The organism is Aquimixticola soesokkakensis (genome assembly GCF_900172375.1).
GTDB classification, from domain to species: domain Bacteria; phylum Pseudomonadota; class Alphaproteobacteria; order Rhodobacterales; family Rhodobacteraceae; genus Aquimixticola; species Aquimixticola soesokkakensis.
The window spans coordinates 173,015-284,624 of sequence record NZ_FWFS01000002.1; the positions used below are offsets into that span (position 1 = coordinate 173,015).

The following is a 111,610-nucleotide window of genomic DNA, read 5'->3' on the forward strand; positions in this document are numbered from 1 at the left end:
AATCGACGGCGCGGGATTCTTTCGCATCTTCTGGTCGATTTTCCTGCCGATCTCGCTGCCCATCATCGTGGTGTCCGTCATCTGGCAGTTCACCCAGATCTGGAACGACTTCCTCTTTGGCGTGAGCTTTTCCGAAGCTGGCACCCAACCCGTCACCGTTGCGTTGAACAACATCGTCAACTCCACCACCGGCGTCAAAGCCTACAACGTCGACATGGCCGCCGCGATCCTTGCCGCCCTGCCCACGCTGCTTGTTTATGTCGTCGCCGGCAAATATTTCATCCGCGGATTGACCGCGGGATCGGTTAAAGGATAACTCCGATGGCCCCTATTCTCGACATCAAAAATCTCTACAAATCCTACGGGGATGTCAAAATCCTCAAGGATATCAACGTCGCCATCGAACCGGGTGATTTCCTTGTGCTGGTCGGCCCCTCGGGCTGCGGCAAGTCGACCTTGCTCAACTGCATCGCCGGTCTTGAGCCGATCACGGGCGGTGCGATCACCATCGCAGGGCAGGACATGACCGAAGTCAGCCCCAAGGATCGCAACATCGCCATGGTGTTCCAGTCCTACGCTTTGTACCCGACCATGTCGGTGGCAAAAAACATCACCTTCGGGATGAAAGTGCGCGGCGTCGATCAGGCCACGCAGGACGCCAAGCTGAAAGAAGTGGCCGCGCAGTTGCAGATCGAGCCGCTGCTCAACCGCCGTCCCGGTCAGTTGTCCGGCGGTCAGCGCCAGCGGGTCGCGATGGGCCGTGCGCTGGTGCGTGACCCTGCGCTGTTCCTCTTTGACGAACCTCTGTCAAACCTGGACGCCAAACTGCGGGTCGAAATGCGCACCGAGATCAAGAAGCTGCACCAGACCCTGGGCGCCTCGATGGTCTATGTGACCCACGACCAGATCGAAGCGATGACCTTGGCGACCAAGATCGTGGTGATGAAAGGCGGCGTGATCCAGCAGATCGGTACGCCGGCGGAAATCTACAACCGCCCCGCCAACCTGTTTGTCGCCGATTTCATGGGCTCGCCCGCGATGAACCTCATTCCCGCCAAGGCGCGCAAGAACGGCGCGGGCACGCAGATTGAAATCGCGCGCAAAGGGGGCGAGCCGCTGGTGCTGGTCGATCCCACCGCGCCCGACCTTCCGGCGGATGTGATTCTGGGCCTTCGTCCCGAAAACATCGCCCAAGCGGATGTGCGCACGGGCGAAAGCTATCAGGTGGCCGATTGTCTGGTCGATGTTGTCGAACCGGCGGGCGCGGATACCTATGTGATGTCCAACCTTGGCGGCAAACCGGTTACGGCGCGGATGCATGCGGAAACGACCGCCAAAGCCGGTCAACCGCTCAGCTTTGCGTTCGATTTGGGCAAAGTGTCCTATTTTGCGCCCGAGGACGGTCGCCGGTTGAACTGATCCTCTCGCAGCTGCGAATTTGGGGGCGGGGCGCAAGCCTTGCCCCTTTTTTGTTGGGGAGGGGCGGTTTCAGTCGTTGCGCGCGGCGCGGCGCCAAGGCCAGATTCGCAGCGACAGATAGATCAGCGGACCGACGATCATGCCACAGATCACCGCGTCCATCGCGCCCGCGTTCATACGACCGCCGACAAGAATCCCCAAGATCGCCGAGCTGAGAAAGGCCGCGATAAAAAGCACGATTTTGCAGGTAGTACGCATCAAACAATCCTTCGCAAAGAGGCGGGTTTGTCCTGAGCTTAGGGGAAAGATGCGGCAAGAGCATGGAACGGCCGGAGCAATTTTAGAGACATTCGGGCGCAAATCGGGCAGTTTGCCCAAGGCGTTAATGCCCCTCCCGCGCGCTTGCTCCGCTACGCCCGTTAATTGTTCATTGACAGAACAATTAACGGGCGCAATACTCTGAATCAGGTCAGGGAGGACTTTCATGCAGATCGAGGGATGCGTCGCGCTGGTCACAGGTGCGGGCAGTGGCTTGGGCGCGGCAACCGCGCGGGCCTTGGCACAACAGGGCGCGCGGGTTGCGGTGCTGGACCGATCCTTGACGGATGCCACGCAAGTTGCAAGCGAGATTGCAGGGCTTGCGATCGCGGCGGATGTCACCGATGCGGGCGCCGTCGAGGCGGGCTTTGCACAGGTAAAGGCGGCTTGGGGCACGCCGCGCATCGTGGTGTCCTGTGCGGGCATCGGCACCGCGCAGCGCATCCTGCCCCGTGACGGGGCGCTGACCATCGACAGCTTTGCGCGCACGCTTCAGGTCAACCTGATCGGCACCTATACGGTGATGAATATTGCCGCGCGTGACATGGCGCAGACCGATGTGTTGGACGGCGACGGCGCGCGCGGTGTGATCGTCAACACCGCCTCTGTCGCCTTCGAGGACGGGCAGATCGGCCAAGCGGCCTATGCCGCCTCCAAGGGGGGTGTGGCCGCCATGACCCTTCCGGCGGCGCGCGAGTTCGCCCGCATCGGCGTGCGGGTGATGACCATCGCGCCGGGTCTGTTCGAGACCGCGATGTCGGCCGGATTGCCCGACGATCTGCGCGCCGAAATCACCCGAAACGTGCCTTTTCCCTCGCGGATGGGCCTGCCCGAAGAATACGCGCGGCTGGTTGTCCAGATCGCGCAAAACCCGATGCTCAACGGCTCGGTGATCCGCCTTGATGGCGCCGCCCGCATGCCGCCGAAATAGGACCCGGACCCCATGACCCAGATGCTGAAAATCGAGATTTCCGACACCATTGCCGTGCTGACGCTGAACCGTCCCGACAAGCGCAACGCCATGTGTGACGCCCTGCTCGACCAGATTGATGCGTTTTTCTCCAACCCGCCCGAGGGCGTGCGCGTGGTGGTTCTGACCGGCACGGCGGGGCATTATTGTTCGGGGCTGGATCTGTCGGAACATGTGGCGCGCAATGCCGAGGGCACGATGCGCCATTCGCGCAACTGGCACGCGGTGATGGATAAAATCCAGTTTTGCGGCCTGCCTGTCGTTTCGGCCATGTTCGGGGCGGTGATCGGGGGCGGTTTGGAAATGGCGGCCTCCACCCATGTGCGCATTGCCGAAAGCTCCACCATTTTTCAACTGCCCGAGGGGATGCGCGGCATCTTTGTGGGCGGCGGGGCGACGGTGCGGGTGGGGCGCATTCTGGGCGCGGACCGGATGACGGAAATGATGCTGACGGGGCGCAAATACAGTGCCGAGGAAGGTCTTGCACTGGGGCTTGCGCATTATTCGGTGGGCGCGGGCGAAGCTTTGCCGCTGGCGATGACGCTGGCGGGCAAGATCGCCAAGAATGCGGCTTTGTCCAATTACATGATGATCAACGCGATTTCGCGGATCAACGATATGTCGAAATCCGACGGTCTGTTTGCCGAAAGCCTCTGTGCGGCGGTGTCCCAGACCAGTCTGGACGCGGAAGAAGGTTTGAAAGCCTTCCTCGAAAAGCGGGTGCCCGTGTTTCGCTGAGGCACCTCTGCTGTTCGCCTTTGGAGGGGGCGGGCGGCGAAAAACCGTTTCACAACTGTCATTTGTCAGGGAGGACAAATATGACGACTGCTACATTTACCCGCCGCGCAATGCTGGCAACCATGGGTGCAACTCTGGCGACGCCTGCGCTTTTGAAACGCGCCAATGCGGCCGAAGTCACGCTGCGCCTGAGCCATTTTTTGCCCGGCGTCGCGCCGATGCAGACCCAGTTTTTCGAACCCTGGGCTCAGGAAATTGTCGAGGCCTCGAACGGGGCCATCGACGTGCAGATTTTCCCCGCGATGCAGCTTGGCGGCAAACCGCCCCAGCTTGCCGACCAGACGCGCCAGGGCATCGTCGATATCGCCTGGACCCTGCCGGTGTACACACCCGACCGTTTCCCCGTGGCCGAAACCATGTCGTTGCCGTTCATGGTGACCCATGCGGAAAAATCCTCCGTGGCGATGCACAGCTTGATGGAAGAATTCGGCGCCGATGAGTACCGCGGTGTCAAACCGCTGGCCTTCCACATGCATGACGGGGGTAAGCTGCACACCCGCGACAAACCGATCACCTCGGTGGCGGATATGCAGGGCGCAAAACTGCGCGCGCCGAACCAGTCCACGGGCGATTTGCTGGCAATGATGGGGGCGGAGACCGTGTTTTTCCCCGTCACCGACATGGTTGTCGGCCTGTCCAACGGCGTGATCGACGGCTGTTGTTTGCCCTTCGAGGTGGTGCCTGCGTTCAAATTGCAAGAGCTTACCAAATTCTCCGCCATGCCGGTGGAGGGGGCGCGTGGGCTTTATGCCAATACCTTCGCGTTGTTGATGAACCAGAAAGCCTATGACGGGCTGTCTGATGATCTGCGCGGGGTGATTGACGCCCATTCGGGGGCCGAGCTGTCGCGTCGTCTTGGCGCGCAATTCGACAAATTCGAAGCGGGCGGCAAGGCCGTGGTCGAAAAGCAGGGCAATACGATCGTGGAAATCCCTGCCGAAGAAATCGCGGCAATGCGCGAAATGGCCGCGCCGATCCATGCGGCCTGGGTCGAGAAACTCAATGCGGCAGGTCATGACGGCCAGGCCATTCTCGATCGTGCCAACGCCTTGTTGGACGCGGGCTGATCATGGCTGAACTGCTTGTCAAAGAAGCGGTTGAGGACATGGGGCAGGGGGGGCACACCCCCCTGTTTCGCGCCCTGCGCCAGCTCTGTGTGGCCAGTGCCGCTTTGGGGGGGCTCACGATTTTTCTCGCCGCCTGCGCGGTCACGGCGTCGGTGGTGATGCGCAATATCGGCGTTGGCGGTATTCGCGGCGATTTCGAGCTGGTTGAACTGACCTGCGCGATCTGTGCCTCGCTGTTCCTGCCGCTGTGCCAGTTCACGCGCGGCCATGTGATGGTCGATCTGTTCACCGGCTGGATGCCTCTGCCGGCGCGGCGCGCGCTGGACGGTGTCTGGATGCTGCTGTTTGGGCTGGTCTGGGCGTTTCTGGCCTGGCGTCTGAGCCACGGGATGCTGGAATTGAAGGATTACGGGGACCGCACGATGTTGCTGCGCGCGCCGATCTGGTGGGTCTATGTGCCCGCCGTCTTTGGCACCGGCCTGTCGGCTGTGGTCGCTGTTTTGACGAGCCTGCCGATGCTGGCGGGCAAGCGGGAGTTCCACTGATGGACGCTTTTACCATTGCCGTCTTGATGACGCTTGCGCTGTTGCTTGCGATTTTTGCACGCGCTCCGATTGCCTTTGCGATGGGCGCGGTGGGGGCCGCGGGCTATATGGTCCTTGCCAGCCCCGGCGCGCTTGTGGCCTATATGTCGACCAGCTGGGTCGATAAATTCATGTCCTACGAATTTGCCATCGTGCCGCTGTTCATCCTGATGGGGCATCTGGCGACGCGCACGGGGATTTCTGCGGCATTGTTCGGCGCGTCGAATGCGTGGATCGGGCATTATCGCGGCGGTTTGGCCATGGCCTCGGTTGCGGGCTGTGCGATGTTTGGCGCAATTTCGGGCTCCTCGCTTGCCACTGCCTCGACCATGGCGCGGGTGGCGTTGCCCGAGATGCGCAAGCACGGCTATTCGGGTGCTCTCTCGGCGGGGTCGCTGGCGGCGGGTGGCACGCTGGGCATTCTCATTCCGCCCTCGGTGGTGCTGATCATCTACGCGCTGCTCACCGAGCAAAACATCGTCAAACTGTTTCTGGCCGCGACTTTGCCCGGCATTCTGGCGGTCGTGGGGTTTTTCATCGCCATCGCGATCTATGTGCGGCTGTTCCCCGAAGAAGGGCCGACCGGCGACAAGGCGGACCTTGCGACGCGCCTGCGCTCGCTGGGGGGGATCTGGCACATCGTCTTGATTTTCGTCGTGGTTCTGGGCGGTATCTACGGTGGTTTTTTCACCCCCGCCGAAGGCGCATCGGTCGGGGTGGTGATGACGCTGGTGATGGGCGTGACAATCGGCGGCCTGACGTTTCGCGGGTTGATCGACTGTCTGATCGACACGGCGGCAAGTTCGGCCATGATCTTTGCCATCGTGTTTGGCGCGGATGTGTTCAACGTGGCGCTGGCGCTTAGCCGGATGCCCGCCGAAGTGGCCCAGTATTTCGCCATGGCCGATATCGCGCCGATGGTGGTGCTGATCGGGATGATCGTGTTCTACCTGATCATGGGCTGCGTGATGGACAGCCTGTCGATGATCCTGCTCACCGTGCCTGTGTTTTTCCCCACCATCATGGCGCTGGATTTCGGCATGATGCCCGAACAACAGGCGATGTGGTTTGGCATTATCACGCTGGTGGTGGTGGAAATGGGGATGATCACGCCGCCTGTCGGGATGAACCTCTTTGTCATCTCGACGATGGCCAGGGACATTGCGACACGCGAGATCTTTCGCGGCGCGGTGCCCTTCATTTGCGCGGAATTCATCCGCATCACCATTCTCGTGGCCTTCCCATGGCTCAGCTACTGGCTGGTGCAGGTGGTGACCTCATGAGTGCGCGCAAAGCCGCAAGCGACGCGGCGCCGGGCACGATCAGCGACACGGTGCTGCGCCAGTTCGTCGGCTACAACATGAAGCGCGCCTATATCAACGTCAGCGCCGACATGAGCGCGACGCTGGAGCCTTTCGGGTTGAAAATCATGACCTTTTCCGCTCTCGCCATCGTGCTGGAGAACCCTGATCTGACCCAGACACAGCTGGGCGGGGCCTTGGGGATCGAACGCTCGGGCGTGGTGGTTCTGGTTGACGAGCTGGAAGAAGCCGATCTGATCGCGCGCAACCGCGTTGCGGGAAACCGTCGCTCCTATGCGCTGCGCGCGACCGTCAAAGGGCAGGCCCTGTGGAAAAAAGTGGAGGCGCGGGTGCGTCTGCACGAGGCCAGATTGCTGGCGAATTTAACGGATGACGACAAGGAAAGCCTGCGGGCGATGCTGCACGGATTGGGCAGCACGGAGGGATCGAGCGATGAAAAATGATGTCACGGGTTTGACGCTGGCCCCGCATTCGGTGCGCCAGACCCTGCGCAACGGGCAGATCTATCTTGGCAGCGGTCATGCATTGGGCCCGGTGGTCGACAAGACCGGCGATTGGCTGCACCACTGGGCGCGCGAGGCCGAGGCGCGGGTGTTTTTGGCCGAACGCGCGGGCGCGGGCTGGCGCGAGGAAAGCTTTGGCGCGGTTCTAAGCCAAGTGCGCCAGATCGCCAGCGCGCTGCTTGCGCGCGGTCTGAACGCGCAAACGCCGATTTGCATTCTGTCGGGCAACGGGGTCGATCACGCGCTGTTGTCCTTTGCGGCGCAATATATCGGCGTGCCCACCGTGCCGATGGCCGAACAATATTCCCTGATCGAGGAGGCGCATGGCCGTCTGGTCTATGTCCTCAACAAGGTCAAACCGGCGATGGTCTTTGTCGATGACGCCGCGCGCTATGCGCGTGCCTTGCAGCGCAGCGAGTTGGAAGGCGTCGAGGTGGTTGCGGTCAAAACCGAGGGTGCGCCGCGCGCGGTTACCCCCTTTTGCGAACTGCTAAAGGGCGATGGCAGCGTCGATCTGAATGCCGCCTACCGTGCCACGGGGCCGGACAGTCTGGCGAAAATCCTGTTCACCTCCGGCTCGTCTTCCGATCCCAAAGGGGTGTTGACGACGCAGCGCATGATGTGCGCCAATCAAGTGCAAATGGCGGGCGTTTTGCCGTTCATTTGCGAACGCGCGCCTAAAATCTGTGACTGGCTGCCGTGGAATCACGTCTTTGGCGGCTCCCATAACGTCAACATGATGCTCGCGCATGGTGGCTCGTTTTACATTGACCACGGCAAGCCGACGAAATCGGGCTTTGCCACGACAATCGAGAACATCAAAGCCCACGCCGGCACGCTGGCTTTCAACGTTCCGGTCGGATTTTCGATGCTCGTGCAGGCGATGGAAAGCGACCTTGACCTGCGCCGCGCCTATTTTAACGACCTCGACATGCTGTTTTACGCAGGGGCCTCCCTGCCCCAGGATGTGTGGACACGGCTTGAGGAAATGGCGCTTGAGGTGCAGGGGCGGTTGCCGCTGATGATCTCGAGCTGGGGCATGACCGAAACGGCGCCCGCAACGGTGATGTTGCACGAGCCCATCGGGCGCTCTGGCGTGATCGGCGTGCCCTTGCCCGGTACCGAAGTCAAACTGATCCCCGATGCGCAGATGCGCTGTGAAATGCGTGTCAAAGGCCCCAATGTCATGCGCGGCTATTTCGATGATCCCGAAAGAAGCGCAGCGGCTTTTGACGAGGAAGGGTTCCTGATCACCGGCGATGCGGTGCGCTTTGTGGACACGCAGGACCCCGACCGCGGGCTGGTCTTTGACGGGCGCGTGTCCGAAGATTTCAAACTGATGACCGGCACCTGGGTGCAGGCCGGACAGCTGCGCGTGGCGGCGATCGAGGCGCTGCGCGGATTGGTGGCGGATGTGGTCGTTTGCGGCCATGATCGCGGCGAGATCGGCCTGTTTGTCTTTCCCAAGGCCGAGGCTGTTCACGACGGGAACACCGCGCAGGGTGCCTGCGTCGATGAGGCGTTGATGGCCGAGATCCACAGGGTCCTGAGCACGCTGGCACGCGGCGCGACGGGCAGTGCCAAGCGGATCAGCCGCGCGCTGGTGCTGGCCGAACCGCCCTCGCTCAAGGACGGGGAAGTGACCGACAAGGGCTCGCTCAACACCCGCAAGATCATCACCCGCCGCGCAGCCTTGCTCGAGCGGCTTTACGACAACGACGATCCGGCGCTGATCCGCGTCTGAGGAGACATAAAATGGTAGATTTCGCCTCCGTGCGCGCGATTGATTTTCACACCCATGCCGAGGAAAGCTGTGGGTGCCACGCCGATGACGGCTATGACGATCTGCAATCGGCGATGGCCAAATATTTCAAGGCGCCGTGGGAACACCCGCCCACGATCGATCAAACGGCGGCTCATTACCGCGCGAAAAACATCGCGGCGGTGATTTTTCCCGTCGATGCCGAACGCGAAACCGGCTATCGGCGCTATTCCAATTACGAGGTCGCAGAGGCGGCAGCACGCCATAGCGACATCCTGATCCCCTTTGCCTCCATCGATCCCGCCAAGGGCAAACTCGGTGCACGTGAGGCGCGCGATCTGGTGGCAAACCACGGCGTTCAGGGGTTCAAATTCCACCCCACGATGCAAGGATTCTACCCCAACGACCGCAACGCCTACACCCTGTATGAGGCGATTGCAGAGACGGGCAAACCGGCGCTGTTTCACACGGGGCAGACCGGCGTGGGCTCGGGGATGCGCGGCGGCAACGGCATGCGGTTGAAATATTCCAACCCGATGTTCATCGACGATGTGGCGGTGGATTTCCCCGACATGCCGATCATCCTCGCGCATCCGTCCTTTCCCTGGCAGGAAGAAGCGCTGTCGGTTGCTACCCATAAGCCCAATGTCTACATCGATCTCTCGGGTTGGTCCCCGAAATATTTCCCCGAAATTCTGGTGCGTTACGCCAACACCATGCTCAAGAAAAAGATGCTCTTCGGCTCGGATTGGCCGATGATCGCGCCGGAAAAATGGCTTGATGCCTTTGATCAGGCACCGTTTCGCGACGAGGTGCGCCCGCTCATTTTGAAAGAAAACGCCATGCGCCTGCTCGGGGTGTCCTGATCCGCGCCCGAGGGTTTTAACGAGGATGCCGCGATGAAAGAATTTTCAGCGCCTGTGGATGATATTGTCTTTAGCCTGACCCATGTCGCGGGCGCGGACCGGCTGGCGGGGTTTGACGCGGCGACCAGCCAGGAGGTGCTGTCGCATTTCGCAAGCTTTGCCGAGGGCGTCCTGGCGCCGCTGAACGCGGTGGGGGACCGGCAGGGCGCGCGGCTTGTAAACGGGCGCGTCGTCATGCCCGACGGCTTTCGCGAGGCCTATGACCAGCTTGTGACAGGGGGGTGGCAGGGGCGCTGCGTGCCCGAAGGCTTTGAGGGCATGGGGCTTGATCCTTTGACGGCGGCGGCGGTGTCGGAAGTGTTTTCGGGGGCCAATCACGCGCTGCAAATGGTCTGCAATCTGGTGCCCGGCGCGGTGTCCACGCTGCGCAGCCATGGCAGCGCGGACCAGCAGGCGCGTTTCATCCCCGCGCTGGCGCGCGGCGAGATGCTGGCGACCATGTGCCTCACCGAGGCGGGGGCAGGGTCGGATTTGAGCCGCATTCGCACGCGCGCGCGCAAAACCGATGCAGGCTGGCAGATCACGGGTGACAAGATTTTCATCTCCGGCGGGGATCAGGACCTGAGCGCGGCGATCTTTCACCTTGTGCTGGCGCGCAGCGGTGCGCCCGACAGCGGGACACGCGGCCTGTCGCTGTTCCTGTGCGACAGTCGCGCCGCAAGGGCAACGATCAGCGTCACGCGGATCGAGGAAAAACTGGGGCTGCATGCCTCCCCCACCTGCCAGCTTGCCTTTGACGCCGCCCCTGCGGAGCTGATCGGTGAGGAGGGCGCGGGGCTGGCGGCGATGTTCACGATGATGAACCACGCGCGTCTGGATGTGGCCCTGCAAGGGGTGGCCCATGCGGCGCGCGCCGCCGATATCGCGCGGAGCTACGCCGCGGCGCGCAGGCAGGGACGGCGCGCGGACGGGTCCGAGGCGGTGCTGGCCGATCACGCCGATGTGGCGCGGATGCTTGATACGCAGGACACGCTGGCCATTGGCGCGCGGGCCATGTGCCACATCGCGCTTGTCGAACTGGCGGTGGGGGAGCGCCCCGATCTGGCCGATTTCCTCACCCCCCTGTGCAAGATTTTCGCCACTCAGGCGGGGAGTCGAAGCGCCGATCTGGGCCTGCAAGTGCTTGGCGGGTATGGCTATCTGGAAGAATACGGGCTGTCTCAGGTTTGGCGCGACGCGCGGATCACGGCGATCTACGAGGGCGCGAATGGCATTCAGGCGCTGACCACGGCCAGCCGCAACCTGCGGCGCGGGCAGGGCGCTGCGCATTTCCTCGATCTGATCGCACAGCTCGCAGGGGAGGGTTGCGCAGCGCAACGCGACGCATGGCGGGCGTTTATGGCACAGGTTCAGGCCGTCGATGACCCCAGCCCGTTTGCCCATGATTTTGCCCAGATGACGGCGGATCTGTTTTTCCGCGCGGTCTGGGTGAAGATTGCGCAGGTGGCCGATCGGTCTCTTGATGGGGCCAAGCTGCACCATCTGGCGCAGCGGCTTGCAACGACGCAGCCCCGCGGCGCGATGCCCGAGTTCTGAGCCGCGCGCACAAGCTACGTCCAAAACGCATGGCGGGCATTGGAAAGCGGCATTGGTGGTTGGGCGCCGTTACCGCTATCACAGGGTCAGACAGAGGCGACCGCGACATGGGCGGTCAACAGACCAAAGGATGTCCCACATGGCGACCCTGACCCAAACAGCGACCACAACCACCGGCTTTGCAACAGGTTTTGCGGGCTTTAGCGCCCGTTTCAAAGCGGCCTTTGCGCAATACCGCACCCTGCAGGCCTTCAACGAATTGTCCGACCGCGAGTTGGCCGATCTTGGCCTGACCCGTGCGACATTGCGCGAGTCGGTCCGCGCGATGTGCTAAGGCGCAATCAGCACCACAGACACGGCCCCGTCAGGTTTCTGGCGGGGTTTTTTCGTGCCTGCCCCTTGCGCTTGGGGGGCGGGAGGCGTTGGATGCGGCAAAATGCGATCTGCGAAGGAAACGAGATGGATAGCCTGTTGTTTGCCGCCAAACCTGCGGTCACCCTTGCGAGCGCGCGCGGTGCGTTTCCGGTGCACCGTGTCTTTTGTGTCGGGCGCAACTATGCCGCCCATGCGCAGGAAATGGGCCATGAGGTGGACCGCGAGGCGCCGTTCTATTTCATGAAGGATGCCAGTTCGGTCGTGGCCTCGGGCCAGACCCTGCCCTTTCCCCCCGCCACGCAGGATTTCCATCACGAAATGGAATTGGTCGTCGCCCTTGGCGCTCCCGCGTTCCAGATCAGCGCGGCCGAGGCGCAGGCCTGTGTCTGGGGCTATGCCTGCGGGTTGGATATGACGCGGCGCGATCTTCAGGCGCAGGCCAAAGACAAGCGCCGCTCGTGGGATCTGGGCAAGAATTTCGAACACTCCGCTGTGATCGCACCGCTGACAGAGGCCAGCGCGTTTGGCCCGCTGGGCGATCAGACCATCAGCCTGTCGGTCAATGACAGCCTGCGTCAAACGGCGCGGCTGGCGGATATGATTTGGTCGGTCCCCGACATCATCGCGGATTTGTCGCGCTTCTATCACCTTCAGGCGGGGGATCTGATCATGACGGGCACGCCTGCGGGGGTGGGCCGCGTGCAACCGGGGGATCGGCTTGAGGGGCGGATTGACGGGCTTGCGCCGCTTAGCCTGCGCTATGCGCGCGCCTAGACCGCTGCCCCGGTACCGTTGCCCCGGTGTAAAACAGGCAGGGGCGCGCCGGAAACGTGGCGCCCCTGCGTTGAACGGGGTGACAAGCGCGACCTGCGCTTTGCCATCTCTTGCAGACCGGAGGAATTGCCCACCATGATATCTTGCCACCTTGTGCCGCTGAAAACCCTGTCACGCGGGGTTGTGACCCTTTTGATCGGGGCGACGCTTGCCTTGCCCGCCGTTGCCCAAATCAAGGGACCGGCCGAGCTTGCGGTCGTACCCCCCGTTATCAGCTGCGCCGCCTTGATGGATGTGGACATGACGGCCATTGGTGGCGAAGGCAGCGCGATCACCGCCGCCAAAGAGGGCACGTCGGGCGATGTGGCGGTTTGCGCCGTCGAGGGGACGCTTGCGCCGCAAATCAATTTCGAGGTGGTTCTGCCGCTCGAGACCTGGACGCAGCGCTATTTGCAGGTCGGATGCGGGGGGCTGTGCGGCTCGATTACCCTGCGCTCGGGCGCGTCCAACGACTGCGCGATCCTCAACGATGGCGGCTTCGTGATGGCGGCGACCGACATGGGGCATAGCGGCGGCTTTAGCGACGATGGCAGCTGGGGCGAGAACACCGACCAGCGCAAGGATTTTGCCTATCTTGCCCAGCACCTGACCGCAAAAGCCGCAAAGCTTTTGATTGCCAATTTCTACGGTCAGGCGCAGGCGTATGCCTATTTCAACGGCTGCTCGGACGGGGGACGCGAAGCCCTGATGGAAGCGATGCGCTTTCCCGAAGATTTCGACGGTGTGATCGCCGGTGCGCCGGCGATGTTGTTTCAGGTGCAAAACACACTTTACCACGGCTGGCAGGCCGATGCGAACACCGATGAAAACGGTCAGATCATCCTGCTTTCGGATCGGTTGCCGATCCTGCATGACGCGGTGGTTGCGGCCTGTGACCCTGTGGACGGGGCCACGGACGGGTTGATTTCCGACCCCAGCGCCTGTCTCTTCGATCTCGATACGATCACCTGCGCCGCGGGGGCCAGTGACACCTCCGCCTGCCTGACACCTGCCGAGGCGGATGTTGCGCGCCGCTTTTACGAGGGGCCGATTGATGCGACAACGGGGGCGCATCTGACCGCCGGTCAGCCCCAATACGGGTCTGAACTGAACTGGGCCGGTGTCTATGTGGCCGACAGTCGCGATGGCGCGCTCATGAGCACGATGGCCGCGACGCCCGTGATCAAATATCTCGCCTTCGATCCCGCGCGCCCCGATGCGACGCTCGCGGATTTCGACTTTAGCGAAGAGACCCTCAACGATCTGCGCGCGCGTCACACGCTGTATGATGCCACCAATACCGACCTGTCGCGTTTTGAAGCGGCGGGGGGCAAGTTGATCCTGTGGCACGGGTTGGCCGATCCCCACATCTCGCCGGCCAATACGCTGGCGCTGCACAGCGGCATGATCGCGCAGATGGGCGCCGAGACGGTCGATGGCTTCGAGCGCCTCTACCTGTTGCCCGGTGTCGGCCACTGCGGCAATGGCGAGGGACCAAGCAATCTGGACCTGCTGACGCCGATGATGGCTTGGGTGGAAAACGGCACCGCGCCGCAGGCCGTGATGACGACCTCCTCCAGCACGACCACCAGCTTTGGCGCGCCGCAATTTGCAGGCTCTGAACCGACGGGCGACGCCGCGCCCAAGGGGGCGTTGAAACAAGCGGCGTCGCGCTTGCCCGACATGACCCGCCCCGTTTACCCCTATCCGTTCACAGCGGTCTGGGACGGCAGCGGCGATGTCTATGACGCCGCGCATTGGTCCCAAGGCGAGGCGGCGCAAATCGTGCATCTGCGCGACTGGCCGGGGGCAGATTTCTTTGCACCCTATGCGTTCACCGACGAGTGATCCTTTGTCGCAGCCGCGACCGCTCGGGGCTGCGACATCTATTCGGGGCGCAGATCCAGGCGGTTTTCATCGTCGATGACGCCAAGTTCTGCGCTTGGGCTGTGCCAGTCCCAAAGCACCAGATTGAGCGGTGGCGCGGTCTGTCCGCTGCCGCCGCTGCGCGCGAAACTGCGCACCAGAAGGCCCGCAAAACCTGCGCGCCTCAACGCGCGCGCAAGGTCCTGCGTGGGCACAGGGCGCTGGTCAAGCATGGCGCTGCGCCAATCCGCGGCCCCCAGATCGGCCTCCCCGAGCCCGTAGTGCGACAGGGCGGCGCGATCACGTGTGTCGAAAACCGGCCCGATATCAGCGCGATAGGCAACCAGTGTTGTGGGTTGCAAATCCCCGACCTGATTGGCCTCGCGCAGGGCCGTCGCCGGATCGAGCGCGGTATAGAGCGCCGCCATCCCTTTGGGGTTGAACCGCCCGCCGTAGCGTTCTGCGCCGCGCCCCGAAAGGGGCGTGCGGGCGTAGACGGGGTTGAGGGCGCGATAGAGCGTGCCGCGAAACCGCCCCTCGGACAGCGGATCACCAGGCGGGGATGGCGGGGGCATCAGGCAAAGACACCGGCATCCACAGCGTCAATATACTCAAGCACTTGCTGGGCTTTTCCGTCCTGCACAAGCTGCATGGCCGTGCGCCCGTCAAACCCTGCAAGCGGCTCGGAGCGATACCACGCATAGGCCATCAGCTGCGAGCCAAAGCGCGGCTGAACCTTGTTGAGCACCTCGACCAGTTCGCGCAGGCGGCGTTGGGTTTTGTCGGATTCGATCCGTGTGCGCCGTTGCAGCGCATCCTTGCCAAGACCGACGGTCATTGCCACTTCCTCGGAAGAGGTGCGCAGCAAGCCGGCGATCTTTTTGGGGTCAAACAGCGTGCCATCGGAAAAATCGGTAATCATCGCCCGCCCTTTCATCGGTGGATTTCACTCTACATAGCGTGAAATCCACTGAATTTCAAGGGCGCGCGGGCGGGCGCTGTGGTCTAGCCCCCAAAGCCCGTGCGCGTGCCCGCCGCGCTGCCAAACCCGCCGCGCGAGGTGGCCGTGGCGCGCGACATCGGCGGCTTGCCCGCCGTGGCCGCGGGGCGGGTGAATTGCGATGCGCTAAGGTTGGCCTTGCCGGAATTGCTGGAAAAACTGGTCGTGCGGGCGGCATTGGTAAACCCGCCCTGACCGTTTTTATAGAGCGGCTGGCTGGCCGCGACCCCCGCGCCGCCCCGCCCGCCAAGCATATTGCCCATCAGATACCCGGCCATGAGCGGCATGAAAATGCTGCCCGATCCGCCCTGTGTGGCGGCGGCTTCGGTGCCACAGGCGTCAACGCCGTGCTGTTCCTGACAGACTTCAAGGCTGTCGTAGCGCGGGGCGGCCTCGACATGCAGCGTTTCGGCCTCTGCAAAGGCGGTTTCGCAGTCGCTGCTGGAAAACAGCCCCCCCATATTGGCCGCTTCGGTGCAGCTTTGCAGATCGGGAAAGGCTTCGGCGTCGACAGGTTCGTCGCGGCAGCCTGCAAGGGTGAAAGCGGCAGCGCCCAAAATGGTCAGCGCAACGCGGCTGGAACGTTTGGTCATTGAATTGGCCTTTGTATCAGTGGGTTGTGCGATCAGTTGTCCGCAGTGATGACATGGGGTTTGAAGCGCGACAGGTCTTGGGTGATGCGTGATTCATCCTCGCGGATGCCGATCCCTGCGCAGGCCTGCCCGACGATCCAGGCGCCGATGACGGGGCGAAACCCGTCAAACTGCGGCAAGGGCGCATAGGCCTGGATCACGCGGGGGTGCTCGGCGTAGGCGGTATTCGAAGCCCGCTCAAGCATCGCCCCGTCCTGAAAAATTTCCACCGACGCGCCTTCGCGCGACAGGATTGGCTTGCGCACATGCCCCGCTGAAAGCTGGTGCGCTGCGCGCTCGAAGGCGGCGGCCACCTGCGGTGCGGGCGCGCCGTGACCGGCGAGGGCCGCCTCGATGTCGCATTCGAAAAACGCGGGCAGCAGGTTGGGGTGGCCTTCGAACATCTCCCACAGCACCGCCAGCAGGCCCTTGTTGGACAGGACAGCTTTCCAGGCGGGTTCAAGAAACAGGCAGTTGGAAGTGGCGATGTGGTCGGCATAGGCGTCGCGCAGCAGGTCTTCCCAAGGGTAGAGTTTGAACAAGACCCCCATCACGCGGTCCTCGTCGTCCAGAAACTGGCCATCCTTGCTGAGCGCGATTTTGTCGAGATCGCAGTAATGCGCGCCCAGACCCGCCTCGCGCGCCGCCCAGCCAAGCGCCTCCACGGTGGCGTAATCTTCGGGGTTGTTTGCCACAGCGGTGAAATGGAGATCACTTTGCGCAGGAAACAGGTCCTTGAACCGCGCCACCAGCGCCTCATGCAGCCCGTTGAACTGGTCGCTGCCTTGGGGCAGGACGCCAGCGGCGATCTGATCCTCCAGCCACTGCCATTGAAAGGCGGCAGTTTCATAGAGAGATGTCGGCGTATCGGCGTTATATTCCAACAGCTTGGCAGGGCCATGCCCGTCATAGGCCAGATCGAACCGACCGTAGATTTCGGGGTCCTCACGGTGCCAGCTTGCCGCTACCAGATCGCGATGCGCGGGGGGAATCGCAAGCCGGTCCAGCAATTCCTCGCTGGTCACGATCCGGGCGACGGCCTCGCGGCACATTGCGTGCAATTGGGTGGCGGGGTCTTCGATATCGTCTTCGATCTGCGCCAGCGAAAAGGCATAGGCGGAGGTTTCGTCCCAATAGGGCGCGCCGTGCATATCGGCAAAGGTGAACCCGACCTCTTGGGCGTGGTCGCGCCAATGTGGCCGTTCGGCCAGCGTGATTTTTTCCATGCGTTGTGTCGCCTCCCCAAAGCTCCGCCTGCCTTTGGATGCTTTTAGGGGGTTTGGGACAAAGAAACCAGATGCCTGTGGCGGGGGCCCGTCGCTGGGGCCGTCGCTGGGTTCCGTCGCGCAAATATCTCATGTCCCAATGTGCATCTTTGCACCCTTGGCCTGCATCTCAACCCTTGTGGCGCAGGCGCGAAGATGAAATTAAACGTTTAGTTCATTTGAGCCGGACGTTGTCTTGGAAAGACAGGGATGACGGTCTTTCGGCTCGGTGTCGCTTTGTCTGACCTCGATGGGACCTGATATGACCGATAATACTTCCCCCCCTTCACGGCCACTTGTCTGGCTGATGATCCTGTTCGGAGCGCTCGTCGCGCTTGTCGGACTAGGGCTTGCCGGTGGCGGTGCGATGCTGATCGCGCGCGACGGCAGCTGGTACTACCTTCTCGTGGGGCTCGCGCTGATCGCCTCTGGTGTTCAAATCGCGCGCGGCGCGCCCTCGGGGGCGGTGATCTACCTCATCGCTTTCGCGCTGACGGTCATTTGGGCCTTTTGGGAAGCGGGCCTTGATTTCTGGGCGCTGCATGCGCGGATTTTCACCTTCCTCTGTGCGCTTGTCGCCGTTCTGGCGCTGCATCCGCTGACGCTGAGACGCGCAGGACGTCCTGCCTTGTCGGGTGCGATGCTGGGCCTTGCGGCGGTCGCCCTTGTGGCGGTGGTCGGCATGGGCTGGGGCATGTTCATCCCCCACGGTCAGCATAATTTCGACGTGGCCGCAGGCACGACGCCCGCGCCCGCCGATGCGCCCAAAGACTGGCGCAGCTACGGTGCGAATGGCGATGAAAACCGCTTTGCCGCGCTTGACCAGATTACGCCTGAAACGGTGCAAGACCTTGAAGTTGCGTGGACATTCCACACAGGTGACACGCCCGTCAGCCCCAATGGTGGCGGCGCAGAGGACCAAGGCACCCCCTTGCAGGTCGGCACGGACCTGTTTTTCTGCACCCCCAACAATACGGTGATTTCGATCAACGCCACCAGCGGTGTCGAAAACTGGCGCCATGACTTCCCGACCGAAACGCGCACCTGGGTGCGCTGTCGCGGGATGGCCTATTTCGATGCCACCGCGCCCCTGCCCACGCCGAGCCTGCCCGGCGCAACGCCCGTGACACCCGTGACATTGCCCGAAGGTGAAAGCTGCGAGCGTCGCATTTTCATGAACACGATTGATGCGGTTCTTGTGGCGCTGGATGCGGACACCGGTGCGCTCTGTGCCGGATTTGGCACCGATGGGACGGTCGATCTCAAACAGGGGTTGGGCGATGCGCAAGCGCCGCTCTATTCCCTGACCTCGCCGCCGACGCTGGCAGGGACCACCGTGGTTGTGGGCGGTCGTGTGGCCGACAACGTGGCGCTTGATATGCCCGGCGGTGTGATGCGTGGCTTTGACGTGATTACCGGCGACATGAAATGGGCCTTTGATCCGGGCAATCCGTCGGATCGCGACGCGCCGGCAGGCCAAAGTGCCTATACCCGCTCGACTCCCAACGTCTGGGCGCCGATGACCTATGATGCTGACAGCAACACGGTCTTCATGCCCGTGGGCAACGCGGCGATTGACCTTTGGGGCGTCGAGCGCACCCCCGAGGACGAAAAATACGGGGCCTCGATGCTGGCGCTGGATGCGACCACCGGCAACGAGAAATGGGTGTACCAGACCGTGCACCACGATCTGTGGGACTTCGACGTACCGATGCAGCCGACGCTGATCGACTTCAAGGGCACGCCGGCGCTGGTGTTTGGCACCAAAGCGGGGCAGGTGTTTGTGCTGGACCGCCTCACAGGGCAGCCCTTGACGGAGGTCCAAGAGGTGGCGGTGAAAGCGGCGACCATTCCCGATGAGAAATATTCCCTCACCCAACCCAAATCCGTGGGCATGCCGCAGATCGGTGCCGAGCTTTTGAGCGAGGCGGACATGTGGGGGGCGACGCCGTTCGACCAGCTCATGTGCCGCATTATTTTCAAGGGCTACCGCTACGAGGGGCTGTTTACCGCGCCCGACACCGATGTGTCGCTGTCCTTTCCCGGGTCGCTGGGCGGGATGAACTGGGGCGGTCTGTCCTATGATCCGACCGCAAACACCATTTTCATCAACGACATGCGTCTGGGCCTCTGGGTGCAGATGTCCGAGCAGGAAGCGGGCGCTGCCGCCTCGAACGGTTCGGAAGCGGTCAACACGGTGATGGGCGGCGTTCCGCTGAAGGGCACGCCCTATTCGGTGAACAAGAACCGCTTTCTCTCGCCGCTCGGGATTCCCTGTCAGGAACCGCCCTTCGGCACGCTGACGGCAATCGACATGGACAGCCAGAGCGTTGCCTGGGAAGCGCCGCTGGGCACGGTTCAGGACACGGTTCTGTTCGGGATGAAAATGCGTCTGCCGATGCCTGTGGGGATGCCCACGATCGGGGGCTCGCTCGCGACCCAGGGCGGCCTGATTTTCTTCGCCGCCACGCAGGATTACTACCTGCGCGCCTTTGACAGCGCGACCGGCAAGGAAGTCTGGAAAGCGCGCATGCCCGTCGGCTCGCAAGGGACGCCGATTTCCTACATCAGCGAGGAAGACGGCCGTCAGTATATCGTGATTTCGGCAGGCGGCGCACGCCAATCGCCCGATCGCGGCGATGACCTGATCGCCTACGCTTTGCCCGAAAGCTAGGCGTCCACAAAAGATCGGGTTGGCCGTCCCAAAGGGCGGCCAGCCCGTTTGGCTTTGCCCTCAGCCCTGACGGGCGCGCGGCACGCCGCGGTCGTCTTGCGAGGACGCAGGGGGCGCGCCTGTACTGTCGCGCACCACCAGGGTGACGGCCATCACCGTTTCGCCAAGCTCCTGTCCGCCAAGTTCCTGTCGGGGCGTGTCGAGCAATTCACACACCATCTGAGCGGCCCGTTGCCCCATCGCGAAACGCGGTTGGCGGATCGTGGTCAGCGCGGGGTGCAGATAGGCCATGCCCTCCACATCGTCAAAGCCGATGACCGACACGTCCTGCGGGACGCGCAGGCCGTTGCGCATCACTTCGCCGATGAAACCACAGGCGAGCACATCGGTTGCGCAAAACACCCCCGTCGGCCTGTCGCGCAGGCCCATCCACTCGCGCGCCGCGCTCTGGCCAAACGCAAACCCGAGCGGGCCGCTGGTGGTCCAGGTCACGCGGGCGCGGGCGTCTTCCCCCCCCATAACCCCGGCAAGGCGCGCCGCACTCGTGTAGCTTTGGGGGCCGTTTACAAAGCCGATCCGGCGGTGGCCCAAGGCCACCAGATGCGCCACGGCCTGCGCTGCGGCCTCGGCGTTGCGGATGCTGACGCGCGGGTTTTGCGCGGGGTCGGGACCTTCGCCGATTTCAACAACGGGCGGGGCCTGACCATCGGCGCGCCAGGCGGTGAGCAGCGCGGGCGCAAGACTGCCTGCGGTGACCACAAGCGCATCGGCGCGGCGTTTGTCGAAATAGGGCCGGGCCAGCCGCTCGGCCTCCTGCCCTGCGGCGGTGTCGACGGTCACCAGCGTGTAGGGCGTATCGGCAAAGCCCGCCGCGAGGCCGCTCAGGATGTCGGGATAATAGGGGTTGGCGATATTGGGAATAAAGGCGGCGATGGTGCCGGTGCGTTGCTTGCGAAAGTTGCTGGCCGCGTGGTTGAAGCGATAGCCCGTTTCCTGCACCGCCGCCTGCACGATATCGCGGGTGTGTCGGGACACTTTGTCGGGCCGCGTGAGGGTGCGGCTGACGGTCGAGGTCGACACACCGGCAACGCGCGCCACGTCTTTGATGCGCACTGAATTGTCCTGCATGGCCTGCTCCGCTGGATGTCTTTGGCGCGCAAACCATAGGGCAGCGCGGGGCACTGTGCAATCGGTTGCAAAAACCTGTTGCAATGCAATTTTGCCTGTGGCATCGCTTGTGACATCAGCACTGCAACCGATTGCATGACCCGTATATCGCCCAAAAGACGCTTTTCGGGCGGGCGCGGGGCACTCCCCTGCGCTCGATTGACAGCGAAAGACACCGGCCGAATGGCGCTGATTTCGGCCAGACCCACAGGGAGACACCTATGAAAACCGTCGGTATCGGCCTTATTGGCTGCGGGAATATTTCCGACACCTACCTCAAGGGGATCGCCGAATTCGACATTCTCGACCTGCGCGGCATTGGCGATCTCAACGCCGATCTGGCGGTGGCCAAGGCGCAGGATTGCGGCGTGAGGGCGCGCAGCCTCGAGGATATCTACGCAGATCCCGACATCGAGATTATCGTCAACCTCACGATCCCCAAGGCCCATGCGGCGGTTGCCACACAGAGCCTGATGGCGGGCAAACATGCCTATTCGGAGAAACCGCTGGCGGTCAGCTTTGCGCAGGGCAAGGCGCTGGTCGAGACGGCGGCGCAGCGGGGTCTGCGCATCGGCGCAGCGCCCGACACGTTCTTTGGCGGGGCGCATCAGGCCGCGCGCGCGATCGTGGATGCCGGCACGCTTGGCCCCTTGGTGGGCGGCACGGCGTTCTTCATGTGCCCCGGACACGAGCGCTGGCATCCGAACCCCGATTTCTACTACCAGAAGGGGGGTGGCCCGCTGTTGGATATGGCGCCCTATTACATCACCGATCTGGTGAATCTGTGCGGCCCTGTCGCGCGGGTGACGGGGGTTGCGACCCTGCCGCGCACCGAGCGCCTCATCACCAGCGCGCCGCGCAAGGGCGAGCGTATCGCCGTCGAGGTCGCGACCCATATTTCGGCTTTGCTGGAATTTGCCAACGGGGCGGTGATCACCCTGACCACCAGCTTTGATGTCGCGGGTCACAAACATAGCCCGCTCGAGGTCTACGGCACTGAGGCCACGCTTTTGGTGCCCGATCCAAACGGCTTTGGCGGCGCGGTCCAACTCATTGAAAAGGGTGGTGAATTTCGCGATGTCGCGATTGATTTGCCTTATAGCGATGGCAACTACCGCGCGATCGGCGTGGCGGATATGGCCTATGCTATTCGCAATGATCGCCCCCATCGCGCCAGCGGCGATTTGGCCCTGCATGTGCTGGAGGTGATGGAAGCCATCATGGAGTCCTCTGAACGCGGCGCGGCTGTGACCCTGACCACGACCACCGCGCGCCCAGAGGCACTGGCGGGCGATCTGGTCAATATGAAACTTGCGAAATAGGGAGAAAGACCATGCAAAAAGCACTGATTGTGTGGGGCGGATGGGAGGGCCATGAACCGCAGGCCTGCGCGCGGATTGTTGAGGATATTCTCATCGGGCTGGGCTTTGAGGTCCGTGTCGAGGAAGGTGTCCAGGCCCTTGGTGAAACGGATCTGAGCGACCTCAGCCTGCTTGTGCCGATCGTGACCATGGGCAAGATGAGCCGCGAGATGGGCCAGACTGTGAGCAAGGCGATCGCCAGCGGTGTCGGGCTTGCGGGGTTTCACGGCGGGATTGGCGACAGCTTTCGCGACTGCAGCGAATTCCAGTATATCGTTGGCGGCCAGTTTGTCGCCCATCCGGGCAATGTGATCACCTATGACGTCAATATCACCCGGCCAGACGATCCCGTCATGCAGGGCATCAGCGATTTCACCTATACCTCCGAGCAATATTACCTGCATGTCGATCCCGCCATCGAGGTGTTGGCCACGACCACCTTCAGCGGTGCGCATGACCCTTGGACGGCGGGCACGGTGATGCCGGTCGCGTGGAAAAAGCGCTTTGGCGCGGGGCGGGTGTTTTACTCGGCGCTGGGGCATAAGGCGGCGGAATTCGATCACCCGCAAATGCGCCGCCTGTTTACCCAAGGGGCGGCTTGGGCGGCGCGCTAGGCGCGCCGCGGCCCCCAGACTGTGCAAGGTGGGGCTGTGCAAGGTGGGGCGGCGCGCGGTGTTACGCCAGCGCCGCCGCCTCTGCACAGAGGGTTTCCAGATCGCTTTGATCCAGCGGCACGCCGGGGAATTGCGCCAGCATCGCAAGCGGGTTGATGTAGACCGTGTTGCGTCCGGCAGGATCGCTCAACAGATCGCCCGCGCGGCCCTTCACACCGCCCCGACTTGCAAAGAGCGCCTCGATGCGCGGGCCCATCACGGGGTGCTGCATCCACTCGCCAAACAGCGACCAAGGCGTCAACACCACGGGCAGTGCTTCGCCGTGAAGCTCGGTTTCGCAGGTCAGACGCAGGTCGCGCGAGGAGGCGCCGACGTGCAGGGTCATCGGCCCGCCCGCAAAGACCCAGCGTTTGAGGCCGCTGTGCCAATGCCCCAGATGCGCGCGTTTGACGGGGATGCTGACGGCGCAGGACTCCCCCGCCTCCAGGTGGACTTTTTGCCAGCCACGCAGCTCGCGCGGGGGTGTTTGATAGGCGGTGCTGGGGTCGCTTGCGTAGAGCTGGACGACCTCGCTGCCCGCGCGCGCCCCGCTGTTGCGCAGGGTCAGGCGGGCGACAAAGGCGATGTCGTCGTCACTGGCGCGAACGTCGATTTCAAGCTCCTCGTAGTCAAAGCTGGTGTAGGACAGCCCGTGCCCGAAGGGGTAGTCAACGGCAAGGTCGCGCGCATCATACCAGCGATAGCCGATGTGCAGGCCCTCGCTGTGGCGCACATGGCGGTGCTCGCCGGGGAAATCGAGAAAGGCGGGCGTGTCCTGAAGGCGCCGGGGGATGGTTTGCGCAAGCCGTCCGGCGGGGGGCACATCGCCCAGCAACACATCGGCGACCGTTTCACCATGGGCCTGACCGCTGAGCCAGAATTCCACGATGGCCTGTGCCGTATCGCGCCATTGCGTGCTGCGCACAACGGCCCCGTTCGCCAGAGAAACGACGAGGGGCGTGTCGCAGTCGGCCAGCGCTGCGAGCAGGGTAAGCTGTTGATCTGGCAAGTCAATATGGGTGCGGTCGCTGCCTTCGGCCTCGGCGGCATCGGTGAGACCGGAAAAGAGCAGCACGATGTCAGCGTCGCGGGCCACCTGTAGGGCCTCTGTGATCAGCGCCGCATCGGCGGGGCCGTTTTGCAAGCCGTAGGCGGGGGCGAAGGCCACCTGCGCCCCGCTTTGCGCGAGGCGCTCGCGCAGCACATCGAGCGGCGCCACGACCCTGCGGGGATGAACGCGCGAGCTGCCGGAACCCTGGATGCGCGGCGTGCGGGCCAGTTCGCCCAGAATGGCGACTTTGGGATATCTGGCGGGGTCGAGCGGCAGAACCCCGTCGTTTTTCAACAACACGCTGGACTCGGCGGCCGCGCGGCGCACCAGCGCGTGATGGGCCTCGACATCGGGGGGCACATCGGTGTCGCGCGGGCGGGTGCGCTCGGCCAAACGTGTGGTGTTGGCGATGACACGGTCCAGATCGCCCTCAGCGATCTCGCCCCTGGCATGGGCGGCGATCAGGCGGTCATCCAGCGCGCCGCCGGGCATGCGCAGATCCATTCCCGCCTTAAGCGCGGCAACGGGGTCATAAACCCCGCCCCAATCGGAGATCACCAGACCGTCAAACCCCCATTCCTCGCGCAAGACCTGCGTCAGCAGCCACGGATCCTGGGAGGCGTGCAACCCGTTGATGCGGTTGTAGGAGGTCATGATCGACCACGCCCCCGAGGCCTCCAGCGCCAGTTGGAAGTTGCGCAGGTAAAGTTCGCGCAGGCTGCGTTCGTCGATATCGGCGCTGATGCGGTTGCGGTCGCCTTCCTGGGAATTGGCGGCGAAATGTTTCAGGCAGGCGCCGACGCCGACGCTTTGAATGCCGCGCGCCGAGGCCCCCGCCAGCAACCCCGACAGCATCGGGTCTTCGGAGTAATATTCGAAATTGCGCCCGCACAGGGGGCTGCGTTTCAAATTCAGCCCCGGCCCCAGCACCACATCGACCCCCGCCGCCCGTGCCTCGCGTCCCAGGGCGGCGCCGACCTCTTCGATCAGCGCCGCGTCCCATGAGGAGGCCAGCGTGACGGCGGGGGGAAAACAGGTGGCCGGCGCACTGCGTTCAAGTCCGAGGTGGTCGGGGTTTTCGTCGTCCTGCACCCGCAGCCCATGCGGCCCGTCGGCAAAGCGCAGGGCGCGCAACCCGATCTCGGGCGCGGCCTGCGTGGTCCAGTAATCGCGCCCACGCGCGAAGGTCAGTTTGGCGGCGATGGGGTCTGGCGGGGTGGCGGTGGAATCGGTCATGGCGGTCCTGTGGCTGTACAAGGCGAAAAGGCTAGTGGGCAAACAGCCCGTCAAAATCGGCAAAGCCCTTGATTTCAATCGGGTTCCCGGCGGGATCAAAGAAGAACATCGTGCGTTGTTCGCCCGGCTCGCCTTCAAAGCGCACGACAGGGGGAATGTCGAAAGCAACCTGCGCCTGTTGCAGGCGCGCCGCCAGAGCGCGCCAGTCGTCCAGCGGCAGGACCGCGCCCAGGTGGGGCATCATCACCATATGATCGCCAACCTTGCCCGTGCGCGTGACGGTGAAAGGCGTGCCAAGGTGCAGCGACAATTGATGACCGAAAAAGTCGAAATCGACCCAGGTTTCGGCGCTGCGACCTTCGGTGCAACCCAAGATCCGACCGTAGAAGTCGCGGGCGGCCTCAAGGTCGGTGACATGATAGGCGAGGTGAAAAGCAGAGCGCATGATGGTCCTCTTGCGGTTGATACCGCTTCGGGATGCGCGCAAATTGAGCAGTAAACAAGCAGGCGTTTTCCCGACCGCGCCAAGGTCCGCGCCGTGGCACCTGTGCGCCAATCAAGCGGTTTTTAATTTATTTCAATGTGTTAATGGCTAAACGGGCGGACAGGTGGGGCCCCGCCGCTCGCGATTTATAACTTAATTGTATTTTTCTATAATTTACATTTGCTCGATTTATGTATCGACCCGTGGCTATCTAGGATCACGAAGACAGCGGGCATTTTGCTGCCTGTCGCAACGCAAGAAAGACATCCCATGCCCCAGCCCAGACCCATGTTGGAGATCCGCTCGCTTGAAAAGCGCTTCGACGAGATCGAAGTCCTGCGTTCGATTGATCTGGAGGTTCATCGCGGCGAGCTGGTGTTTGTGATCGGCCCCTCGGGGTCGGGGAAATCGACGATGCTGCGGTGCTGTAACCGCCTCGAAGAACCGACATCTGGCGCGATTTTCATCGAGGACCGCCGCATCACCGATATCCCGCGCAAAGATCTGGATGCCATGCGCCAGCAGGTGGGCATGGTGTTTCAATCCTTCAATCTTTATCCCCATATGAGTGTGCTGAAAAACGTGGTGCTTGCGCAAAAATACGCGCTCAAACGCAACCGCGCCGCGGCCGAAGAAAAGGCGATGGCCCTGCTGGAACAGGTCGGTCTTGCCCATAAAGCCCAGGCCATGCCAAGCGAGTTGTCGGGGGGGCAACAACAGCGGGTCGCGATTGCCCGCGCTTTGGCGCTCGACCCCAAAGTGATGCTGTTTGACGAGCCGACCTCGGCGCTTGATCCCGAACTGGTGGGCTCTGTGCTGAAGGTGATGAAGGACATGAAAGAGCAGGGGATGACCATGCTGGTTGTCAGCCACGAAATGGCCTTCGCGCGCGAGGCCGCGGACCGCGTGGTGTTTATGGACGGCGGTGTGGTCGTCGAACAAGGCCCCCCCGAGGAGATCTTTGGCAATCCCAAATCCAGCCGCCTGCGCGAATTCCTGTCGCATGTGTCCTGACCGCTTCCAACGGGGGATGCCGCAAGGCCCCCGCACTGACCTATAAAATCGAAAGACCTGACGATGACGAAAATGATGATTGGGGCCGCGCAGATCGGTGGCATCCAGCGCGCCGAAACGCGCGAAGAGGTTGTGGCGCGGATGCTGGCGCTGATGGATGAAGCCCATGACAAGGGCGTCACGTTTCTGGCCTATCCCGAGATGACGCTGACCACATTTTTCCCGCGCTTTTACGTTGAGGATCGCGCCGAGTTCGACCATTGGTTCGAGACCGAAATGCCCAATGCCGCCACTGCGCCGCTGTTTGCGCGCGCGAAAAGCTACGGCATGGGCTTTACCTTTGGCTATTGCGAACTGACGCCCGAGGGACAGCACTTCAATACCTCGATTCTGGTGTCCCCGGCCGGGAAGATCGTGCAGAAATATCGCAAGACCCACCTGCCCGGACATGCGGAATTCGAACCCGAGCGCAGTCACCAACACCTTGAAAAGCGGTATTTTCTTGCGGGCGACAGCGGTTTCAACGTGGTGCGCAATCAGGGGGTGTTGATGGGGATGGCGATCTGCAATGACCGCCGCTGGCCCGAAACCTGGCGCGTTCTGGGGCTGCAAGGCGTGCAACTTGTCACCATCGGCTACAACACGCCCTCGCAAAACAATCTCAGCTCGGACGAGGGGCTGGAAAAGCGGCTCTACCACCATGAATTGTCCGTCTGCGCAGGGGCCTACCAGAATTCGACCTATGCGATTGCCGTTGCGAAATGCGGCACCGAGGATGGCAACCACATGATCGGCGGTTCGATCATTGTCGATGCGGACGGCTTCGTGATTGCCCGGGCGCAGGGCGAGGGCGATGAATTGATCGTGGCCCAAGCGGATTTCGCCACATGCGATTTCGGCAAATCCACCGTCTTCAATTTCGCCGCCCATCGCCGGGTCGAACATTACACCAAAATCACCACGCAGACCGGCGTCGAGGCACCAGAATGATGGAATTTGATACGGTCATCCATTCGGGCACCATCGTTACCGCCGATGGTCAATTTAGCGGCGACATCGGGATTTCGCAGGGGCGCATCGCCGCCGTCGCGGAAAAACTGAGTGGCGGCGAGACGCGCATTGACGCCGGTGGTCGCCTCGTTCTGCCCGGCGGGATCGAGGCCCACGCCCATATCGCACAGGAAAGTTCCGCAGGCGTGATGACGGCGGATGACTATCTTTCGGGCTCGATTTCGGCGGCTTTTGGCGGCAATTCCAGCTTTATTCCCTTTGCAGCGCAGCAGCGCGGCCAGTCCATCGACGATGTGATCGCGACCTATGACGCGCGCGGCGCGCGCTCCGTGCTGGATTACAGTTATCATCTGATCGTGTCCGACCCCACCGAGGAGGTGCTGCACGACCAGCTGCCACGGGCCTTTGCGCGCGGGATCACCAGTTTCAAGGTTTTCATGACCTATGATCTGATGAACCTTGGCGATGGCGGGATGCTCGATATTCTCGAGGTGGCGCGCCATCACGGGGCGATCACCATGGTCCATGCCGAAAACAACGACATGGTGAAATGGATGAACCGCCGGCTGGCCGACAAAGGGCTGAGCGCGCCGAAATATCACGCGATTTCCCGCCCCCAACTGGCCGAAGAAGAAGCGATCAACCGCGCGATCCAACTGGCCAAACTGGTCGATGCGCCTTTGTTTATCGTCCATGTGTCTACCGCTGGCGGCGCCGAGATCGTGCGGCGCGAAAAGTTCAACGGCGCAAAGCTTTTTGCTGAAACCTGCCCGCAATATCTGGCGCTGACGCGCGACGATCTGGACCGCGCGGGCATGGAGGGGGCGAAATATATCTGCTCGCCACCGCTGCGCGGCGCCGACACGCAGGATGCGCTTTGGAAACATGTCGCCATGGGCACCTTTGAAAGCGTGTCCAGCGATCATGCCCCCTACCGCGCCGATGACACAGGGAAATTCCTGAATGGTCGCGATGTGGCCTATCCCGCGATTGCCAATGGGATGCCCGGCATTGCCGCGCGGCTGCCCTATCTGTTTTCCGAAGGTGTCGTGAAGGGGCGCATCACCCCCGAGCAGTTTGTCGCCCTGTCGTCAACCAATGCCGCCAAGACCTTCGGCTGCTCGACCAAGGGACGCATCGCGCCGGGCATGGATGCCGATATCGCGATCTGGAACCCGCAGGTGACGCGCACCGTGGTGCAGGCCGACCAGCATGACAACATGGATTACACGCCGTTCGAGGGCATGGAGCTGACCGGCGTGCCGGAGGTGGTGATGAACCGCGGGGCCACGATCGTGTCGCATGGCACGCTGATGGCGCAGGAAGGGCAGGGGCGGTTTTTCGCACGCGCAGCGGTGGATCTGCGCGGCAAGGCCGGCTTTACCGCGCCCGAATTCGACCCGGCGCAAAACTTTGGCACGCAGCTGCGATGACGGGCACCATTGACCATCCGTTTTCGTTTCAACTGAGTTCGAGCCGCAATTTTCCGCCGCTTGAAACCCAGCTCGAAACTTTGGCCAAAATCGGCTTTACCAACGTCGAACCCCATTGCGACAGCTATGCGCACCCCGCGCAGATGCGCCGCTTGCTGGATCGCTTTGGCCTGTCCTGCGCGAGCGGGCATTTCAACGTCGCAACCTTGCTGGACAGGCCGCTGGCCTGCCTGCGGATCGCCGAGACGCTGGGGATCAAGACGCTGGTGGCCGGCGATATGTTGCCCCAGGACCGCCCCCTGCACGAGGACGACTGGCGCCAGCTTGCCGATCGTCTGGGCGCGCTGAACGCCCTGCTGGCGGGCAAGGGGTTTCGCCTTGCGTGGCACAATCACGACGTCGAGCTGGCGCCTTTGCCAAGCGGGCTGACGCCGCTGGATATCCTGCTTGAAAGTGGCGTGGACTGGGAGGCCGATGTCGGCTGGATCGCGCGCGCGGGGGGTGACCCGCTGGCAACGCTGCAAAAACACGCACCGCATCTCACCCTGATGCACCTCAAGGATGTCGCCCCCGCCACGGCGAGCCTGACCGAAGCGGGCTGGGCGGATCCGGGTGCGGGCGTTCTGGACCTGGTCGCGCTCTGGGCATGCGCCGCGCAGCGCGGGGTCACGGCCATGATCGCCGAGCACAACGCACCCGGCGACTACGTGCGGTTTGCCCAAACCGCCTTTGCCTTCATGGAGGCGCGCCGCGATGCAGATCTGGTCTGACACCCTGATTTTCCTTTGCTGGCGGCGGGTTCCTGCCGCACAGCCCCGACCTCTCGCGTCTCTTTTCTCCTCCAGGAGCGCGACACCGGCACATGACACATCATGGCCACCGCAGCACAATCGCTGCTTTTCCCTGGCTGCGGCCCAATGGCCCAGCATCGATCCCCAACAGGAGCTAAAATTTTGAAAAACGTCACGAAATCAATCATCTGCGCGCTTGCGCTTTTGGCCGCTCCGGCGGCAATGGCCCAAAGCCACGACTCCGCTGCGCCGCTAAAAGCGGCCTATGACGGCGGCTTTGCCCCCTTCGTGTTCACCGGCGACGATGGCAACACCACCGGCTTTACCTATGATCTGTCGATTGCTCTTGCCGCGCAGATGGGTCGCCCCGCCTTTGAGCCGGTCGATACGCCCTTTTCGTCGATCTTTGCAGGCTTGCAGGCCGATCGCTACGAGTTGATCGTCGCGCCGGTGAATGGCACCGAGGCGCGCGCCGAAACCATGCTGTTCTCCGAACCCTATCTGTCCACCGAAAGTTCGGTTCTGACCCGCAAGGGCGAGGGCGTGGGATCGCTGGAGGAATTGACGGGCAAGGTGATCGCCGTCAACAACGGGTCGGGCGCCGACAAGGAAGCAACCGAATGGGCCGAGGAATACGGCTTTAGCGTGGAACGCTACAATTCCCAACCCGACGCCCTGCGCGCTGTGATGTCGGGGCGCGCCTATGGCACGATGGCCGATGCATCCGCGAGCCGTTATGTCGCCGCGCAGACCCCCGCGGTCGAGGTGGCCTTTACCATCCCCGTGGGCCTCAATGTGTCCTTTTTCTTTCGCAAGGATGACGTGGCCTTTCGCGACGAGGTCGAGCTGGCGCTCGAATGTCTGAAATCCGATGGCACTTTTGCGCAGATCTTTGAAAAATGGTTCGGCGTTCTGCCCCCCGAAGGGTCGGCCTCCGCCACGATCTATCCCGGTTTCGGCGCGCCCGGCTTTGAGGGCTACGACGAGACCCCGCATGAGCTGACCTGCGGGTAAGCCAGCGGCGCACAGACTGAACGGGGATCGGGGGCTGCTCTCGATCCCCCCCCGATTTTTCGCGCTTTGCCCCCAGATTTCGAGGCCCCATGGACCACTTTCTCAACACCTTTTTCCGGTTCGATTTTCTTCCCGGTGCCTGGCCTGTTATCCTTGGCGGGATCTGGGTGACGCTGCGCATGGCGGCGCTGACCCTGATGATCGGCCTGCCGATGGGGCTTTTGCTGGCCATCCTCCGCTTGTACGGCATCCGCCCGCTGAACTGGCTGTTGATCCTGTGGATCGACTTTTTTCGCGCCGTGCCTGCCTTGGTCATCATCGTGCTGGTCTATTTCGCGCTGCCGATGACGGGGCTGACGCTGTCGTCCTTTTGGGCAACGGTGCTGTCGATGGCCTGCGTGTTATCGGCGGTGGCCGAAGAAGTGTTCTGGGGCGCGTTTCGCGCGGTGCCCAAGGGCCATTGGGAAGCTGGGCGGGCCACGGGGCTGAGCTATAACCAGACGCTGTTTTTGATCGCGGTGCCCCAGGTCCTGCGCCTGTCGATCCCGCCCCTTACCAACCGCTCGATAGGGGTGACCAAAGGCGTCACCCTTGGCGCGGTGGTCGCCGCTCCCGAATTGCTCGCGGTGACATCGAAACTGCAATCCGACCTCGCGAACCCGTCGGTCTTTACCCTGACGGCGGCGATTTACCTGATGATCTTCCTTCCCTTCGTGCAGGTCACGCGCTGGATGGAACGCCGCTTTGCACAAGGTGTGTACAAATGAATTTCACCGATCAGTTTTTCAATCTGGCCGTGTTGCAACGCACCTGGCCGATCATCGTCAACGGGATTGAAATGACCGTGCTTCTGGCGCTCGTGTCGGTGCCTTTGATGATGCTGGGCGGTTTGGCGATTGCGCTTTTGGGGCGCACGACCCATCCTGTTCTGGCCTGGGCGGTTCGCCTTTATGTCGATGTGATGCGGGCCTTTCCGCCGCTCGTGCTGTTGATGTTCCTGTTCTACGGCTTGCCTTTTGCGGGGTTTGACATTGCGCCCTTCGCGGCTGCCGCACTGGCGCTGACGCTCAACACCTCAAGCTACGCCAGCGAGATTTTTCGCGGCGGTTTTGCCTCCGTGGACAAGGGCCAGCTGGAGGCGGCGCGCGCCACCGGTCTGTCGGGGCCCCAGGCGATGATCCTTGTCGTCTTGCCCCAAGCGGTGCGCAACGTCTTTCCCGATCTGATGTCCAATGTCATCGAACTGGTCAAACTGACCTCGATTGCCTCGGTGGTGGCGCTGCATGAATTGTTGAAATCCGCGATGCAGGCCCAAAGCCTGACCTATAATGCCACGCCGCTGATCGTGGCGGCGGCGATCTATTTCTTTGCGCTCTGGCCGCTGGTGCGCATCACCTCGCAGATTCAGGAACGCCGCACCGGCTGGTAGGCCTAAAGCGGGAGGCTGAGTTCCTTTTGGTGCAGCACGTCCTTGAGCAGGGTTGTGAAGGTGCGCAGCTGGCTGGAATGGGGGATGCCGCGCCGCGTGACCACGCAGGCCGAGACCTCGATGGCAGGCGCAAAGGGCAGGCGCACCACATTGGGAAAGCTGTAGGACGATGCCGAATAGGGATCGACCATGGCCACGCCAATCCCCTGTTCCACAAGGGCGGCGGCCGTCGCACAAAAGCGCACCTCGATGCGCGGGTCATAGGCCACCGCGCGCGCGCGAAACGACGAGCGGATGACCTGTCCGAAAATACTGTCGTTCTCAAGGCCGATATAGGGCCGCGCCTTGAGGTCTTCGGGGGCCACCAGATGGGCGCTGGCCAGATCGCTGTCGCTGGGCACGAGGGCCACCATGCGGGTCTTGTGGATCGGGGTGATTTGCAGCGCGGTGTCGCGGTTGCCGTCAAACACCGCAAGGCCGATGTCGGCCTCGCCGGTTTGCACGGCTGTGTAGACTTCGGAAATGCGCCGCACATCGTAAGACGCTGACAGGGCAGGGAAATGTTCATAGAGCCGCGCAAGCGCCTCGGGGGCATGGGAGTATCCCAACGGCGGCGTGGACACAATGCGCAAGCGCCCCGTCACCCCTTGGGACAGATCGGCGGCACGGCGCGAAAACCCGCGCAGCGCCAGCATCACCGAACTGACATCCTCATTCAAAAGCACCGCCGTATCCGTGGGCGACAGGCGCCGCCCGCTGCGTTCGAAAAGCACCAGCCCCAAGGTTTCCTCGAGCTGGCGGATGCTGACGGAGACGGCGGGTTGGCTGACCCCGAGGGTTTCGGCCACCTCGGCGGTGGTCGAGCCGCTCATCATCTTGGCAAATATTTCAAGATGGCGCAGGGTCACACCGGGATAGCTGAGCAAGCGATGCGCATGCAGTTTTGCGTCTTTGGACATGCGGTTCCCAATCGAACAATGCAGGCGGGCGAACACAGGTGGGCGGGCGGCCAAAGCGTGGCAGGTTGATATTCTGCCCCATCTTGCCCCGTCGTGATGCGTCGCTGCGCTCCGCGCCCTGTATAAGACATCCCGAGGGGATCGGCCATCAGTGTTGCGCCCTGCGCCCTGCGCGTGGGCAGGTTTGTGGGGACGTGCCTGATTTCTGCGCGTCCCCGTCGCGGCGGGTTATTGCCCCATCCAGCTTTGATCGTACCAATCGGACACCGTGCCGGGCCATTCCAGCGGCACGCCGCCCGCGCCTGTCAGAACATTGGTGTCAAACAGGAACGTCGCCATTTTTTCAAAGCGCTCGGGGTCGATGCTGCCCACGGCTGTGTCGCCGTCGCGCAGGTATCCCCCCGCAGCAATCATATCCAGCGAGCCTTCGACAAGGGCGGGATTGGGAAAGTCGCCGGTGGCGATCAAAAGCCGGGCCGCCTCTTTGGGGTGATCCGCGGCCCAAACGTAGCCCGCCTGTGTGGCCTGCATAAAGGCCGCCACCAGATCGGGGGCTTGGGCCAGCGTTTCGCTGCGCGCGCCGATATAGCCGTTCTGCTGGTCGGGAATGCCATAGTCGCTATAGGCAAAACTGGACTGTTTGCGCCCCAAAAGCGTGCCATTCACCCCTTCCCAGGTGGCCACTTCCAGCGTGAAATCAACCGCTCCCGCGGCCAGCGCCTCATAGGCGCCCGTGCCAAGCGTCACGGTGTCATAGGTCGCATCGCCACCGTCGTTTTCGATCATCGTGCCAATCAGCGCCGCTTCCCAATTGCTGCCAAATCCGGCGTAGGTTTTGCCGGTCAGATCGGCAGGACGGGTGATGGCGGTGTTGTCGCTGTTGTAAACGAGGCGGCCGGTTTCATGCTGCATCGTGGCCCAAAGCGCGACGATATCCGCACCGCCCGCCTTGGCCCCCATAAACCCGAGTGAGGTGAGATAGGCGAAATCCGCAATGCCTGCGGCCAGAAGCGCGGTCGAGCTGGTGTCGGAATAGGGCAGCAGATCAACCGCAAGCCCCGCATCGGCGTAGAACCCCTTTTCTTTGGCCACCACCAGCCCGATGTGGTTGGTGTTGAGCGTCCAATCCAGCGCCATCGTGACCTCGCGCAGCGCAGCGGTCTGGGCCTGCGCCGCGGCGGGCAGGCAGAGGGGAATGGTCAGCAGGGCCGATAAAAACAAGGTGCGGATCATGGGAAAGGGTCCTTTGTCAAAAGCGTTTTCAATGTGTCGCGCAGCGTGGCAAGGGCCGCCTGGCTGCGGTGTTTTGGGGGGATTGGAACGGGGATGTCGCGCAAAATTGCGCCGCTTGCAGACATCACAAGGATGCGGTCGGCAAGTCCCGTTGCCTCGAACAAATCATGGGTGACCATCAGCAGCCCGCGTGGCCGTTCGGCCAATCGCGCCAAAAGCCAAGCCTGCATGTGCAACCGCGTCACCGCATCAAGCGCGCTAAATGGTTCATCCAAAAGCACAAACTGGCTGTCTTGCACGATGGTGCGCAAAAAGGCCGCCCTCTGGCGCATCCCGCCCGACAGCTGCGCGGGATAGTGATCTTCGCAGCCCGCAAGGCCGAAGACCCCAAAAAGCGGGGCGACACGGGCGCGGGCCGCCGAGCGGCTTAGCCCCGCGATTTCCAACCCCAAAGCAGCGTTCTGCGCAATGGTCAGCCAGGGAAACAGCGCATCCTGCTGGGGCTGATAGGCAAGAACGGGATGGGGGCAGGTGATGGGGGCTGCGTCCAGAAACAGCGTGCCCGTCGCCTGCAACGGGGGGGCAAGGATGCCCGACAGCCATTTCAGCACCGAGGTTTTCCCGCAGCCCGAGGGGCCGATCAGGGCCGTGACCTCATCCGCGCGCAGCGTCAGGGTCAGGTCGCGCACAATGGCGCGCGCGGGAGTGGTGATCGTAAGACCGCGCAGCTCAAGCATCACGGCGCTCCTGTGGGCCGCGCTGGCTGGCCCGATCCACAAGGTGGATCAGTCCCAAGAGGGCAAGGGTCAGCAGCGCCGACAGGGCCACCGCAGCCAGCACAAGATCGGCGCGAAAGTTGTTTTTGGCCATCAGGATATAGATGCCAAGCCCGCGTCGCGCGCCCGCGTATTCGGCAAAGATCGTCGCGACAAAGGCATAGGTCGCTGAAATGCGCAAACCTGCCAGACAGGCGGCGCGCGCTGCGGGCAGACAGGCGCGCCAGAACACCGTCCAGCGCGATGCCCCCATCGACACCAACAGGTCGACAAAGGCGGGCGGCGTTTGGCGATACCCCGACAACAGGCTGAGAAGAATGGGAAAAAACGTAACAAGAATGACCAGAAGCACTTTGGGCAAGAGGCCAAATCCGAACCACAAAATCATCAAGGGCGCGAGGGCAACCAAGGGCACCGTCTGGCTGACCACAAAGAGCGGCATGAGGGCGCGGCGGGCGAGCGGCGCGAAATACAGCGCCACCGAGGTCACCCAGGCAAATCCTATCGAGAGGGAAAAGCCCAGCCCCGCCACCATCAGGGTCGCAACGGCGTGGCGCGCAATCTCGCTGCGGTTCACAAAAAGCGCGGTTGCAACGCCGCTTGGGGGCGGCAAAATCAACGGCGACAGGGCAAGTGCGGCGCAGCTTACTTCCCAGACCGCCAAAACGAGGGCAGCAAGGACCAGCGCCGGCAAACAACGTGCAAGCATCAGGCAAAATCCTGTCGGGATATTCAGCGGCGGCTGGGGCTGTTGGCGGAGGCGGTCAGATCAAGGGTCACATGGCCCTGCGCGGGGCCAAAGCGCAAAAACGCCTGTCGCAGGGTTTCAAAAACCGCCCCCGCATCCCCGCGCAGCCGGGTGCAGAAGTTTTTGGATTTCAGAAATGTGCCCGAGCTTTTGAGAAACGCGATGCAGCCGTAAATTTCGTCCATGTGGCGGTCTTGGCCCAGCACATAGAGTGAAAACTGCACATCGATTTCAACGCCCGCAGAAGCCGCCTGCGCGACGGCCTCCTGTGCCTTGGCCTGACGAACCTCAAGCGGCAGGCTTTGCCCGACGGCCAGAATATCGCAGCGGCAATTGGGGTCGTCGGGTTCGCCCGGACAGCCGCGCGACACGGTGCAATGCATGGTCACATGCGCGGGTTCCTTGGCGGCGCGCGCAAAGAAATCGCGCAGCGCATCAAACAGGGGATCGGGCGATCCCACCATCAAGGTCGAGATGTCGTCCGTTTCGATTCTCAGATCTTTTTTATAAGGCTCAAGGGCTTGCAGCCCCGACAGGATGACTGGAACAAAATCCGATGTCATCGGATAGAGCGACACTTGTGCGCCAATAAACATAGGTTTCCCTCGCTCCGCCGGCATTGTCCGGATCAGCTGTGAAGGGTTCGCGCCGCTTGCGCATCTCAGCCCCGTCTCGGAGCACCCCTGGATGTGGCGCAAGCTGGGGCGAGACGCCTCGGGTGTCAAGCGCGAAAACGGGGCGCTCCACAACGGCCAGACCGCCGTCTCGCGCCGCTGCTGCGCCTCAGGTCAGGCAGTGCTGATCCAGCGCAGCGCGCGCCTGTGCGACCAGATCGGCGACGGGGCGGACCGCCTCCAGCGTCACGCCGGCTTCGTCGGGTTCAAGCGCTTGAAGGGTTTGGGCCTGACTGGCGGCGAGGGAGGCGGGCATGAAATGGCCGGGGCGTTGTGACATGCGCGCCACCGCCTCCTGCGGGCTCAGCGCAAGATGGACGAAAAACACCGCCCCCTCGCGCGACAACTGATCGCGATAGCTGCGTTTGAGCGCCGAACAACTGGCGACAACGCCCGTGCTGCGCGTCAGGCTTTCGCTCATGGCGCTGCGGATCAGGTCCAGCCAGGGCGCGCGCATCGCATCCGTCAGCGGCGTTCCCGCCGACATGGCCGCGACATTGGCGGGCGGGTGCAGGTCGTCGCCCTCAAGGTAGGGCAGGCCCAAAGCGGTCGCGAGCGCCTGTCCGATGGTGGATTTCCCGCAGCCGCTCACCCCCATCACGATGATGCGGCGCGCGGTTTTGGTCGGTGTGGTCATGTCAAAAGCTCCATTGGCCACAAGATGATCTGCGGAAAGGCGGCCACAAGCAACAGCACGAGCGAATTGATTGCGTAAAACGGCAGGGCCGCGACCACGAGGCGTTCGGTGGGAACTTTGGACACATAGGCGGTCGCGAACAGGCAGGTGCCCACGGGCGGCGAGGCAAGGCCGACCGCCAGGCAGGTGACCATGAAGATCAGGAAATGCATTGGGTCAATTCCGGCGCTGACGGCCGCGGGCATCAGGACGGGGATCAACATCAGGGCCGCTGCGACGATATCCATCAACATGCCGACGATCAGGAACACCAGTCCCATCAACAGCAGGGTGACAAAGGGCGATCCGGTGAACCCCGCCAGAAGGCCCGACGCTTTCTGGGGCAGCAGATCAACGGTGAACACAAATGTCGCCGCCGAGGCCACCATCAGGATCAGCAGGACCGTGCCTGCGAGCTGCCCTGCCAGAATGGCCAGTTCGACCAGATCACGCAGGCCGATTTCGCGGTGAACCAGCCCCGCAACAAGCAGGGTGTAGATCACCGCAAGCCCGGCGGCTTCGGTGGGCGTGACGATGCCCGAGAACATGCCGGTGAGGATGATCACCGGCGCCCCCACCGATGGCAAGGCCCGCAAAAACGCGCGGGCGGAGGCTTTGCGGTCAAAGCCGGTGATGGTTCCATAGCCGCGTTTGCGTGAAATAACAGAGTTGTAGAGTGCCAAAGCCCCTGCCAGCAACAGACCCGGTCCCAAACCGCCCGCCAGAGCGCCCCCCACCGATTGCCCGGATGCAGAGGCCGCGACGATGATCAGGATCGACGGGGGCACAAGCGTTGCAAGTGTCGCCGTGATCAAGGTCAAAGCGGCAGAATAGGGAAGCGGATAGCCCCGCGGGGTCATGGAGCGGATGGTGATCGGTCCAAGGCTTGCAATGTCGGCCACCGACGATCCCGAAATTCCTCCAAAGACAAATGAGGACGCAATATTGACATGGCCAAGCCCGCCACGAAACCGGCCTACAACGGCCTCGGCGGCGTCGAAAATGCGCTCCGACAGCCCGCCGCGTTCCATGATTTGTCCCGCGAGAATAAACAACGGCACAGCGATCAGCAAAAACGAATTGATCGAGGTCGCAAGCGATTGCGTCAGCATCGACAGCGGCAGGTCAAACACGACCATCGCCGTCACGGTCCCCAGTCCGAGCGCGACCGACAAAGGCACGCCAAGCGCTGCGAGAACGGCGAAAATTCCCAGTAACGTCAGGCTCATGTTGCGGCTCCTTGGGCGTTTGGGGCGGGCGCGGCGATCCCGTGGATCAGGGCGCCGATGACGGCCAGCGCGCCACCCAAAACGATGGGCAGGGACGCGATCCACATGCCGATTTGCAAAATGGCCGAGGTTTCGCCAAAGCGCACCTGTTGCCACAGCAAATCCCAGCCGTGGCGTGTCACAATGGCAAAAAGCACGGCCGCGGCCAGCGCGGGGATCAGATCCAGCACGCGGCGCAGACGGCGGCTTTGGGCAAGGTCGCTCACAATGGTGACGCGCGGATGTTGGCCGTTGCGAAAGCCCGCCGCCAGCCCCAGCCAGATCGTCCAGATGAAAAAGAAACGCGACAATTCTTCGGTCCAGGGCAGGGAGTTGCCAAGCAGCCGCGACCCGACTTGCAACCCGATCAGGCAGACCATGCCGAGCACGGCGATCAGCAGAATGACATCCACCAGTCGCCAGAGCGCTTTGTCAATTAAGGGCATATTTTTCTCCGCGCGTAGAAAGTTGAAAAGGCACAAGAGGGGTTGTGCCACCCTTTGGCGGCACAACCGTCAATTCATTTGTGCAGGGGCGCTGTCGCGTCAGTTTTGTGCCGTGAAGGCGATGCTCATTTGCATGAAATCCGCGCCGATCTGATCCTCGAACTGGGGATAGATGCCGCGCGCGATCTCTTGCACCTTGGCCAATTCGCCCTCGGCAAAACGGTTGACCTGCATACCCTGCGCTTCGAGTTGTGCAATGATTTCGGCCTCTTGTGCAATTTCCTGCGCATCGTGTTCAAGGATCATCTCATCGGCGGCGGCCTGCACGGCGGCGTGGAACTCTTGGGGGATTTTGTCCCAAGCCGCGTCCGAAAGCGCCAAAAGGAAGCTGTCGGCAAGGTGCTGGGTCATGTTCAAATGGCCCTGCACTTCGTAAAAGCGGTTGTTGAGCGGCACTTCGACGGGGTTTTCCTGACCGTCGATCGCTTTGAGTTGCAGCGCCGAATAGACCTCGGAAAAGGCCATCGGCGTGGGGTTCGCGCCAAGCGCATCAAACAAGGAGACAAACAGCGGATTGTTGGGGGTGCGCAATGTCAGCCCGTCAAAATCGGCGGCCGTCGTGATCGCGGTGTCCCGGCTGGTCACGTTGCGAAAAGTGCGCAGGAAAAACCCGAGGCCGTGGATGTCGAAGCGTTCGAGCGATGCCAACAGGTCCTCTCCCGGCTCTCCGGACAGATATCCCTGCAACTGGTCGTAATCGGCAAAGAGATAGGGCAGCGAAATCGCGTTCATTTTGGGTTCGAAACTGGCGTAAACCGAGCTGGCAAGGATCAGCCCGTCCAGCGCGCCCGATCCAAGTTGGTTGACGGCGGCATTTTGGTCTTTGCCAAACAGAATGCCATCGGGAAAGACCTGAAAGCTGACTTCGCCGTCGGTTTTTTCGCTCACGAGCGCGGCAAATCGGCTGGCGGCCTGACCGACAGAACTGTCGGCCGGATCGGGCACCGCAAGGCGCAGCTGGGTTGCGGCCTGCGCTGCGGGCGCGGCCAAAAGCGTGGCGGCTGTGGCAAATGCGACAGCGCTTTGCACAAGCGTGCGGCGGGTGATGAAATGGGTCATTCGGGTCTCCTCCCAGTTTGACGGTTTCAAAGTTTTCGGGGCAGCGCGACCTCTTTGGATGGCGGGGTCGCGTTGCGGCGTTCCAGTTCGAGAAGCAGCGCACTGTGGTCCAGATCCGCACCGCCATGGGCCACGAGGTCGCTAAAAAGCGCATCGGCCTGTGTCAATAGCGGCAGCTCCAGCCCAAGGGCTTGCGCAACATCCAGCGCTGCCTGCGTGTCCTTGACCTGATATTTTGCAGGGCCTCCGGGGGTGAAATCCCCCGCGATCATCCGCGCGCCGTGTTGTTCGAGGATGCGCGAGTTGGCAAAGCCGCCCATGAGGGCCGCGCGCACCCTGGCCGGATCGGCACCACCGGATTTGGCAAGGAACAGCGCCTCGGACACAGCGGCGATGGTCGATGCGACGAGCATCTGGTTGGCCAGTTTGCACAGCGCGCCGCTGCCGTGCGGGCCGATGTGGGTGACGGTGCCCAGGGCCGACAACACGGGGGTGACGGCGGCCACGTCGTCTTGGGTGCCGCCGGCCATGATCGACAGGCTGGCCTCCTGTGCGCCTTTGGTGCCGCCCGACACCGGCGCATCGATCCAGCGCAGGCCAAGGCTGCGCGCGCGCCGCGCCATGTCGCAGGCCTCCTCATGCCCGATGGAGGACATGACCACCAAAATCGCACCGGCGCGCATCGAAGCGGCGACGCCCTTGTCGCCAAACAGAACCGCCTCGCAGACGGGTCCGCTGGAGAGCATCACCACAACAATGTCCGCCAGGGCAACTGCCTGCGCGGGGGTTTCGCAAACCTGCGTCCCGCCGCCAATGGCATGGGCCTTGCGCGCATCGCGGTTCCACAGGCGCAGATGATGCCCCGCGCGCGCCAGATTGACCGCCATCGGCGCGCCCATCAGGCCCGTTCCCAGCACGGCAATGGTGCGCGGCGCGCTCATGGCACGCGCCGCTCGAACTGGCGGACGGGCAATTCGGTGCACAGCGCGAGCGCCTGACGAAACGCGGCCAGGTGGGGGGTCTGAAGATGCGCCTCGAAGGCCGCGCGGTCGGTGTAGACCTCGTAGAACATCACGCGGATCGGCGTGGCGCTGTCATCGACAATGACATCGAATTGCAGGCATCCGGCCTCTGTTGCCACCGACGCCTCGGCGTCCGCCCGCGCGGCGTCCAGAAACGCCGCCTGATTGTCGGGGGTGACGTGGAATTCCGGGAGAACTACGTAGCTCATGCGTCGGCCCTTTCGCGTAGGGGCGCTGCCGGGCCCATGGTGCGCACCTGTTCGCGGCGCAGATCGACCACATCGAGATCGTCCGTGAATTCGACATCCGACATTTTCACGATCTGGTCGCGCTTGATGTTGTTTTTAAGTTTGACGTGATGGGCCAGCCCCATCGGCAGCGCGTCCACGGCGGTGGAATGTCTGGCCGAAACGGATTTCGCCCAAGTGGCAAAGCCGCCCTCGCCATCCAGAAATTCGCCCGCCTTGAGATCGCTTTTCGCCGTGGCGACCGCATCGGCGTGGAACAGTTTCGAGGTGCCCGTCGGCTCGTGGCGCAACACGGCGGACATGACGGAGACGGAGGTTTCCAGGCCGATCAGGTGAAAGGGGCGCCACATCGACCCGTACCAGCCCGATTTATCCGTCAGCAGCCCGTATTGCTCGAAGCAGTTCTTGGTGTATTCATCGGGGGCCTTGAAGGTCACGAACATGCCGTAGCGGATGTTGTTCATCACCTCGCGCCCGTCGGGTTCCTGAGAGGCGGCAATGTCGATCATATTGCTGCGTTCCAGCCGCCCGCCGTCGGACTGCGGTTTGAACACCTGTGCAAGGTCGTGCAGACCGGTGGGCGGAAAGGCCAGACCGTTGTCGGAGCAATCGAGGCCGGTGGCATTGGCGACGGCGGCCATTTCGATGGCGGCTTTGGTGCCATCGGTGAAAGAGTTGTACATCTTGGGGTTAAAGTCGCCCTTGGCGACGAATTCCTCGGACCAACCGAAATAGCCCCAGACCGTATCGGGCGTGGAATAGCGGTATTCCGGCTGGAAATTCATACCCTTGCCGGCGGAAACCAGTTCGAAACCGCAGGAGCGGACCCAATCGACAAGCTCGCACATGAAGGCGGGCTGGTCGCCATAGGCCATGGAGTAGATCAGGCCTTTTTCGCGGGCCATTTTGCCCAGAAGCGGACCGCACATCACGTCGGCTTCGACGTTGACCATGACGATGTGTTTCATGCCCTCGATCGCCATCAACGCGTGGCGGGTGCCTGCAATCGGGTGGCCGGTGGCCTCGATCACGCATTCGATCCCGTCGAAATCGCACAGCGCCTTGGCGTCATCGGTGACAAAGGTGCGCCCCGTATCCATCGCGTTGCCAAAGGAGGTGGCGCTGTATTCATCGGGCTGCCAGCCGGTGCGTGCCAGCGAACCGCGGGCCTTGCCTGCGTCGAGATCGGCCACGGCGACGATGTGATAACCGGGGATTTTGCGCGCCTGTGCAAGGACCATCGAGCCGAATTTGCCAGCGCCGATCAGGCCGACGCGAATGGGGCGACCGTTGGCGGCGCGCTCTGCGAGCATGGAATGAAGGTTCATCGTCCTGTCTCCGTCTGTGTAGGGCAGACCCTGCGGGGCCTGCGGGCTATGTCTGGCGGGAAAGGGGCCACGCGTCCCTGTTGGCCCATAGGCCATCAGGCGCTGCGGCGCGTTCTCCTCCCCTCACGGATGGCGCAGGGCCATTCGCTGCTCATAGGGTTGCTGATCGCGCCGCGCAGAACAATTTAACTTTTCTGCTTTTTGATTTAGTTAAACTACACAATCAAGACAGGCTTGCCGCCTCGCTTTCGCTTTGCCACAGGGCGGCTTCGCCTTTGACCCAATCGATGAATTTGCGCACCCGGCTGCGGCGCATATGGGTGTGGGGGCAGACAAGCCATTGCGTGGAAATCAGCATCTCTGGCGCGCCACGTACCGGCACCACCAACCGGCGGTCGCGCAGTTCCTGCCCCATCATCAGATTGCTTTCCAAGGCCACGCCCATGCCCAGAACAGCCGCGTCCACGGCCATATGCGAGCGGTCGAACAAGAGGTGATGCTTGAGCGCGGTGTCGCGCAGGTCAAAATGGGTAAACCATTGTTCCCACTGGATTTGTGCCTTTACAGATCGGATCATGCGAAAGGTGAGCAAATCGGCCGGCTCCAGCGAGAACGGGTCGGCAAGTTTGGGCGAGCACACCGGCATAAAACGTTCGACGGCCAGCGGTTCGACATGCAATCCGGCCCAGCGACCGGTGCCGTGCCGGATGTCGAGATCCACGTGGTCGCGGTTGAAATCCGTGGGTTCATTCGTGCCGTCGAGCCGCAGGTCGATGTCGGGATTGGCCTCCAGAAACTGCGGCAATCGCGGCAGCAGCCATTTCGTCGAGACGGTGGGTGTGGTGCGAATGGTCAGCCGCGTTGCGGTTTTGCTGCCCTGCATCAATTGCGTCGCGGAAATGATGGTTTCAACCTGATCCGCGATCAGTTCGAAGAACCGCTCGCCCGCTTCGGTCAGGCGAATGCGCCGCCCCACACGCACCACCAAAGCGGTGCCGATCTGTTCCTCCAGCGCGCGGATTTGCTGGGTGACGGCGGAGGGCGTGACATTCAACTGCTCGGCAGCGGCCGACACAGAGTTCAGCGTCGCCACCTGATGGAAAACGGAAATCGCGCGAAACGGGGTCATGGGCACCTCTGGCTGACGGATGACATCTGCGCAGAGTATAAAATTTCTAAGGAGAATAAATTATATTTTAGTCAGGCTACAGCTTTTGCCGGTCCTGCGCCTGCCTTGCCGCCGCGCGACATGGAACAAACGTCTGGGGTAAACGGGCGTGACAAACAGGGCGGGGCCGCAGGCGGTGTTGCGGCCCCGCCCCTCAATCACAAGAAACGGCCTTGGGCGCCAAGCCAGCCATCCACGTGGTCAAACAGGGTTTTCACCGTGTCCCCAAATTCGCCCGGGGTCTCTTCGCAGGGTGCGCAGGGCGTGTAGACATGGGTCGCCCCCTCGACAAAGGCGATGGATTTATCTTCGCTGGCGGCATGTTCATAGATCATTTCCGCCGAGATATATTCCCAGCCCGCCGTCATCCCCATCGACAACATCGGCACGGTGATGCCTTCGGCATTGCCAATCGGTGTGGTGATGCTTGAGTGCCAATCCACCCCCGTGATGAAGTCCGCGCCATAGGCAAAATCTTCGGTGGTGCGGATCGCGAAAGCGCCCAGATAGCGTTTGACGGTCGATTTCATTGTGCCGTCGATATATTCGTCGGTGCGCATGTGAGAGCCGCGCGCCACGCGGTCGGTGGGCACGATCATCGTCTCCACGCTGCCGTCGGGATGGATCAACGGCCAGGGTTTCGCGGTCCGGCCAAGAAGGCTCATATCCTCGGAAAACAGCTTGTTGTTGAAGCCCACGAACATGCCGCCCGGGACGTAGAAGGGTTCGTCATCCGCAAACAACCCATGACCCGCTTCGATCAGCTCAAGGCGGTGTTGCAGGGTTTCGATAATGCGGGTGCTGCGCGCCCCGACGGCTTTTTGGAACCGCTCGACGAATTCGGGCGGATAGGTGGTGGTGCCATCGGCCTTGTAGCCATTGTCGGGGTTGTAGGGGTCGAGCGCGGGGTCGGAAATCATCCCCGTGGCCTCATCGGCCACGCCCGCATCCAGGCTGAACAGCGCCATCACGCTCATGCCGTAGTTGGGATCCAGCCACATCACACCATCGGCAGGATCAAGCCCTGCAACCTTGTCGCCCTCGCATTTGATCAGCAAAGCGTCGGTCTGGCAGGCCGCAACGCCGTTTTCAGCGATGTTCTGATAGGCCGAAAACAGCCCCGATCCGCCGCTGTGCCCCATCAGAACGACCTTTTCGATCCCCTCATGGCCGCGCAGGTAATCGACGCCTTTGCCGACCTCGCTGATCGCCTGATAGATATCAAGGTCGGAATTGCGCCCTGTTTTGCTGGTCGAATTATTCGCACAGAGCACGCTGTAGCCGCGTTGCGACAATTCGGTGCAGCCCACATGGCTCAAATAGTCGCCCCCCGAGTGCATCAACATGATGGCCACGCCGGATTTGGGGCCTTTTTCGGCGGGCTCGTAGAGCACCGCAGGTACGCCCGTCGCAAGATGCACAAAGGTCTGCGTCACAGCCTCTTGTGCAAAACCGGCAGCGGGCGCGAGCGCCGTCGTGGCCGCAAAACCCGCAACCAGCGCGCGCAGTTTGCGTGTGGATTTCAGTGAAGTCATCTTTTCCTCCCTAGAGGGCGCTTTCCTTGATCACGGTCCGCACAGCGCCCAAATGCCGACTTCCACAGGCTAGGCAAGATCGGCTTGGCCGCGCCAATCACTCTCTGGCAGAAGCCATAATTTCCCTTACGTAAGGTTAAGTGACAAAGTTAAGAGGGATATCTTTCAAGAGGTTAGGTGATTTTTTGGCGAAAAACGAAACGGGTGGTCTTGTTACAGTTTGTTGCAATCGGGGTCCATGGCCGCGCGCGCTGCCACGATGCCCCTCCCGCGCGCGCTAGGTCAAAAAGTCGTTGGGGATGAAACAGGGCATCGAGTCCTCCCACAGGCTGTCTGTCACCAGCCGCTTGTTGCTGCCGTCGGCCTCCATCACCATGATCTGCCCATAGGGCTGGAAGGTGTAGTCATAGATCGCCGCCTCGTCGCGAAAGCCGTATTGCGCGGTGGAATAGGCGATTTTGCCGTCCAGCGTCCAAACCGAATGGGCATCGGTGGCACGGGTCTGGGTGAGCACCTTGAAGTCAGACCCATCGGGGCGAATGACGCAGACATGGTAGTCGGCGCGCCCGAATTCGCGGGTAAAGGTGATCCACGCCCCATCGGGTGACCAGCAGGGCATGTTGTCGATCTGCGTCGTCAGGTCGCGGACCTCTTTGGTCTCCACATCGACGATGCGCAGGCCCATTTTCTTGCCCCAGACGCGGTAGACCACGGATTTGCCGTCGGCAGAATAGCTGGGAAAGCCCGCGTGTTGCGCGCCGTCCGTAAGATCTTCCCATGCCGATCCGTCACTTTTGACCCGCATGATTTTCGCCGTGGCATTGCCGCGCGCGTCGAACCACGGACCAAGGCCGAAGGCGATCCAGTCCCCTTCGGGCGACCAGGTCGGCTGAAACGCCCCCGCCAGACCTTTCTTGTTCTGGATCGGGTTCAACCCCTTGCCGGTGACATCGAAGACCAGCTTGCGGTTGGAACCGTCGGCGTTGCAGGTGACGATCGAGGAGTTGCCGTTCTGCTTTTCGGTGATCGCAAGTTTGCCCTGGCGCGAGACGGTGGGAAAGACATCCGTTGAGCGATATTCCCAATCCTTGTCCCACGAAAACAAGGGCTTGCCCTGCGCGCGCCATGCAAAGTTGACCTTTTCGTAGATCACTTTGGTGCCATCGGGGGACCAGCAGGGCGAGCGCAGCGCGCGAAAGACCGGCGGGGCACCGGAGGTGTAATAGAGGCCGGTTTTGGGGCCTTCGTAATTCATCCACGCAAGGTCGGTTTCGCGGATGTTCGTATCCATCCCGACGCCCTTGAGATAATAGGCAACATCCGTGCCGTTTGGCATGAATTGCGGGCAGATTTTGACACCCGGACCTGTTGTGTGCTCGATCCGGTCTCCGCCGGTTTCGAAATCGACCGATACGATTTGCGAGACTCCGTTGGCGATTTTTTCGGGGCGGCGCGAGAACCAGTTGTGCTCGCGCTCCATTTCGTAAAACACCACCCGTTTGCCATCGGGGGAAAATTTGGGCGTGCCTTGGGCGTGGTCGTCTTTGAATGAAATCTGGCGAAACCCGCTGCCATCGGCGCGGATCGCGTAAATGCCCAGCACCTGCGTGTGCTCCCAGCCGTGGCCCTGAAAATGCCCGTGCCATGCGGTGTTGCGATCCGAGGAAAACACCAGCCACTGCCCGTCGGGCGACCAGGAGGGGCGCAGGTAGCTGTCGGGGCTATCGGCCTGTCCGGCGATGTCGGGTCTGCCTGTCAGGTTGCGCCGCGCGCCGCTGGCAAGGTCGATGACCCAGATATTGGCTTTGAACCCGTCCGCAGTGGACACAAAGGCCGCCTGCGTCCCGTCGGGCGAAAGCACCAGAATATCCTCCACCGCGGGGGTGGCGACAACGGGGTGCACATCGCTGCCATCGGGGCGGCAGCGAAACACATCCGCATTGCCGTCGCCATTGCGCTCGGAGGTGAAGGTGATCCAGGCACCATCGGGCGAAAAGCTGGCGTGATAGTCGAAATCCGACGCCTCAAACAGCGCGCGCTCGTCGCTGCCATCCGCGTTCGAGATATACAGGATCGAGCTGGACGGGCCGATGCGGTTCATCAGCATCACGCCCTTCTTGCCGGCACCTGCTTTTTCAATCTGTATCTTTGCATTCTGGGTCATCATGGTCCTCCACCGCCGGTCTCTGCGCGTTCCTCCTCGAGCCTCTCTCCCTGAGTCTCTTTGGACGTATCGCGCGCCGCCAGCGCCCCCAGAACCGGATGTTCTGGGCCAAGCCTGTCTGACCGGCACATTGCCGCGCGTTTGGCCTAACATGCCCGCGCCCCCGCCTCCCAATAGAGAAAAGAGCCAGCCCCAAAAGAAATGCGTGCGCGCGCGCAAGGCTGGCGCCGTCGTCAGACGCGTAAACTATGGCAATATTTGATGGCGATCGGGCAATTTATGATTTTCGCTCCTTGGCGTGATGGTCAACAAACAACTATCGCGGCAGTGGGTTTTCCTGCGCAGGGAAGCACAGGTTCGATCTGTGTAAGGGAGCGCAGGCAAGACCCGCTGGTTCGAGAGGACGACAGCCCAGAACTGCAGGCTTGCAAAGGGGATCACTTTGCGACTTTGCGTGCCAGTTCGATCCTCGCCATTTGCGAATGACATCTTAGGGAGGAACCTATGAACCACTTTCGGACATTGACCGCAGCGACTGTCGTCGCGATGGGAAGTTTCAGCGCAGCGCCGGTCTTTGCGCAGACCGATCTGATTTTCAACTCGTATCTGCCGCCGTTCAACGCGTCGCGCAAAGCCGCCCTCACCGACTTTGCGGCCGAAATCGAGGCGCAAAGCGGTGGCGAGGTGACGATCACCATCCCCGACAGCACGCTCGCCCCGAGCGACCAGCAGTATGAGATGTTGCTGGATGGTGTGGCGGATATGGCCTTTCTGGCAACCGACGACCTGTCGCAGCTTGTGGCGCTCAACGGCATTGCCGATTTGCCCGGCAATGCGCCCAGTGCCCGGGCGGCCTCGGTTGCGTTGTGGGAAACCTATCGCGAGATGTTCAAATCTGCGGGCGAATACAAGGGCGTTGTCCTGTTGTCGACCCATGTGCTGCCGGGGCGCCAGATCATGGGGCTGGACGATCCCATCGACAGCGCGGAGTCGGCGCGGGGCGCGAAATTCTGGGTGCCCAACGGCCCGCTGACGGATGTGATTTCATCGCTCGACGCGGTGCCGGTGCATACCAACTTTCCCGAAGTGTTCGAAACCGTCTCCAAAGGCCTTGTCGATGCGCTGGTGATGACGCCCGGATCGGCGGAGGCGGCCAAGGTGCTTGAGCGCACAAAATATTACACCACCGTGCCCGGCGGTTTGGGGTCGGTGTCCTTTGCGGTCGCCATCAGCGAAGAGCGCTGGAACGCGCTTGGCGCGGAGGAACAGGCGGCGGTGTTGCGCGCAGCGGACGGCCTGCCCGGACGGACGGGATCGGCGCTTGATGCGGCGGATGCCCAGGCCGACATGAGCGGGCTGACGGTGCTTCAGTCGCCGGCGAACCTGCTGGAAGCGCTGACACCGGAAATGGAGGCGCAGATTGCGGGGTGGAAAGAACGGGCCACCGCCAAAGGCATCGACGCGGATGCGGCGCTGGCCTTCTACCGCTCGGTTCTGGCGCGCGAAACCGGCGCAAACTGATCCGGCGCATGACAGACGCCCGGGGCAGACGTGCCGCGGGCGTTTCCTTTGAAAGGTCGATCCCATGATCAAACTCAGCAAATATCTCGACATTTTTTGCGCAACCGTATCGGGCCTGTGCATGATCGCCATGATCGGGTTCAATTTCGCCGACAGCATCGGGCGCCAGCTTTCGCGTCCCCTGCTTGGCGCACAAGAGGCGGTCTCGTTTCTGTTGGCGATTTTCTTTTTCGCGTCCCTGTCCCTGGTGACGCGCGAAAACGCCAATATCCGCGTCGGGCTGTTGGTGGAGTTGTACCCCGCGGGCCTGCGCAAAGCCGAACGCGTGTTTGGCGCGCTCATCGAGGCCCTGTGCACTGCTTTGCTGGTCTGGATGGTGTTTGATCGCGCCGCGCGGTTGGAAAATATCGGGACGCTCGGAACGCATTACATCGTGCCGCTCTATCCCTTTGTCTATGCCGGCGCGCTCTTGCTGCTCTGTGCGCTGGTCTTCCTCGGCGAGCGCGCCCTCACCCATCACCGTCGCCCAAGCCGCCCCGAGTCCCCTCGTGGTGCGCATTCCGTTCCTCAGAAAAAGAAGTAAAATGGCCTTTCTCATCGTCTTTGGCACGCTTGTTGCCTTGATCACACTGACGCGGATTCCCTTGGGATTCGTGATGGTTCTTTGCGGTATCGGCGGGATTGCCCTGTTGCATCCGCGCGGCTTTGATGCGGCCTTTTCCATCGCGGAGCGCGAAATCGTCAACCTTGCGATGAACGAACAATTCGCCACCATGCCGTTGTTTGTGATGATGGGGGTTTTCGTCGTCAAAGCCGGTCTGGCGGATGATCTGTTTGGCATGGCGCAACGCTGGATCGGACACAAACGCGGCGGCTTGGGCATGGCCACCATTCTCGCCTGCGGCGGCTTTGCGGCTTTGTCGGGGTCCTCGACGGCCTCTGCGGCGACCATGGCCAAAATTTGTGTGCCCCCGATGCGCGATGCGGATTACGACGAGGGCTTTAGCGCCGCTGCCGTCGCCGCCGGTGGTACGATGGGTATTTTGATCCCGCCCTCCGGCGCGCTGATCGTCTATGCGCTGTTGACCGAGGAAAGCATTGGCGAGCTGTTCATTGCCGGTCTCGTGCCGGGTTTGCTGCAATTGTTTCTCTATGTGATTGCCGGTGGCATCGTCGCGCGGCTGTTCCCGCTCTGGGCACCGGCGGGTCCGGTCTTTGGCTGGCGCGACCGCTTTGCGGCTTTGGGCAAAGTCTGGGGGGTTTTGGCGCTTTTTGCCATGGTGATGCTGGGTCTGGTGTTTGGCATTTTCACCGCGACGGAGGCGGCAGGCTTTGGCGCGGGGGGCGCGTTCTTGTTCTCCGTGGCGCGCGGGCGCATGTCCTTTGGCGTTCTGGCAGAAAGCCTGCGCGAAGCGGCACGGATTTCGGGGATGATTTTCCTTGTGGCCTCCGGGGCCTTGGTCTTGAACCAGTTCGTCAATATTTCCGGCCTCGCGGGCGACCTTGTGGGCGGCATCAGCAACCTCGGGCTGTCCCCCTTCCATGTCATTTTATGCCTCATCGCGTTTTACATGGTGCTGGGGTGCTTTCTGGACGGGTTCGCGATCATTTTTCTGACGGTGCCCGTGGTTGTGCCGGTGGTTGCGGCCTTGGGCTATGACCTTGTCTGGTGGGGAATTGTCACGGTCATCATCGTCGAAATCAGCCTGATCACCCCGCCGGTCGGGATGAATGTCTACATCCTCAAGGCGATGTTGCCCAAAGTGTCGATCATGCGGATTTTTCGCGGTGTGATGCCCTTCTTTGTGATGGACATGTTGCGGTTGGTGGCCATTCTGGCCTTTCCGATGATCGCGCTCTGGCTGGTGGAGTTCAGCCGCTAGGGCGGCAGGCTAGCCCCCATTCCCGCAGGCGCGAAAACAGCCGCTTCCAAGCGCCCGCGCCCCGAGAAACAAGCGGGGGATCAATAGCCAACCGTCAGGTCGACACTCTGCGCAATCGTGCCAGTCTCGCGGTATTTGCGGATGTTGTCGGCGGCGACCTGTGCGCCTGTGCGCGGATCGGTGGGGCCGGAAATATGGGGCAGAACGGTGATGCCCGCCTGGGTCCAGAGCGGCGAGGCGGCGGGCAGGGGCTCTTGATCGAAAACATCGAGAACCGCGTGTTTGATCTGCTGCGCATCGAGGGCCGCGCACAGGGCAGCGGTGTCCACGATGGGGCCACGGGCAAAGTTGATCAGCGCCGCGCTCTGTTTCATCCTGCCAAAGGCCGCAGCGTTCAGCAGGCCCGTTGTGGTTGAGGTCAGCGGCAAGAGGCAAATCACGATGTCGCTGCGCGAGAGAAGCGTGTCAAACCCGTCCTCGCCCGACAGGCAGGTGATGCCTTCGAGCGACTTTTGACTGCGGCTCCAGCCCAAGACGTTAAAATCCTGCTCTTGCAGGCGGCGCGCCGAGGCGGCGCCCAACGCGCCCAGCCCCAGAATGCCGACGCTGACCTCGCGCGCACTGCGGTAGGGTTCCTGCACCCAGTCGCGCGCGCGCTGATGCGCGGCATAGGCGGGCATGTCGCGAAACAGATAGTAGGTCCATGCCAGCGCCGCTTCGGACATGTTGCGCGCAAGCTGGGGGTCGATCAGCCGCACGATGGGCGGGGTAAACTGCGGTAATTCGGCGACAAGGCGTTCGACACCGGCCCAGAGGCTTTGCACCCAGACGAGGTTGGGAAGGGTTTGCAACGCTGCCGGATCGGGATTGGCCACGATCGCGATCTCCACCGAGGCGGCCTCTTGCGCAGGCAGGTGGCGCAGGCTCTGGATGTCCTCTTGGGGCAGGGCCGCGCGCAACAGGGCCAGCCAGGTGTCTTCTGCGGCGTCCGACAGGCGGGTGACAAGGGCGATTTTAGAGGTCTTGGACATCGTTTGGCTTTCAGGCAGGAGAAATTTCAAAGGTCATTTTACGCGCAGGCCGTCAGAAAGGCCGTGAACAGGGGCGCGGGCGCGGCGCGGCGTGTCATGAGTTCGGGGTGCCCTTGCAGCCCAAGGCAAAACCGCTGGTCTGGCACTTCGATGGCATCCACAAGCGGCGTGTCTTTTTGCAGCGCACAGACCCGCAGCCCCACGGTTTCGAGTCGCGCGACAAGGCCGGGGTCCAGCACGTAGCGATGGTTGGTGTGGATGAGCGGGACGCGCCCGGCCATGATCCGGGCGAGCCGTGTGCCGCCGAGCACGCGCATTTCGTGCAGGCCGATGCGAAATCCGCCCGACACTTCGTTTTGGGCAAGGCGGCGAAACACTTTGGTTTGGGCGTCGGGCGCGGCTTCGGCCATATTCGCGTCGTTAAATCCGGCGCGCAATTGCGCCAGAGCGGTGGTGATGGTCTGCATGCCAAGGCACAGACCCAGCAGCGGGAGATCACGGGCGAGCGCGTGGCGCGCAACGCGGATCTGCCCGCCCACCTGCGCCATATCCGCGCCGCCGGGCAACAGGACGCCGTCACAGGTTCCGAGGGCCTCGGGCAGGCTTGTGTCAGGGGCTTGTGCGGGGTCCCAAAAGTCCAGCGTCAGGTCCAGATTGGTGGCCTGCGCGGCATCGCCAAGGGCCGCCAGCACCGCAGGATAGGTGTGGCGCAGGCGCTGCTGCGCGCCGATGATCAACAGGTGCACGCTTTGGCGGCGCGTGGCGCGGGCGGGCTGGTCGGGGGTAGGACGCCCAAAGTCATCGCGCCACCACAGCCGCGGCACGTCGCGCGGCACATCGCCCACAAGCCGCCAACCGTCGTCGCATTCCTGAACGCCGATCTGGCGCACCGTCATAGCGCCGCGCGCAGGCAGGGTCAAAAGCCGCTCGGCCAGCTCGACCTGTGCGCCCACAGCCGCATTCACGGGGAGGACCACGACAGGGTCGGGGTGCTGCGCGATGACGCTCGGGGGCAGTGGCGCGGCGGCGAATTGCCCGCTTGCCCATTCGAACCAGAAGGTGCCATTGGCGGTCAACGCCCCCGTGGCCAGAACATGCTGGCAGGCCTCGAAGGCCCCGAGACCGCCGCCAGCGGTATCCAGCGTGAGCATGCGCGCCCCGATCTGCGCGGCGATCACACCGGCCAACATCCCGTCCAGCGCCGGGCTTTGGGTGGTGTGGGACACAAGGTAAATGGTGCGTGGCACGGGGCAAATGGTGCGTGGCACGGGCGCGACAGGGGGAACAGTCATTTACGGCTTTCGGCTGCGTTGGGCCTGGCTGGCACGCCGCGCGCCCTCAAGGTGGCGGGCCATCAAATCGGAGGCCAGAGTAAGGTTGTTTTGGGTGATTGCATCGAGGATCTGGATGTGTTCGCGACACCATTCGCGAATGCGGGCGCGGTTTTCATAGCTGGCAAATTCAAGCAGTCGGCGCATGCGGTTTTGATGCTGCACCGCTTGAAACAGAAAGCTGTTGCGTGAAAATTCGGCGATGGTTTCGTGAAAGGTCGCGTCCAGTTCAAAAAGCTGTTTGCCCATGGCGGAGGTCAGATTGGGATGGTCGTGAAAATACAGATGCTGAAGCCGCAGCCGCTCGAGGACAGAATTTTGCGCGCGAAAACTTGGCAATAGCAGGCCTTGAGGTTCCAGCAGCAGGCGAAATTCATAACTTGACTGTTGGGTTTCGGGGTCCTGCATGGTCTGCAAAAAGGACCAGCTGCGCCCGGAGCCGCGCGCCATCAACCCGTCGCGCTCCAGCTCGGACAAGACGTTGCGCATCATCGCGCGATCGGTGTCGTAGCGTTGGGACAGATCACTCAAGGACACCTCCTCGGGAAGCAGCTTGGCAAGGCGATCCTGCATGATCCGCGTGTAAATCTGCTGGGTTGCGGAAGGGGGCGTGTCGACTTCGAGGCGGGTCAGCTGGTCGGCGCGCAGGTTCAGGAAATAGCCTTTGTTGCGCACGGATTCCAACGCGCCCTTTTGCGCCAAAAGCGCAAGGGCCGCGCGGATCGGCGTGCGCGATACGCCCAGCATCAGCGCAAGCTGCTGTTCGCGCAGGTGATGGCCAGGCTCGAAGCGCGACTCGATGATCAGGTCGAGAATGCGGTTCGCGAGGTGGAAACGGGCCTGTTGTGCGGCGTTCATACTCATGTCCAAAATTGTACTTAACAAGTAATATCGAACAATAAATTTTAGACAACCGCAAAGTGAAACTGATTATTGCTGTGGCTCTCGATCCTGCGGAAGAGCCGACCAGAGCACAAAAGCATCAAAAAATAAGCAATAATGCGATAAATGCTCATTTTTAGGACAGGCTGGCGGCGATGCGGCGAAAGGCCCTGTGCAGATCATGTTTCTGCTTGTTTGTACTAATGAGGTGTTTTTGTACAATTGTGGACACGTAAGGCACTCTCCCCGATGCGCAAACCAACAGAGGTATTTTTCATGACGACTTCCCGACTGACGCCTTTCCTTTTCGCCACTGCCCTTGGCGCTTGCGCCGCCGTGCCCGCCTTGGCGGTCGATCTTCCGGACTCCGGTCTGGTGACGCAAGGCGCCTTGACCTATGGCGTCGCAGCGACCTTTGCCCCTTTCGAGTTCACCAAGGACGGCGATCTGGCGGGTTTCGACATCGACATGTTCGCAGCCCTCGCCGCCGAACTCGGGGCCACGCCGGCGCCCCTGAACATGGAGTTCAAAGGCCTCATCCCCGCGCTGCAGGGGGGGCGCATCGATCTGATCAATTCGGCGATGTACATCAATCCCGCGCGCGCAGAACAGGTTGATTTCGTCGAATATATGCAAATCGGAAACCGCGTGATCGTTCAGGCCGGCAACCCCAAAGGCATCACGGGGCGCGATGACACGCTGTGCGGCCTGACCATCGCCGTGACCTTGGGCGGCATTCAGGAAAGCCAGGCGCGCGCGGATGATGACCGCTGCCTTGCTGCGGGGGAGGCGGGCATCAAAGTGTTGACCTTGCCAACCGCACAAGACAGCGCGCTGACCCTGCGCCAGGGGCGTGCGGATGCGATTTATGACAGCACACCGGGTGCGGTGATGTTGCTCGAGAAAGTGCCCGACACCTATGAAGCGGTGGGTGCGGAATTCGAGCAAGACACCCGCATCGGCATGGCCGTTCCCAAAGGGGATGCGGACCTCAAAGCGGCGCTTGAGGCGGCCTTGGCGCAGATCGTTGCGGATGGGACCTACGACGACTTGGTCGCCAAATGGAACCTGCCTGCCTCTGTGTCCATCTTTCACTGAGCCAGCCAGCCATATCGAAGCCTTGTCCTGCAGCGAAACGGCTGCAGGACGCCCAGACAGAGGGGGCGCAGCGCGATGTCATTAGACCTAGTTGCCCAATACCTGATTTCCCAACCTTTCCTGCACGGCGCCTGGGTCACGATCCTGATCACCGTCGTGTCGCTGTTCTTTGGTGTTTTGGCGGGGTTGGTCCTTGCGCTTGCGCAGCAGACCCGGTTTTTGCCGATCAAAATTCTGACGATTGCCTATCTGTGGCTGTTTCGCGGAACGCCGGTTCTTTTCCAGATAATATTTATCTACAACGTTCTCCCCAGCTTCGACATCCGCTTTAGCGCCTTCTGGTCCGGTGTGATTGCCTTGTCGCTGAACGAGGGGGCCTATATGGCCGAAATCATTCGCTCGGGGCTTCAATCGGTTAAAAAAGGCCAAAGGGTCGCCGGCCAGGCTTTGGGCCTGTCACACCTGTCGGTGCTGTGCTGGATCACCTTGCCTCAGGCGGCGCGGATCGTTTTGCCGCCGATGGGCAACCAGATGATCGGCATGCTCAAGACCTCGGCGCTGGTGTCGGTCATTGCGGTGCAGGATTTGCTTTTGGTGGCCAACCAGACGGCCTCTGCCGATTTTCGCTACTTCGAGGCGCTCTGCGCTGCGGGCATCTATTATCTTGGTCTGACAAGCATTTTCATGATCGCACAGGGCGCAATGGAGGTGGCTCTTGATCCCAAGGCCCGCAGGCGGCGCGCCAATGGGGAGGCGGGTCTGCGCGCGATCCTGCGCCGAATTTTGTCCAACACGACGACTGCGGGAGGCGACAATGTCCGCTGACGAAAAGATTCTGGAACTTGTGAACGTCTCGAAAACCTTCGACAGGTTGCAGGTGCTCACCGATTGCAATTTGCGCGTGAACAAGGGGCAAACCATCGTGCTGATCGGCCCGTCCGGGTCGGGGAAATCCACGCTGTTGCGCTGCATCAACCTTCTGGAGCCCCCCACCAGCGGGGGCGTTCTGTTCGAAGGGCGCGAAATAACGGATGATCCGCGCGGTGCGGACCGGCTGCGGCGCAATATCGGCATGGTGTTCCAGAACTTCGAATTGTTCCAACATCTCAGTGCCATCGAAAACATCATGCTTGCACCGATGAAAGTGCTCGGGATGAGCCGCAAGGACGCGCATGACGTGGGGCTGGAGTTGCTGCGCAAGGTCCATATCCCCGAGCGCGCCGATCATTTCCCCGACGAATTGTCGGGGGGGCAGCAACAGCGGGTCGCGATTGCGCGCGCTTTGGCGATGCGTCCCAAGATCATGCTCTATGACGAGCCGACCTCGGCGCTTGACCCTGAAATGATCCGCGAGGTTCTGGATGTGATGAGCGATCTGTCACAGGAGGGGATGACGAGCGTTTGCGTGACCCACGAGATGGGGTTTGCCCGGCGCGCGGCGGATCGGATCATCTTTATGGAGGAGGGGCGCATTCTGGAAAACGCCCCGACCGAGGCCTTCTTTGGCGGCGATGCGAATGCGCGCGCGCAAAAGTTTCTTTCGCAAATCCTTCATTAAACTGAACACTTAACCCTGAAGCGGACCTTTCGATGATTGCTCCCCCTGATCCCGCCCGCCTGTTGACGACCCTCAGTGCGCTGATTGCCATTCCATCAGAAAACCCGCCGGGCGGCGAGCGGGCCGTGGCGCAGTATATTCGCGACTATCTGGCCCCTTTCGGCTTTACCCTGCGCCTTGAGGAATATGCGCCCGAGCGCTTCAATGTGGAGGCGGTTCTGTGCAACGGCGCGGGTCCGGTGTTTGCCTTTAACACCCATATGGACACCGTGCCTGCCGGCAGCGGCTGGACCAGCGATCCTTTTGTTCTGAGCGAACGCGAGGGGCGCTTGTTCGGGCGCGGAAGTTGCGATTGCAAGGGGCCGCTGGCGGCGATGCTGGAGGCGCTGCGTCTGATGGCGCAGGATCGTGCAAGCTGGTCGGGCACCGTGATGGGGGTGTTTACGGGCGACGAGGAAGTCGCCAGCGAGGGGGCCAAGCATTACCGCGCACAGGCCGGCAAGATCGACATGGTTGTGGTGGGCGAACCCACGGGAAATACGACCGTTTGCGCGCATAAAGGATCGTTTCGACCGCGTGTGCGCGTGTTTGGCAAAGCAGCGCATTCGGGCAGTCCTCATCTGGGGGAAAACGCGATATTTGGCGCCGGGGCGTTGATGCCGCGCCTGGCCGCCTTTCACGATCAGGTTCTGGCGCGGCGCAGCCATCCGCTGGTGGGCAGTCCGAGTTTGACGGTGACGCGGATTTCGGGCGGGCATGCGGACAACGTCATCCCGGAGGCCTGCGAGATGCTGCTGGATCGTCGCCTTATTCCCGGCGAGACGGACGAAAGCGCGGTGGCGGAACTCGAGGGGTTGCTGCACACCGCCGCGCAAGAGATTGGCGTCAAAAGCGAAATTGTCGGCAAGAACGCGACAACCGGCGGTGCCGCGCAGACGGCGATTGACGCGCAAATCGTGCAGATGTCGATTGCGGCCTGCGAGGCGGCGGGCGTGCTGGACGCGGGGCCTTTCGGATTTCAAGGGGCCTGCGATCTGGTGCATTTCATCGAGGCAGGTGCCAGCGGCACGGTCATCGGGGCCGGCGACATCCGTGTCGCGCATAAGCCCGATGAATTTGTGCCCAAGGCGGAATTCATCACCTCTTGCGCGATCTACCGTGACATTGCCCAACGTGTGTTGGGGCGCTAGGCCATGCGTCTTACCTTTCATCGAGCGCAGCTTCATTATGCGGGTCTGACGCTTCATACCGCCAGTTCGGGTGCGATTGCCGCGCTCGACACGCTTTATCTGGTGCTGTCGCCACAGGATGGCTGTGAGGCAATCGGGGAGGTGCGGTTGAACTGCGCCTATCTCAACGGCTACGGGGCGCAGGATTTGATTGACCGCGCGCGCGATCTTGCGAACCGTTTGCCATGGCACAAACCCCCGCGCGCGCTGCGGGAGGGGATCGCCGCCAGCGGGGCGCCCGCCCCCGTGCGCGCCCTCTTTGATACAGCGCTTTGGGACCTTGAGGCACGGCGGGCGGGCAAGCCCCTCGCCGCCTATCTAGCCGCCTATCTAGCCGCCCATCTTGCGCGTGATAGCGCGCTCGATCCTGATGCCTGCGCACTGCCCTTGGCGCGCGGGACAAACCAGACGCTGTTCCTGTCAGAAGATGCGGATTTCATGGCGCAGGCCGAAGGGTATGTTGCGCGCGGCTTTCACGATCTGAAAATCCGCTTCGGGGCGGATTTTGATGCAGATCTCGCGCGGTTGGCGGCGCTGCGCGACAGGTTCGGTCCCGATCTGGTCCTTGCCATCGACGTCAATGGCGCGTGGCAGGCGGATGTGGCCGCAGAGCGGTTGCAGCGTCTTGCCCCCCTTGCGCTCAAATACGTCGAGCAGCCCATCGCAGCGGGGGACTGGTCGGCGATGGTGGCGCTCGCCAAAGCCGCCCCCATGCCGCTCATGCTCGACGAAAGCATGGCCAGCGCGCAGGACCTGCACCAGATCGTGACGCAGTTCGACGCCTCGGGGCGCAAGCTTTGGGCGCATCTCAAACTGATCAAGACCGGCGGCCTGACCCCTGCCTTGGCGGCGGTGCGACAGCTTGAGGCCGCTGGGGTGCCCTACATGATTGGCCAGATGAACGAGGGCGGCTTGGCCACAGCCGCCGCGGCGCATCTGGCGCTCGCGACATCGCCTGTCGCCGCCGAACTCTACGGCGCTGACGGGCTGATTGACGATCCTGCCAGCGGGCTGACCTATGCGCAGGGGCAGATTGCCCTGCCGCAGGCCGCGGGGCTGGGACTACCTTTCGACAAGCGGCGCGCGCCGCGCATGATGGAGAACTGACATGGAAACCGCAGGCGTTGAACAGGGGCAGGAAACCGCCTTTCCCAAAGCCGAGTATGAAGCACGCCAAGCCGGTGCCCGCGCGCGCCTGAGCGCCGCTGGCCTGGATGCGCTGGTGATCACCGGACCGGAAAACATCTTTTACCTCACCGGACAACAGACGCCCGGCTACTACACGTTTCAGGCGCTGATCCTGCCCGCTGAGGGAGACCCCGTTTTCGTGATCCGGCAGTTGGAATATTTCAACTTTATCGCCAACACGTTTATGTCGGATGCCGAAATCTATCAGGACGCCGAAGATCCGATTGCAGCCTTGATGCGCGTTTTGCGGCGTATGGGGCTGAACGGGCGGCGGGTGGCCATCGACAAGCGCGGCTGGTTCCTGCCCATCGCGGTCTATGAAACCATGCAGGACGCTTTGGGCGCGATCGAGGACGGGGCGGGGATTGTCGAAACGGGCCGCGCGGTGAAATCGCCCCTTGAGGTGGACAAGCTGCGCAAGGCCGCCTCCTACGTCGATGCGGGGATGTTGGCCGGGCGCGCGGCCGTGCGGGCGGGGGCCACCGACAACGATCTGGTTGCCGCCATGTTGCAGGCCTCCATTGCGGCGGGGTCGGAATACATGGGGATGGAGCCGCTGGTGTCCACGGCGCGGCGCACAGGTGTGCCCCATGGCACGTGGCGGCGCACGCCCTTGTCGGCCAATGATCCGGCCTTTCTGGAAATGGCAGGGGTGCATGACCGCTACCACGCCGCCTTGATGCGGTCGGCGTGGGTGGGGCCGGTGCCCCAAGAGGCCGAGGACATGATGAAAGTGTGTCAGGAGGCGCTGGCCACCGCGCTTGAGCAAATTCGCCCCGGCGTGACCTGCGAGGTGCCGCATCTGGCCTGTCAGGCGGTCATCGACAAGGCGGGTTACACGGATAATTTCCGCAAACGACTGGGCTATTCGACGGGAATTTCCTTTGCGCCTGATTGGGGGGAGGGGGCGATCCTTTCGCTCAACGCAGGTGTCACCACCCAGTTGCAGCCCGGCATGGCGTTCCATTTGCCGCCCGCGTTGCGGATTTACGGCCGCTTTACGGTGGGCGTGTCCGAGACCATCGTCGTCACCGAAAACGGCTACGAGCAGCTTGGCACCGTGTCGCGCGACTTGCACCGCGTTGACGCCTGAGCCTTGCCTGCGGTGTTGCGCGGCCAATTTCCCTCACTTCAAGACGGGCGCGCGCGGTCGGGTAACGCCGCCGCTGCCCAAGCTGAAAGACTGTTCATGACCCATCTCTCCTCTCGCATGTCGCGTGTTGGCGCCTCACCCACAGCGGCGATTTCCGACACGCTGCGCCGCCTGTCTGCCCAAGGGCATGATGTCATCAACCTGGGCGAAGGCGAGCTTGATTTTGCCACCCCTCCGCATGTGTGTGAGGCCGGGATCGCGGCCATTCGTGCCGGCGCGACCAAATATACCGCCGTTTCGGGCACCGCCGCGTTGAAGGCGGCCATTGCGCGCAAGTTCCTGCGTGACAACGATCTGACCTACCCGCCAGAGCAGATTATCGCTGGGGCGGGGGCAAAACAGTTGATTTTCAACGCTTTGCTGGCCACGATTGACGCCGGTGACGAGGTGTTGGTGCCCGCGCCCTACTGGGTGAGCTACCCCGATATGGTGCGGCTTGCGGGGGGCGAGCCGGTGATTGTCGCCACCAGCCCCCGGACGGGATGGAAACTGACCCCGCAGGATCTGGCCGCCCATCTGACGCCGCGCACGAAATGGGTGATCTTGAACTCGCCCAACAACCCGACAGGCGCTGTGTACACCCGCGCCGAGCTGGCCGCCCTTGCGGGCGTGCTTGTTGGGCATGACGCGTTGATCATGGCAGACGATATCTACGAGCACATGATCCACGAGGGCACATTCATCGCCCCCGCCAGCGCCATGCCGGATTTATTCGAGCGGATTTTGACCATCAACGGCGTTTCGAAAGGCTATTCGATGACCGGATGGCGTTTGGGCTTTGCCGCGGGCCCGCTTTGGCTCATTCGCGCGATGGACACGTTGCAATCGCAAAGCACGTCAAACGCCTCGACCATTTCGCAGGCCGCGGCGATTGCCGCTTTGGACGGCGATATGGCCTTTGTGGCGGGCTGGCGGGCGCGGCTTCGGGCGCGGCGCGATCTGTTGATTGGCGCGATCGACGACATTGCGGGCCTCAGCTGTGATGTGCCGCCCGGAAGCTTTTATGTCTTTGCCGATTGTCGCGGGTTGTTCGGGACCGTCGCGCCGGACGGGGCGCGCCTTGAAACGGACGGGGATGTTGCCGCCTTTCTGGTGCGCGATGCCCATATCGGCGTTGTGCCCGGAAGTGCCTTTGGCACGGCGGGCTATCTGCGTCTGGCCTATGCGATTGACGACCAGCTTTTGGGGCAGGCGATTGCGCGGCTCAAAACCTCTCTTGGGAAACTAACGCCTGCGCTTGCGGCCGGGTGAGCCGCTTTCAACGACAAAAGGACCTGACATGACTTCTGTTTTTCACCTCGCCATCCATGTGCGCGACCTTGAGGCGACGCGCCGCTTTTACGGGGATCTTCTGGGCTGTGAGGAGGGCCGTTCAACCGACACATGGGTTGATTTCGACTTTTTCGGGCATCAATTGTCGCTGCATCTTGGAGAGCCTTTCGCAACAACACGCAGCGGCAAAGTCGGGGAGCATATGGTGATGATGCCCCATATCGGCGCGGTGTTGCCGCTGGGTGACTGGCTTGCCCTGTCCGAGCGTTTGACGGCGGCGGGAGTGTCTTTCGACATCCCGCCTGTGATCCGTTTCAAAGGGGAGAAGGGCGAGCAGAGAACGATGTTCTTTTTCGACCCCTCCGGCAATCCCATAGAAATTAAGGGCTTTCGAGATTTCGAGGGGCTGTTTGCCGCCTGATCGGCCGCCACGGGATTTCTCTTGGTCCCGTGGCGCGTGCAGAATGGCGGCGCGCTGCCCGCCCGATCGGCGCAGGCTTTGGCGTTTGGGGCCTTACGTATACGCGCCGGCGGAATAGGTCAGCTCGTAGCTGTGGGAATACAGTTCAAAAACGATACCGAAGGGGTCTTCGACATAGACCATGCGATAGGGCTTTTTATCGGGGAAATAGGCGCGCACGGGCATGCGCTGTTTGCCCCCTGCCGCGATGATTTTCGCAAGCAGCCCTTCCAGATCGGGGTCCTGGATCGCAAAGTGGAACAGCCCCGTTTGCCGATAGGGCAGATTGTCCTCGGGAGCATGGTTTTGCGGAAATTCGAACAGCTCAAAGCCGATCCGGTCGGCGGTTGACAGATGCGCGATGCGCAACTTGCCCCAGTCAGGGCCGAACACATCGTCGCACATTTGGCCGATGTCGCTGTCGTCCTGCAGGATTTCGGTCGGCTCCATGATCACGTAAAACCCCATGACGTCACGATAAAAACTGACGGCTTTGTCGAGGTCGGGCACAGACAGTCCGATATGTGAAAAGGTTCTGGGAGTGGTTTGGGTCATGGGAGTCCTCATTGGCTTTGATCTGCATGTGAGGTGACAGCGGGCGAACTTCAAATTATCATAAAGTATGAAGATAATAATAAAATGGAATGACGCATGTTGAACGCCACTTGGTTGGACACGTTTGCAACGCTGTGCGACGTCGGCCATTTCACCCGTGCGGGCGCAATGCTGAACATGACCCAGCCCGGCGTAAGCCAGCATATTCAAAAGCTTGAGGCTCAAGTGGGGCAGGCGCTGCTTGCGCGCGATGGCAAGAGTTTTACGCTTACGCCGGTGGGGGAAGACGTGTTGGCCATCGCCCGGCGTCGCCGCGCCGAGGATATCGCGCTGCACCAGTCACTGGGGTTTGACGATCCGTCACAGGGGGAGGTCTGTGTGGCCTGTTCCGGGTCGCTTGCGCTGCTGCTTTACCCGCGATTCATGGAGCTGATGGCGCAGGCGCCGAAACTGGGGCTGATGGTGCAGGCAAGGCCGCAGGCGGGGATTATCGAGGGCGTGCTGAACGGGGAGGTCGATCTGGGTATCCTCAGTGCCGCGCCAACCCACCCCCGCCTCGAAGGGGTGAAAGCGGGGCAGGACGAGCTGTGCCTCTTGCTTCCGCTGGGCCATCCGCTGCCCAAGCGGCTGTCCGATCTGCAGGATCTCGGATTTATCGCCCATCCTGATGGCTACGCGCAGGCGGATGCGCTTTTGGGGGTGAATTTTCCCGACGACTATTGCGGCGCCGGGACGTTGACGCGGCGCAGTTTCATCAACCAGATCGGGCAAATTCCCGAACCCGTTGTGCGCGGCCTTGGCTACACGATCCTGCCCAGAAGCGGGGTGGATGCCTTTCGCGACCGCGACCGGCTGTCCATCGCGCCTTTGGCGCAGCGGGTGCAGCACGATCTGTGGTTGATCCAGCGGCGCAAACGGGTGCTCTCGGCGCGTCTGCGCGCGATCCGGGACGAAATTATCACCTGTTTGAAGTCATTATGAGCCCCAAGCGGGTCGGGGGAGGGCGCCGCAGGCGCGGCGCTTCCCTGCTGTGTCAGGTGATCCGCTTGATGCTATCTGCGATTTCTTGCGGCTCGAAGACCCGTTTCCAATCGTCGCGCATCAGCATCGGCACGCCAAATTCAATGGCCTTGTTGCAGGCGTCCGAAAACTGGCCTTCGATTTCGTCAAAAATCACCGCGCCCAAAATGTTCATATGGCCGAGCAAAAAGTCACGCGCACAGTCGTAGCTGACACCTCTGGCGACCACCTCGTCCATGGCTTGACGCATGACCACCAAGAGCGAGGCGCAGACCGTTTCCGACAGGCCCGGCTCAAGCAGGGCCATTTGATCCACGCTGACGCGGTAGCTGCGCGCAACGGGGGCGTAGATGGCCTTGGCGATGGACTCGCCAAGCGCGTAATGCGCTTCGGGGCCTTGCATCAGCGCGTTCACAACGCCCTGTGGGGCCGCGACACCGCCAAAGTGATCCAGCCGCGCCGCCTCGCTCGCTTCATTGTGAAAAATCGGCGGGTGGCAGGGATGTGTGACGAAATAGGTGATGTCCGCACGCTCGGGTAAATGTCCGGCAAAGGGCGCGGCCGCATCGAGAATGACGACCATCGTGCCGGCATCAAGCGCGGGCACAACCTGGGCTGCGACCTTGCCGATCACCGTGTCAGGCACAGCCAGAATGACGACATCCGCGCCGGCGATTGCCACATCCGCAGTGACGGCCTCGACGCCCGCTTCGGCCTTTAGCCGCGCGATGCCGGGTGCGCTGACCTCGACATGGCGGACGTCAAAGTCCGTTTTGGCCAGATTGAGCGACAGGCGGACGCCCATTTTTCCGCCCGCTCCAAACAGCGCAACTGTGGTCATGATCAATTCTCCTCCAGATCGTCAACTGGTATGATCAGATAACATGATACTTGTATTGTCAATCTACTTCTGGCACGACGGAAGGGAGACAAGCAGGAGGCGCGCATGACCCCGAAACTGGCATGGTATGGCGATGATTTCACGGGATCGGCCGCGGTGATGGAGGTGCTGGCCTTTGCAGGGCTGCGCGCGATCCTGTTTAGCGATATCCCCTCGCAGGCCATGACGGACCGCTTTCGCGATCTGGATGCGGTGGGCATTGCCTCGACGGCGCGCACCCATGATAGCGCTTGGATGGAGCGCCACCTGCCCGCGCCTCTCCAGTGGCTTCACGACACGGGCGCAGAGATCCTGCATTACAAATATTGCTCGACGCTCGATTCCGCGGCCCACAGCGGCAATATCGGCAAGGCGATCGATCTGGGCCTGTCGATCCGCCCCGCTCAGGCCGTGCCGCTGGTAACGGCCGCCCCGCAGATGCGGCGCTATCAGGCATTTGGCCATCTTTTCGCGGGCGATTTCGACGGGGTGCATCGGCTGGACCGGCATCCGGTGATGGCGCGCCATCCGGTGACGCCGATGCGCGAGGCCGACGTGTTGGCACATCTGGCCGGTCTGAGCACGCTTGACGCCGCGTTGATCGACCTTGAGATGCTGGGCGGTCCCGATCCTCAGGCGGCGCTGGTGCAGGCTTTGGATCGGGGCGCGCGCCTGCTGTCCTTTGACAACATGTCGCCCGAAACGGAAGCGGTCATCGGAAAGGTGATCTGGCACAATCGTTGCGCGCTGTCCTTTGCGGCCGGATCGCAAGGATTGGAGTATGCGCTGGTGCGTCACTGGCAAACCAGCGGCGCGCTTGGCCCGTCGCCTGCGCCCCGGTCTGCGCCATCCCTTCGTCAGATCGCCGCGGTCTCCGGCTCTGTGTCCCCCAGCACGGCGCGCCAGATCGCGTGGGGCGCGGCGCAGGGGTTTGCGGTGATCGCCTTTGACACGACCGCCGCGCTGGCCGATCCGGCAAAGCTGTCGCGCGAGGTTGCGCGGGTTGTCGGTCTGGCCTGCGACGCGGCGCAGTCGGGCAACAGCCCCCTGATCGTGTCGGCGCGCGGTCCCGACGATCCGATGGTGGCACGGTTTTGGGAGGCGCTGAGCGGCAGCCGGCTTGCGCCCGAGCAGGCGAACGCGCGGATCGGGCAGGCACTGGGACAGGCACTGGATCAGGTGCTGCGCCGGACGGGCCTGCGCCGTGCGGTGATTTCAGGCGGGGACACTTCGGGCCATGGCATGCGCGCCCTCGGGATCGAGGCGCTCGAAGCGCTGGCCCCGACAATTCCCGGTGCTGCGCTCAATCGCGCGCATGGGGTCGGGGCGCATGACGGGCTGGAACTGGCGCTCAAAGGGGGGCAGATGGGCAGCGAAGACTTCTTTGGCTGGATTCGCGCCGGTGGGGGCCCGCGCTAATGGGTTTCGAAGGCGCCCCGCGAGCGTTCCAGATGGTGACGCATTTCGTCACAGGCCGCATCGGCATCACGCGCTTCGATCAGATCGACGATGCGCGCATGTTCGGCCAGTGTCACTGTCTCGCTGTCGGAACGGTGCAGCAGGCTGACGTGATATTCAAACAGCCACCCCAGCATCGCATCTGCAACCGAGGAAATGATCGGATTGGCGCAAATCGCCGCGATTTTGCGGTGAAAGGCGATGTCTGCGGCGACGAACACCGCTGCCTGCCCCATTTTGCTGCGCTGGTCTTCGACCAGAGCCCGCAGTTGGGCGATGTCCTCAGCACTGGCGCGTTCGGCGGCAACCCGCACCATGCCCAATTCAAACATCTGGCGGGCATGTTTGAGATGCCCAAGATTGGCCGGTGCCGCACTTAGAACCAAGCGGGCCAAGTCATCCGACTGTGACAGGACCGTCGCCGGATTGATGTCATTCACCCGCGAGCGCTCGCCGTGGTTGATCGTGATCAGCCCACTGTTGTGCAGCGATTGCAGCGCCTCGCGCACCGCCGGACGGCCCACGCCGAAGCGGTCCATCAAGGCCCGTTCGGAGGGCATGAAATCGCCCGCTTTCAACTCGCCCTCGCGGATCATATCGCGCAGACGGTCCAGCACCTGATCGGCCAGCTTGCGCCGCACGATCTTTTCTTTGGGGGCAGTGGGGGCCGCCGATTGGGCTTTGGGGTCAATTTGGCTCATGGTCTTTTTAAATAGCTGCGCAAGGGCTTGGAAACAATCTTATTTTGTTACCTCGAAAGGACCAAGCCCCTGGCATGGGCTGCCGGACAGGTTTGCGACGATCCGCTCGCCCGAGATCACCAGCGTGGCGACGGCGTTGTCGATCTGCGCGACCTCCACCCGCCCGCCTGCGCGTTCTGCCAGCCAGCGCACCACGCCGGCCAGCGGAACCGGGCCTGCGCCCAGCAACCCGCGTGGCCCGTAAAGCGCGGCAGGCGTCCAGACCTGCGGGGCAAAGGGGGCGAGTGCGCTGGCAAGCCCGACAAGATAGGCCGCGCCGAAGGCTGCGAAATGGCGCGGGTCGATATCGGCCATGCAGATGCGTTCGAGGTTTGGATTGGGCAGGGTGCGATTGCCGTAGGGGTTCTGGCGCATGGCCAGCGTGCACGGGCCGATCCGGTAGCCCCGCGCGCCCGCGATGGCGCGCGCCGAGCGCGCGATATGGGGGATGGCTTCCAGCGTTTCGAGCACGGAAACATCGTCTGCGGCATGGACGATGGGGCAGAGCCCATGGGTGATAAACGCCAATTCCTGCGCAAGCGCGCCATCGCGGGGCGGGCGCTTGCGATTGAGTTCCGGGAAAAAGCTGGCCATGCCCGCGCCGCGGGGCACATCCGCAAAGACCAAGGCCGCCGCGCTGTGAATATCGACCAGCGGTGGGCAGTCGGGCCATGTCGATCCGGGCGGTGTGGACTGGCGATCGACGGCGGGACAGATAAAGACCGACGCGGGCGACAGGCCCGCCTGATCCATCGCCCGCCGATGCGCCGTCAATTCTTCCTCGGGCGTCTGGCTTGCGTCAAAGCGGCCCAGAAGTTCCAGATCGAAGGCAAGGTCGGGGCAGGCGGATTGCAACCGCGCAAAACTGTCCATTTGCGCTGCCATCGTGTTGGCGGTGGCATCAAGATGACACAGCACCCGCTGCGCGCCGGTTTGCACGAGGTCTTGGGGCGAGAGCGCGGCGCGCGCCGCCTGTGCGCTGTCCAGCACCAGCGCGGTCTGGGCAAAACGCTGATCGGTGAGGGCAGGGGTCAGTCCGGCGGGGCGCGGCTGGGCGGCCTTAGGTGCGGCCTGCCAAGTCAGGCTCATGGTTTGGGTGGGAAAAGCGCCCTGCGCCAAGCGGTAGGGCCACGGGCGCGCGAGGGGGCGGTTGTAGATCTTGAACGAGGCATCGCCCCACTGACGCTGATCCTCCATCTCGAATACGTCACCCGCAAAGGCGCAGGTCACCGCAAGGCCGTTGGCCTGATGGGTCAGCGCGGCGATGTCCTCAAAGGGCTGCCAGGGCGCAATGACATCGGGAAAGCATTTGTCCTCTTGCGACCCGTCGCTGTGGGTCACGCAGGCGCGCGCCCCCGCCATGCCGTTGATGGGATAGAGCAGGGTGAACCCGCTGCGGTTGGTGTCGAACAGGCCCGTCACCTGCCCGGTAGCGACAAGCGTGAGGCTATGGGCGCGCAGGGTGGCGGTGATCGTCACATCCAGCGCACCGGTTGCGGTGCGAAAGACCATGGGCTGCGTGAGGACGAGGGCGTCGTCGCTGTCATCGCGGCGCGCTGGCGCGAGGGTGGGCGTGACGCGCCCCCAATCGCGGTCGCGCACCAAAAATGCCGCCTGACGCAGGATTTCAACGCCCCCGATCTTGAGATGGCGCAGGGTGCCATCCTCAAGCGTGACGTGCACCGGCCCGCGCACGATGCTCTCACGTACGGGGGGCGGCGTTGGCGTGCCGAACAGCGCCACAAGGTCGGTGTTGCCGCTCATAGCGTGGCCAGATCGATCGTGCGCCCCTGGGCGGCGGAACGATAGGCGGCCTCGACCAGCGCGAAGGTTTCAAGGTTGTCGGCCCCGCTGGTTTCCGGCGTGCGCCCGTCCAGCAGGCAGTCGATGAAATCGCGTTGGATCAGGGCCACGCTTTCGTGAATGTTGTGCCAAGGCTGCGAGGCCCAGTCGAGCAGCGGCGGCGCAACGTCGTAGGAGGTGGCTGCGCCCTCCTTGTGGACGCTCAATCTGTAGCCGGCATCAAGGCGCAAACTGCCCGCTGTGCCGTCGATTTCGAGCAGGGTCTGGGGGAAGGTTTCGGGGGTCCGCCTGGTCGCATAGGAACAATCCACCACGGAGGTCACCCCATTGTGGTGGGCCAGCATCATGGTCGCGACATCCTCGCCCTTGATTGCGGGATTGATGCGCGCTGTGGTTGCGGTGATCTGCGCAACGGGACCGAACAGCGCGCGCGCGATATCGAGGATGTGAATCCCGAGGTCCTCGATGATAAAACGTTCTCCCTCGGCGAGATAGGGCTGGCCTGCGTAGACATCATATCCCGAACGAAAGCTGATCCGCCCGAAAAACGGCGTGCCGATCGTGCCTGCGCGCAGACAGTCGATGGTGCGGCGCACGGCCGATTGCCATCGAAAGTTTTCGTGGATCATCAGCGTCTTGCCCGTGGCTTGCACGGCGCTCACCATGTCGCGCGCATCGGCAAGGGTCAGCGCGAAGGGCTTTTGGCAAATGACATGGACCTGCGCGCGGGCGGCCATTTCGACCAGGGATTTATGCGTCGGCACGGTCGTGGCGATATCGACAAAGTCGAACCCTGCGTCCTCGAACAGGTCTGCGGCATCGGTGTAGCAGCGGGCAATGCCGAAATCGCGCGCGGTCTGTGCCAGACGCTCGGGGTCGCGATCGCACAGCGCGACGATCTCCACGCCCTCGATTCCCGCCCAAGCGTGCATCTGGTTTTGTGCGAAAAACCCGCAGCCGATCAATGCGCCTTTTAGCATGACGTCTCCCCCCGTCTTGAGTGTGCTGGGCAAAAGAGTGACTTTGGCCTTTCCAAAAGTCAACAGGTATGATGAGTATATTAGATGAAGCCTCGGGAGGACAACATGGGCCAGTTCGACAGCCGCGACGATTTCATCCGTGTGACCTATCGCATTGAATGTAGCGGTGATCCCGCGGCCATGGCCGCCAAGATCGCAGCAGATCAATCCACGGGCACCTTCACGGAATTGCCGGGTGAAACGGCTGCGGTGCGCGCGCGTGGCGCCGCGCGGGTCCAGGCGCTTACCCCCTTGCCCGATGCACAGAGCGCGGGCTTTCCCAGTACCGAACAGGGGCCGTTTCGCCGCGCCGATGTCGTGATCGCCTATCCGCTTGACGCCATCGGCACCGATATTGCCGCGCTGATGACGGTGACCGTTGGCGGTGTCTTTGCCGTGCGGGGGATTACGGGGATCCGGGTGATGGACATCGACCTGCCGTCTGCCTGGGCCTGTCACCCCGGACCGCAATTCGGCGTGGCGGGGTCGCGTCGTCTGATGGGCGTGGCGCAGGGGCCGATGATTGCCTCCATCATCAAGCCCTCGCTGGGGTTGTTGCCCCAAGAAACCGCCCAAGTGGTGGCCGACCTATGTGCAGCGGGCGTCGATTTCATCAAGGACGACGAGAAACTCATGTCGCCAGCCTATGCGCCCTTGGAGGCGCGGGTGGATGCGATCATGCCCGTGATCAGGGATCATGCGCAAAAGACCGGAAAACAGGTGATGTATGCTTTCGGGATTTCGTCGGCAGATCCTGACACCATGATGCGTCACCACGACTACGTCGTCAAACAAGGGGGCGTTGCGGCGGTGATCAACATCAACTCCATCGGCTACGGCGGTATGAGTTTCCTGCGCAAACGCTCGGCTTTGTGCCTGCATGCCCATCGCAACGGCTGGGACATTCTCACCCGCCACCCCGCTCTTGGGATGGAGTTTCGGGCCTATCAGAAAATCTGGCGGCTTTTGGGCGTGGACCAGTTCCAGATCAACGGGATCGGCGCGAAATATTGGGAGCCGGACGAGAGTTTCGTCAAAAGCTTTCACGACATTCGCACGCCGATGTTCACCCCCGAGGATTGCCCCTTGCCTGTGGTCTGTTCGGGGCAGTGGGGCGGGCAGGCGGTTGAAACCTATGAGCGTACGGGGCGCACGCTGGATCTGATGTATCTGGGCGGCGGCGGCATCCATGGCCATCCGATGGGCGCTTGCGCGGGCGTGCGCGCGATCCGTCAGGCGTGGGAGGCGGCCGAGCAGGGCGTCTCGCTTGCCGATTACGCGCGCGCGCATCCCGAACTTGCTGCCTCGCTCGCAAAATGGGGCGGATAAGACGGTTTTGCACAAACTGGGCAAAAAAACTATTGCCAGACCTAATCTAATCACGTCATCATACCAGTTGAGGCGCTCGCCAGTGGCAGCGCACCACGACCCTGTGGAGGGGGTCGCAGAGGAGCACGCCCCCAAGACGGGTCCAAGGCGTGACGCAAAGGGAGGAAATTCATGACCAATTCTCACCGCAAAACGGTCCTTGGCCGCCTGCTATGTGCGGCAACGCTGGGGGCAGGGGCCTTGGGAGCCTTGGGGACGACAGGCGCGATGGCGCAGGAAATCGACATCTGGACGCTCAATTTTTCGTCCGAAAAGGCGAATAACGCGCTGAACGCCATCGCACAGGAATTTGAAGAGGCGAATCCCGGCGTCGATATTATCTGGACCCAGCGCGGCGTTGACGAGTTGAAAACCGCGCTGCGGGTTTCGGCGGGCACTGATTCGGGCCCCGATATCTTCTTTAGCTGGGCAGGGCTTGGCCTGGGCGGTGAATATGTCGCCGCAGGCATGTCCCAGCCGCTCGATTCCTATTACGACAGCTACAAATGGGACGACACCCTGCTGCCCACGGCGGCGGCCTTTGCCTCATCCTACGGTGACGGGCACAAGCACGGCGTGCCGTTCACCTTCAAGGGCGAAGCGGTCTATTACAACAAAGCCCTGTTTGAAAAGGCGGGCATCACCGAGGAGCCGACGACCTACGACGCGCTCGTCGCGGCGGCGCAAGCCCTTAAAGACGCGGGGATTCCTGCCTTTGCCTTTGGTGGTTCGGTCAATTGGCACGTCATGCGGTTGATGGATGTATTGCTGGAAACCGAATGCGGGGCACAGACCCATGACGCGCTTGTCGCGATGGAGGCAAACTGGTCCGAGACCCCCTGCGCGACCGAAGCCTTTGCGCAAATGCAGATGTGGGGCGAAAACTATTTCCTCAAGCCCTTCATGGGTATCGATCAGCCCCAATCCTTCAACCTCTTTGTTGCAGGGCGCGCGGCGATGATGCTGGAGGGCAACTGGCTTGTCCAGCAGCTGAATGAGGTGAGCGACCTCGACAACTATGGCCTTTTTGCCTTTCCGACAGGCACAGACCGTCTGTACGGGTTTGCCGAATATCACTACATCAGCGCGGGTGCGGATGACCCCGATATGGCAGCGAAATTCCTCGATTACTTCAACTCGACGGACGTACAGCAGCGCTATCTGGGCGCGATGACGACCAATTCGGTGAATGCGGATGTGGTGTATGAAAACCAGTTGCCGCTGGAAACCGAGTGGAACGCCCTGTTCGCGCAATATGACGCCATGTTCGTGAACGGAGATCAGGGCTTTCCGGCCTCGGTCACGGCGGAATATTTCCGGGTGATCAACCAGACGGCTACGGGGGACATGACCCCGCAAGACGCCGCGGATGCGCTTCAGAGCTACATCGACAATCTGGGCTAACACGCGCTCTTTGACGCCGCGCAAGGTCCTCTCCTGCGCGGCGTTGGCCAAAGCATGTGGCCGTGCCAGTGCTTTGGCCTCCCTTTTTCTTCAAGCGGATGGACCTGAATGACACGTCTCTTCGACAGAATGGCAAATGCGCCGTGGCTTTTCCTCGCGCCGGCGCTGGCCGTCTATGCCGTCTTTGCGATCTGGCCTATGATCGATGTCACGCTGGTCAGTTTCCAGCGTTGGAATGGCATTGATCCCACACGTGATTTCGTGGGCCTTGCAAATTACACATATATTTTCACCCAAGACCCCGTGTTCTGGACGGCCTTTCGCAACACGCTGATCTGGACGGCGCTCTCGCTGGTTTTTCCGCCGCTTGCGGGGCTTTTGCTGGCCCTTGCGCTGAACCAGCCCCTGTTTGGCCGAGCCACCTTGCGCGCGGTGTTTTACCTGCCGGTGATCATCGCCCCGATCGCGGTGGCGACGATGTGGCGGTGGATGTACGATCCGTTTTTCGGTCTTTTTGCGCAGCTTTTGACCAATCTCGGCATCGGTATTCCCGACTTTCTGGGCGATCCCGACCTGGCGCTCTATTCGGTGTTTATCGCCTATTTCTGGCAACAGGTCGGGTTTTCGATGGTGCTGTTTCTGGCAGGGCTGCAAAGCGTCGATGCCTCCCTTGTCGAGGCATCGCAAATTGACGGGGCGGGCCGCTGGAACCGGTTCAAACATGTCACCCTGCCTGCCATCACGCCGACGATGACCATCGTTCTGGTGCTCTCGCTGATCCAGTCGCTCAAGGCCTTTGACATCGTCTATGGCCTCACGGGCGGGGGACCGTCGCAATCCACACAGATGCTTGCGCTTTGGGCCTTTTCCCAATCCATGCAGGTGTTCGATTTCGGACGCGGCGGGGCGATTTCGGTGGTCTTGCTGGTGATCACCGTGGGCGTCGTCATCCCCTATCTGCGCTGGTCGCAACGCCGCGAGGAGCAACTGAAATGAAGCAAATGATTGCCGCCACCCGACGCGATCCCGTTCTGATGGGGCTTTGGTTAAGCCTGCTGGTCTTCGCCCTGATCTGGTTTGCGCCTTTCGTGTTCATCGTGTTCACCTCGCTCAAATCTTCCCCTGAAATCATGACCTCGGGGGCCTTTACGCCGCCCGGCGCGCTTGTGACCCAGAATTATGCCACCGCATGGAACCGCGGCGGATTTGACCATGCGTTTTTCAATTCGGTCTTTGTGACGGTCATCAAGGTTCCGCTGGGTTTGATGATTGCCGCGCTGAGCGCCTATGCTTTGGCGCGGATGAAAAACCGCTGGAACAAGCTGGTGCTTTTGTTCATCGTTTTCGGCACGATGATCCCGTTTCAGGTGATGCTTGCGCCGCTGTTCACGCTGGTCAATTCGCTGGGACTGGTGGACACCTATCTGGGCCTGATCCTGCCCTATCTTGCCTTTGGCATTCCCTATCAGATCTTCATTCTGCACAGCTTTTTCAAATCCGTGCCCAAGGAACTGTCCGAAGCAGCACTCATTGACGGGGCCAGCCATTTCACCACCTTCCGGCGCATTTTCCTGCCGATCACCCTGCCGGTCATGGCCGCCTTGCTGATCCTTGATTTCGTCGCAACGTGGAACGAATTCGCGATGGCTCTGGTCATCTTGCAAGACGCTGACAAATGGACGCTTCCCTTGGGTCTGATGTCCTTTCAGGGGCAATTTTCCAACGAATATGGACAGCTCAATGCGGCGATCGTGATGACGGTTCTGCCCGCCGTGCTCGTCTATTTGATTTTCCAACGATATTTCGTGTCCGGATTGACCTCCGGCGCGGTCAAAGGCTGAGAGAGGAGACAGATATGTCGACCACCACCACACCCACAGCGACCATTGAAAAATGGGGGATGTTCGAGACCGAGTTCACGGGGCCTGCCACGGGCAACCCCTATCTGGACGTCAGCTTTGACGCTATCTTCCGGCTCAAAGAGCGCGAAGTCCGTGTGCCGGGATTTTATGACGGCGCAGGCGTTTACCGGCTGCGCTTCATGCCCGAAACCACGGGGGAGTGGCAGTTCGAAACGCGCTCTGAGACGCCCGAATTGAACGGGCATCGCGGTGCGCTTGACGTTGTCGCGCCCACGGGCACGAACAAGGGGCCGGTGCGGGTGAAAAACCAGTTCCACTTTGCCTATGCGGATGGGTCGCCGTTTTTGTCCTTTGGCACGACCTGCTATGCGTGGACCCACCAACCGCTGGACGAGCAGGCCAAGACACTGCAAACCCTTGCCAAAACGGGGTTCAACAAAATTCGCATGGGGGTTTTCCCCAAAGACTACCCCTATAATGTCAACGAGCCGCTGCATGACATCTATCACGTCGTGGACGGAAAACGTGATTTCGATCAACCCAATTACGAGGCCTTTCGCCATTTCGACACCCAGGTCGCGGCGCTGCGCGACATGGGGATCGAGGCCGATCTGATCCTGTTCCACCCCTATGACCGCTGGGGCTATTGCGACATGGATGAGGCGCAGGACTATCGCTATGTTGCCTATCTGGCTGCGCGCTATGGCGGGTTTCGCAACGTCTGGTGGGCGCTCGCGAATGAATATGATTTTCTCATCGATACCAAGCCGATGGAGCGCTGGGATCGCTTTTTCCAGATCCTCGAAGAAGAAGACCCCGCACGCCACCTCAAATCCATTCACAACGGCGCCGCTGATGCCAATTACGACCACCGCAAACCCTGGGTGACGCACACCTGCATCCAGAACTGGGACGTGAAACGCACGCAGGAATGGCGCGATACCTGGGGTAAACCCGTCATCAACGACGAGCCCGAATATGAAGGTGACATCATCCAGTGCTGGGGCAATATCACCGCGCAGGAACTGGTGCATCGGTTCTGGACCACGATGATGCGCGGGGGCTACGCGGGGCATGGGGAAACCTATTCCCACCCTGACGATCTGATCTGGTGGGCCAAGGGCGGGGTCTTGCACGGCGAGGCTTGGAAACGGTTGAAATTCATGCGCGCGGTTCTGGAAGAGGACGTGCGCGGCGGGCTGGAACCGCTTGGCCCGCAAGCGCAGTGGCCCTGGCACCGTGTGTCAGGCGCACAAGATGGCGATGTGCGCTACATCTATCTGGGCGAACACCAGCCCGTCATCTGGACGCTGGGACTGCCTGAGGAGGATGGCGATTACGAGCTTGATCTGATCGACACCTGGGAGATGAGCGTTACGCCGCTTGCCAAGCAAACGGCACCGCAAAACCACCCCGTGCGCCACGGCGAGATTATCCGCCCGCGCAAACCGGATGCTGCGTTCGGTGTCGCGCTGCCGCGCAAACCGGGGCTGTGCATCCGTTGCCGCAGAAAGGCCTGACATGTCCTCTGTTACGATCAAAAACCTGCAAAAATCCTATGGGGCGGTCGATGTCATCCATGGCATTGATGTTGACATTGCACCGGGTGAATTCGTGATCCTTGTCGGCCCCTCGGGCTGCGGGAAATCGACGATGCTGCGCATGGTCGCCGGTCTGGAAGACATATCCGGCGGCACGATTTCTATCGGGGATCGCGTGGTCAACGACCTCGCTCCCAAAGATCGCGATATCGCCATGGTGTTTCAGAACTACGCGCTCTACCCGCAGATGACGGTCGCGCAAAACATGGGGTTTGCGCTGGAAATGGCCGGTCACAGCAAGGCCGACATCGCCCGCCAGGTTGCCCGTTCGGCGGAAATTCTCGGACTTGAGCCGCTTCTGGATCGCAAACCTGCCAATCTGTCGGGCGGTCAACGCCAACGGGTTGCGATGGGGCGCGCGATCGTGCGCGAACCTCAGGTGTTTTTGTTCGACGAGCCGCTGTCAAACCTCGATGCAAAGCTGCGGGTCCAGATGCGGGCCGAAATCAAGGCGCTGCATGCCCGCCTTGGCACCACGATCCTTTACGTGACCCACGATCAGGTCGAGGCGATGACGATGGCCGATAAGATCGTCGTGCTCAACGCTGGCAAAGTCGAGCAGATCGGATCGCCCCTTGATCTCTATGACCACCCTGCGAACAAATTTGTCGCAGGTTTTCTGGGCTCGCCCGCGATGAATTTTTTCGACGCAACGATCACGCAAAACACCGCGCAGCTGGCGGATGGTCAACGCGTGCCGCTGGGCGCGCGCGCAGGCGAGGTCGCGGAGGGGCAACAGTTGACGCTGGGTCTGCGTCCCGAAACGCTGACGCTTGATCCTGCAGGTCCGCTTCAGGGGCGGGTCAAGTTGATCGAGCCGACCGGCTCGGAAACCTTCATCGCGCTCGACATTGCGGGTCAGGACGCCACCGTCGTCCTCAAAGATCGCCTTGAGGCCGCTGCGGGCGATATGTTGCGCTTTGACGTGACGCAGGGCCGCATCCACCTGTTCGCGGCGCAGAGCGGTCTGGCGTTATAGGCCTTTCGGGCCCGAGGTGCCAAAGGTCATCGCGCGCCTCGGGCGGTCCCAAGGCGCGCGCTGTGAACAAGGGCGCGGGTCGATTGGTTTAGAACTTTTTGGTCAGCGCGACGTTCAGGCTGCGCGGTTCGCCACGAAAGTTGAACACGGTTTGGCTGCCGACGCGGGTGTAATAGGCCTTGTCAAAGAGGTTATCGACACCCACGCGCAGGGACATGTCCGCTCCGAATGTTTTCGTCGCAGCAACATCCACAACCGCGTAGCCGGGGGCCTCGATCCCGTTGGAGGAAAAGCCCGACATCGCCGTCAAACGTCCGCCAAAGCTCCAACCCGTCAACATCCCCCTGTCCACATCGTAGCTGCCCGACAGTTTGAACATGTGCTCGGGCGTATAGGTCGAAAAGTCTTCGCCCGCGTTGTCCCCGTTGCGGTATTCGGTTTTCGTGTAGGTATAGCCACCCGCCAGATGCAGGCCGGCGACGAGTTCTCCCGAGGCTTCCAGTTCCAAGCCGCGCGAGGCCACTTCTTCCTGCGCGACAAAGTAATCCTCGCCCGTGACCTGCACCGCGCGGTTGGTTTCGTGCAGATCGAAAAGCGCCGCCGAAACGTTCAACCCGTAGGCCAGAGCGGCCTTCACGCCGACTTCATATTGCCGCCCCTCGACGGGGTCCAACAGCGCGCCATCCACATCCAGATCGGACTGGGGAATGAAGATTTCCGAATAGCTCGCATAGAGCGTCGCATCCGGGGTGATGTCATAGGTCAGCCCCGCAAAAGGCGTGATTTTGGCGTCCACATCAAAGCGGTCGCGCGACACAGATCCGGTGGAAAGGGTGGTGGTATCGCTCGTGCCCTCAAACCAGCTCAGCCGGGCGCCGCCGATCAGGTTCAGCGGCTCAAACGGCGAGAGGCGCAGCTGGGTGTAGACGCCTTTGGACGTTGTGTCGCTATCGGTGCGGGTGGTGTAGCTTGCATCGGGTTTGGCGACATCCGACGTGTCCCAATCGTCCAGATCCCAGCTTCCGTTGATCGCGCCGCGGGCCTGGAACATCGTGCTTTCGACCTTTTGCCAATCGGCACCGATGATCGCATTCCCGCGCCAGTTTCCAAGCTGGAAGGGCAGGTCGACATGGGCATCCAGCGCAAGGCTGTCCTGCTCGAAGTCACGCGCCAGCCATGCCAGACGCGATACCTGATTGTCGGCATCGGCGGCACTTGCGGCATAGGCATACAGGAAATTCGCGGCCTGATTTGACCTGCGGGCGGAGAATTTCAAGCGCCCGCCAGCGGCAAGCTGATGCTCGGCCGCGAGGACGGCATCGGTGGTGGTGCTGTTGAAATCGTTCCAGTCCACAACGGTCGTGGCATCGGACTTTAGCCACAAAAGATCGCCACTCCCATCGGTTGGCAACCCGTTGTAGGGGACGATATCGCGCTCCATGCGGCTTAGCGAAAAGGTCAGCTTCGTGCTGGGGCTCACATCCCAGGCCAAAGCGCCGTACAGGGAGGACACGCCGTTTTCGACCCCCTCGACAAAGCTGTCGCCATCGCCGTAGGCGGCCACGAAACGGCCCCGCAGCGTGCCATCCGCGTTCAAGGCGTTGGAAATATCCAGTTCGCCGCGCGCTTGCCCGTGGGAATCGAGCGCGGTCGTGGCATAGCCTTTGACCTGGGTCGCCGTCGCCTGTTTGAGGCGCATGTTGATTGATCCGGCCGGCTCGCCCGTGCCGATGAACAGACCGGCGGGTCCTTTGAGGACTTCGACGTGATCGACAATCGACAGGTCGGGCTGCGTGCCGTAGATCGAGCTGACCGGTGCCGGCAACCCGTCAAAATAGAGGTAGTCGAATTCGTAGCCACGCGAATAGATCGACGAGCGCCCCACGTTGTTGTTCAAGATCATGATGCCGGGGGTATCGCTCAGTGCTTCCTCAAGTGCGGTGTATCCGCCATCCTCGATCTGCTTATGCGTGACCACCGAGGTCGATTGCGGCACCTGTCGGGGGGACAGCGCCGATTTTTCGCCCACGGAAATCAGGTCGGTGGCGTAGCTGTCGCTGTCTTCGGTTTCATAGCTCGACCCTTTGATGGAAATCGCCTCGAGATCGTAGACCTCCTGGGCCATTGCAGGGCCAAACACCCCATAGCTGCCGAGGGCGGTCGTGGCGAAAAAGACCACACGAAGGGAGGGGCGAGAAAAGCGGGGCATGGGCCGATCCTAATTCTGACTATTTTCATCAATCTTTAGGGTGTATGTTGATCCGCGACCAGTGAGCGATCCTTTTGGCGCTGGTCAAAATGCTTCTGGAAACTGCCATTCGTGAGAAAGGAGAGAACAATCGTGGCCCTAATCAACCTGCGCCAGATTGCGGGCGGCCCCTCGATGTCCGTCCATGATTTTGGCGCGACCCTTGCGCAGGATCAGGTCGTTTTATCCGGCGCGCGCCTCAGCACGGTGTTGCCCTCCGGCCTTGTGGTCAATCTCGAGGACAGCTTGGCGCAACGCGGGTTTGAAACGCGGATGACACGGCCTGCAAACGTCATTTTCCATCTGGTTTTGGCGGGAACTGTCGCTGCACGGCTGGACGCAGAAGACCTCGACCTCACACGGGCGCAGGGTGCTCCGGCTTGCATCGTCATGAGCGCCCTGGGCCAGTCGCGCATCTTTCGCCGCCGGATCGCGCGCGGCGAGCATTTGCGCAAGGTCACGGTGCTTGTGCCTTGGGACTGGCTGCACACTCGTGGGATCGCGCTCGACGATATCCTGCACGGGGCCTGCCAGCGCCACGCAAGTTGGGTTGCCCCGCTGGTGGTTACCACGCAGGCAGAACAGCTTTTGGACGCGATCAACGCGCCTCAAGGTACCGCCCTGCAGATGATAGACACGGAAGCTTTCGCCATGGCGATGATCCGGCATGCCCTGACGCATCTCCTTGACGACACAAATGCAATCCCCGCACATCAGCGCCGCAAGTTGTTGAAAATTAATAGTTTTGCCACCAAACCGGGCCCCATTCCCCCCTTGGAGGACATCGCGGCCGTGGGCAGTATGAGCGTGTCGTCCATGCAGCGGTTGTTTCACCGTGCCTATGGAAAACCGATCCGGACCTGGCTGCACGACATGCGTATGGAGCAGGCGGAACGCGCGCTCAGCGCCGGTCTTCCCGTTGCCCAAGCGGCGCGCATTGCGGGCTACGAAACGCCAACGGCTTTTGCCACAGCGTTCCGGCTGCGTCATAATCAAAGCCCCTCGCGATTTGCGCGGGGCTCGCACTGACGCTGTTTTGCGCGGATAGGGCGCTTGGCGCTACGCCTTACGCCCCATTCGCCTCGGATCGTTTGAACGCTTTGTGTTCGTCCTCGACCAAGCCGAATTTCCAATATCCCGAAATATAAGCGTCTTCGCGGGGAAGGTTTTTTTCCTTGAGGGCGTAAAGGCGCAGGGATCTTGCCATCGTGCTTTCGCCCGCAAAACAGGTTTGTACCCGCCCGGTTGGCCAATCCATTTCCTCGATCGCCGCGACAATTTTTGCACCGGGGCAGGCGGGGTTATCTGAGACCAGCCAATGAATTTCCAGCCCGGCGGGCGCGTCAATATCCTGTTTGTCAGCCGCCGTTTCAATTTCGAAAAACGCGCTTCCAACCGCATCGCGCGGCAAAGCTTCGATCGTGGCCGCGGCCATCGTCAAAGCGGACATATCCGCTGCGATGAGATAGTGATCGGCGCTAAAACTTGCGCGTTTCAGGGGGTTAGCTCCTGCAAAACCGCAAAACGATCCGGCTGTGGCATTGATCGCCCACGCCGAAGCAGGGCCGTTGTCGCCATGGTCGACGAAATCGATGTCGATTTCCCCCAGATCGGGGCGGCTGTTGCGAACGGTGTAGGTGCGCACAGCGGGCCGGTCTTTGCGCGCAATCTGCGCGGTGAAATCCGTCAGCGTTTGATCCGGCTGTGGCAGAAAGAGTTTGCAATATCCCCCAACGCCGCCATCCGAAAAAACGGACATATCCTCTGATGAAAAGGTAATTCTGACCATATTCGGCGTTAATCTGTGCACGCGGTTCACCGAGACAATATCTGGATTTTGCGCGCGACGTGCTGTTGGCTTCATCTTGAGCCCCTTCAATTATGGGCACACACACGGCGGCTCGAAAATCGCGGCGGCGCGGTGTTGTGTTCGGTCAAATGACTTGGCGGAAAATGCACCGCACCGTCCTGCGGGTGCAAGCGGAAACAAGATGCGCATGCGCCACATCACGCGACCTTGACCTGAGCGCAATCGCACGTGCACGGCCAAGGTCCCCTGCGGGTGATCGGGCGTAGCACGCATAATTAGGATTATGATAATAATTTACAGGGCCGCGCGGGGCGTACCCTGTGGTGGCGATCTGGGCGCGCCTATCGTGCCAGCGAGGCGCGCAGGATGTCGCGGTATCGGCGCAAGCTGCCATCGAGGTGCAGCGTCATCGCAGCTTCGGCGGCTGCGCCATCGCCGTCCATGATGGCGCCCACGATCGCGCCATGTTCCTGTTGCAGCGAGGGGTTGGGAACGGGTTTTTGCGCGCCGGTCGTGGCAGTTAATTCTGCACGCGGCACGATCCCATCGCGGATCAAAGTCAAAAACTGCGGGAAACGCGTGTTTTGCGTGGCTTCGGCGATGGCAAAATGGAACTGGAAATCGCTCTCGCGCGTGCTGTCGCCGCCTTCAAGGCATCGGCCCACCGCGTCATGCGCGCTCACTATGGCGTCAAGCTGCGCACTTGAGCGGCGCAACGCCGCCAAGCCAGCAGAGCGAATTTCAAAAGCGCTGCGCATTTCCAGCAATTCGATCGCCTCGGAAATCCGTCCGGTGTTGAGGTTGGAAAACGGGCTGCTGCCTTGGCGCACCGCGGGATCGAGAGCGAAAACCCCCGCCCCTTTGCGGGTCTCGACCAGCCCATCGGAGCGCAAAATTGCAATGGCTTCGCGAATGACCGTCCGGCTGACAGAATGCACTTGGGTTAAGGCCGCTTCACTGGGCAAGCGATCTCCCGGCTCGAAGGCTCCCGCCTCGATCTCCTGTCGCAAAGCCTCGCTCACCTGACTGACAAGCGTGCGGACCTGGGGCTTTGCGGCGGAGGTGGCGGTCATGGTCGAAGTCCTTTTTCAAGAGATGCGCGATCAAAAAATCGGCCAATACCCTAAGATAGCAGCGAAATCAGCGGTATTGAAGTCTTCTTGAGCACTCGGGCCGTCCTGAAGGGCAAAATTAATATGATAGATGTTTACAAAATGACGCCAATCGCATAAATCTGTCATACATGTTAGGCCGCCACCGCGACAGTGCCGCCGAAAGAAGGAAGACTCATGATCATCACCGACGTCAGCGTTACAGTTTTTTCCCACACGACGCGCCGGCATTCCGACACGGCAGGTCACGCCCACCCCGGGCCTGCGCATCAAGTGCAACAAGCCATGCTGACGATCACGACCGAGAGCGGCCAGTCGGGATATTCCTTTTGTCCGCCTCAGGTGGTGCGACCCGATGTGATCGAGAAATTTGTGCGCAAAGTCCTGATCGGTCAGGATCACCGGGATCGCGAACGCCTGTGGCAGGACCTTGCCCATTGGCAGCGCGGTTCGGCGGCGCAACTGACGGACCGCACCCTGGCCGTGGTGGATTGCGCGCTGTGGGATCTTGCCGGACGGACCTTGAATCAACCTGTTTACAAGATGATAGGCGGATATCGCGATAAGGTTCTGGCCTATGGTTCGATCATGTGTGGCGATGAGATCGAAGGGGGCTTGGCAACGCCCGAGGACTACGGCCGCTTTGCGCAAACGCTGGTCGAGCGCGGCTATAAAGGCATCAAATTACACACTTGGATGCCGCCGGTGAGCTGGGCGCCCGATGTCGCGATGGATCTGAAAGCCTGCGCTGCGGTGCGCGAAGCTGTGGGGCCGGATGTGTCGCTGATGATCGACGCCTTTCACTGGTACAGCCGCGTCGATGCGCTAAAGCTGGGGCGGGGCCTGGAAAAACTGGGGTTTGACTGGATCGAAGAGCCGATGGATGAGCAATCCATGTCCTCCTACAAATGGCTGTCGGACAACTTGGACATTCCGGTGATCGGGCCCGAAAGCGCCGCGGGCAAACATTGGCATCGCGCCGAATGGATCAAGGCCGGCGCCTGCGATATCTTGCGCACGGGTGTGAACGATGTGGGGGGCATCACGCCTGCGATGAAAACCATGCATCTTGCCGAGGCGTTCGGCATGGCCTGCGAGGTTCACGGAAACACGGCGATGAATTTGCATGTGGTCGCCGCCAGCAAAAATTGTCGCTGGTACGAGCGGGGGCTTTTGCATCCCTTCCTCGAGTATGACGACGGCTTTGACTACTTGAAATCCCTTTCAGATCCGATGGATGCAGAGGGGTTTGTCCATGTGCCCGACCGTCCGGGACTGGGAGAAGATATCGACTTTGACCACATCGAAAACAATCGCGTTTCGTAGGAGGACGACGCTGTGTCGTTCGAAACGCGAGGCTACAAAACAGGGAGGACAGAATGAAACATCTACTGACATCTGCGGCTTTGGGCGCCTTGGTGCTTGGCGCCCCTATGGCGCAGGCACAAACGCCTGACACGCAATTGATCGCCGCGCTCAACATGAACAACGTGCTGACAATGGACCCCGCAGCGATCACCGGTGGCGAAACCGTCCAGATTCTGAACAATGTGTATGACACATTGGTGCAGTTGAACCCGCAAACGCTGGCGCTTGAACCGCGTCTGGCCGAAAGCTGGGACATCTCCGACGATGCGATGTCGATCACCTTTCACCTTCGGCCCGACCTGACCTTTGCCTCCGGAAACCCGCTGACGGCGCGCGATGTCGCCTATAGTTTCAAGCGGTTTATGACCCTTGGACTGGCACAGGCTTCGGCATTGATGTCGCGCGGCTTTACGGCCGAGGCGGTGGATAGCGCGTTTCAGGCCCTCGACGACCAGACCTTTGTCATGACCTTGCCGCAGCCCGATGACCCTCGTTTGATCATGATGGTCATGGCCGAATCCGGGCGCGGTTCGATCCTCGACAGCAAACTCGTTCAGGAACATGAAGTGGATGGCGATTGGGGCCAAGCGTGGTTGACCAATAATGCCGCAGGCTCCGGCGCGTTCACCCTGGGCCAGTGGCGCTCCAACGAATATGTCATTCTGGAAAAGAACGAAAACTTCTGGAAAGACCTCCCCGCCATGGAGCGCGTTCTGATGCGCCATTTGCCCGAAAGCCAGTCCCAGCGTCTGGCGCTGGAACAGGGCGACCTCGATGTCGGCTTTTCGCTGGCGGCGGCTGATCTCAAGGCGCTTGCGGCAGATGAAGATATCACCGTCGAAACCGTGCCCTCGGCGGGCTTCTACTATCTTGCGGTATCGATGAAGGACGCGCATTTTGCCAATGCAAAGGTGCGCGAGGCCCTGCGGTATCTGATTGATTACGACGGGATCAACACCGCGATCATGCCCTATTTCGGCGTGAAACGCCAACGCCCGATCAACTCGGATGCTTTCGCGGTTCTCCCGGATCCCGGCTATACGCTCGACGTGGAAAAGGCCAAAGCTCTCTTGGCAGAGGCAGGGTATCCCGACGGCTTTGACACCACGCTTCGTGTCATTTCCACGCAGGAATTTCTCGATAGCGCCACGGCAATTCAGAACACGTTGAAACAGGCTGGCATCAATGCCGAAATCATCACGGGCGACGGCGGCCAGATCTATGGCGCGATGCGCGAGCGCAGTTTCGAGTTGCTTGTGGGGCGTGGTGGCGGTGGCCAACAACCGCACCCCGACAGCAACCTGCGCGCGATGGTCTACAATCCCGACAATTCCGACGAGGCAGGCCTGACCAACTACCAAGGCTGGCGCACCTCCTTCTATGATGCTGATCTGAATGCAAATATCGAGGCGGCTCTGCTTGAAAAAGACCCCGATGTTCAAATCGCATTATATGAAGATATTCAAAACCAGATCGAAGAGGTCGTGCCGTCCATCCTGCCCTTCTCCGAGCGTGTGGTGACAGCCGCCTATCAGGATGACATTTCGGGCTTGATCGTCAACCCGTGGGTGTTGCGGTTTGAAGATGTGACCAAGTCCCGCTAAGGCGGGCGGATCAAGACAGCACAGGGGACGCAGGCAAGGCGCTGCGTCCCTTTTTTATGCGGTGAGGGAGCGGTCGAGAAAGGCAATCGCCTGTGCGATGACCGGCGCCGGACATTGATGGCCTGCCGTGTGAAACCCGCTATCGGCGCGCGCAACAGCGCCCGCATCGGCCATCGCATCGAGCGCGCCATAGGCCCGCGCGACGCTGTCTGTGGGCATGTGGCGATCCGACTGGCCAGACCTTAAAAACAGAGGGGCGCGCAAGGCCAAGGCCGCCATATCGGGAAAATCGAGGCGTCCGGCGAGCGCAGGATGCAGCATGTAAAAGGCGGATTGCCCCGCCAAAAGCGGCGCGCCCGCGACCATCATGTCCCGTCGGCAGGCAAGCCAGCTCAAACTGACGGCGGCGCGAATGTCGCGACTGAGCGCCGAAAGCTGCCACGCGCGAAACCCACCAAAAGAAAACCCGAAGGTTCCGATGCGCGCGGCATCAATTTTGGGGTGTGCGGCCAGCCAGCGGGCGGCTTGCAGATCCTCCGCCGCGACCAGACCCGCAAGTGACCAGCCCAGCCCCAGAGCGTTCGCGGCGAGAGCTTGTTGTCCGGCATATCCGCCGCTTTGCCGCTCGCCCCAGCCCAAGGCATCCATACAGAGCACCGCAAACCCCGCCTCGACCAGGGCCTGCGCAACCGCGACCCCGTCGTAAAGCGCGCCGCGCGTATCGGCCGAGAGCGGGTCATCCCACATCTTGCGCCAGCCGATGTCAAAGCGACCGCCGTGGTCGTGCAGCAAGAGCACGGCGGGAAAGGGTCCCGCGCCCTCGGGGAGCTGCAACCGCCCCTCGGCCTGCGCGCCGCTCGCAAAGCCGAGCACGACAGCGCCTGTATCGCAGCTCCCCGTTGCGGGACCGCGACAGGGCGGCAAACTACTGCGCCACAGCGCGCGCATGCGCTCGGCCCAGTCGGCAAAGGCCTCTCTTGTCGCATCAAAGGCCAAGTCATATGACAGATTTAGCCGCCGCTGTTCCAGAAAGGGTGCAAGGGAGGGCACCGCCGCGCGCTCAGAGGGCACGTTCATAGCGCAGACTGGCCGCAATCAATTCATGTGCATAGGGGTGCCGGGCGTCGTTTCCGACAATCGCATCGCGCGGAAGGATGTCCACAATATTGCCCGCCTGCATCACCGCAAACCGGTCGCACATATGATCCACCACCGCCAGATCGTGGCTCACCATGAGATAGGTAAAGCCTTTTTCGGCGCGCAACCGTTGCAACAAATTCAGGATTTCGGCTTGCACCGACACATCCAGCGCCGAGGTCGGCTCGTCCAGCAACAAAACCTGCGGTTCGAGGATCAAAGCGCGCGCGATGGCGACACGCTGGCGCTGTCCGCCCGACAGCTGATGCGGGTAGCGATCGAGAAAGTCGAGCGGCAGTCCCACATCCGTCATCGCCTGCGCCATCCGGTCCTCGACAGCGTCCAGTTTGTGGATGGCCAAAGGCTGGGACAACGTGCTGCGCACCGAATGGCGCGGGTGCAGCGACCCATAGGGGTCCTGAAACACCATCTGCACCGTGCGACAACGCGTCATCACGTCCAGCGCGCGCACCGATGTGCCCCCGATGCGCGCCTCGCCACTCCAGTTGTCGAGCAGCAAGGACAGGCACCGCAAGACAGTGGATTTGCCCGATCCGCTTTCCCCCACAAGCCCGAAACATTCGCCCGCGCCCACCTCGAGAGAGACCTCGGGCAAGACCTGGACAGAGCCAAATCGGATGCCCATTTTGTCGATCGAAACAGATGCCGTCACGATACAGCCCCCCCTGCCGTTTTCCACTCACTTTGCCGTTCCAGTACTGGCAAGGGTTGCCGCGTGCCCCCGATCCGCGGCTGGGCGGCAAGCAGCCCGCGCGTGTAGGGATGCGTCGCGCGATCAAGGTCTTTCGCGGCCAGTTCTTCGACAACTTGACCGGCATACATGATCAGCACGCGGTCACAAAAATTGCGCACCAGATTGAGGTCGTGGCTGATGGTGATCAAGCCGATGCCCTTGTCGCGCACCAAACCGTCCAGAATATTCAACACATTCAAGCGCACCGTCACATCCAGCGCCGATGTCGGTTCGTCCGCGATGACCAGATCGGGATCGGTGAGCAACATCATCGCAATCATGATCCGTTGCCCCATGCCGCCCGACACCTCATGCGGGTAAAGATCGTAAACCCGTTCGGGGTCGCGGATTTGTACGGCCTCAAGCATGGCCACGCTTTTTGCCCGCGCGACCGCTTTCGAACAGCGAAAATGGGTGCGATAGGCCTCTGCGACCTGCGCGCCAACGCGCTGGATCGGGTTGAGCGAAAATTTCGGGTCCTGCAGGATCATCGTCATCCGCCGGCCCCGCACCGCAAGCATCTGCCGCTCCGAGGCGGTCGAGAGGTCGATCTCCTCGAACTGCATCTGCTCCGCCGTCACCTGCGCGCGCGGCAACAACCGCAGGATGGCGCGCCCGACGGTCGACTTGCCGGACCCGCTTTCGCCCACGATTCCAAGCCGTTCGCGCCCCAAGCTCAGGGACAGGTTGCGCACGGCGGGCTCTGCGTTTGCGCCGTAGCGCACGGACAGGTTCTTGACGGTGAGGATGGGATTTGTTTGCGCCATGACCATTACCTTTTGTTCATTTGTTTGGGGTCAAGCGCGTCGCGCAGACCATCCCCGAGCAGGTTGAAGGCCAAAGAGACGCTCAGGATCGCCAGCCCGGGAAAGGTGACAAGCCACCAGCTGTCGATCATATGCCGCCGTCCCGTTGCAATCATCGCGCCCCATTCGGGCAAGGGCGGCTGCGCGCCCAACCCCAAAAACCCCAAACCCGCGGCCGTCAGAATGACAGTGGCCATGTTCAACGTCAGCCGGATCAGCACCGAGGGCAGGCACATCGGCACGATGGAATGCCAGATGATGCGGCTTGGGCTTGCCCCTTGTAGACGGGCCGCGGCGATGTAATCCGCCGCGCGCAATGTGAGGGTTTCTGCACGCGCAAGCCGCGCAATCGGGGGCCATGCCGTCAGCGAAATCGCGATGATGGCGTTGTTGAGGCTTGGTCCCAAAGCGGCCACAAAGGCGAGCGAAAGGATCAGCGAGGGGAAGGATAAAAAGATATCCGTGACACGCATCAGGATCGTGTCCACCCGTCCACCGTAAAATCCCGCCACGCTCCCCACAAAAAGACCCACAGGTCCGACAACGATTGTCACCAGAAAAACGATGGTCAGCGTGATCCGCGCCCCGAAGACCAAGCGCGAAAAGATGTCGCGGCCCAATTCATCGGTTCCGAAATAATGGGCGCGGCTCGGTGCGGCCAAAGCGTTTCCAAGATCCTGAAGATAGGGATCATGGGAGGCGATGAGAGGGGCAAAGAGGGCGGTCAGCGCCAAAGCGGCCAGCACCGTCAACCCGAAGGCCGAAGGGGGGCTGTGCAACAGGAAGCGCAGGATATTCATGCCCGCGCGCAGCCACTGTGCGTGCGGTTTTTTGCGAGGCTGCGAAGCGGTATTGGTAAGGGTCATGAAGAGCTCCGGTTAGCGGGTGCGCGGGTCGAAAACGCGGTAAAGAAGGTCCGAAATCAGGTTGAGACCGATGAAAATGACGCCCACCACGAGCACGCAGGTCATCACCGCATTCATGTCGCCAATAAGAAGGTTCGACGTCAGATACTGTCCGAATCCGGGCCAGGCAAAAACCGTCTCGATCAACACGGCCCCCTCCAGAAGCGAGCCGTAGGCGAGGGCGACAATGGTCACCAGTTGCACGCGGATATTGGCAAAGGCGTGACGCCAGATGGTTTGGTGGTTGCTAAGACCCTTGACGCGGGCGGTGGTCACATATTCCTGCCCAAGCTGGTCAAGCATGAAGCTGCGCGTCATGCGCGTGATATAGGCCGCCGAGGAATATCCCAGCAGGCTTGCAGGCAGGATCACGTGGTTCAGCGCGGAGCGAAACACCTCCCAGTTTCCCGAAATGGCGCTGTCAATCAGCAGAAAACCTGTGCGTTCGGGGACAAGGCCGATGTAGAACTGGCTCATACGTCCCGAGCCGCCCACCCATCCCAGACCGGCATAAAAGAGCAACAGCCCGATCATGCCCGTCCAGAAAATCGGCATGCTATGCCCCAGAAGGGAGACAACGCGGATCAGATGGTCGATCCAGCTGTCCTTGTTCACCGCGGCCGCCACGCCCAGGCCGATCCCCAGACTGGCGCCCAGAATGATGGCAAAGGTTGCCAGTTCGATGGTGGCGGGCAAGACCCGTTTGATGTCTTCGAGCACCGGCTGCCCCGTGCGGATCGACGTGCCGAAATCAAAATGCAATACATCCCACAGATAGTAGAAAAATTGCGTCCAGACGGGGCGGTCCAGCCCGAGTTGGCGATACACAGTGTCATAGACCTCGCGTGTCGCATCCTCCCCGACCATGGCGCGCACCGGATCGACGGGCATGATCCGACCGATGACAAAGGTCAAAACCAAAAGTCCAAACAAGGTGACCAGAACACCGGCCACCTGTCCCACGATTGCACGCCGCATAATTTTCCTCCCACTGCGCCCAGACCGTGTGCGCGCTGCAAAACGATCATGTTGTATGATATATTTTGAACCTGTCACACAGATCGGCGAGCGTCAAGACATTCATCCCGGAGATCAAGCGCGGTTCAAAGCGATCAGCGCTGCTCGCTGCCGGGGCACGCAAACAGCATAGGCGGCGCAGCATCGTTGTTGGGGCTTTGCCGTGTTGGGTCTTTGGGTTGCGCCTAAAATTTGGGCGCACCTCAAAGGTGGCGGGCGCTTGGATCGCGCGCAGGGGTCTTTGCGCAGCCCGACTGGCTTCGCAAACAAGTCAAGAAATTACGCTGTAAAATCAATCTATCACCCTGCATCTGTCACAGGGGCAGATCCAGGCGCTGCGCATGAACGCATAAATAATTCGTATATTTCTAAAAGATAACTAATCTTTCGTAATGCTCTTGGAGATGCCTTTACTGCAAGGGCGGTCTCGCAAGGCCGTATGGCTCTCCCCGTCGCCACCCAAAAACCAACGCGCTCCCAACAGGACCTTCCCGATGAAATTCATTCCGCCCCTCACCGCCGCCGCCCTGCTCCTCGCGGCTCCGCTCAGTGCGCAAGAAACCCTGCACACGGCGGTCGATCCCAACTTCGCCCCTCATGCCTCCATGACCCTGAGCGGTGAACTGGAGGGCTTCCAGCTTGATCTTGGCGATGCTTTGGCCGAGCAGCTCGGCGTGACCATCGACGTGGCTGGCGTCAACTTTGTCGGGATCATTCCCGGCATGAACGCAGGCACCTACGACTTCATTCTCGCCCCCGTCACGGCCAATGCCGAGCGCGCCGAAAACATGTTGTTTACCGAAGGCTACATCTACACAGGGCTTGAGTTCGGCCATAAATCCGGCACCCCCGACCTTACCTCTCTCGACGATCTGGCGGGTAAAACCGTGGCCGTGAACAAGGGGTCGAACTACGATCAGTGGGCGCAGGAAAACGCTGAAAAATACGGGTTCAGCGCGCTTACCCTCGACAGCTTTACCTCTGCCACCGACGCCGTTGTCACCGGGCGCGCCGACTACCAGCTTGGCGGCACCAGCACCATCAAATACGCGGCTTTGAAAGTCCCCAGCTTCGAGCCGGGATTTGTGATGACCGACACACGCTCGCATTGGTCGCTGGCCGTCGCCAAAGACAATGTCGAGATGCGCGACAGGCTTGAGACCGCCATCGAGTGCCTCAAGCTGAGCGGCAAGATCGCGGACATATCCGAAAAATGGTTCGGCGTTGCCCCGGGTGCCGATGACGCGGAAAACATTGTCTTTGCGGGCTTCGGCGTTCCCGGTCTGGCAAATTACGACGACACAGACCACACGCCCGACTGTTGAGGGCCGTCTGATGTCGCATTTGCTATCGCCAGCAACAGTCACCCCCACGCGGCCCCTGACCGAGACCGGCACGCTGGAGACATCTTTTGGCGATACGCAGGTGCTCAAAGCGATCAGCCTCAAGGTCCGTCAGGGGGAGCCGGACTTTGTGATCGGCTCCTCGGGATCTGGGAAATCGACGATGCTGCGCTGCGGCAACCGCCTTGAGGCGCCGACATTGGCGCTGAAGGTGATGCAAGGCCTGCGCGATCAGATCGTTGGCGCGCCCAAATCCGAGTGCCTCAACGCCTGTTTTCCGCGGGTCGCAGGGCAGGCAAAGGACGAGACAGAATAATGGGTTTCCTCGAAACATTCTTCAATTTTTCCGTGATGGCGAAGTATTTCCCCGACATCCGTGACGCGTTTTTCGTCACCATCGGTGTTGGTGTCAGCGTCATTGTCACGGGCATCGGCTTGGGCATTGTGCTGGCTTGCCTGCGCGCCTACCGCCTGCCCGTCCTCTCGGCGCTGATCGTCATCTTCGCCGATTTCATGCGCGCCATGCCCCCGTTGGTGCTGATCCTGATCCTCTATTTTGGCCTACCCTCTTTCGGGGTGACGCTGTCGGGATGGGCTGTGCTGTATCTGGTGCTCAGCTGTGTGCTTGCCGCCTTTGCCGAAGAAATCATCTGGGCAGGCTTGACCGCCATGCCGCGGGGCCAATGGGAAGCGGGCCGCGCGACGGGCCTGTCATTCTTTCAGGTGCTCATGGGCATCGCCCTGCCCCAGGCGTGGCGCATGGGCATTGCGCCGCTGGTCAACCGCGCGCTCGCGATCACCAAAATGGCAGCGCTTGGCTCGGTGATCGGCGTGAAGGAAATCCTGACCGTCGCAGGCTCGGCCCAAAGTTTTTCCGGCTCTGCGACCCCGCTCACGATGGCCGCAGGGGCCTATATCATCATCTTTTTGCCGATCGTGATCCTGTCGCACCGCATTGAACGCCGCTTTCACTACGCGACGTAAGGACAGAACATGGACTTGTTTTTACAGACCTTCTTCGATTTCGACATCATGCGACAGGCGTGGCCTTTGCTGCTGAAAGGCGCGGTGATGACGCTTGAACTGTGCACCATCGTCATTGCCCTTGGCCTGATGGGTGGGCTGACCTTGGCGCTTGGCGCCCTCTCCTCCCGGCGGTTTGTGCGGGCATTGGCCATCAGCTACATCGACCTTTTTCGCGCCATTCCGCCGTTGGTGTTGATTGTTTTCATCTACTCCGGCCTGCCGTTTGCGGGGATTCGCCTCTCGCCCTTCGTGGCGGTCGTGATCGCTTTCATGCTCAACAACTCCGCCTATTTTGCAGAAGTGTTTCGCGCAGGCATCCTGTCGATCCCGCGCGGTCAAAGCGAAGCGGCGCGTGCCACAGGCGTCTCGGCCCGTCATACCATGACCCGGATCGTCCTGCCCCAAGCGGTGCGAAACGTCTTGCCCGACTTGCTCTCGAATGTGGTGGAGGTTGTCAAAATGACCTCCCTTGCCTCGGTCGTTTCGCTCTCGGAGCTGCTGTACTCTGCCGGGATGGCGCGTGCGGCGACCTATAACTCCTCCCCGCTGATCCTCGCTGCGGCGATGTATCTTGTGGTGCTCTGGCCCCTCGTGCGGGTTATTTCGCGCTTTCAACGCGAGCTCGCCGTTCAGCGCTGACATGGTTCAAAAGGACGTTTACATGACGAAACCGATGATCGGGGCCGAAGCGGATGGCGCCACATGCGATTTGCGCAACGCCACCCTCTTCAATTTCGCCGCACTTTGCAGGGTCGCAGAATCCACCAAGATCACCCCACAGACCGGCGTCGAGGAGCGCAAATGATGGATCCTATTGTTGTTGTGAATCCCAATTCCTGCACCGCCGTGACGCAGGGGCTGCGTGAGGCGCTGCGCCCCTTTGGCGGGCGTTTCGAGGTCTGCGACATCCCCGCATCGCCTGCGACCATTGCCACCCAGGAAGACGTGGATCGCGCGGGGCTGGTCTTTGCCGACATATGCGCTGCGCGCCCTCAAGCGGCCGCTTTCGTGACCGCGTGTTTTTCCGATCCCGGGCTATATCTGGCCCGCTCGAAAGTGCGCCAGCCGGTGATCGGCATTCAGGAGGCCGGGATACTCGCGGCCATGTCGCGCGCTGACCGTTTCGGGATCATCGCCCTTTCCCCCAAGTCGATCGAGCGCCATTTGCGCAAAATCCGCACGATGGGCGTGAGCGAGCGGTTGGTCGCGGATCTGCCCCTGCCCGATGTCTCTGCCGAAGCCTCCGGACGTGATCGCGAGGTGTATAAAATGACGTTGGCGCTGGCCTTGCAGCTGCGCGACATGGGAGCCGGTGCGGTGGTTTTGGGCTGTGCGGGCATGGCGCCCATCCGCGCGCAGCTTGAGCGCGATAGTGGCTTGGCCGTTATTGATCCGGTGGTTGCCGGTGCGGCTCTCGCGCTTGCGGCAACGCTTTGATTGACTGGTGCTGTGCGGGCTTTGGCGTGTCCAAAATCCGAGTCGCGTAAAAATGTATATACAAATGATATTCAATGTCGTAACACTCTACTTGCCCAACGCGAGTCAACGACCATGACCGACAAGAAGAAGCCAAAGAAGAAAGAGCGCAAAGACAGCCAGTTGATCGTCAGGATCACGGCCTCTGATCGCGACAGGTTCGTGTCGCTTTGCGACGAACTGGACACGAGTGCCGCGCGCGAAATTCGCCGCTTTATCCGTGACTTTCTTCAAGAGCACGACGGTCAGCCGTCTGGGCAAGACCTAAAAACTGGAGAGTAAACATGTCGAAAAAATCCAACATCAAAGCGCTGAAAAAAGAAGTCAAACTGCGCAAAGGCAAAGTCGAGCGTCAGCTTGGCAAGCTTAAAGCCGCGAAAAAAGCGCTCAAGAAAGCCGCTTGATTTTGCGATGACGCATGAGGGGCTGGCGCTACGGCCGGCCCCTTTTTTTGATCTTTGCGCCGCCGTGAGCGCTTTATCTGGCTTGGCGCGTTTCAAGGATGTTTCCACATGACACCGATCCTGAATGTCGCGGGCGTTGGCCCTGCGCTGGCCAAACTGTTGGCCACAAAGAACATCAAAACGGCCGAAGATCTCGCGCAGACCGCGCCCGGCGTGTTGCTTGCCCTGCCGCGTTTCGGCCCGGCACGGGTTTCTGCCATGTTGGCGGCGGCCCAAGCTTTGGTCACGCCCGCGCGCGCCAAAACCGTGCGCCAAACGCCTGCCACACCCGCGCCCGCGCCACAGCCGCCGACCCAAACGGCGGATGAGGCGGTGACGCTCGTAAAGAAAGCAAGCGCCAAGAAACCCAAGACCCGCGCCGCAAAAGACACGGCCAAAACCGCCCGTGACCGCGTCAAAGAGACGCCCGATGCCACCTCCAAAAAGGGTAAGAAGGCCAAGAAAGCCCTGAAAAAGGCCGCCAAACAGCAGGCCGCAAAGAGCGTCAAGAAAAGCACCAAAAAAGCGTCCGAAAAATCTTCGGCAAAATCGGGGAAGGCATCCGGTAAGAACCGCAGCAAATCCGCGGGCAAAAAATCCAAAAAGAAGACCCGTAAATCTTCCGGGAAATCCTAAGGACCTGACCGCGTTAGGGCGCGCGAGGTGGTGCCGGTTGGCCCCTCACGGCACAAGCCGTACCGGCGTTCCCTTATAGGCGGGCGTTTTGGAATGTTTTTCGTGGTAGGACAGTGGCACCAGCGGATTCAATTCGGGATAGTAGCCCGCGATGCAGCCATCCGGCAGATCATAGGCCGTGACCGTAAAGCCCGACACCCGGCGCTCCGTCTCGGGTTCGATGGCGGTTACAAGGTCGATCTTTTGTCCCTCGCTCAGACCCAGACGCGCCATTTGCGTGCGATTGATCAGCACCACCTCGCGGCTGCCTTTGAGCCCGCGCAAGCGGTCGCTGTAGCCATAGATCGTGGTGTTGAACTGGTCGTTCGAGCGCAGGGTGATCAGGGTCAGAACATCCGGCTGGTCGGGGATCACGCCAAGCGCCGATAGCATCGTGGGCGGCGTGAACTGCGCCTTGCCGCTTTGGGTGTTCCAGATCCGCTCGCGTGCCGGATTGCCGCGATAAAATCCCCCCGGCTCCATGAGGCGTGCGTTGAAATCGGCAAAATCCTTTGGAAAGGTCGCGGCGATCAGGTCGCGCACCCGATCATAATTCGCGCACCAGCCGTCCCAGTCGAAGTTAGGGTTTTGCGGAAGCGTTGCCTTTGCCAGACCCGCGACAATCGCCAGCTCCGAGCGCAGGCTGTCGCTTGGCGGTTCTGCGCCGCCCACCGAGCCGTAAATATGGGAAAACGTGTCCTCCATCGAAATCACCTGTTCGCCGCCCGCCTGAATATCGCGATCGGTGCGCCCCAGACAGGGCAGGATCAGCGAAACCTCGGCGGGCACAAGATGCGAGCGGTTGAGCTTGGTGGCGATCTGCACGCTCAGGCGCAGCCGGGGCCACGCCGCTTCCATGCGCTCGATGTCGGGCAGCGCGCGCAGCAGATTGCCACCCAGCGAAATCACCCCCCGCACCTTCCCCTCAAGAAGCGCTTCGCAGGCGTGAACCGCGTTCAATCCGTCTTGCTCGGGGGGCTCGATCCCGAACAGCGCGCGCAGTTTGTCGGCGGGCATATGGGCGGATTTTTCCCCGATCCCCACGGTGCGCTGGCCCTGCACGTTGGAATGGCCCCGCACCGGCGACACGCCCGCGCCAAGCCGCCCCAGATTGCCGCGCATCATCAGAAAGTTGCACAGCATTCCCAGATTGAGCCAGCCGTTCACATGTTGGGTCATGCCCATCCCGTAGATGCCGATGACGTTCTTGGCGGTCAGATAGACCTGCGCCGCCTCGCGGATCATGGCCTCGGTCAGCCCCGAATGGGCTTCCAGTTCGGCCCAAGTGGTGGCCCGCACCGCTTCGACTGTCTGCTCGAACCCTTCGGTATGCTCGGAGATGAACGCGTGATCCAACACCGTTCCGGGCGCGGCATCTTCGGCCTCAAGCACGCATTTCATCAGCCCCGCAAGCACCGAAATATCGCCGCCCGGGCGCAATTGGTAGTATTTCTCGGAAATCTGTGTCGGCGCGCCGATTGTCATCTGTTTGACGTTTTGCGGCGATTTGAATTCGATCAGCCCACGTTCGCGCACCGGATTGAAGGTGACCACCCGACAGCCCCGTTGCACCGCCTTTTTGAGGATATTGAGAAACCGGGGACTGTTTGATCCCGTGTTCTGGCCAAAAAAGAAAATCGCATCGCAATGGTCGAAATCTTCAAGCGTGCAGGTGCCAACCGGTGTTCCGATGTAGGTCTTGAGGTTCACGCTGGTGGTCTCGTGACACATATTCGAGCTTTGGGGCAGGTTCTGGTGGCCCATGGCGCGCGCAAACAACGCGTAAAGATAGGCCGCCTCCAGACCCGCATGGCCCGAAGCGTAGAACACGGCCTCTTGGGGGTCCATCGCCCGAAGTTCGGCCCCCACCAGCGCAAAGGCCTCCTCCCAGCCGATTGGCACATAGCGATCGGTCGCGGCGTCATAGCGCAGCGGTTCGGTCAGGCGCCCCGTGCGTTCGAGGTCGTGATCGTGCCACGCGCGCAGGCTCGTGAGCGAATGCTCGGCAAAGAAGTCAGCGCCCGCGCGTTTGCGGTCCAGTTCCCACATCGTCGCCTTGGCGCCGTTTTCGCAAAACTCGAACCGTGCCGGACCCGCCGGTTTCGCCCAGGCACAAGAGGAACACATCACCCCCCCGGGCTTGTTCAGCTTCGCCAGAATCCGCGCTGCAACAGCCGATGTTTGCGAGGTCGCAACAACCCGCGCAATTCCCTCAACCGATCCCCAGCCCCCCGCCGGATGCCGGTCATAGGGCGTTGTCGGGTCTTGTTGCGTGGCGGGATGCTCGATGTCGGAAAGCTTGGGGTCCATGGAATCGCTCCTCTTTGGCACCAACATAGCGCGAAAATTCGCTGTGACACACCGGCCTGCCTGATTTGCGATTACTTGCGACATGCGCGCAACGGCGCAGCACGCAGACACGATGGCACCGGTTGGTGTTTTGCTGGAATCAGGCAGGAAACAGGCAGGAAACAGGGGGGGCACACCGCATATCGCGATCTGCGCCGTGGCGAAAATCGCTGAGTAGCGGAAATACTTTCAAGTAAAAACAAAGTGTTAATATGGATTTTTTCGAAGCAGCGATTTTGTGCTTTCAAAACTTCACAACTTAACGCTAAGTTGTGAAGAACAGGAGAACCTTATGCTTGGACACCGTTTCGCAACCCGTATCAATTCCTTCGCTTCCGATGCTGGCAGCTATTGGCCCCAGCTCACCGGCAAGCCCAGCCTCGCCCAGATGATCGCGCGCGCCGCGACCGTCGAGGGGCTGACGGAGTTGGATCTCAACTACCCTGACCACGTCACCGACGACCCCAAAGCGGTGGCAAAAATGGTGGCGGATACCGGTCTGAGCGTGTCCGGCCTCGCCATGCGGTACTACACCAACCCTGCCTTCAAACTTGGCGCCTTCACCAATCCCGACCGCGCGGTGCGCCAGGAGGCGCTGGACCTGACCAAACGCGGGATCGACGCGGCCCGCGAAATGGGGGCGCCGATGATGACGCTCTGGCTGGGGCAGGACGGGTTCGATTACGGGTTTCAATGCGACTACGCGGCGCTTTGGGCCGACGAGATTGCCGGCATCGCCGAAGTCGCCGCCCATGATCGCGACTGTCTGATTTCGATCGAATACAAACCCAACGAGCCGCGCGCCTACTCGCTTCTGCCCGATGCGGCGACGACGCTCATGGCCATCGACGAGGTGGGTGCGGACAATCTTGGTGTCACGATTGATTTCGCGCATTCGCTCTATGCCAACGAGCAACCCGCGCTGTCGGCCTCTCACATCCTGCGCCGTTCTAAGCTGCTCGGGATGCATCTCAACGATGGCTACGCCAAGCGCGATGACGGGCTGATGGTTGGCTCTGTCCATGTCCAGGCGACGCTGGAATTGCTGCAGGCGGTCAAGCGCGGCGGCTATGATGGCGCGATCTATTTCGACACATTCCCCGATGCCTCCGGCCTTGATCCGGTGGCCGAATGTGCGCTCAACATCCGCACCGTGCGCCGGATGCTCGAGGCGGTGGACCTGATGGCGTCCAACAACCGCCTGAGCGCTGCGCAGGCTGTGCAAAATCCGGTGGTTGCCCAAGAGGTTGCGCAACTTGCGCTGCGTGGGGAATTGCTCACGGACTGAATTTTAAAATAATTGTTGAAACGGGAGGAGACCCACATGCAACATTTCCTGAAGGCCGCACTCGCGGCAGGCGCCCTGAGCGTGAGCATCGGCATGGCCCATGCCCAAGACCTCGCACCGCTCAATTCCGACAGCGAGCCTGATCGTATCGACTGGTCCCAGCTGGACGCGACATTCGGCCCGATGCCCGCCCCCGCCGATGGTACAAAAGTGGGCGGCGTTTCCAAAACGCTCACCAATGAATACTGGCGCTCGCTGGGCGAAGGCTACAAAAGCTTTGCCGATGCCCATGGCGTTGATGTCGTCTACCAGGCCGCGCAAAGCGAGGGCGACCAGCTTGGCCAGTTGTCCATCGCTGAAACGCTGATTTCGCAGGGGTTTAACGCGCTGCTGTTCTCGCCGCAAACCGATGCCAATCTGATCCCCGCCCTGGAAAAGGCGACGGCGGCGGGCGTTCCGGTCGTCAACGTGAATGACGCCGTGATCCCCACCGTCGCGCATTACGTGGGCAACGTGCAAAAAGACAACGGCATGCGCGTGGCGCAGTGGTTCATCGACACCCATCCCGAAGGTGGCAAGGTCGCGGTCATCGAAGGACAGGCGGGCGTTTTTGCCGCCGGTCAGCGCACGGCGGGCTTCACCGAGACGATCCTTGCAGCGGGCAATTTTGACGTTGTCGCCTCGGTGCCTGCCGATTGGTCGCGCGAACTGGCCTTTAACGCCGCCGCGACTATTCTTCAACAACACCCTGATCTGATTGGATTTTACGCCAATAACGACGGGATGGCCCTTGGCGTGGTCGAGGCGGTGAAATCCGCAGGGAAAGCCGATCAGACGGCGGTCTTTGGCACTGACGGCATTTCGGACGCCTATGCAGCCGTGCGCGCGGGCGATCTGACGGGCACTGTGGACAGCTTTCCGGTCCTGACCGGCGAGGTCGCGATGGAGGTCGCGCTGCGTCTTGCGGCGGGTCAGGATCTTCCCCGCGTGGTCGCCACCCCGCAGGCGCTGATCACCAAAGACAATATCGAGACCTATGCGACCAGCGACCTGAGCGCGCTGCGCGCGACGCTGATGGCCGAGTAAAGCCATTCTCCCGGCCTGATCCCGGCCATCGGGCTCGCGGCGTCTCCCACGCTGCGAGCCACCCTGCCCCAAGGAAGACACATGACTTCTGATCCGCTAGCCCGCCTGCACCTGACGGGCGTCACAAAATCCTACGGCCCGATCCAAGTGCTGCACGGCGTCTCTTTGCGCATCGCACCGGGCGAGGTTCACGGGTTGCTCGGTGAAAACGGCGCCGGAAAATCCACCCTGCTCAACGTGCTTTGCGGTGTCGTCACGCATGACGGTGGCGTCATCGAAGTGGACGGCGCGCCGGTCCAGATCACCCGCCCCAAAGACGCGGCGGCCGCCGGCATCGCGATGATCCATCAGGAATTGCAACAGGTTCCCGAACTCACCGTGGCGCAGAATATTTTCCTCGGGGCCTCCCTGCGGCGCGGCGCGCTATTTGTCGATCACCGCGAACAGGAACGCGCGGCGCGCCGGATTCTCGCAGCGCTCGACCCCGATATCGACGTGACCGCCCCGATCCGCGATCTGCGGGTCGCGCAGCGCCAGATCGTCGAAATCGCCAAGGCGCTGCGCTCCAAGGCGCGGGTGATTGCGATGGACGAGCCGACCTCAAGCCTGACACCCAAGGAATTCGAACGCCTCGTCGAGGTGATCCGCGTGCTCACCGCGCAAGGCGTCTCGGTGATCTACGTTTCGCATAAAATGGACGAGGTGTACCGGCTGTGCCAAAATGCCACGATCCTGCGCGACGGGCGGTTTGTCACCCGCGTGGCGATCCCCGAGACGCCCCTCCCCCGCGTGATCGAGCATATGGTCGGGCGCGAACTGGCCCATGCGCACCACCGCTCCTTTGCCACCGACAGGGTGATGATGGAGGTGCGCGACCTCACCAGAGGCCGCGCCGTGCAAGGCGCCGACCTGACGCTGCACAAGGGTGAAGTGCTCGGGATTGCCGGATTGGTCGGCTCGGGGCGCACCGAGCTTTTGCGGCTTATCGCAGGGGTCGATGCGCCGGATCGCGGCAGCGTGACCATCGAGGGCACCGCCGTCAGCGGTGCCAATCCGCGCGCGCGCATCCGTGCCGGGCTTGGCCTTGTGCCCGAAGAGCGCAAACGCGACGGGATCATCCGCCACCGCCCCGTCACTGCCAATATCGGCCTGCCCGCGATGGATAAATTCACCCGCGCCGGCCTGATCCGCAAAGGCCTGCTTCACAAACGCTCCCAGGCGTTGATGCGCGAGGTGAACCTGCGCCCCTTCGATGTGACCCGTCCCATCGGCAGTTTCTCCGGTGGCAACCAGCAAAAGGCCATCATTGGTCGCTGGCTGGCGGCTGGCACGCGCATCTACCTCTTTGACGAACCCACCCGTGGCATTGATGTCGGTGCCAAGGCAGAGATCTACGACCTGATCGAAAAACTCGCCTCCGAGGGCTGCGGCATTCTGGTCGTCTCCTCCGAACTGCCCGAAGTGATCCGCCTGTCGGATCGGGTCCTCGTGATGTGCGAGGGGCGGATTTCAGGCAGCCTCTCGGCCGACCAGATCAGCGAAGCCAATATCGCCCGCCACGCCATTCCCGCAGGCTGAACCGGCCCACAGCCCCTGCGCCCACACCCATTGATTTCGAGGACAGCCATGAGCAAGGCATTGACATCCCTACCCCTTATTTCCCGCATCCGGTTTCGCGATGCGGGCACATTGGTCGGACTTATCCTGATCGCCATCGTGTTTTCCTTTCTCAGCCCAAGCTTTCTGACGCTGCCCAACCTTGTGAACATCCTCCAGCAAAGCTCGATCAACGCCTGCATTGCCCTGGGCATGACGCTGGTGATCATTTCGGGGGGGATCGACCTTTCGGTCGGGCCGGTGGCTGCGCTGTCGGCCACGCTTGGCGCGGCAATGATGGTGGCCGGGGTGCCTGTGCCGCTGGCGGTGTTGGGGGCGATTGCCACCGGTGTCGCATGTGGATTTTTCAACGGCGCGCTGATTGCCTGGGGCGGTTTGCAACCCTTCATCGTGACGCTGGGCGGTCTGTCGCTCTACCGCGCGCTGGCGTTGATCTATACAGGCGGCACCCCGATTTTCGGCCTGCCTGGCGAGTTTCGCGCCATCGCCAATGGCACGCTCCTTGGATTGCCCGGACCTGTGATTGCCGTGGGCGTCCTGGCCTTTGTCGCTTGGGTGATCCTGACGAAAACCCCGCTGGGCGAATATCTGATGGCCGTGGGCGGTAACCCCGAAGCGGCGCGCGTTGCCGGTGTGCCCGTCACCCTCACCAAACTGTCGGCCTATATGATTTCGGGCGGTCTGGCGTCTATCGCCTCGCTGATCCTCATCGGCCGTCTCGGTGCGGCCGAACCCACCCTTGGCAACCTGTGGGAACTCGACGCCATTGCCGCTTCGGCCATTGGCGGGGCCTCGCTTATGGGCGGGCGCGGCTCGATTGTTGGCACTTTGATCGGCTGCGTCATTTTGGGGGCGTTGCGCAACGGTCTGACCTTGTTGAACGTTCAGGCCTTCTACCAGTTGCTCGCAACGGGGATTATCATCATTGTCGCCATGCTGATTGATCGGGCTACAAGTGGAAAATGACGATGGACAACCCCCAAACCGTTGCTGCGCAAATCCGGATGCGCCTGCCAAGCCTCACGCCGCTTGAAGGCAAGGTTGCGGCGGACATCCTTGCGCGCAAGGATATCACCGCCGACACGCCGCTGCGCGAGGTTGCGGAAAAATCGGATGTCTCCGAGGCGATGGTGGTGAAGGTTGCCAAAAAGCTGGGATTTGCGGGATTTCGCGAATTCCGCCGCGGGCTGATCGATTACTATCACTCGGGGTCCGCGGCCCTTCATAGCGAGATTTCCGCCGATGATACCTCCGGCGAGATCGTGCAGAAGGTGTTTCGCACCGCCATGCAGGCGCTGGAGGAAACTTTTGCCATTCTCGATCTCGACGCGTTCAATCGCGCCGCCGATTTCCTGCATCAGGCACAGCAGCGCGATTTCTACGGCTTTGGCGGTTCTGCCCAGATTGCCCGCGATGTCAGTCACAAATTCCTGCGCATCGGGCTGCGCAGCTCGGTGTTTGACGATGCCCATATGATGATGATGTCGGCGGCGCTTCTGGGGCCAAAGGATGCGGTGATCGCCTTCTCCCATTCGGGCGAAAGCGCCATCCTGATCGACGCGGTCGAGCTGGCGCGTAAAAACGGCGCACGGGTGATCGCGGTGACCAACTATCACGACAGCTCCCTCGCGCGCGCTGTCGATGTCGTGCTCTGCTCGACGGCTGAAAATTCTGCCCTGCTGGGGGAAAACGCCACCGCGCGCATCGCCCAGCTTAACCTTCTGGATGCGCTCTTCGTTGCCACCGCCCAAAGAGACCGCGTGGCCGCCGATGCAAACCTGCGTCGCACAATGAATTCCGTTGTCCAGAAAAGACGAAAATGAGACGAAAGTGACTGCACCCACGCCCCTCGCCCTGATCATCGGTTCGCTGCATTACGACATCATGGTCGAAACCGACCACCTGCCGCGTCTGGATGAAACCGCCGTCGGCACGCGATGGTTTCCCAAATTCGGGGGCAAGGGCGGCAATCAGGCCGTGGCCGCGCGCCCCTCGCGGATGGTAGGCGCCGTGGGCGCGGATGAATTTGGCACATTTTTGCGCGCGCATCTGCAAGAGGCGGGCGTCGATCACAGCCATGTCGCGACCCTGCCCGACGCAGCATCCGGCATGAGTGTGGCCATCATGAACCGCGACGGGGACTATGCCGCGACCATCGTGTCGGGGGCCAATCTTGCCATTGATCCTGACAGTTTCTCCGCCGCCGGGGTCTGGCAGGATGTTGCCATTCTCGTGTTGCAAAACGAAGTGAGCGAGGCGGTGAACCTTGCGGCCGCGCGCGCCGCCAAGGCCCGTAATATCCCCGTTCTGTTGAACGCCGCCCCCGCGCGTGCCTTGTCGCGCGCGTTCTCGGATCTGGTGGATATTCTTGTGGTCAATGCCGTTGAAGCGGAAATGTTTGGCACACCGCCGGTGCAAGACCTCGCAAGCGCCAAAGCCGCCGCTGCGCAACTGGCGGCGCAGTTTCCCGCTGTCGTGGTCACCGCCGGTGCGCAGGGTCTGGGCGTGGCGCGTGACCCCCAAAAGGCGACGGCCCTGCCTGCGATCAAGGTCAATGCCGTCAGCTCGCATGGGGCGGGCGATTGTTTCACCGGCGCTTTGGCGAATGCGCTTATTGGCGGTGCGGCCCTTGAACAGGCCTGCCAAACCGCCGCGCAAGCTGCCGCAAACCATGTTGCCGGCCACACATCCCCTAAAGCGTGAATTCGGGGCCGTCGTAGCGCGATGTCACCGCGATCGCGTTGGTGGCGATATCGCGTTGCAGGCGGGCCAACTCATCGGCGAGGGCGCGTGGCACCTGCGTCGACAGCGCAAGGCCGACCGCGTCGCCCTGCGCGAGCCCCATCGGCTGCACCTCAGCGGGCAGGCGGCGCGCAAGCATGTCCAATCCGGCGCGCAGGACCGCGCGCTCAATCCGCGCCAGCGCCGAGCCGACAAACACCTCGGGCGCGATGTCGCACCAGTTCAACACATTGCCGATCTGCAAGATCCCCCCCGCGCGACAGGCCTCGATGGCACCGCCGCGCGCGGCGTTGAGCATGGTAAAAACCACATCCGCACCGGCCCGCGCTTGGGCCGCGACCCAAGCGCCGGTAACGGCGCTGTCATCTTGGGTGCCGCAAAAGCCGGTGAGCAAGGTGATCGCGGGGTCAATATGCGCGACCCCCGCCGCAAAGGCCGCGCGCCCCTTGAGGCCCGGTGCGACACGGTGCCCCGACAGATGGCCCACAACGCCGCTTTTGGTGACGCGCGCCGCAAGGCAGCCGGCCAGAAAGGCGGACTGCTCTTGCAACACATCGTAGCTGGCAAGGTTGGGGCCGCTCACCGCGCCCTGCACGACGCCAAACAGGCAATCAGGCGTGGCACGCGCCACCGGCGGCGTCACGTCATTTCCCTGCCCGCCGACAAAAATCACCCCGTCATTGCGCGCTGCCGCCGCCGTCAGGGCCTGCGTCATCGCGCCCGTGTCATAGGGCACGCCGTCAATCATCTCGACGTCCAGACCGCTGTGGGTGCGCAGGGCCTGCGCGCCCTCCAACGCACTGGCGTTGAAACCGCGATCAAGGACCTCCCCGACAAAAATCACGCCAATCTTCATCACGCGCCCCACCCAGAACCCGGGTTCGCCATTTTCGCGCGCAGCTCTGGGGGCACCAGAAACCTGCGGTCGAAAATATCGTCGGGCGCGGGGGCCTTTGCGTAGCCCTTGGCCTCGCAAATGAGGCGGGCGATTTCGCGCAGGCGCGCATCCTCCACATCACCCAGCCCGCGCCGCGCCGCCTCATCGCCCATTTCCAACGCAAGCGTGCCCAACAAGCGCGCCCGATTGGCCGCCCGATCCAAGGCCGGGTTGCGCCGGGCCACGGCCGCGATCGCGGCGTCGATATCGGCCACCGTATCGGCCAACCCGCGATTGATCGCACGACACAGCCCCGCCACGGCGCGTGGCTGTGCTGCGCGAAAGGCGCGCGAGACCATCAAGGCCCCGCCATAGAATGCCGGCGCATGGTCGATCCACGTCAGATGGTGCAGCGCGGCGCGGGCATCGACACCGGCCTCGATCGCCTGTGCGGCAATCGTGTTCACAAACCCGAAAATCCCGTCCCACTCCCCCGCCAGCATCTGCGCCACCATCTCGGTATGCGGCGCGCTCGAGATGGTGATATCGACGCTGTCGGGGTCGATCCCTGTCGCGCGGCAAAACTCGGGAAAGAGCAGCCACGCGGCATCTTGGGGATGGGACACCAATTTGGCCCCCGCCAGATCGCCCGGGGTCCTGATCCGCCCGCCGCGCGCCACCGCAATCGTATAGGGCGGGCGGTTGTGGATCGCCATCACCCCGACCGGCGCAGCGCTGACGCCCGCGGCGCGCATCCGCACCAATTCGTTGAGATCGCCGTAGCCTGCCTCGAAGGTGCCGCTGGTCATCGTCGTGACGGCCTTGGCCAGAGAGGTGCCTTCGGTGAAGGTCACATCCAGCCCTTCCTGGGCAAAATATCCCCTGTCCTGGGCGAGGAAAAACCAGGCCTGAGGGCCGGAATAGAAGGTGTTGAGGATGAAACGGACGGGCAGATCGCCCGCCCGCCCCGCCATGTGAGTCTGTGCCATCGGATCACCCACCGTTGACGTTGGCCGCGTCGATCAGCGGGCGCCACAGGTCAATGGTCTGGGCAACGAAATCCGTGAACTGGGCGCTTGTCATTGCCGTGTGACGGATGCCCCATTGCGCCATCTGCGCGACCACCTCGGGATCGGCCATGATCGCCTCGACACTGTCGTGAATGGTCGTGACCATCGCAGGGTCCATCCCCGCAGGGCCGCTCAGGCCGGTCCAGTTTTCAATCACAACGTCGTAGCCAAGCTCGCGAAACGTGGGCAGATCGGGGAACAGCGGCGCACGTTCGGGGGCTGCAAGCGCCAGTGGCAGGGTCGCGCCCTCGGCGATCAGATCCTCGTTCTGGGCCAGCATATCGTAGTAGCTGTCCAGAACACCGGCCCGAAAATCCTGAATTGCGGGGGCGCTGCCCTGATAGGGCACATGGATGGTCTCGATATCCAGCGCATTATCGACCGCTTGTCCCAGAATATGGGTGATCGAACCCACCCCCGAGGAGCCGTAGGTGATACCTGTCTCATTCGCGGTCGCGATGAACTGATCCAGCGTTGTGATGCCCGCATCGGGTTGCACGAAAAGCGCCGGTGTCGACGCACCGAGATAGGCAATATGGGTGAACCCGTCGAGCGGCGCATAGGGTAGGCTGTCAAATTGCGTCGGCGCGATGGTAAAGGGCGCGTTGTTGCCCAGGATAAGCGTTGTGCCGTCCGCCGGTTGCTGCGCGACATAATCTGCTGCTACCGTACCGCCCGCGCCGGGGCGGTTGTCGACGACGGCCTTTTGTCCGTAATCGCTTTCAAGGTGTTGCGCGACAATGCGCGCGACCAGATCGCTGGTGCCCCCCGGCGGAAAAGTGACGACAATGCGCACCGGCGCGTCGCTCCAGGCGCCCGGATCGGCAAGGGCGGTTGTGGCCATCAGGGTCACGGCGGGGAGTGCAAGAATGCGAGAGAGTTTCATCAGAGGATGCCTTTGTGTGAGGAGAGGGAGGAGGAAAACGTCAGTGTGTCAAACGGGCCGATTGGCGGGCATGACGGCGGGATTTGAGGGCCGCGCCAAAACTGTAGACCAGCAGCGCGGCGGTGATCATAATCAGGACCCCCGAAATGGGGCGGGTGAGGAACACCGTGGGGTCACCGCGCGACAACAGCATGGCGCGGCGCAGTTGTTCTTCCATCATCGGGCCCAGCACGAAGCCGATCAGCAGCGGCGCAGGTTCAAAGCGAAACAGCCGCATCAAATAGCCCGCCCAGCCAAAGGCCAGTGTCAGCCAGATGTCGAACACGTTGTTATTGACGGAATAGACCCCGATGCAGATCAGCACGATGATTGTGGGGTACATGTATTTGTAGGGGATCTGCAGCAGGCGCACCCACAGGCCGATCATCGGAATATTGAGCACAAGCAACAACAGGTTCCCGACCAGAAAACTCGCCACAAGTCCCCAGAACAGGTCGGCGTGATCGATCAACAAACGCGGCCCCGGCGTGACGCCGTGGATCATCAGCGCCCCGATCACCAGCGCCATCGAGGCCGAGCCGGGGACGCCCAGGGTGAGGGTTGGAATAAAGGCGGTCTGGGTGGCGGAATTATTGGCCGATTCCGGCACCGCAACGCCTTCGATCGCACCTTTGCCAAAACGGCCGCGGTTGGGGGACAGTTTCTTCTCGACGGCATAGGCAATGGCCGAGGCGACCGTTTGCCCCGTGCCCGGCAATGCGCCGAAAAAGCTGCCAATACCGCCCCCGCGCAGGATCGGGCCAAACATTGCCTTCCATTCTGCGCGGTTGGGATAGAAATTGGCATAGTCGATCCGGTTTTTCGGCGCGCCGCCGCTATTGGCGCGAATGGAGACGATCAATTCACCGACCCCGAACAGCCCCATGGCCACAATCACAAGGTTCACCCCGTCGCGCAGCTCGGGAATGCCCATGGTAAAGCGTTCGGCCCCCGTCGTGATATCCACGCCGATCGTGCCCAGCATCAACCCCGCGACCACCGTGGCCACCCCTTTTACAGGGCTGCCGTTCGACACTGCGGAGGCCGCAACAAGCCCCAGCAGGATCACCGCGAAATATTCGGTGGGACCGAAATTGAGCGCAAGTGCGGCCAGAACCGGCGCCAGTAGCGCCATGACCACCATGCCGATGATCCCCCCGCCGAAACTGGCGATGGCACTGGCAAATAGCGCCACCCCTGCCCGCCCGTCACGCGCCATGGGATAGCCGTCGATACAGGTGATCGAGGAGGAGGGCGTGCCGGGAATATTCATCAAGATGGAGGCAATCGAGCCGCCGTATTCCGCGCCGTAATACACGCCGGCAATCATCACAAGCGCCGAGGTCGGCTCGAGATAAAAGGTCAGCGGCAGGATCATCGAAATCGCGGCCATCGACCCGATGCCGGGCAGAACCCCGATGAAAGTCCCCAAAAAGACACCGATAAAGCAATACAACAGGTTGTAGGGCTGCAGGGCGATCAGCAGGCCGTCGCCGAAATTCGACAGGATATCCATCTTTCAAAACCCTTTGAATGCTTGGAGAGGCAGGTCGAGCAGCCCGATAAACAGGCCCCAACAGCCTAGTGAGACGACGAGACCGAGGATCAGCTTGCCGAGGATCGGCAGGGTCGGATCGGGCAGGCTTGCGACCACCGTTGTGGCAAAGACCGCCGGAATGAGGCCAAACCAATCCGCGACGATGGCAAAAGCGGCCAGCGCGGCGCCAATCGCTGCAAAGGACATCCAGTCGGGGCGTTCCGCAGCACTGGTGTCGCGCAGGTCGATGACGATGATTGCGACCGAGAGGGCGGCCAAAGCACAGCCGGTGATCACCGGAAACGCGCCGGTCCCGAGGCGGCGGGGCGCGCCCAGGCCCAAGCCAATGCCCCCCCAGATAAACACGAGGCTCAGGGCCAACAGCCCCACACCCCCAAGGGCGCCCAGCCAAGCGCGCGGGGCGCGCGCCGCCTCCAGGTCACGGGGCGATTGCCGTTGAAGGTTGCTCATGTGTCTGTCCTTTCGCTGTCAAAATCTGGCGCGCGCGCATCCTGCGCCGGCTGCGTCAGACGATCCAAACGTGCGCTCGCGACGGAGACAACTTCGCTTAGGGCGCGGGTGATCTCGCGCGCGCGCGGATTGCGCAATCTGCTCTCGAACTGGGCGATCATCGCCGCGTAATCCGCGCAAGCGTGCAACGCGATAACAAAGGGAAAGCCGAACCGCGCCTGGTAGGCGGCGTTCAGCCTGCGCAACCGATCCGCCTCGCGCGGCTGTGGGCGCGCCAGCCCGAGGCGATGTTGTTCCTGTTGCGAGGCCGCCGTCATCATGTCGGGCGCGGCGGGCGCAAGTTCGGGATGGGCGCGCACCAAAGCCAGTTGTTGCGCGGGGGAAAGCCCCATGATTTCGCGCTGCAGATGCGCCTTGAGCGCGGCAATATCGTAAAAGGGGCGCAGCGCGGCAAGCCGGGCGGCCAACCAGGGCGAGCGCTCCGTCACAAGTTCAAGCAAAGCCACGGCCTCGGGCAGGCTGGCGCGGTTCAGCTTGGGGATCGAAAAAACATGCGGTTCTCTGTTCGGTTCTCGGAGGGTCATGGTCATTTCCCGTTGATTCTTCTGTACGGTAGTCGCGAAATGCGTTGCCAACTATTTCAATATGAGCCACCCTCCATTCTCAAAATGAGAACGCAGTTTTCCACTCGGAGCCTTTCGTGCCGCTTCATATCTACCCGCGCGCCTTGCAGTATCTCGAAGCGGTCGCCCGTCTCGGGTCCATTCAAGCCGCCTCGCGTGCGCTCGGGATTGCGGCCTCTGCCATCGACCGCCAGATCATCGGGCTTGAGGAGGAATGCGAGGTGCCGCTGTTTGACCGCCACCCGCGCGGCATGCGCCTGACGGCGGCGGGTGAGGCGGTGGTGTTGATGGCGCGCCGCTGGCGGGCGGATCAGGACCGGCTTTCGGGTGAGCTGCGCCAAATGCGCGGCATGGAACATGGCACCGTGCGTTTGGCGGCAATGGACAGCCTGTCCAATTCCGTCCTGCCCCGCCTGATGCAGGCCGTCAGTGCCGCCCATCCGGGCATCAACCTGTCGGTTGACATCGTGACACCGCAACAGGCCGCGCGTGAACTGGACCAGGCCACTGTCGATCTTGCGCTGGCCTTCAATCTTGCGGCCGACAAGACGCGCCATGTGCTCTGGTCGACGCCCCTGCCCTTTGGATGTGTGGTCGGGCGCGGGCATGATCTATGGGGCGCGCGCTCCGTGTCGCTCAAGGATGCCGCGCACCATCCCATTGCCGCGCAAAGCGAAATTCTACCGGTGCGTGCGTATCTTGAGCGCCGCTACGGCTGGTTGTTCAATCCGGTAAAGCCTGTGTTGGTCACCAATTCCCAACAGTTGCTCAAACAGGTGCTTGCGCAGGGTGAATTGATGGCGATTACGTCGCAGATGGATGTCGCCGCCGAACTTCTGGCGGGGGAATTGTGCTTTGTTGCTATCCATGACACCGGTCTCAAACCCCAATCGTTGAGCCTTGTTGTCGATGCGCGCCGTCCCCTGTCCCATGCCGCGCGCAAAGTGGGGGAATTACAGAGCAGCCTCTTGGCCGATACGCTTGCCCGATTGCAGGCCATCGCGACGCATCCTGCGCCCTGACGCAGTCCCCACCGCATGCCTTGGCGCGCGCCGTCCCTGTTACAAAAAATTCACTTCTCGCGCGGGTATAAATTCACTATTCCATGAAATATGGAAAAAGAGATTCCCCAGCGCCTGTCGACCCTTGGTCATCCCCACCGCCTGTCGGTGTTTCGTTTGCTGATGCGCCGCTATCCCGACCGTGTTGCGGCGGGTGAACTGGCCATTGCCCTCGGGATCAAACCAAGCACCATGTCCACCTATCTCGCTGCCTTGTCGCAGGCGGGCCTGGTGACGCAGGAGCGCGCGGGAACGTCGCTTTTATACGCGATCCGGATGTCAGCCGTGCAACAGATGTTTGACGTTCTGTTCAACGAGTGCTGTCGCGGTCGCCCCGATGTTTGCATGCCGATTTCATCAGGACCTATTCCCATGACCGATCAGAAATTCAACGTCCTTTTCATTTGTGTGGGCAACTCCGCACGCTCGATTTTCGCGGAATCCATTCTGCGTGACATCGCGCCGGATCGCTTCAACGCCTATTCCGCAGGAACGCGTCCAGGATCGCAGTTGAACCCTTTTGCCGTGCAGGTGCTCAAGGATAAAGGCATCGACACCTCTGCGTTGCGCGCCAAACATGTGTCGGAACTGTCCGGCGCGGGCGCGCCACAGTTCGATTTTGTCTTTACGGTCTGCAACCAGGCCGCAAACGAAGACTGCCCCGCATGGGAAGGCCAGCCGGTCACCGGCCATTGGGGGATGCCCGATCCGGTCGCCGCCAGTGGCACACCGGCGCAAACGGCCCTCGCATTCCAAGAGGCCTACGGCGCGTTGAAGCAGCGCATCGAACTGTTTGCTGCTCTGGACATCAGCGCGCTGAACCGCCTTGCCCTGCAAGAGACCATCGACACCATCGGCCGCCCTGCCCAAGGAGAGAGCGCATGACAACCTACGCCGTGAACGGCCTTGGCCGCATGGGCAAGCTCGCCCTCAAACCCCTGATGGAAAGCGGCGCCGATATCGCTTGGATCAACGATGCGGTGGGCGATCCCGAAATGCACGCGCATCTGCTGGAATTTGACACGGTCCACGGCCGCTGGAACGCCGATTTCGCCCATGACGCCGAGAGCGTGACAATCAACGGCACCCGTCTTCCCTTCGTCGGGG

The 111,610-nt window shown here is 61.8% G+C and carries 109 protein-coding genes and 1 riboswitch (2 of these 110 cut by a window edge); of the genes, 63 read left to right on the forward strand and 46 right to left on the reverse strand.

The features are described from left to right. Together AQS8620_RS03765 and AQS8620_RS03770 are read left to right on the forward strand one after the other, a co-directional pair. A protein-coding gene (locus AQS8620_RS03765) for a carbohydrate ABC transporter permease (RefSeq protein WP_085835512.1) crosses the window boundary here: on the forward strand, positions 1–316 show its 3' end. The gene continues 593 nt to the left of window position 1, outside the view; 316 of the gene's 909 nt are visible here — the last part of the coding sequence; the start codon falls outside the window, past its left edge; its stop codon occupies positions 314–316. Positions 317–321: 5 nt separating this feature from the next. Continuing rightward, on the forward strand, positions 322–1,419 hold the full coding sequence (locus tag AQS8620_RS03770; protein WP_085835513.1) for an ABC transporter ATP-binding protein: 1,098 nt from the start codon (positions 322–324) through the stop codon (positions 1,417–1,419). 69 nt (positions 1,420–1,488) lie between these two features. On the opposite strand, the gene AQS8620_RS03775 is transcribed toward AQS8620_RS03770, so the two are convergent. Next, positions 1,489–1,677: a hypothetical protein gene (locus tag AQS8620_RS03775; protein WP_085835514.1), complete on the reverse strand. Its 189-nt coding sequence runs from the start codon at positions 1,675–1,677 to the stop codon at positions 1,489–1,491. 226 nt (positions 1,678–1,903) lie between these two features. Here AQS8620_RS03775 and AQS8620_RS03780 point away from each other — a divergent pair, with 226 nt between their 5' ends. The 12 genes from AQS8620_RS03780 (at position 1,904) to AQS8620_RS03835 (ending at position 14,241) form a co-directional block, all read left to right on the forward strand. Beyond that, positions 1,904–2,668 (forward strand): SDR family NAD(P)-dependent oxidoreductase, encoded by a 765-nt coding sequence (locus AQS8620_RS03780; protein ID WP_085835515.1) that lies wholly within the window; start codon positions 1,904–1,906, stop codon positions 2,666–2,668. Positions 2,669–2,689: 21 nt separating this feature from the next. Beyond that, positions 2,690–3,445 (forward strand): crotonase/enoyl-CoA hydratase family protein, encoded by a 756-nt coding sequence (locus tag AQS8620_RS03785; RefSeq protein ID WP_370737876.1) that lies wholly within the window; start codon positions 2,690–2,692, stop codon positions 3,443–3,445. Between the two features lie 80 nt (positions 3,446–3,525). Further along, the gene (locus AQS8620_RS03790; RefSeq protein WP_085835517.1) at positions 3,526–4,572 is read left to right on the forward strand and encodes a TRAP transporter substrate-binding protein; all 1,047 of its coding nucleotides are present in this window, start codon (positions 3,526–3,528) and stop codon (positions 4,570–4,572) included. 2 nt (positions 4,573–4,574) lie between these two features. Beyond that, on the forward strand, positions 4,575–5,117 hold the full coding sequence (locus tag AQS8620_RS03795; protein WP_085835518.1) for a TRAP transporter small permease: 543 nt from the start codon (positions 4,575–4,577) through the stop codon (positions 5,115–5,117). Further along, positions 5,117–6,439, forward strand: coding sequence for a TRAP transporter large permease (locus AQS8620_RS03800; RefSeq protein WP_085835519.1), 1,323 nt, complete (start codon positions 5,117–5,119; stop codon positions 6,437–6,439). Before AQS8620_RS03795 ends, AQS8620_RS03800 begins: the two co-directional genes overlap by 1 nt. Continuing rightward, positions 6,436–6,921, forward strand: a complete 486-nt coding sequence (locus AQS8620_RS03805) for a MarR family winged helix-turn-helix transcriptional regulator (RefSeq protein WP_085835520.1) — start codon at positions 6,436–6,438, stop codon at positions 6,919–6,921. Before AQS8620_RS03800 ends, AQS8620_RS03805 begins: the two co-directional genes overlap by 4 nt. Continuing rightward, positions 6,911–8,725 (forward strand): feruloyl-CoA synthase, encoded by a 1,815-nt coding sequence (locus AQS8620_RS03810; protein ID WP_143267405.1) that lies wholly within the window; start codon positions 6,911–6,913, stop codon positions 8,723–8,725. Before AQS8620_RS03805 ends, AQS8620_RS03810 begins: the two co-directional genes overlap by 11 nt. Before the next feature lie 11 nt (positions 8,726–8,736). After that, positions 8,737–9,609, forward strand: a complete 873-nt coding sequence (locus tag AQS8620_RS03815; protein WP_085835522.1) for an amidohydrolase family protein — start codon at positions 8,737–8,739, stop codon at positions 9,607–9,609. Between the two features lie 33 nt (positions 9,610–9,642). Then, positions 9,643–11,205, forward strand: a complete 1,563-nt coding sequence (locus AQS8620_RS03820) for an acyl-CoA dehydrogenase family protein (RefSeq protein ID WP_085835523.1) — start codon at positions 9,643–9,645, stop codon at positions 11,203–11,205. A gap of 139 nt (positions 11,206–11,344) precedes the next feature. Beyond that, positions 11,345–11,539, forward strand: a complete 195-nt coding sequence (locus AQS8620_RS16810; RefSeq protein WP_143267406.1) for a YjiS-like domain-containing protein — start codon at positions 11,345–11,347, stop codon at positions 11,537–11,539. A 125-nt stretch (positions 11,540–11,664) separates the two neighbouring features. Then, positions 11,665–12,354 (forward strand): fumarylacetoacetate hydrolase family protein, encoded by a 690-nt coding sequence (locus tag AQS8620_RS03830; protein ID WP_085835637.1) that lies wholly within the window; start codon positions 11,665–11,667, stop codon positions 12,352–12,354. A 135-nt stretch (positions 12,355–12,489) separates the two neighbouring features. Further along, positions 12,490–14,241: a tannase/feruloyl esterase family alpha/beta hydrolase gene (locus AQS8620_RS03835; RefSeq protein WP_085835525.1), complete on the forward strand. Its 1,752-nt coding sequence runs from the start codon at positions 12,490–12,492 to the stop codon at positions 14,239–14,241. A 38-nt stretch (positions 14,242–14,279) separates the two neighbouring features. Here the strand turns inward: AQS8620_RS03835 and AQS8620_RS03840 are convergent, their stop codons facing one another. The 4 genes from AQS8620_RS03840 to AQS8620_RS03855 form a co-directional block, all read right to left on the reverse strand. After that, the gene (locus AQS8620_RS03840; protein WP_085835526.1) at positions 14,280–14,834 is read right to left on the reverse strand and encodes an RES family NAD+ phosphorylase; all 555 of its coding nucleotides are present in this window, start codon (positions 14,832–14,834) and stop codon (positions 14,280–14,282) included. Further along, positions 14,834–15,181, reverse strand: a complete 348-nt coding sequence (locus AQS8620_RS03845; protein ID WP_085835638.1) for an MbcA/ParS/Xre antitoxin family protein — start codon at positions 15,179–15,181, stop codon at positions 14,834–14,836. Before AQS8620_RS03845 ends, AQS8620_RS03840 begins: the two co-directional genes overlap by 1 nt. A gap of 83 nt (positions 15,182–15,264) precedes the next feature. Further along, positions 15,265–15,852 carry a DUF1190 domain-containing protein gene (locus AQS8620_RS03850; RefSeq protein WP_085835527.1) on the reverse strand — a complete coding sequence of 196 codons (588 nt, stop codon included), beginning with the start codon at positions 15,850–15,852 and terminating at the stop codon, positions 15,265–15,267. A gap of 32 nt (positions 15,853–15,884) precedes the next feature. Next, positions 15,885–17,117, reverse strand: coding sequence for a glutathionylspermidine synthase family protein (locus AQS8620_RS03855; protein WP_085835528.1), 1,233 nt, complete (start codon positions 17,115–17,117; stop codon positions 15,885–15,887). A gap of 301 nt (positions 17,118–17,418) precedes the next feature. Between AQS8620_RS03855 and AQS8620_RS03860 the strand changes: the two genes are divergently transcribed. Continuing rightward, positions 17,419–19,830, forward strand: coding sequence for a membrane-bound PQQ-dependent dehydrogenase, glucose/quinate/shikimate family (locus AQS8620_RS03860; protein WP_200809587.1), 2,412 nt, complete (start codon positions 17,419–17,421; stop codon positions 19,828–19,830). Positions 19,831–19,890: 60 nt separating this feature from the next. On the opposite strand, the gene AQS8620_RS03865 is transcribed toward AQS8620_RS03860, so the two are convergent. Beyond that, positions 19,891–20,958, reverse strand: coding sequence for a LacI family DNA-binding transcriptional regulator (locus AQS8620_RS03865; RefSeq protein ID WP_085835530.1), 1,068 nt, complete (start codon positions 20,956–20,958; stop codon positions 19,891–19,893). Positions 20,959–21,218: 260 nt separating this feature from the next. Between AQS8620_RS03865 and AQS8620_RS03870 the strand changes: the two genes are divergently transcribed. Continuing rightward, a complete protein-coding gene (locus AQS8620_RS03870) occupies positions 21,219–22,319 on the forward strand; it encodes a Gfo/Idh/MocA family protein (RefSeq protein ID WP_085835531.1) in 1,101 nt (366 codons plus the stop codon). Positions 22,320–22,330: 11 nt separating this feature from the next. Then, a complete protein-coding gene (locus AQS8620_RS03875) occupies positions 22,331–22,972 on the forward strand; it encodes a ThuA domain-containing protein (protein WP_085835532.1) in 642 nt (213 codons plus the stop codon). Between the two features lie 61 nt (positions 22,973–23,033). Here AQS8620_RS03875 and AQS8620_RS03880 read toward each other — a convergent pair whose 3' ends face one another. Next, the gene (locus AQS8620_RS03880) at positions 23,034–25,298 is read right to left on the reverse strand and encodes a glycoside hydrolase family 3 C-terminal domain-containing protein (protein WP_085835533.1); all 2,265 of its coding nucleotides are present in this window, start codon (positions 25,296–25,298) and stop codon (positions 23,034–23,036) included. Positions 25,299–25,329: 31 nt separating this feature from the next. Continuing rightward, positions 25,330–25,743 carry a VOC family protein gene (locus AQS8620_RS03885; protein ID WP_085835534.1) on the reverse strand — a complete coding sequence of 138 codons (414 nt, stop codon included), beginning with the start codon at positions 25,741–25,743 and terminating at the stop codon, positions 25,330–25,332. Between the two features lie 327 nt (positions 25,744–26,070). On the opposite strand from AQS8620_RS03885, the gene AQS8620_RS03890 reads away from it, so the two are divergent. The 7 genes from AQS8620_RS03890 to AQS8620_RS03920 all read left to right on the forward strand — a co-directional run bounded on the left by AQS8620_RS03890 (position 26,071) and on the right by AQS8620_RS03920 (position 32,474). Next, the gene (locus AQS8620_RS03890) at positions 26,071–26,796 is read left to right on the forward strand and encodes an amino acid ABC transporter ATP-binding protein (protein WP_085835535.1); all 726 of its coding nucleotides are present in this window, start codon (positions 26,071–26,073) and stop codon (positions 26,794–26,796) included. A 63-nt stretch (positions 26,797–26,859) separates the two neighbouring features. Then, entirely contained in the window at positions 26,860–27,786 is a 927-nt protein-coding gene (locus AQS8620_RS03895; RefSeq protein WP_085835536.1) for an N-carbamoyl-D-amino-acid hydrolase, read from the forward strand. After that, positions 27,786–29,240 (forward strand): dihydropyrimidinase, encoded by a 1,455-nt coding sequence (gene hydA / locus AQS8620_RS03900; RefSeq protein ID WP_085835537.1) that lies wholly within the window; start codon positions 27,786–27,788, stop codon positions 29,238–29,240. Before AQS8620_RS03895 ends, hydA begins: the two co-directional genes overlap by 1 nt. Next, positions 29,237–30,010 carry a sugar phosphate isomerase/epimerase family protein gene (locus tag AQS8620_RS03905; protein ID WP_085835538.1) on the forward strand — a complete coding sequence of 258 codons (774 nt, stop codon included), beginning with the start codon at positions 29,237–29,239 and terminating at the stop codon, positions 30,008–30,010. Before hydA ends, AQS8620_RS03905 begins: the two co-directional genes overlap by 4 nt. Positions 30,011–30,193: 183 nt before the next feature. Further along, positions 30,194–31,045 (forward strand): substrate-binding periplasmic protein, encoded by an 852-nt coding sequence (locus AQS8620_RS03910; RefSeq protein WP_200809588.1) that lies wholly within the window; start codon positions 30,194–30,196, stop codon positions 31,043–31,045. Positions 31,046–31,134: 89 nt separating this feature from the next. Then, positions 31,135–31,812: an amino acid ABC transporter permease gene (locus AQS8620_RS03915; RefSeq protein ID WP_085835540.1), complete on the forward strand. Its 678-nt coding sequence runs from the start codon at positions 31,135–31,137 to the stop codon at positions 31,810–31,812. Further along, positions 31,809–32,474, forward strand: a complete 666-nt coding sequence (locus AQS8620_RS03920) for an amino acid ABC transporter permease (protein ID WP_085835541.1) — start codon at positions 31,809–31,811, stop codon at positions 32,472–32,474. Before AQS8620_RS03915 ends, AQS8620_RS03920 begins: the two co-directional genes overlap by 4 nt. A gap of 2 nt (positions 32,475–32,476) precedes the next feature. On the opposite strand, the gene AQS8620_RS03925 is transcribed toward AQS8620_RS03920, so the two are convergent. From AQS8620_RS03925 to AQS8620_RS03995, 15 genes are all read right to left on the reverse strand, one after another. Next, on the reverse strand, positions 32,477–33,433 hold the full coding sequence (locus AQS8620_RS03925; RefSeq protein WP_085835639.1) for a LysR family transcriptional regulator: 957 nt from the start codon (positions 33,431–33,433) through the stop codon (positions 32,477–32,479). A 228-nt stretch (positions 33,434–33,661) separates the two neighbouring features. After that, complete coding sequence (locus tag AQS8620_RS03930; RefSeq protein WP_085835542.1) at positions 33,662–34,666, reverse strand: ABC transporter substrate-binding protein; 1,005 nt, start codon at positions 34,664–34,666, stop codon at positions 33,662–33,664. Continuing rightward, a complete protein-coding gene (locus AQS8620_RS03935; RefSeq protein WP_085835543.1) occupies positions 34,663–35,403 on the reverse strand; it encodes an ABC transporter ATP-binding protein in 741 nt (246 codons plus the stop codon). Before AQS8620_RS03935 ends, AQS8620_RS03930 begins: the two co-directional genes overlap by 4 nt. Continuing rightward, complete coding sequence (locus AQS8620_RS03940) at positions 35,396–36,151, reverse strand: ABC transporter permease (RefSeq protein ID WP_085835544.1); 756 nt, start codon at positions 36,149–36,151, stop codon at positions 35,396–35,398. The genes AQS8620_RS03935 and AQS8620_RS03940 overlap by 8 nt, the downstream gene beginning before the upstream one ends. 23 nt (positions 36,152–36,174) lie before the next feature. Next, positions 36,175–36,786, reverse strand: a complete 612-nt coding sequence (locus AQS8620_RS03945; protein ID WP_085835545.1) for a YkoF family thiamine/hydroxymethylpyrimidine-binding protein — start codon at positions 36,784–36,786, stop codon at positions 36,175–36,177. Beyond that, positions 36,778–36,885, reverse strand: a riboswitch (TPP riboswitch). (Overlaps the previous gene by 9 nt.) An 88-nt stretch (positions 36,886–36,973) precedes the next feature. After that, on the reverse strand, positions 36,974–37,501 hold the full coding sequence (locus AQS8620_RS03950; RefSeq protein ID WP_200809589.1) for a gluconokinase: 528 nt from the start codon (positions 37,499–37,501) through the stop codon (positions 36,974–36,976). Beyond that, positions 37,498–38,769 carry a TRAP transporter large permease gene (locus AQS8620_RS03955; protein WP_085835546.1) on the reverse strand — a complete coding sequence of 424 codons (1,272 nt, stop codon included), beginning with the start codon at positions 38,767–38,769 and terminating at the stop codon, positions 37,498–37,500. The genes AQS8620_RS03950 and AQS8620_RS03955 overlap by 4 nt, the downstream gene beginning before the upstream one ends. Further along, on the reverse strand, positions 38,766–39,254 hold the full coding sequence (locus AQS8620_RS03960; RefSeq protein WP_085835547.1) for a TRAP transporter small permease: 489 nt from the start codon (positions 39,252–39,254) through the stop codon (positions 38,766–38,768). Before AQS8620_RS03960 ends, AQS8620_RS03955 begins: the two co-directional genes overlap by 4 nt. Positions 39,255–39,353: 99 nt before the next feature. Further along, positions 39,354–40,373, reverse strand: a complete 1,020-nt coding sequence (locus tag AQS8620_RS03965) for a DctP family TRAP transporter solute-binding subunit (protein WP_085835548.1) — start codon at positions 40,371–40,373, stop codon at positions 39,354–39,356. A 26-nt stretch (positions 40,374–40,399) separates the two neighbouring features. After that, complete coding sequence (locus AQS8620_RS03970; RefSeq protein WP_085835549.1) at positions 40,400–41,314, reverse strand: NAD(P)-dependent oxidoreductase; 915 nt, start codon at positions 41,312–41,314, stop codon at positions 40,400–40,402. Beyond that, entirely contained in the window at positions 41,311–41,604 is a 294-nt protein-coding gene (locus tag AQS8620_RS03975; RefSeq protein WP_085835550.1) for a putative quinol monooxygenase, read from the reverse strand. The genes AQS8620_RS03970 and AQS8620_RS03975 overlap by 4 nt, the downstream gene beginning before the upstream one ends. Next, positions 41,601–42,971, reverse strand: a complete 1,371-nt coding sequence (locus tag AQS8620_RS03980; RefSeq protein ID WP_085835551.1) for an NAD(P)H-dependent oxidoreductase — start codon at positions 42,969–42,971, stop codon at positions 41,601–41,603. Before AQS8620_RS03980 ends, AQS8620_RS03975 begins: the two co-directional genes overlap by 4 nt. A gap of 223 nt (positions 42,972–43,194) precedes the next feature. Beyond that, complete coding sequence (locus AQS8620_RS03985; RefSeq protein WP_085835641.1) at positions 43,195–44,100, reverse strand: LysR substrate-binding domain-containing protein; 906 nt, start codon at positions 44,098–44,100, stop codon at positions 43,195–43,197. Positions 44,101–44,297: 197 nt separating this feature from the next. Then, positions 44,298–45,674 (reverse strand): alpha/beta hydrolase family protein, encoded by a 1,377-nt coding sequence (locus AQS8620_RS03990; protein WP_085835552.1) that lies wholly within the window; start codon positions 45,672–45,674, stop codon positions 44,298–44,300. A gap of 277 nt (positions 45,675–45,951) precedes the next feature. After that, positions 45,952–47,838, reverse strand: coding sequence for a PD40 domain-containing protein (locus tag AQS8620_RS03995; protein ID WP_159453193.1), 1,887 nt, complete (start codon positions 47,836–47,838; stop codon positions 45,952–45,954). A gap of 504 nt (positions 47,839–48,342) precedes the next feature. Here AQS8620_RS03995 and dctP point away from each other — a divergent pair. From dctP to AQS8620_RS04010, 3 genes are all read left to right on the forward strand, one after another. Continuing rightward, on the forward strand, positions 48,343–49,359 hold the full coding sequence (dctP, locus tag AQS8620_RS04000) for a TRAP transporter substrate-binding protein DctP (RefSeq protein ID WP_085835554.1): 1,017 nt from the start codon (positions 48,343–48,345) through the stop codon (positions 49,357–49,359). Between the two features lie 64 nt (positions 49,360–49,423). Then, the gene (locus AQS8620_RS04005) at positions 49,424–49,942 is read left to right on the forward strand and encodes a TRAP transporter small permease (protein WP_085835555.1); all 519 of its coding nucleotides are present in this window, start codon (positions 49,424–49,426) and stop codon (positions 49,940–49,942) included. A gap of 1 nt (position 49,943) precedes the next feature. Further along, positions 49,944–51,242, forward strand: coding sequence for a TRAP transporter large permease (locus AQS8620_RS04010; RefSeq protein WP_159453194.1), 1,299 nt, complete (start codon positions 49,944–49,946; stop codon positions 51,240–51,242). An 80-nt stretch (positions 51,243–51,322) separates the two neighbouring features. On the opposite strand, the gene AQS8620_RS04015 is transcribed toward AQS8620_RS04010, so the two are convergent. From AQS8620_RS04015 to AQS8620_RS04025, 3 genes are read right to left on the reverse strand one after another with little or no spacing between them, the layout of a single operon-like run. Next, the gene (locus AQS8620_RS04015; RefSeq protein WP_085835557.1) at positions 51,323–52,273 is read right to left on the reverse strand and encodes a 2-hydroxyacid dehydrogenase; all 951 of its coding nucleotides are present in this window, start codon (positions 52,271–52,273) and stop codon (positions 51,323–51,325) included. A gap of 38 nt (positions 52,274–52,311) precedes the next feature. Beyond that, positions 52,312–53,565 (reverse strand): glutamine amidotransferase-related protein, encoded by a 1,254-nt coding sequence (locus tag AQS8620_RS04020; protein ID WP_085835558.1) that lies wholly within the window; start codon positions 53,563–53,565, stop codon positions 52,312–52,314. Then, positions 53,566–54,462 (reverse strand): GntR family transcriptional regulator, encoded by an 897-nt coding sequence (locus AQS8620_RS04025; protein WP_085835559.1) that lies wholly within the window; start codon positions 54,460–54,462, stop codon positions 53,566–53,568. 300 nt (positions 54,463–54,762) lie between these two features. Here AQS8620_RS04025 and AQS8620_RS04030 point away from each other — a divergent pair, with 300 nt between their 5' ends. The 8 genes from AQS8620_RS04030 (at position 54,763) to AQS8620_RS04065 (ending at position 62,405) form a co-directional block, all read left to right on the forward strand. After that, entirely contained in the window at positions 54,763–55,584 is an 822-nt protein-coding gene (locus AQS8620_RS04030; protein ID WP_085835642.1) for an ABC transporter substrate-binding protein, read from the forward strand. Between the two features lie 75 nt (positions 55,585–55,659). Then, entirely contained in the window at positions 55,660–56,409 is a 750-nt protein-coding gene (locus AQS8620_RS04035; protein WP_085835560.1) for an amino acid ABC transporter permease, read from the forward strand. Beyond that, positions 56,399–57,142, forward strand: a complete 744-nt coding sequence (locus tag AQS8620_RS04040; RefSeq protein WP_085835561.1) for an amino acid ABC transporter ATP-binding protein — start codon at positions 56,399–56,401, stop codon at positions 57,140–57,142. Before AQS8620_RS04035 ends, AQS8620_RS04040 begins: the two co-directional genes overlap by 11 nt. Positions 57,143–57,174: 32 nt before the next feature. Beyond that, positions 57,175–58,332, forward strand: a complete 1,158-nt coding sequence (locus tag AQS8620_RS04045; RefSeq protein WP_085835562.1) for a M20 family metallopeptidase — start codon at positions 57,175–57,177, stop codon at positions 58,330–58,332. Between the two features lie 3 nt (positions 58,333–58,335). Further along, positions 58,336–59,478 carry a mandelate racemase/muconate lactonizing enzyme family protein gene (locus tag AQS8620_RS04050; protein ID WP_085835563.1) on the forward strand — a complete coding sequence of 381 codons (1,143 nt, stop codon included), beginning with the start codon at positions 58,336–58,338 and terminating at the stop codon, positions 59,476–59,478. A gap of 1 nt (position 59,479) precedes the next feature. Further along, a complete protein-coding gene (locus tag AQS8620_RS04055) occupies positions 59,480–60,652 on the forward strand; it encodes a M24 family metallopeptidase (RefSeq protein ID WP_085835564.1) in 1,173 nt (390 codons plus the stop codon). 96 nt (positions 60,653–60,748) lie between these two features. After that, positions 60,749–61,963 carry a pyridoxal phosphate-dependent aminotransferase gene (locus AQS8620_RS04060; protein WP_085835643.1) on the forward strand — a complete coding sequence of 405 codons (1,215 nt, stop codon included), beginning with the start codon at positions 60,749–60,751 and terminating at the stop codon, positions 61,961–61,963. 28 nt (positions 61,964–61,991) lie between these two features. Continuing rightward, complete coding sequence (locus tag AQS8620_RS04065; RefSeq protein ID WP_085835565.1) at positions 61,992–62,405, forward strand: VOC family protein; 414 nt, start codon at positions 61,992–61,994, stop codon at positions 62,403–62,405. Between the two features lie 93 nt (positions 62,406–62,498). Here the strand turns inward: AQS8620_RS04065 and AQS8620_RS04070 are convergent, their stop codons facing one another. Then, positions 62,499–62,999, reverse strand: coding sequence for a lactoylglutathione lyase family protein (locus tag AQS8620_RS04070; RefSeq protein ID WP_085835566.1), 501 nt, complete (start codon positions 62,997–62,999; stop codon positions 62,499–62,501). Positions 63,000–63,095: 96 nt separating this feature from the next. On the opposite strand from AQS8620_RS04070, the gene AQS8620_RS04075 reads away from it, so the two are divergent. Beyond that, on the forward strand, positions 63,096–63,980 hold the full coding sequence (locus AQS8620_RS04075; protein WP_085835567.1) for a LysR family transcriptional regulator: 885 nt from the start codon (positions 63,096–63,098) through the stop codon (positions 63,978–63,980). A gap of 52 nt (positions 63,981–64,032) precedes the next feature. Here AQS8620_RS04075 and AQS8620_RS04080 read toward each other — a convergent pair whose 3' ends face one another. After that, positions 64,033–64,860 (reverse strand): phosphogluconate dehydrogenase C-terminal domain-containing protein, encoded by an 828-nt coding sequence (locus AQS8620_RS04080; RefSeq protein WP_085835568.1) that lies wholly within the window; start codon positions 64,858–64,860, stop codon positions 64,033–64,035. 105 nt (positions 64,861–64,965) lie between these two features. On the opposite strand from AQS8620_RS04080, the gene AQS8620_RS04085 reads away from it, so the two are divergent. After that, positions 64,966–66,318, forward strand: a complete 1,353-nt coding sequence (locus AQS8620_RS04085) for a four-carbon acid sugar kinase family protein (protein WP_085835569.1) — start codon at positions 64,966–64,968, stop codon at positions 66,316–66,318. Here the strand turns inward: AQS8620_RS04085 and nanR are convergent. From nanR to AQS8620_RS04100, 3 genes are read right to left on the reverse strand one after another with little or no spacing between them, the layout of a single operon-like run. Beyond that, positions 66,315–67,058: a transcriptional regulator NanR gene (nanR, locus tag AQS8620_RS04090; protein ID WP_085835570.1), complete on the reverse strand. Its 744-nt coding sequence runs from the start codon at positions 67,056–67,058 to the stop codon at positions 66,315–66,317. The genes AQS8620_RS04085 and nanR overlap by 4 nt on opposite strands. A 39-nt stretch (positions 67,059–67,097) precedes the next feature. Then, positions 67,098–68,861, reverse strand: coding sequence for a D-apionate lactonase family protein (locus tag AQS8620_RS04095; protein ID WP_085835571.1), 1,764 nt, complete (start codon positions 68,859–68,861; stop codon positions 67,098–67,100). Further along, the gene (locus AQS8620_RS04100; protein WP_085835572.1) at positions 68,858–69,880 is read right to left on the reverse strand and encodes a Gfo/Idh/MocA family protein; all 1,023 of its coding nucleotides are present in this window, start codon (positions 69,878–69,880) and stop codon (positions 68,858–68,860) included. The genes AQS8620_RS04095 and AQS8620_RS04100 overlap by 4 nt, the downstream gene beginning before the upstream one ends. A gap of 105 nt (positions 69,881–69,985) precedes the next feature. Between AQS8620_RS04100 and oiaX the strand changes: the two genes are divergently transcribed. From oiaX to AQS8620_RS04130, 6 genes are all read left to right on the forward strand, one after another. After that, positions 69,986–71,248 (forward strand): 3-oxo-isoapionate-4-phosphate decarboxylase OiaX, encoded by a 1,263-nt coding sequence (gene oiaX, locus AQS8620_RS04105; protein ID WP_085835573.1) that lies wholly within the window; start codon positions 69,986–69,988, stop codon positions 71,246–71,248. Between the two features lie 171 nt (positions 71,249–71,419). Continuing rightward, positions 71,420–72,691: an ABC transporter substrate-binding protein gene (locus AQS8620_RS04110; protein WP_085835574.1), complete on the forward strand. Its 1,272-nt coding sequence runs from the start codon at positions 71,420–71,422 to the stop codon at positions 72,689–72,691. Between the two features lie 108 nt (positions 72,692–72,799). Beyond that, positions 72,800–73,687, forward strand: coding sequence for a carbohydrate ABC transporter permease (locus tag AQS8620_RS04115; RefSeq protein WP_085835575.1), 888 nt, complete (start codon positions 72,800–72,802; stop codon positions 73,685–73,687). Continuing rightward, on the forward strand, positions 73,684–74,532 hold the full coding sequence (locus AQS8620_RS04120; protein ID WP_085835576.1) for a carbohydrate ABC transporter permease: 849 nt from the start codon (positions 73,684–73,686) through the stop codon (positions 74,530–74,532). The genes AQS8620_RS04115 and AQS8620_RS04120 overlap by 4 nt, the downstream gene beginning before the upstream one ends. Positions 74,533–74,546: 14 nt before the next feature. Further along, positions 74,547–76,073: an apiosidase-like domain-containing protein gene (locus tag AQS8620_RS04125; RefSeq protein WP_085835577.1), complete on the forward strand. Its 1,527-nt coding sequence runs from the start codon at positions 74,547–74,549 to the stop codon at positions 76,071–76,073. Between the two features lies 1 nt (position 76,074). Beyond that, positions 76,075–77,133, forward strand: a complete 1,059-nt coding sequence (locus tag AQS8620_RS04130; protein ID WP_085835578.1) for an ABC transporter ATP-binding protein — start codon at positions 76,075–76,077, stop codon at positions 77,131–77,133. Between the two features lie 88 nt (positions 77,134–77,221). Here AQS8620_RS04130 and AQS8620_RS04135 read toward each other — a convergent pair whose 3' ends face one another. Beyond that, entirely contained in the window at positions 77,222–79,342 is a 2,121-nt protein-coding gene (locus tag AQS8620_RS04135; RefSeq protein WP_085835579.1) for a TonB-dependent siderophore receptor, read from the reverse strand. 132 nt (positions 79,343–79,474) lie between these two features. Between AQS8620_RS04135 and AQS8620_RS04140 the strand changes: the two genes are divergently transcribed. Continuing rightward, positions 79,475–80,410, forward strand: coding sequence for a helix-turn-helix transcriptional regulator (locus AQS8620_RS04140; protein WP_085835580.1), 936 nt, complete (start codon positions 79,475–79,477; stop codon positions 80,408–80,410). Positions 80,411–80,447: 37 nt separating this feature from the next. Here the strand turns inward: AQS8620_RS04140 and AQS8620_RS04145 are convergent, their stop codons facing one another. Then, positions 80,448–81,245 carry a siderophore-interacting protein gene (locus AQS8620_RS04145; protein WP_085835581.1) on the reverse strand — a complete coding sequence of 266 codons (798 nt, stop codon included), beginning with the start codon at positions 81,243–81,245 and terminating at the stop codon, positions 80,448–80,450. 287 nt (positions 81,246–81,532) lie between these two features. Beyond that, positions 81,533–82,264, reverse strand: coding sequence for a FadR/GntR family transcriptional regulator (locus AQS8620_RS04150; protein ID WP_085835582.1), 732 nt, complete (start codon positions 82,262–82,264; stop codon positions 81,533–81,535). Positions 82,265–82,480: 216 nt separating this feature from the next. Between AQS8620_RS04150 and AQS8620_RS04155 the strand changes: the two genes are divergently transcribed. Both AQS8620_RS04155 and AQS8620_RS04160 read left to right on the forward strand, forming a co-directional pair. After that, complete coding sequence (locus AQS8620_RS04155; protein WP_085835583.1) at positions 82,481–83,629, forward strand: mandelate racemase family protein; 1,149 nt, start codon at positions 82,481–82,483, stop codon at positions 83,627–83,629. Between the two features lie 53 nt (positions 83,630–83,682). Beyond that, positions 83,683–85,275: an ABC transporter substrate-binding protein gene (locus tag AQS8620_RS04160; RefSeq protein WP_085835584.1), complete on the forward strand. Its 1,593-nt coding sequence runs from the start codon at positions 83,683–83,685 to the stop codon at positions 85,273–85,275. A gap of 54 nt (positions 85,276–85,329) precedes the next feature. On the opposite strand, the gene AQS8620_RS04165 is transcribed toward AQS8620_RS04160, so the two are convergent. Genes AQS8620_RS04165 through AQS8620_RS04185 form a run of 5 tightly spaced genes read right to left on the reverse strand, consistent with a single transcriptional unit; the run spans position 85,330 to position 89,855 of the window. After that, complete coding sequence (locus AQS8620_RS04165; protein ID WP_085835585.1) at positions 85,330–86,352, reverse strand: dienelactone hydrolase family protein; 1,023 nt, start codon at positions 86,350–86,352, stop codon at positions 85,330–85,332. After that, on the reverse strand, positions 86,336–87,085 hold the full coding sequence (locus tag AQS8620_RS04170; RefSeq protein ID WP_370737875.1) for an ABC transporter ATP-binding protein: 750 nt from the start codon (positions 87,083–87,085) through the stop codon (positions 86,336–86,338). The genes AQS8620_RS04165 and AQS8620_RS04170 overlap by 17 nt, the downstream gene beginning before the upstream one ends. Continuing rightward, on the reverse strand, positions 87,082–87,939 hold the full coding sequence (locus tag AQS8620_RS04175) for an ABC transporter ATP-binding protein (protein WP_200809590.1): 858 nt from the start codon (positions 87,937–87,939) through the stop codon (positions 87,082–87,084). Before AQS8620_RS04175 ends, AQS8620_RS04170 begins: the two co-directional genes overlap by 4 nt. Next, a complete protein-coding gene (locus tag AQS8620_RS04180) occupies positions 87,939–88,838 on the reverse strand; it encodes an ABC transporter permease (RefSeq protein WP_085835586.1) in 900 nt (299 codons plus the stop codon). Before AQS8620_RS04180 ends, AQS8620_RS04175 begins: the two co-directional genes overlap by 1 nt. 12 nt (positions 88,839–88,850) lie before the next feature. Next, positions 88,851–89,855, reverse strand: a complete 1,005-nt coding sequence (locus AQS8620_RS04185; protein ID WP_085835587.1) for an ABC transporter permease — start codon at positions 89,853–89,855, stop codon at positions 88,851–88,853. A 533-nt stretch (positions 89,856–90,388) separates the two neighbouring features. On the opposite strand from AQS8620_RS04185, the gene AQS8620_RS04190 reads away from it, so the two are divergent. From AQS8620_RS04190 to AQS8620_RS04220, 8 genes are all read left to right on the forward strand, one after another. Beyond that, positions 90,389–91,219, forward strand: coding sequence for a transporter substrate-binding domain-containing protein (locus tag AQS8620_RS04190; protein ID WP_085835588.1), 831 nt, complete (start codon positions 90,389–90,391; stop codon positions 91,217–91,219). Positions 91,220–91,229: 10 nt separating this feature from the next. Next, positions 91,230–91,553 carry an ATP-binding cassette domain-containing protein gene (locus AQS8620_RS17300; RefSeq protein WP_143267408.1) on the forward strand — a complete coding sequence of 108 codons (324 nt, stop codon included), beginning with the start codon at positions 91,230–91,232 and terminating at the stop codon, positions 91,551–91,553. Next, positions 91,553–92,221, forward strand: coding sequence for an amino acid ABC transporter permease (locus AQS8620_RS04200; protein WP_085835589.1), 669 nt, complete (start codon positions 91,553–91,555; stop codon positions 92,219–92,221). The genes AQS8620_RS17300 and AQS8620_RS04200 overlap by 1 nt, the downstream gene beginning before the upstream one ends. A gap of 9 nt (positions 92,222–92,230) precedes the next feature. Then, positions 92,231–92,902, forward strand: coding sequence for an amino acid ABC transporter permease (locus tag AQS8620_RS04205; protein WP_085835590.1), 672 nt, complete (start codon positions 92,231–92,233; stop codon positions 92,900–92,902). A 22-nt stretch (positions 92,903–92,924) separates the two neighbouring features. Beyond that, complete coding sequence (locus AQS8620_RS17005) at positions 92,925–93,068, forward strand: hypothetical protein (protein ID WP_159453195.1); 144 nt, start codon at positions 92,925–92,927, stop codon at positions 93,066–93,068. Then, the gene (locus tag AQS8620_RS04210) at positions 93,065–93,700 is read left to right on the forward strand and encodes an aspartate/glutamate racemase family protein (protein ID WP_234990366.1); all 636 of its coding nucleotides are present in this window, start codon (positions 93,065–93,067) and stop codon (positions 93,698–93,700) included. Before AQS8620_RS17005 ends, AQS8620_RS04210 begins: the two co-directional genes overlap by 4 nt. Before the next feature lie 114 nt (positions 93,701–93,814). Then, entirely contained in the window at positions 93,815–94,021 is a 207-nt protein-coding gene (locus AQS8620_RS04215; RefSeq protein ID WP_085835592.1) for a hypothetical protein, read from the forward strand. A gap of 230 nt (positions 94,022–94,251) precedes the next feature. After that, positions 94,252–94,818, forward strand: coding sequence for a helix-hairpin-helix domain-containing protein (locus tag AQS8620_RS04220; RefSeq protein WP_085835593.1), 567 nt, complete (start codon positions 94,252–94,254; stop codon positions 94,816–94,818). A 45-nt stretch (positions 94,819–94,863) separates the two neighbouring features. Here the strand turns inward: AQS8620_RS04220 and AQS8620_RS04225 are convergent, their stop codons facing one another. Continuing rightward, positions 94,864–97,167: an FdhF/YdeP family oxidoreductase gene (locus AQS8620_RS04225; protein ID WP_143267409.1), complete on the reverse strand. Its 2,304-nt coding sequence runs from the start codon at positions 97,165–97,167 to the stop codon at positions 94,864–94,866. A 331-nt stretch (positions 97,168–97,498) separates the two neighbouring features. Here AQS8620_RS04225 and AQS8620_RS04230 point away from each other — a divergent pair, with 331 nt between their 5' ends. The 6 genes from AQS8620_RS04230 (at position 97,499) to AQS8620_RS04255 (ending at position 103,900) form a co-directional block, all read left to right on the forward strand. Continuing rightward, on the forward strand, positions 97,499–98,494 hold the full coding sequence (locus AQS8620_RS04230; RefSeq protein WP_085835594.1) for a sugar phosphate isomerase/epimerase family protein: 996 nt from the start codon (positions 97,499–97,501) through the stop codon (positions 98,492–98,494). 36 nt (positions 98,495–98,530) lie between these two features. Continuing rightward, on the forward strand, positions 98,531–99,580 hold the full coding sequence (locus AQS8620_RS04235) for a sugar ABC transporter substrate-binding protein (RefSeq protein WP_085835595.1): 1,050 nt from the start codon (positions 98,531–98,533) through the stop codon (positions 99,578–99,580). 81 nt (positions 99,581–99,661) lie between these two features. Continuing rightward, positions 99,662–101,158, forward strand: coding sequence for a sugar ABC transporter ATP-binding protein (locus AQS8620_RS04240; RefSeq protein ID WP_085835596.1), 1,497 nt, complete (start codon positions 99,662–99,664; stop codon positions 101,156–101,158). 48 nt (positions 101,159–101,206) lie between these two features. Next, complete coding sequence (locus tag AQS8620_RS04245) at positions 101,207–102,163, forward strand: ABC transporter permease (RefSeq protein ID WP_085835597.1); 957 nt, start codon at positions 101,207–101,209, stop codon at positions 102,161–102,163. A gap of 2 nt (positions 102,164–102,165) precedes the next feature. After that, entirely contained in the window at positions 102,166–103,020 is an 855-nt protein-coding gene (locus AQS8620_RS04250) for a MurR/RpiR family transcriptional regulator (protein WP_143267410.1), read from the forward strand. Between the two features lie 7 nt (positions 103,021–103,027). Next, positions 103,028–103,900 (forward strand): PfkB family carbohydrate kinase, encoded by an 873-nt coding sequence (locus AQS8620_RS04255; RefSeq protein ID WP_234990367.1) that lies wholly within the window; start codon positions 103,028–103,030, stop codon positions 103,898–103,900. On the opposite strand, the gene AQS8620_RS04260 is transcribed toward AQS8620_RS04255, so the two are convergent. The 6 genes from AQS8620_RS04260 to uraD are packed head-to-tail and all read right to left on the reverse strand — an operon-like array spanning position 103,890 to position 109,403. After that, positions 103,890–104,795, reverse strand: coding sequence for a BMP family protein (locus AQS8620_RS04260; protein WP_143267411.1), 906 nt, complete (start codon positions 104,793–104,795; stop codon positions 103,890–103,892). The genes AQS8620_RS04255 and AQS8620_RS04260 overlap by 11 nt on opposite strands. Then, a complete protein-coding gene (locus AQS8620_RS04265; RefSeq protein WP_085835600.1) occupies positions 104,795–105,805 on the reverse strand; it encodes an ABC transporter substrate-binding protein in 1,011 nt (336 codons plus the stop codon). The genes AQS8620_RS04260 and AQS8620_RS04265 overlap by 1 nt, the downstream gene beginning before the upstream one ends. Positions 105,806–105,809: 4 nt before the next feature. Beyond that, on the reverse strand, positions 105,810–106,772 hold the full coding sequence (locus tag AQS8620_RS04270; RefSeq protein ID WP_085835601.1) for a Bug family tripartite tricarboxylate transporter substrate binding protein: 963 nt from the start codon (positions 106,770–106,772) through the stop codon (positions 105,810–105,812). A gap of 40 nt (positions 106,773–106,812) precedes the next feature. Further along, entirely contained in the window at positions 106,813–108,327 is a 1,515-nt protein-coding gene (locus AQS8620_RS04275) for a tripartite tricarboxylate transporter permease (RefSeq protein WP_085835602.1), read from the reverse strand. A gap of 3 nt (positions 108,328–108,330) precedes the next feature. Then, the gene (locus AQS8620_RS04280) at positions 108,331–108,819 is read right to left on the reverse strand and encodes a tripartite tricarboxylate transporter TctB family protein (RefSeq protein ID WP_085835603.1); all 489 of its coding nucleotides are present in this window, start codon (positions 108,817–108,819) and stop codon (positions 108,331–108,333) included. Then, positions 108,816–109,403 (reverse strand): 2-oxo-4-hydroxy-4-carboxy-5-ureidoimidazoline decarboxylase, encoded by a 588-nt coding sequence (gene uraD / locus AQS8620_RS04285; protein WP_159453196.1) that lies wholly within the window; start codon positions 109,401–109,403, stop codon positions 108,816–108,818. Before uraD ends, AQS8620_RS04280 begins: the two co-directional genes overlap by 4 nt. A 116-nt stretch (positions 109,404–109,519) precedes the next feature. On the opposite strand from uraD, the gene AQS8620_RS04290 reads away from it, so the two are divergent. From AQS8620_RS04290 to AQS8620_RS04300, 3 genes are all read left to right on the forward strand, one after another. Next, positions 109,520–110,464 (forward strand): LysR family transcriptional regulator, encoded by a 945-nt coding sequence (locus AQS8620_RS04290; RefSeq protein ID WP_085835605.1) that lies wholly within the window; start codon positions 109,520–109,522, stop codon positions 110,462–110,464. Positions 110,465–110,554: 90 nt separating this feature from the next. Then, positions 110,555–111,388, forward strand: coding sequence for an arsenate reductase/protein-tyrosine-phosphatase family protein (locus tag AQS8620_RS04295; RefSeq protein ID WP_085835606.1), 834 nt, complete (start codon positions 110,555–110,557; stop codon positions 111,386–111,388). Next, on the forward strand, positions 111,385–111,610 hold the start of the coding sequence (locus AQS8620_RS04300; protein WP_085835607.1) for an ArsJ-associated glyceraldehyde-3-phosphate dehydrogenase. It continues 773 nt past the right edge of the window; 226 of the gene's 999 nt are visible here — the first part of the coding sequence; its start codon is at positions 111,385–111,387; the stop codon falls past the right edge of the window. Before AQS8620_RS04295 ends, AQS8620_RS04300 begins: the two co-directional genes overlap by 4 nt.

Bases quoted from the DNA above. Each gene is read 5' to 3' on its own strand.
- AQS8620_RS04215 (WP_085835592.1), top strand. From the start codon at position 93,815: ATGACCGACAAGAAGAAGCCAAAGAAGAAAGAGCGCAAAGACAGCCAG.
- AQS8620_RS04005 (WP_085835555.1), top strand. From the start codon at position 49,424: ATGATCAAACTCAGCAAATATCTCGACATTTTTTGCGCAACCGTATCG.
- AQS8620_RS04275 (WP_085835602.1), bottom strand. From the start codon at position 108,327: ATGGATATCCTGTCGAATTTCGGCGACGGCCTGCTGATCGCCCTGCAG.
- AQS8620_RS03820 (WP_085835523.1), top strand. From the start codon at position 9,643: ATGAAAGAATTTTCAGCGCCTGTGGATGATATTGTCTTTAGCCTGACC.
- AQS8620_RS03780 (WP_085835515.1), top strand. From the start codon at position 1,904: ATGCAGATCGAGGGATGCGTCGCGCTGGTCACAGGTGCGGGCAGTGGC.
- AQS8620_RS04260 (WP_143267411.1), bottom strand. From the start codon at position 104,795: ATGAAGATTGGCGTGATTTTTGTCGGGGAGGTCCTTGATCGCGGTTTC.
- AQS8620_RS04205 (WP_085835590.1), top strand. From the start codon at position 92,231: ATGGACTTGTTTTTACAGACCTTCTTCGATTTCGACATCATGCGACAG.
- AQS8620_RS04200 (WP_085835589.1), top strand. From the start codon at position 91,553: ATGGGTTTCCTCGAAACATTCTTCAATTTTTCCGTGATGGCGAAGTAT.
- AQS8620_RS04110 (WP_085835574.1), top strand. From the start codon at position 71,420: ATGACCAATTCTCACCGCAAAACGGTCCTTGGCCGCCTGCTATGTGCG.
- AQS8620_RS04240 (WP_085835596.1), top strand. From the start codon at position 99,662: ATGACTTCTGATCCGCTAGCCCGCCTGCACCTGACGGGCGTCACAAAA.
- AQS8620_RS04270 (WP_085835601.1), bottom strand. From the start codon at position 106,772: ATGAAACTCTCTCGCATTCTTGCACTCCCCGCCGTGACCCTGATGGCC.
- AQS8620_RS04155 (WP_085835583.1), top strand. From the start codon at position 82,481: ATGATCATCACCGACGTCAGCGTTACAGTTTTTTCCCACACGACGCGC.
- AQS8620_RS03880 (WP_085835533.1), bottom strand. From the start codon at position 25,298: ATGACCGATTCCACCGCCACCCCGCCAGACCCCATCGCCGCCAAACTG.
- AQS8620_RS03990 (WP_085835552.1), bottom strand. From the start codon at position 45,674: ATGACTTCACTGAAATCCACACGCAAACTGCGCGCGCTGGTTGCGGGT.
- AQS8620_RS03940 (WP_085835544.1), bottom strand. From the start codon at position 36,151: ATGCTTGCACGTTGTTTGCCGGCGCTGGTCCTTGCTGCCCTCGTTTTG.
- AQS8620_RS04075 (WP_085835567.1), top strand. From the start codon at position 63,096: ATGTTGAACGCCACTTGGTTGGACACGTTTGCAACGCTGTGCGACGTC.
- AQS8620_RS04165 (WP_085835585.1), bottom strand. From the start codon at position 86,352: ATGAACGTGCCCTCTGAGCGCGCGGCGGTGCCCTCCCTTGCACCCTTT.
- AQS8620_RS04060 (WP_085835643.1), top strand. From the start codon at position 60,749: ATGACCCATCTCTCCTCTCGCATGTCGCGTGTTGGCGCCTCACCCACA.
- AQS8620_RS04115 (WP_085835575.1), top strand. From the start codon at position 72,800: ATGACACGTCTCTTCGACAGAATGGCAAATGCGCCGTGGCTTTTCCTC.
- AQS8620_RS03870 (WP_085835531.1), top strand. From the start codon at position 21,219: ATGAAAACCGTCGGTATCGGCCTTATTGGCTGCGGGAATATTTCCGAC.
- AQS8620_RS04065 (WP_085835565.1), top strand. From the start codon at position 61,992: ATGACTTCTGTTTTTCACCTCGCCATCCATGTGCGCGACCTTGAGGCG.
- AQS8620_RS04095 (WP_085835571.1), bottom strand. From the start codon at position 68,861: ATGAGCGGCAACACCGACCTTGTGGCGCTGTTCGGCACGCCAACGCCG.
- AQS8620_RS04130 (WP_085835578.1), top strand. From the start codon at position 76,075: ATGTCCTCTGTTACGATCAAAAACCTGCAAAAATCCTATGGGGCGGTC.
- AQS8620_RS03845 (WP_085835638.1), bottom strand. From the start codon at position 15,181: ATGATTACCGATTTTTCCGATGGCACGCTGTTTGACCCCAAAAAGATC.
- AQS8620_RS03800 (WP_085835519.1), top strand. From the start codon at position 5,117: ATGGACGCTTTTACCATTGCCGTCTTGATGACGCTTGCGCTGTTGCTT.
- AQS8620_RS04015 (WP_085835557.1), bottom strand. From the start codon at position 52,273: ATGTCCAAGACCTCTAAAATCGCCCTTGTCACCCGCCTGTCGGACGCC.
- AQS8620_RS04250 (WP_143267410.1), top strand. From the start codon at position 102,166: ATGGACAACCCCCAAACCGTTGCTGCGCAAATCCGGATGCGCCTGCCA.
- AQS8620_RS04085 (WP_085835569.1), top strand. From the start codon at position 64,966: ATGACCCCGAAACTGGCATGGTATGGCGATGATTTCACGGGATCGGCC.
- AQS8620_RS04135 (WP_085835579.1), bottom strand. From the start codon at position 79,342: ATGCCCCGCTTTTCTCGCCCCTCCCTTCGTGTGGTCTTTTTCGCCACG.
- AQS8620_RS04125 (WP_085835577.1), top strand. From the start codon at position 74,547: ATGTCGACCACCACCACACCCACAGCGACCATTGAAAAATGGGGGATG.
- AQS8620_RS03945 (WP_085835545.1), bottom strand. From the start codon at position 36,786: ATGTTTATTGGCGCACAAGTGTCGCTCTATCCGATGACATCGGATTTT.
- AQS8620_RS04210 (WP_234990366.1), top strand. From the start codon at position 93,065: ATGATGGATCCTATTGTTGTTGTGAATCCCAATTCCTGCACCGCCGTG.
- hydA (WP_085835537.1), top strand. From the start codon at position 27,786: ATGGAATTTGATACGGTCATCCATTCGGGCACCATCGTTACCGCCGAT.
- AQS8620_RS03965 (WP_085835548.1), bottom strand. From the start codon at position 40,373: ATGACCCATTTCATCACCCGCCGCACGCTTGTGCAAAGCGCTGTCGCA.
- AQS8620_RS04190 (WP_085835588.1), top strand. From the start codon at position 90,389: ATGAAATTCATTCCGCCCCTCACCGCCGCCGCCCTGCTCCTCGCGGCT.
- AQS8620_RS16810 (WP_143267406.1), top strand. From the start codon at position 11,345: ATGGCGACCCTGACCCAAACAGCGACCACAACCACCGGCTTTGCAACA.
- AQS8620_RS04145 (WP_085835581.1), bottom strand. From the start codon at position 81,245: ATGAAGCCAACAGCACGTCGCGCGCAAAATCCAGATATTGTCTCGGTG.
- AQS8620_RS03885 (WP_085835534.1), bottom strand. From the start codon at position 25,743: ATGCGCTCTGCTTTTCACCTCGCCTATCATGTCACCGACCTTGAGGCC.
- AQS8620_RS03835 (WP_085835525.1), top strand. From the start codon at position 12,490: ATGATATCTTGCCACCTTGTGCCGCTGAAAACCCTGTCACGCGGGGTT.
- AQS8620_RS04070 (WP_085835566.1), bottom strand. From the start codon at position 62,999: ATGACCCAAACCACTCCCAGAACCTTTTCACATATCGGACTGTCTGTG.
- AQS8620_RS03785 (WP_370737876.1), top strand. From the start codon at position 2,690: ATGCTGAAAATCGAGATTTCCGACACCATTGCCGTGCTGACGCTGAAC.
- AQS8620_RS04150 (WP_085835582.1), bottom strand. From the start codon at position 82,264: ATGACCGCCACCTCCGCCGCAAAGCCCCAGGTCCGCACGCTTGTCAGT.
- AQS8620_RS04175 (WP_200809590.1), bottom strand. From the start codon at position 87,939: ATGGTCATGGCGCAAACAAATCCCATCCTCACCGTCAAGAACCTGTCC.
- AQS8620_RS03890 (WP_085835535.1), top strand. From the start codon at position 26,071: ATGTTGGAGATCCGCTCGCTTGAAAAGCGCTTCGACGAGATCGAAGTC.
- AQS8620_RS04080 (WP_085835568.1), bottom strand. From the start codon at position 64,860: ATGACCACAGTTGCGCTGTTTGGAGCGGGCGGAAAAATGGGCGTCCGC.
- AQS8620_RS04045 (WP_085835562.1), top strand. From the start codon at position 57,175: ATGATTGCTCCCCCTGATCCCGCCCGCCTGTTGACGACCCTCAGTGCG.
- AQS8620_RS04245 (WP_085835597.1), top strand. From the start codon at position 101,207: ATGAGCAAGGCATTGACATCCCTACCCCTTATTTCCCGCATCCGGTTT.
- AQS8620_RS04280 (WP_085835603.1), bottom strand. From the start codon at position 108,819: ATGAGCAACCTTCAACGGCAATCGCCCCGTGACCTGGAGGCGGCGCGC.
- AQS8620_RS03775 (WP_085835514.1), bottom strand. From the start codon at position 1,677: ATGCGTACTACCTGCAAAATCGTGCTTTTTATCGCGGCCTTTCTCAGC.
- AQS8620_RS17300 (WP_143267408.1), top strand. From the start codon at position 91,230: ATGTCGCATTTGCTATCGCCAGCAACAGTCACCCCCACGCGGCCCCTG.
- AQS8620_RS03985 (WP_085835641.1), bottom strand. From the start codon at position 44,100: ATGACCCCGTTTCGCGCGATTTCCGTTTTCCATCAGGTGGCGACGCTG.
- AQS8620_RS03955 (WP_085835546.1), bottom strand. From the start codon at position 38,769: ATGAGCCTGACGTTACTGGGAATTTTCGCCGTTCTCGCAGCGCTTGGC.
- AQS8620_RS03960 (WP_085835547.1), bottom strand. From the start codon at position 39,254: ATGCCCTTAATTGACAAAGCGCTCTGGCGACTGGTGGATGTCATTCTG.
- AQS8620_RS04185 (WP_085835587.1), bottom strand. From the start codon at position 89,855: ATGCGGCGTGCAATCGTGGGACAGGTGGCCGGTGTTCTGGTCACCTTG.
- AQS8620_RS03830 (WP_085835637.1), top strand. From the start codon at position 11,665: ATGGATAGCCTGTTGTTTGCCGCCAAACCTGCGGTCACCCTTGCGAGC.
- nanR (WP_085835570.1), bottom strand. From the start codon at position 67,058: ATGAGCCAAATTGACCCCAAAGCCCAATCGGCGGCCCCCACTGCCCCC.
- AQS8620_RS03980 (WP_085835551.1), bottom strand. From the start codon at position 42,971: ATGAACCTTCATTCCATGCTCGCAGAGCGCGCCGCCAACGGTCGCCCC.
- AQS8620_RS03810 (WP_143267405.1), top strand. From the start codon at position 6,911: ATGAAAAATGATGTCACGGGTTTGACGCTGGCCCCGCATTCGGTGCGC.
- AQS8620_RS04220 (WP_085835593.1), top strand. From the start codon at position 94,252: ATGACACCGATCCTGAATGTCGCGGGCGTTGGCCCTGCGCTGGCCAAA.
- AQS8620_RS03895 (WP_085835536.1), top strand. From the start codon at position 26,860: ATGACGAAAATGATGATTGGGGCCGCGCAGATCGGTGGCATCCAGCGC.
- AQS8620_RS03815 (WP_085835522.1), top strand. From the start codon at position 8,737: ATGGTAGATTTCGCCTCCGTGCGCGCGATTGATTTTCACACCCATGCC.
- AQS8620_RS04010 (WP_159453194.1), top strand. From the start codon at position 49,944: ATGGCCTTTCTCATCGTCTTTGGCACGCTTGTTGCCTTGATCACACTG.
- AQS8620_RS04265 (WP_085835600.1), bottom strand. From the start codon at position 105,805: ATGGCACAGACTCACATGGCGGGGCGGGCGGGCGATCTGCCCGTCCGT.
- dctP (WP_085835554.1), top strand. From the start codon at position 48,343: ATGAACCACTTTCGGACATTGACCGCAGCGACTGTCGTCGCGATGGGA.
- AQS8620_RS04180 (WP_085835586.1), bottom strand. From the start codon at position 88,838: ATGACCCTTACCAATACCGCTTCGCAGCCTCGCAAAAAACCGCACGCA.
- AQS8620_RS04100 (WP_085835572.1), bottom strand. From the start codon at position 69,880: ATGCTAAAAGGCGCATTGATCGGCTGCGGGTTTTTCGCACAAAACCAG.
- AQS8620_RS04235 (WP_085835595.1), top strand. From the start codon at position 98,531: ATGCAACATTTCCTGAAGGCCGCACTCGCGGCAGGCGCCCTGAGCGTG.
- AQS8620_RS03915 (WP_085835540.1), top strand. From the start codon at position 31,135: ATGGACCACTTTCTCAACACCTTTTTCCGGTTCGATTTTCTTCCCGGT.
- AQS8620_RS03970 (WP_085835549.1), bottom strand. From the start codon at position 41,314: ATGAGCGCGCCGCGCACCATTGCCGTGCTGGGAACGGGCCTGATGGGC.
- uraD (WP_159453196.1), bottom strand. From the start codon at position 109,403: ATGACCCTCCGAGAACCGAACAGAGAACCGCATGTTTTTTCGATCCCC.
- AQS8620_RS17005 (WP_159453195.1), top strand. From the start codon at position 92,925: ATGACGAAACCGATGATCGGGGCCGAAGCGGATGGCGCCACATGCGAT.
- AQS8620_RS03805 (WP_085835520.1), top strand. From the start codon at position 6,436: ATGAGTGCGCGCAAAGCCGCAAGCGACGCGGCGCCGGGCACGATCAGC.
- AQS8620_RS04035 (WP_085835560.1), top strand. From the start codon at position 55,660: ATGTCATTAGACCTAGTTGCCCAATACCTGATTTCCCAACCTTTCCTG.
- AQS8620_RS04025 (WP_085835559.1), bottom strand. From the start codon at position 54,462: ATGAACGCCGCACAACAGGCCCGTTTCCACCTCGCGAACCGCATTCTC.
- AQS8620_RS03920 (WP_085835541.1), top strand. From the start codon at position 31,809: ATGAATTTCACCGATCAGTTTTTCAATCTGGCCGTGTTGCAACGCACC.
- AQS8620_RS03855 (WP_085835528.1), bottom strand. From the start codon at position 17,117: ATGGAAAAAATCACGCTGGCCGAACGGCCACATTGGCGCGACCACGCC.
- AQS8620_RS03930 (WP_085835542.1), bottom strand. From the start codon at position 34,666: ATGATCCGCACCTTGTTTTTATCGGCCCTGCTGACCATTCCCCTCTGC.
- AQS8620_RS04050 (WP_085835563.1), top strand. From the start codon at position 58,336: ATGCGTCTTACCTTTCATCGAGCGCAGCTTCATTATGCGGGTCTGACG.
- AQS8620_RS04030 (WP_085835642.1), top strand. From the start codon at position 54,763: ATGACGACTTCCCGACTGACGCCTTTCCTTTTCGCCACTGCCCTTGGC.
- AQS8620_RS03975 (WP_085835550.1), bottom strand. From the start codon at position 41,604: ATGAGCTACGTAGTTCTCCCGGAATTCCACGTCACCCCCGACAATCAG.
- AQS8620_RS03860 (WP_200809587.1), top strand. From the start codon at position 17,419: ATGACCGATAATACTTCCCCCCCTTCACGGCCACTTGTCTGGCTGATG.
- AQS8620_RS03950 (WP_200809589.1), bottom strand. From the start codon at position 37,501: ATGACCACACCGACCAAAACCGCGCGCCGCATCATCGTGATGGGGGTG.
- AQS8620_RS03935 (WP_085835543.1), bottom strand. From the start codon at position 35,403: ATGCTTGAGCTGCGCGGTCTTACGATCACCACTCCCGCGCGCGCCATT.
- AQS8620_RS04040 (WP_085835561.1), top strand. From the start codon at position 56,399: ATGTCCGCTGACGAAAAGATTCTGGAACTTGTGAACGTCTCGAAAACC.
- AQS8620_RS03850 (WP_085835527.1), bottom strand. From the start codon at position 15,852: ATGACCAAACGTTCCAGCCGCGTTGCGCTGACCATTTTGGGCGCTGCC.
- AQS8620_RS03790 (WP_085835517.1), top strand. From the start codon at position 3,526: ATGACGACTGCTACATTTACCCGCCGCGCAATGCTGGCAACCATGGGT.
- AQS8620_RS04230 (WP_085835594.1), top strand. From the start codon at position 97,499: ATGCTTGGACACCGTTTCGCAACCCGTATCAATTCCTTCGCTTCCGAT.
- AQS8620_RS04295 (WP_085835606.1), top strand. From the start codon at position 110,555: ATGGAAAAAGAGATTCCCCAGCGCCTGTCGACCCTTGGTCATCCCCAC.
- oiaX (WP_085835573.1), top strand. From the start codon at position 69,986: ATGGGCCAGTTCGACAGCCGCGACGATTTCATCCGTGTGACCTATCGC.
- AQS8620_RS03795 (WP_085835518.1), top strand. From the start codon at position 4,575: ATGGCTGAACTGCTTGTCAAAGAAGCGGTTGAGGACATGGGGCAGGGG.
- AQS8620_RS03905 (WP_085835538.1), top strand. From the start codon at position 29,237: ATGACGGGCACCATTGACCATCCGTTTTCGTTTCAACTGAGTTCGAGC.
- AQS8620_RS03865 (WP_085835530.1), bottom strand. From the start codon at position 20,958: ATGCAGGACAATTCAGTGCGCATCAAAGACGTGGCGCGCGTTGCCGGT.
- AQS8620_RS04160 (WP_085835584.1), top strand. From the start codon at position 83,683: ATGAAACATCTACTGACATCTGCGGCTTTGGGCGCCTTGGTGCTTGGC.
- AQS8620_RS03925 (WP_085835639.1), bottom strand. From the start codon at position 33,433: ATGTCCAAAGACGCAAAACTGCATGCGCATCGCTTGCTCAGCTATCCC.
- AQS8620_RS03995 (WP_159453193.1), bottom strand. From the start codon at position 47,838: ATGACCCAGAATGCAAAGATACAGATTGAAAAAGCAGGTGCCGGCAAG.
- AQS8620_RS04120 (WP_085835576.1), top strand. From the start codon at position 73,684: ATGAAGCAAATGATTGCCGCCACCCGACGCGATCCCGTTCTGATGGGG.
- AQS8620_RS03840 (WP_085835526.1), bottom strand. From the start codon at position 14,834: ATGCCCCCGCCATCCCCGCCTGGTGATCCGCTGTCCGAGGGGCGGTTT.
- AQS8620_RS04055 (WP_085835564.1), top strand. From the start codon at position 59,480: ATGGAAACCGCAGGCGTTGAACAGGGGCAGGAAACCGCCTTTCCCAAA.
- AQS8620_RS04020 (WP_085835558.1), bottom strand. From the start codon at position 53,565: ATGACTGTTCCCCCTGTCGCGCCCGTGCCACGCACCATTTGCCCCGTG.
- AQS8620_RS03875 (WP_085835532.1), top strand. From the start codon at position 22,331: ATGCAAAAAGCACTGATTGTGTGGGGCGGATGGGAGGGCCATGAACCG.
- AQS8620_RS03770 (WP_085835513.1), top strand. From the start codon at position 322: ATGGCCCCTATTCTCGACATCAAAAATCTCTACAAATCCTACGGGGAT.
- AQS8620_RS04225 (WP_143267409.1), bottom strand. From the start codon at position 97,167: ATGGACCCCAAGCTTTCCGACATCGAGCATCCCGCCACGCAACAAGAC.